We start from the raw sequence: 92,863 nt of genomic DNA, 5'->3' as shown, positions 1-92,863 counted from the left end.
GGGTGGGGGAGGGAGAGAGATCTTTGTTATCGGCGGGGGGGGGAGGGAGGGGCGCCACCCCCCCCCCCCCCCCCCGTCCTGCCCTAGAGCGAAGCGAGAACAGCATGAGCAACGTCATCCTCGAGATGGACAGCATCGTCAAGGAGTTCAACGGCATCCGGGCCCTCGACGGCGTCTCGGTGAGCGTGGAGCGCGGCGAGGTGCATGCCATCTGCGGCGAGAACGGCGCCGGCAAATCCACCCTGATGAAGGTGCTCAGCGGTGTCTACCCGCACGGCAGCTTCGACGGCACGATCACGCTCGACGGGAAGCCGGTCGCCTACGGCTCGATCAACGACAGCGAGCGCGACGGCGTGGTCATCATCCACCAGGAACTCGCCCTCAGTCCGTACCTGTCCATCGCCGAGAACATCTTCCTGGGCAACGAGGTGCAGCGGGGCGGGGTGATCGACTGGAACAGGACGAACCTGCAGGCCACGGAACTCCTCGCCCGGGTGGGCCTGCAGGAGAACCCCGCCACCAAGGTCCTCGAACTGGGGGTGGGCAAGCAGCAGCTCGTCGAGATCGCCAAGGCCCTGTCGAAAGAGGTGAAGATCCTCATCCTCGACGAGCCCACGGCCGCCCTCAACGACGACGACTCGGCCCATCTGCTGAGCCTGATCGAGCAGCTGCGGACGCAGGGCATCACGTCGATCATCATCTCCCACAAGCTCAAGGAGATCCGCGCGATCGCCGACACCGTCACGGTCATCCGCGACGGGCAGACCATCGAATCCTTCGCCGTCACGGACAGCGACGACATCGAGACCCGCATCATCCGAGCCATGGTCGGGCGCCCGCTGGACCACCAGTTCCCCCCGCGCGAGCCCTCCATCGGGGAGGAGAAGTTCCGGGTGGAGGACTGGACCGTCCACCACCCCATCGATGTGGAGCGGACCGTGGTGGACAGGGCGTCCTTCTCCGTGCGTGCCGGCGAGATCGTCGGATTCGCCGGACTCATGGGGGCGGGCCGCACGGAACTGGCCATGAGCATCTTCGGTCGCTCCTACGGAACCGGCATCTCCGGCCGCGTCTACAAGGACGGCGTGGAGATCCAGACGCGGACCGTCGGGGAGGCGATCCGCAACGGGATCGCGTACGTCACCGAGGACCGCAAGCGCTACGGCCTGAACCTGATCGGCAGCATCACCGTCAACGTCTCGGCAGCGGCCCTCGGGAAGCTCGCCCGGCTGGGGATCATCGACCGCCACCGGGAGTACGCCGTCGCCGACGAGTACCGCCGGCAGATGAACATCAAGACGCCGAGCGTCACCTCGGTGGTCGGTAACCTCTCGGGCGGGAACCAGCAGAAAGTGGTCCTCAGCAAGTGGATCTACTCGGGCCCCGACGTGCTGATCCTCGATGAACCGACGCGGGGCATCGACGTGGGCGCCAAGTACGAGATCTACGGGATCATCAACGAGATGGCGGCCCAGGGCAAAGCGGTGATCGTCATCTCCAGCGAGCTGCCCGAGCTGATCGGGCTCTCGGACCGCATCTACACCATCGCGGAAGGCAAGCTCACCGGCGAGCTGGATCGCGCCCACGCCAGCCAGGAGGAACTCATGCGCCACATGACCGCCGCCAGGAACCAAGGAGCACAGGCCTCATGACCACCACCACGCCCGAGCAGGCCACGGCTCCCGTCCCGCCTCGCCCCGATCCCGCCAAGAAGAGGCGACGCCGGGTCGACATGCGGCAGTACGGCATCCTCGCCGCCCTCGCCGTCATCATCCTGCTGTTCCAGGTCCTCACCGGCGGGCGCCTCCTGTACCCGGGCAACGTGAGCAACCTGATCCAGCAGAACGCCTACGTGCTCATCCTCGCGATCGGGATGGTGATCGTCATCATCGCGGGGCACATCGACCTGTCCGTCGGCTCGATCGTCGCGACGGTCGGCGCCGTGGCTGCGCTCTCCATGAACAGCTGGGGACTCCCGTGGGGTGCCGCCGTCGCGCTGTCGCTCCTCGTGGGCGCCCTGATCGGGGCCTGGCAGGGCTTCTGGGTCGCCTTCGTGGGCATACCGGCCTTCATCGTGACCCTCGCGGGCATGCTGGTCTTCCGCGGCGTGGCCCTCGTGCTGCTGACCGGCGGAACGATCAGCGGGTTGCCGCGGGCCTTCAACTCGATCGGCTCGGGCACGCTCCCTGCCACCGGCACACCGGACCTGATCACGCTCGGCATCGGCGCGCTGGCCTCCCTGGCCCTCGTGGCGCAGCAGCTCAAGGGGCGCGCCGACCTCCGGCGCCTCAACCTCCCCCGCGAGCGCACCCTGTCCTTCGTCCTGAAGATCGCCATCGCCGTCGTCGCCATCATGTACCTGTGCTACCTGCTCGCGTACAACCGCGGTACACCGATCATCCTGATCATCCTCGCGACCCTCGTCCTGCTGTACTCGTTCCTGCTCTCACGGACCGTGTTCGGCCGGCACGTCTATGCAATGGGCGGGAATCTCTACGCGGCCATGATGTCCGGTGTGAAGACGAAGTGGGTCAACTTCTTCATCTTCGTGAACATGGGCTTCCTGGCAGGCCTCGCCGGCGTCGTCAGCACCGCGCGTGCCGGCAGCGCCGTGGCATCGGCGGGAGGCAGTTTCGAACTGGACGCCATCGCCGCCGTCTTCATCGGCGGTGCGGCTGTGCAGGGCGGCGTCGGGACCGTGGTGGGCGCGGTGATCGGCGGCCTGGTCATGGGCGTCCTGAACCAGGGGCTGTCCATCCTCTCCGTCGACGCGGCCTGGCAGCAGGTCATCAAGGGACTCGTCCTCCTGCTCGCCGTCGCCTTCGACGTCTACAGCAAGCGTCGCACCGGCCGCTGATGCAGCGTACTCGTGGACGGGTGGCGGATCCTTCGGGGCCGCCACCCGTCCGCCATCACTCCACGCACCGGCGGGACGGGTCCACAGGGCCCTGACCGGGCCGCCCTACCGAGCGCACCCTCCCCGCCGTCCGCCTGCGGGGGCGGTTCAGATGAAGACGTAGAGGAAGCGGAAGAACACGGAGGCCGCGACGGCGATGTAGGTGACGGCGATGACGGGACCCACCCATGCCGCCAGCCATCGGGTGACGGCGACGGGTGCGGGGATGACGCCGTGAACCATGTTCCGGACGGTGGTGAGGATGAACAGGGGAATCATCGCCGCCCAGACGATCATGCAGTAGAGGCAGAGGACGTAGATCTCGAACAGGGCCTGGCTCCACAGCCAGGCCGCGAACACCACACCGAGCGTGACGCCTGCCTGCACGCCCACCCAGTACCAGCGATCGAACCGGGCACCGGCCAGCAGGCCCATGCCGGTGGTGATGATGACGGTGAAACCCACGAGACCGATGAAGGGGTTGGGGAAGCCGAAGAGCTCCGACTGCCAGGTCTCCATGACCTGTCCGCAGGACACCCAGGGATTGATGTCGCAGCTCGTGACGTGGTCCGGGTCCTGCAGGAGCTGAAGCTTCTCGAGGATCAGGATGGCGGCCGCGATCCAGCCGGTGATGCCGGTGGCCAGGAGGAGCAGGCCGAAGGCTCGGGGGCAGGCGAAGGGTGGCGTGTCGGTATCGGCTCCCGCCGCCGTGCTCGGGGACCGCTCGCGGGAGAGGTTGTTCATTGCGCTGACGGCCCCTCCTGGCTGATGGCGGTCTCGATGAGCCGGCGGAACTCCTCCTCGCTCGAGGGCTGGATCTTCTCGCCGTCGAGGAAGAACGCCGGGGTTCCCTGGACGTCGGGCGCCATGCCGTCGGCCTTGTCCTTCTGGATGCGCTCCATCGTCGCGGGACCCTCGACGGCGGCGTCGGAGGCGGCCAGGTCGAGACCGAACTCCTCGGCGTAGCCGCGGAAGACCGGCGACCGATCCTTATCGGCGTGGCCCCACTGCGCCTGCGTCTCACCCAGGCGCGCGTGCCTGTCCCTGAACCTGCCCTGCTGCGCCGCGGCTTCGACAGCGGCCGCCGCGGCCGCGGCGATGAGCCCGATCGTGATGCGGTCCTGCAGGCTCAGGCCCGTCGTCGTCCGGGGCTTCGTCCTGGGGAAGGGGGTCGGCACGGTGGTGTCTCCTCGTCGGCTGGATGCGTTCTCGTGCCCGGTCCCGACACGATGCCGGGACCGGCGGATTGAGGGCCTGCTCGTCTCCCTACTCGTGCGGGCAGCAGGCGTCCTGGCCGTTGTCGGAGGTGTCCCTCCCGGTATCAACGCTCCCGCCGTCTCCGAGGTTTCCGAGGCTCAGGGCGCAGCAGGAATCGCCCTTCCAGGCTTCGCGGCCCTCCTTGACGGCGACGGCGGCGATGACCAGGGCGGCGACCGGGTCGGCCCAGGACCAGCCGAGGGTGCTGTTGAGGAGCAGCCCGACCAGCAGGACACCGGACAGGTAGGTGCAGAGCAGGGTCTGCCTGGAGTCCGCGACGGCCGAGCGGGAGCCCAGTTCGCGTCCGGCGCGGCGCTGGGCCCACGACAGGAACGGCATCACGGCGAGACTGGCTGCAGCGAGGACGATCCCGACGAGGGAGTGATCTGCCGCAGCCCCGCCGAGCAGACTGCGGACGGCGTCGAAGCTGACGAACGCGGCGAGGCCGAAGAAGGAGAACGCGATCAGGCGCAGCGCGGTCTTCTCGCGGGCCTCCGGGTCGCGGCCCGCGAACTGCCAGGCCACCGCGGCCGCGGAGAGGACCTCGACGATCGAGTCCAGCCCGAAGCCGATCAGGGCGCTCGACGACGCGATCGTACCGGCGCTGATCGCGATGACCGCTTCGAAGACGTTGTAGGTGATCGTCGCGGCGACGAAGAGGCGGATGCGCCGGGACAGGATCACGCGACGCTCCGCGGTCGGCGCAGGTAGCAGTGATCGGCCCGACCCGATCGACGTGTGAGTGCTCATCAGCAGCAGGCCCTTCCGTCGACGTGATTCTCGTCAGCGGTGCAGCAGCACGCAGAATTGCTGACCGCGACGACGCTCAGAAGGGCGGTCAGTGCGTCCCCCAGTCTCCGGTCCGCCAGCTCGTACCGGACCCGCCGCCCCTCGGGGACGGCGACGACCAGCCCGCATCCGCGCAGGCACGTCAGGTGATTCGACAACCGCTGCTTGCTCACGCCCGCCAGCTCGGCCAGGTCACCCGGATAGGACGGGGCATCCCGGAGGGCCAGCAGGACGCGGGCGCGGACCGGATCCGAGAGGGCGTAGCCGAACCTGGCGAGCACCGAGTGATGGGTGAGCGTAGCCATCCGCCAATAGTACATAACCTCATGTACTGATTGGTGCGGGGTGGGAACCCCGGCAGGCCCGCCCCAGCGGGAGGCGGCCGGCCGGCATCCGGGCGGGGACCCGACGGAGGCTGGTCGGTCAGGTGTCCTGCCGTGGCAGGCGCTGGCCGTAGCGGGGTTCGTCGTCGGGCCCGGGATCCGCGGCGGGCGGGGCGGGCGCCGCCTTCCGGTCCGGCTTTGCCGACGAGCGGTTGACACCGGAGCCCTTGCTGAGGTGTTCGGAGTTCGGGGTCTCCGCCATCATGAGCATGGCGCAGATGACGAGGGAGACGATGAACGCGATCCCTGCCGCCGTGAGGCCGAGGTCGACGCGCAGCACGTTGCTGCCGCCTCCCGTGGCGAAGATCGACGTCGCCACCCCGGCCACGAGGGCCAGGACGGCCGAGAACACGAGCGGTGCCTTGATGCCGTGGCGGAATCGACCCTGCGAGGGCTTCCCAGGCTGGCGCTTGGCCACGGGCACTCCTTCCGGTGATGCAATATTTCTACGAGCTGTAGAGACTCTAGTTTACGGGGTCCGGCTCGCCCCGGGCGCCGGAAGTGGCCGGTGCGCTCAGCGCTGAATCGTGCCGGTAGCTCAGGGCGGCGATCCCGAGCACGACGGCGGTGAGCAGCGCCCCGCCACCGGCCACACCGAGCAGTGCATGGGCTCCGAGGTGCTCGACGAGCGGGAGCAGGGCGCCCGTGACGACCGCCACCGTCCCGACGATCACGAGGTCCCGTGCCATCACGGAACCGCGGGCCGTGAGTCCGCGCAGCACTTCGACCCCGCCGGCGACGACGAGGGCGACCGCGCCGGCGAAGGCGAAGCTGCGGTCATCGAGGAACACGAGGCTCGCTACACCCGCACCGAGGAGCAGTCCGCCACCGATGTCGGGCAGCAGCCGCGTGCGGGAAGCCCTGTATGGCAGGCGGTGCGTCCAGAGGTAGGCCGCGCCCGTGAGCAGGAGGTAGAGCCCGCCGGCGACGGACATCACCAGGGTGGAGGGTTCGCGCCAGAAGACGGTCACGAGACCGAAGACGGCGCCCACCCCGGCACGGGCCAGGAACGGCTTCCAGACCGACAGTTCGGACGCGTCGGACCCGGCGCCGGGGTCGGGCGGTGCAGCAGCCATCGAAGACCTCTCTGGACGGGGTGCGGGACCGGCGATCTCCGGCGAGTCCAGTTTAGTCCTCGGAACGCACCCGCCGCCCCGTCCCTACCCGGTGAACAGCGCGTTCCGCAGGGCATCGGCCTGGGCCCGCCAGAAGCTCCGGGAGACTCCCTTCCGCGCGAACAGCGTGTCGAAACCATGGAACGCGCCGTCCACGACGACCAGTTCGCAGGGCACGCCAGCCTCCTCCAACCTCGCCGCGTACGTCGTGTCCTCGTCGAAGAAGAGGTCGAGTGACCCCACGCCGATCCACGCCGGCGGCAGCCCGGTGAGGTCCTCCCGGCGGGCCGGTGCCGCATAGGGTGACACGCCGGGGCCGCCCGGGGCTCGGCCGAGGTACGACGTCCAGCCGAAGCGGTTGCTCCCCGGGGTCCATACCCGCACGTGGCGGGTATCCGCGTCGGTGCGCACCACGGTCCGGTCATCGATCATCGGGTACACCAGCAACTGGAAGGCGGGCCGCACCCCGCCTCGGTCATGGGTGAGGAGCGCGAGACCTGCTGCGAGTCCTCCACCGGCACTCTGTCCTCCGATCGCGATCCGATCGGCATCGATACCCCGCTCCTCCGCGTGGGCCGCGAGCCAGGTCAGGGCCGCGTACGCGTCCTCGAGGGCGGCCGGCGCGGTGTGCTGCGGCGACAGCCGGTAGTCGACGGACGCGACGGTGATCCCGAGGGTGCGTGCGAAGGCGAAGTTGGTCGCATCGTCCTGGGAACTGCTCCCGAGGATCATGCCTCCGCCGTGCAGCCACAGCAGAGCGGGTGCCCTTCCCACCAGAGTCCTCGGACGGATCAGGCGCACGCCCACGTCGGGCGCGCCATCGGCACCGGGCACGGCGATGTCGTCGACCAGGAGGTCCTCGGGGATGTCGGTGGCACTCCTGCGCGGCACGTTGGCGAGACGCGCCAGGCGCGGTCCGAAGGACAGTGGGGGGATCCACCGTCCGACGGCGAGGTCCGGATGGAATACGGTCACGGGAAGGCGCTCCTCTCGCTCGGCCATTGTTGCTCCCACCAGTCTGCCGCAGGACGTCGAGGCGGGGACCGGCCGGGTCAGGCCCGTTCCTGCCGGCTCACCATCTCGGTGATCCAGCTCGGCGCGAAGGGCGAGGTGCAGTTGGGCGGCGTCGGGTAGTCCTTCAGGACCTCGAGCCGTTCCCCGATGTCGAGGGCTCTGGCCCGCTGCGCCTCGTGTTCGATCCCGATCTGCGCGAGCGTGTGGTTCATGGCCCACTGCAGGCGGTCCGGCGCTTCCTTCATGCCGGCCTCGATGGTGTCCAGCAGCCCGGGCAGGTCGAGGCCCTCGGGCTTCCTGACCACGCGCTCGCTGGTGAGAGCCCAGCCCGCACTGGCCACGACGGGATCCGGATCGGCCATCCACTCGAGGCGGAGCCGTTCGGCGTGCGGGTTCTTCTTCACCACGTAGTTCACGAACCAGTCGTGCACCTTCGGCGAGCGTGCCTGGCGCAGCATGGCGTCGAGTTCGTCGTGCCCGAAGGACTTCGGCCGGCAGATCAGCAGCGCCACGAGTTGCGCTGCGGTGTCCGACGTGGCCCAGAGCGCCCGGGCGAGATCGTGGTGCGCCCTCAGCCGCTTTGCGAGCGCGCGCAGCGAGGTGAGGTTCACCCCGTGGTCGTCACCGTGCTTCTCGTTCACCGCGCGGATCCGCGGGTCCTCGAGCTCCGCCAGCTCCGCCAGCACGTCTGCCACCGTGGGCACTCCCACCGTCACCTCCGGCACTCCGGCCTCCCCTGCACTCGTTCGTCGTCGTTCCATCCTCCCGCTCCCGTGGCGGACGCGCCAGAGCCCGGGGTCGCGGTCTCACAGCGGCGGAGCGGACGGGGCGGGGCCGGGAGGAGCGCCGGGGTCGAGTTCGATCGGCAGGGACGGGGCGAGCCGGCGCAGGGACGTGAAGGCCGGGACGAGGGCGTCGTACAGCTCGGCGAAGACCGGCAGCAGGGAGGCGTAGACCGCGGCGGCGGCCGGCTGGGGGCGCACCGTCTCCTCGATCTCGACCATGTCGGCGACGACGTCGATCGACTCGATGAGGCCGAGAGCCTCCATCCCGAGCAGCGCCGCGCCGAAGCCCGAGCCCTCCTGTCCGTGTGCGAATTCGATCGGCATCCCGAACGTGTCGGCGAGGAGCTGGCGCCAGAGGGGGCTGCGCATGACACCCCCGGTCGCGCGGACGTGGGTGACGTCGAGCCCGGCGGAACGCATCGAGTGGAGCACCAGCGCCAGCTGGAGGCAGACGCCCTCGAGCGCCGCCCGCACGAGGTGCTCCCTGCGGTGCGCCCTGGTGAGACCGACGTAGGCGCCGCGAGGCAGCGAACTCCAGTGGGGCGCCCGCTCGCTGAGCAGGTACGGGAGCATGAGCAGCCCGCCCGATCCGGGAGCCACCCGCGCTGCCAGGGCCAGCAGTTCCTCCTCGGGCGGTTCGGCCAGGTCGGGGGCGATCGCGTCACCGGCCCACCCGAGCACCACCCCACCGTTGTTGATCGCGCCGCCGACCACCCACCGGGTGGACGTCAGCGCATAGCAGAACACGCCGCCGAGCGGATCCACCGCGGGCCGGTCGACCGCGACGCGCAGCGCTCCGCTGGTACCGATCGAGCAGGCCGCCACGCCGGGGCGCACGGCGCCCACGCCGAGGTTGGCGAGGGGACCGTCCGCGGCGCCGACCACGACGGGCGTCGTGCCGGGCAGACCCATCGCGGCAGCGGCGTCGTCCGTGAGGGCGGGCAGCACGGTCGTGGTGGGGACGATCTCCGGCAGCTGCTCGGGCTGGATGCCTGCGAGCGCGAGCGCCTCCTCGTCCCACGCCAGGGTGCTCATGTTCATCAGGCCGGTCGCGGAGGCGATCGAGTGGTCCACCACCAGCGCGCCGCAGATCCGCAGCAGCACGAATTCCTTGATGCCGACCCAGAACCCGATGCTCTCGCACAGCTTCGGCTCCTGCTCGCGGAACCAGACGAGTTTCGGGAGCGGGGACATCGGGTGCACCGGGGTGCCCGTGCGCCGGTGCAGGGCGAGCCCGCCGACCGACGCCCGCAGCCGTTCGGCCTGGACACGCGACCGGGTGTCGGCCCACGTGACGACCTCGGTGAGCGGTTCCCCGGTCGGGGAGAGTCCGATGAGACTGTGCATCGCCGAACTGAACGAGAGCCCTGCGACGCGCTGGGCGCCCACCTGGCGCACGACCTCACGCACCGACTCGAGCACCGCGGCGAGGATGAGCTGCGGATCCTGGACCGCCTGCCCCGGGTGGGGCTCGTCGAGCGGATAGCCCGCCGCATGGGACGCCTCGAGCGTGCCGTCCGTCCGGAAGGCGACCGCCTTGGTATTGGTGGTGCCGAGGTCCACGCCGATCACGACCGGCCCGGCCGGAGCTGCTCCCGGGGTCATCGCTCGCCGTGCCACAGCGAGATGACGACCTTGCCGGAGGTCTCGGAGTCCCGGGCGACGGCGAAGGCCTCGAGCGCGCGGTCGGCCGGGACCTCGTGAGTGATGACGTCCTCGATCCCCGGGGTGTCGTCGAGCAGTTCGATGGCCCGGTCGATCTCGTCGTCGAACCGGAAGGCCCCGCGGAGCTGGAGCTCCTTCGAGATCAGCGGGGCGAGATTGATGCCCCGGGGTTCGTTGGGCACCATGCCGACCTGGACGACGATGCCCGCCCGGCGGGCGGCCAGCAGGGCCGTGCTGACGGCGGCCGCAACGCCGGAACACTCCAGCACGACGTCGAATGCCAGGGCCGGGATCTCCTCGGTGCCGACCTGCACGGTGCCGTGCGCCCCGAGGCGTCGGGCGCGCTCCAGGGGGCCGGGGAGCACATCGGTGGCCACGACCTCGGCGGCGCCCTCGGCGAGGCAGGCAGCGACGGCGAGGAGGCCGATGGGCCCGGAACCGGACACGAGGACCCGCTTGCCCCGAACCCCTCCGGCGACCGTGATCCCGTGGAGGGCGACGGCGAGCGGCTCGGCGAGGGCGGCCCGACGCAGCGGCAGCCCGGCCGGGAGCGGACGCACCATGTGCTTGTCGACGAGCAGGAACTCGCTCATCCCGCCCTGGGTGTGCGGCCAGGTGGAGGCGCTGCCGAGGTAGGCACCCCCGGGCCACAGGTGCCTGCGGTCCTCGATGCCGTGTTCCGGACGCCCGAACGTCGCGGGATGGACCGTCACCGGCGTCCCGGGAGCAAGCTCACCGGATGGGTCGGAGTCCACGGTGCCCGACACCTCATGACCGGGGACGAGCGGTTCGCGCACGACGTACTCCCCGTTGGCGCCTTCGTTGTAGTAGTGGAGGTCGGATCCACAGACACCTCCGAAGGCCATCCGGAGCCGGACCTGGCCCGGACCGGGCTCGGGTGTCGGCAGCTCGGCCTCGACGAGGTCGAGCTTGCCGTTGATGACGAGGGCTCTCATGTGGTGCCTTCCCTTTCGATTCGACGCCGGACGGCCGCAGCCGCCGTGCAGGCTGTCAGACGACGGACGTCATCCCGCCGTCGACGAAGATGTTCTGACCGGACACGAAGGTCGATGCGTCGGAGGCCAGGTAGACGAGCGTCCCGACGAGCTCCTCGAACCTCCCCCACCGCTGGGCGGGGGTGCGGTTGATCACCCAGGTGTTGAACGCCTCGTCCTCGACCAGCGCACGGTTCATCTCGGTGGCGAAGTAGCCGGGAGAGATGGCGTTGACCTGGATGTTGAACCGGGCCAGGTCGGCAGCCATGCCCTTGGTGAGCATGGTCACCCCGCCCTTGGTGGCCGAGTACGGCGCGATGGTCTGCCGGGCGAGCATGGACTGGACCGAACCGATGTTGATCACCTTGCCCGAGCCCCGCTCCGCCATGCCGCGGGTGACCTGCCGGGAGACGTAGAAGACGCTCGACAGGTTCGTCGTGACGATGTCGTCCCAGTCGGCCGGGTCGAAGTCGTTGAACGGCGCGCGCCGCTGGATGCCCGCGTTGTTGACGAGGATGTCCGGCACCCCGTGCTCGGCGACGAGCGCCGCGATGCCCCGGGCCGCCCCGTCCGCGTCCGTGACGTCGAAGGTCGTGGTGGCGGGCACCGTCCCGGTCGCCTCACCGATGCTCGACGCCGCATCCGCCACGGCCCCTGCGTCGCGTCCGTGCACGATCACACGGGCGCCGGCCTGGGCGAGGCCGGTCGCGAGGGCGTACCCCAGGCCCCTCGAGGAGCCGGTGACCAGTGCGAGCCGACCGGTGATGTCGAACGCCTGCGGGGTCATCAGCCGATCCAGAAGACGAGGAGGGTCAGTCCGAATCCGGCCACGGATTCGAGCGACTGCTGGACGGTCCAGGTCTTCAGCGTGGTCTTCACATCCATGCCCATGAGCCGGCCGACGAGCCAGAAGCCGGAGTCGTTGACGTGGCTGGCGAACACGGATCCGGCGGCGCTGGCCAGGGTGATGGCGGCGATCTCGAGGGGGCTGAAGCCGCCGGCCAGCACCGCGGGGGCCATGAGCCCGGCAGTGGTGACCAGTGCCACGGTCGCGGAGCCCTGGGCCACGCGGAGGATCACGGCGATGATGTACGCGGCGAGGATGATCGGCAGCCCGATCGAGGCGAGGGAGTCCGAGAGCGCGTCACCGATACCGGAGGCACGCAGCACTCCGCCGAACATGCCGCCGGCGCCGGTGATGAGGATGACCGAGCAGACCGGGCCCAGCGCGGAGTCGAGCACCTTCTCCAGGGCGGTGCCGTTCTCGCCGCGCCGGTGGCCGAGCACCGCTGTGGCCACGAGGACGGAGATGAGCAGCGCGACCGGGGACGAGCCGATGGCGCTCAGCACCTGCACCCAGGTCTGTTGCTCGGCGTCGACGACGCCCGCGGCGTCGAGGAAGTCCAGGCCGGTGTTCATGAAGATGAGCAGCAGCGGCAGCAGCAGCATCGCGACCACGGTGGAGAACTTGGGCGGGTTGGTCGGCTGGTCGGCGTCGAGCGTGCCGAACAGTGCCGGGACCGGGAGGATGTACTTGGTGGCCACGAACTTGCCCCACAGGTAGCCCGTGACGTACCAGACCGGGAAGGCGATCAGCAGGCCGATGAGGAGCACGAGGCCGAGGTTCGAGCCGTAGAGCTCGGTCGCTGCGACAGGGCCGGGGTGCGGTGGCACGAAGACGTGCATCACGGAGAAGGCGGTGGCAGCCGGGATGCCGTACAGCAGCACGTTGGTGCCGCCCAGGCGTCGGGCGACGGCGAAGATGATCGGCAGCATGACGATCAGGCCCGCGTCGAAGAAGATCGGGAAGCCCATGATCAGGGAGGCCAGGCCGAGGGCGAACGGTGCTCGCCGTTCTCCGAAGACGTCGACCAGCTTGTCGGCGAGGACCCGAGCGCCGCCGCTGTGCTCGATCATCTTGCCGAGCATCGCGCCGAGGCCGATCAGCAGGGCGACGGAACCGAGGGTGGTACCGAAGCTGGTCACCAGGGTGGTGACGATCTCGCTCGTGGGGATCCCCGTGGCGAAGGCGGTCAGGAGGGACACGAGGACCAGCGTCAGGAACGCGTGTACCTTGAATCGAATGACCAGGATGAGGATCAGGGCGACTGCGCCCGCCGCGATGCCCAGCAGGGGTCCCGCGCCCAGCGTTTGGGTCCAATCTTCCACAGAACTCTCCATTGATGTTCGGCCCACGACGGGGCGACTTTGCGCTTGGAACCGTAGTCTGGCACGCACATCACGCTCGAAGCAAGAAAGATCACATCTTTGACGCGCAGTAGTCCCTCACCCGCACCTGCTCCCGTGCTGCACAACGCCGTCCTCGAGCGCCTGGGCAGCGAGATCGCCCAGGGCGTCCGGCCGGCGGGGAGCGTCATCACGCTCGCACGGCTGGAGGACGAGGCCGGAGTGTCCAGGACCGTCATCCGCGAGGTCGTGCGGATCCTCGAGTCGATGGGCATGGTCGAATCCCGTCGGCGGGTCGGCGTCACCGTCCTCCCGGTCGCCGCCTGGAACGTCCTGGACCCCCAGCTGATCCGCTGGCGGCTCCTGGGACCGGAACGCGTCACCCAGTTGCACCGACTGACGGAGATGCGGCTCGCCCTCGAACCGACAGCCGCCCGCCTGGCCGCGAGCAGGGCGACGCCCGAGACCGCCGCCGAACTGATCGAGCTCGCCACCCGCCTGCGGGTGCTCGGCGAGGCGGGCCGGGGGCACGAGCAGCCCTACCTCGACGCCGACATCGCCTTCCATGCACTGCTGCTGGCGGCGAGCGGCAACGACATGATGGCGTCCCTGCACGGGATCGTGACGGAGGTGCTCGCTGGCCGCACAGACCTCGGCCTCTCGCCGGCCGATCCGGCGCCCGTCTCGTTCGACAACCACGAAGGCGTCGCCCGCGCCATCGCCGACCGGAACGAGGACCTGGCGGAGGAGTACGCGCGGGCCGTCGTTCTGGAGGTGTGGCACGAACTGGGCGACCTCTGAGCCGGGAGTCCCGTCCTGCCCGAGGCGGGCCGTAGCGTCTACCCGGCCCGTTCCGCCCCGCGGCGCGTCGCCCCGGTGACCATCCAGCGGTCGTCCCGGACGCGCCAGCCCAGCGTCGCCGCGCGCGCGAGCATGTAGCCGATGCCGAAGGCGAGCCACAGCCACACGATCCCCTCGCCGCCCGACAGCTCCGCCCTGCCGACAAGAGCCAGCAGCGGCAGGTAGGCGACGAGGTTCACGACGCCGGCCGTGGCAAGGTACCGGGCGTCGCCTGCGCCGATGAGGACGCCGTCGAGCACGAACACGAAGCCGCAGACCGGCTGGGACGCGGCGAGCACCCACAAGCCCGCCGCGAAGGCGGACTGGACGGCCGGGTCGGTGGTGAAGATCCACCCGACGAAGGGAGCCACGGCCGCGAGCAGGCCTCCCGTGACAACGCCGAAGCCCACCCCCCACGTGATCATCCGCCGCGTCAGTGCACGGGCCAGCGGCCGGTTCCCCGACCCCAGCTCCTTGCCGATCAGTGCCTGCGCGGCGATGGCGAGGGCGTCGAGCGCGAAGGCGAGGAAGGTGAAGACCGTCATGACGAGCTGGTGCGAGGCGAGGCTGAGGGGACCCTGCGCGGTCGCGACGAGGACGGTGGCGAGGATCGCCACGCGTAGGGACAGCGTACGCAGCATGAGCCACGAACCGACGCTCGCCGTGCTGCGGATGCCGCGGAGGGACGGCTTCAGGGAGACCTGCTCCCGACGGGAGGCACGCACGATCATCACGAGGTACACGGCCGCCATCCCCCACTGGGCGAGGCTGGTCCCCAGCGCGGAGCCGGCGACCGACATCCCCGCGCCGTACACGAGCAGGTAGTTGAGGACGATGTTGACCCCGAAGCCCGCGCCCGCGACGACCAGCGGCGTGCGCGTGTCCTGCAGCCCGCGCAGCACCCCGGTGGCGGCGAGCACCACGAGCATGGCCGTCAGCCCCGGCATCGACCAGCGGAGGTAGTCGACCGCGAAGACGTGGACGGCGCCGTCGGCACCCAGCAGGGAGGCGAGCCCGGGGGCGGCGGCCCAGCCCGCGGCGGAGAGCAGGACCCCGAGCGCGACGGCGAGACCCACGCCGTCGCGCCCTGCAGCGAGCGCCTCGGGCAGACGGCCCGCACCGAGGAGACGGGCGACGGCGGGAGTGGTCGAGTACGCGAGGAAGACCATGAGTCCGACGGCGGTCTGCAGCACCGTGGATGCGAGGCCCACACCGGCGAGCTCGTCGACGCCGAGATGCCCGACGATCGCGGAGTCGGCGAGCAGGAAGAGCGGCTCGGCGATGAGGGCACCGAGCGCCGGCACGGCGAGCCGCAGGATACTGCGGCTGAGCTGACGGTTGCTGGGGAGGGTCTCGTGCACCGTCCCAGCGTAGGCCGAGGGGCCGCAGGGCCTAAGCTGGAACGGCCCGAACCGCCCAGCCACAGGGGAGTCATGAAACTCGGCACCAGGCAGTACCTGGCAGGACTGGTCCTGCTGTTCATCAGCACCCTCTTCGTGCCCCAGGCCGTCTCGGACTTCGCCCGGGCGGAGTCGACGGGCACGCCGGTGCCGGCCGAGGCTCCCCTGCTCCTGGCCATCGGCCTGCTCATCATCCTCGCCGCAGCCGCATGCATCGGCCGGGGCTACTGGCTCACGCACCGCAGGGGAGCTCCACGGAAGTCCCATCCGGAGGACGACCCGGACGAGCCGCTGCTGCGCCCCGGCTACGGGCCGGAGCCATCGGACCGGGACGCATGGCGCGACCATCCCCTGCGCCGGCACGACCGCGACGACGAAGGACGGTCCTGACCGCCCGCTGCGCGGGACGCTCCCCCGGTCGCCCTGTCCAGCCCCGGCGGTCCTTTTTTCCTCCTTGTCCGCCGCAGGCCGGCCTTCGTACGGTCTAATCACCCGGAACGCGCACACCGCGCGTCCCGGCCGCACTGCTGTCCGGACAGCCGGCCATCCGAGGAGGACGCCACCATGATGCCGAAGACCAGGATCCGCACGTCGGCGGTCCCGTTGACCCTCGCCCTCCTGCTCGCCGTGACGGCCTGCACCGATACCGGCACTCCCGACCCCGCATCGAGCGCGCCCGCCCAGGTGCAGGGCGGGGGTGCGACCGACAGCTCGTCGGACAGCTCGTCCGGGGACTCGGGCGGGCAGCAGGAGGACCTGAGCATCCCGGACATCGTCGACGCGGTACAGCCGTCGGTGGTCACCATCTTCACCGAGGGCGGCCTGGGCAGCGGCGTGATCTACACCGAGGACGGCCTGATCCTCACCAACGAACACGTTGTCCGCGGCAACGACGACGTCGAGGTCGCCTTCGCCGACGGACAGCGGGTGTCGGGGACCGTGGAGGCGACCGACGCGGTGTCCGACCTCGCACTCGTGCGGGCCGACCGCGCGGATCTGCCGGCAGCGACCTTCCAGTCCGGGCTGCCGCGCATCGGTGAACTCGCCGTCGTCATCGGGTCCCCCCTCGGGTTCGAGAACACCGCGACATCGGGCATCATCTCCGGCCTGCACCGGGAGATCCCGGGGTCCGCATCGACCAGCCAGTCGCTCGTCGACCTCATCCAGACCGACGCCGCCATCAGCCCGGGCAACTCCGGTGGCGCCGTCGTGAACGGCCGCGGCGAGATCATCGGCATCAGCGAGGCCTACATCCCGCCCGCACAGGGCGCCGTCGCCCTCGGCTTCGCGATCCCCGCCCCGACCGCCACGGAGGTGGCCGAGGAGCTCCGGGAGGACGGAACGGCGGAACACGCCTTCATGGGCCTGGCGCCGGGCGCGATCACGCCCCAGATCGCCGAGCAGTTGGACCTGCAGGACACCACGGGGGTGGTGGTCCTGTCCGTGTCCGAGGGAGGACCGGCCGACGACGCGGGCATCCGGCCGGGTGACATCCTCACCCGGATCGGGGACGAGGAGCTGTCGGCGCCCGAGGATCTCCTCTCGGCGCTGCGCCGGCGGGATCCCGGGGAGACGGTAGCCGTGGAGACCCGGCGGGGTTCGGAGACGCGGAGCGTTGACGTGCAGCTCACGGATCGGCCCGCTGCGGAGGGCTGACACCTCAGAGGAGGCTCCACGCCCTCCAGCCCGGATACACCTCGTGCTGCATCTCCTGGGCGAGGGACTCGAGGTCCTCGAGGTCCTGTCCCGGGAAGAGGCGTGGCGAGGTGGACATGACGCAGAGTGTCCCGATCAGCCATCCTCCCGGGCCGCGGAGGGGATACCCGGCGTAGAACCGGATGTGCGGTTCACCGGCGACGAAGGGGTGCGAGCGGAAACGCTCGTCCTGCACGGTATCGGGCAGGACGAGGGGCCCGGCGGACCGGATCGTGGCATCGCAGAAGGCCTGTGTCCGCTCGAGGTCCTGATTCGCCTTGCCCACCGCGGACTTGATGAACTGCCGGTGGTCCGCGATCAGTGCCAGCGTCGCCACCTCGCAGCCGAACCGCTCGGCGGCCCGACGGGTGATGCGGTCGAACCGCTCTTCGGGCGGGGTGTCGAGGAGGTGAACTCCGGCCAGGGACCGGAGCCGCTCCCGCTCCGCCGTCCCGGCGTCGAGGAGGACCGATCCTGCCGCTCCCAACTGGCGGATGAGCTCCAGCTCCTGGCCACCCGGCAGCTCCGTCCCGGCGGACGGCCCGATCTCCTGTGCGGCGCCCTGCCCGGACGCCTCCCGCGCAGCCTCGGCGAGGAGGTCGGACTCGAGGGGCGGGAGATCCGCCGACCCGCGGAGATAGGCGTCGATCTCCAGCTCCGAGAGGGAGCCACCCAGCGCGAAGTACTGGATCCACGCCTCGGCGACCGACATGCCTGCGCGCTGGAACGCGTCGGCGATCCGCCCGCGCCGGTTCCGCTCGTCCATTGCTCCCCGTTCCCCTTGGAGTGCGCCCTACTCGAAGTGTGTCCTGGCGGGCCCCTGTCCGAGCGACTGCAGGACGGAGGCCGCCACGTCCCGCAGCTTGATGTTCCTCGCACTGGATGCCGCTTTGAGGATCGACATGGCAGCATCCTGGGAGCACCTGTTCTGCCCCATGATGACGCCGACGGCGAGGTCGATGGTCGTCCTGCTCTCCATGGCCGCTCGCATGTCGGCGCTGGACTCGGTCAGGCTCGCTATACGCACCGCGAGCCTGAGGGACGCGGACACCTCCGCGGCGAACCTCTCGGCGGCCTCGATCGCCCTCTCCGTGAACGCGTCGGTGAGCGGCGAGTAGAAATTGAGCGCGGCCGTTGCATCACCCTCCAGCCGGATGGGCACCCCGAGGGCGGACTTGATGCCGTGGTCGCTGATCGCCCGGCTGTACTCGGGGAAGCGCTCCTCGGTGTCGAAGTCGGAGACGTAGTGGACGACGCCGAGGCGGGCGGCCCGCAGGCACGGTCCGTCGTTGTACTCGTACTGGACCTCGTCCATCTTCTGCGCGTCCGGACTGTTGCTCGCAACCGTCGTCTTGGTGCGGGCACGGAGAAGGGTCACGCCGCACAGGACCTCGTCGTCCTCGGCGGACAGCGTGTGGCCTGCGACCTTGACCAGCTTGGTCAGGAACTCCTCCACGTCGTCGCTGTCGAGGACCATGTCCTGCAGCAGGCCCGGGAACACAGGACTCTTCTCTTTCTCGTGATCGGCCAACGGCAAACCTTTGCATCAACCCCGCCCCGGTCGACGCGCGATGCTGGGCAAGAGGAAGGTGGTGGGCCGCCTGCTGCTAAACGGCCAGAGAAATCATACCCAATGGCGGGGATGCTGGAGCACGGCCCTCCTCCGGCCACCGGCCCGACTGTCAACCTGAGGCGATCTTGAGGGAGCTCACCCCGCACCTTGAGGAGTACGGCGCACACTGGACATACGCAGCAAATGGCCCGGACGTGTCCGCGGACTGACGTTGAATACATCGATGTGCTTGCACGGACATGGGGCGTCGGTCAGGGGTCAAGCAGCCGGCCCCCGACCGGACGCTTGCCCCCCGTCCAGCATCCCGAGCCGCGCGTGCTGCCCCCGGTAGACGGCCGTCCGCAGCTCGATGGCGTAGGCCTGGAGGGCCGGCATCCCGAGCTCGGCGGCGACGGCGATCTCCGCCTCGACGTCGTAGGCGACCCGCACGAACTGGATGCCGAACGGATCGTCGCGACCGCCGTCGGACTCGCCCTCGAGGATCACGTACGACGCCTGCGGCTGGTCGAGTGGATTCCCCACGCTGCCGACGTTCACCAGCGTGCGGCTCCGGTTGGTCGACACGAACGCGTCATGGATGTCGCCGTAGCAGACCACGTCCGGCAGGGGTCCACTCCCGGTCAGTCCGGTCGCCGCGAACATGCCCTCGAAGTCCTCGTCGCTGTGCCCTGCGTGGACCCGGTGGTAGACGCTCCGTGCAGAGGCGTGGAACATCCGGATGCGGCGGCCGCTCAAGGTGATGTCGTGGACGAGCGGAAGGGCCTGCAGCCACCGGCGGTCCTCCGCCGTCAGCTCGTGGTGCCACCACCACCCTGCCTCGTCCCGCCACTCGGGCGTCCCGCTCGGCAGGAAGTCGTCCCAGTTCCCACGCACCGTCACGGCGCAGTGCAGCCGGCTCAGGCGCACGCACTCGGAACCGCGCGGCCCCTTCCCTGCCACATCACCCAGGTTGTAGACGGTGGTGATGCCGCGCCGCCGGAGGTCCTCCAGGACGGCCGTGAAGGCGGTGACGTTCCCGTGCAGGTCCGAGATCACCGCGACGCGTTGCATGCCGTCAGACTATCCCTGGCGCCGCCCTCCCCGGGAAGACACCAGCCGGAGCCCACGGGAACGGCGCCGATGCAACCGCGGATGCCGCCCGGGTTCCGCTTGCCGCCCCGTCGCCGCCTTTCCTAGCGTTGAAGTGACGCGGACTGCGCGGGATCGATCGGAAGGACGGGTGCCACGATGAAGCATTGGATGAGGGATCACGGGCTCCTGCTCGCGAACCTCGCACTGTTCCTGTTCTCGTTCGTCGGGATGGTGCTCAGTGGGGTGCTCCACTACAACGAGGAACAACTCACGCACGGCGAACCGACCGTGACACCGGCCGGATTCCTCGCGACGGGTGATTTCCTCGAGGCCACCTTCGAGAACTGGGAGTCGGAGTTCCTCCAGATGGGCATGTACGTGGTGCTCACGGCCTACCTCTTCCAGCGGGGTTCCTCGGAATCGAAGCTGCCGGACAAGCACGAACCGCAGGACGACGACCCGCAGGATGCGGCAGGCGACAAGGACGCCCCGTGGCCCGTCCGGCGCGGAGGACTGGCCCTCACGCTCTATGAACACTCGCTGTCCATCCTGTTCTTCGCACTCTTCGCGGCATCCTTCCTCCTGCACGCGGTCGGCGGCAGCGAGGCGTACAACGACGAGCAGGCAAGCCACGGGCAGCCCGGGGTGTCGGTGCTCGGCTATCTGGCAACCTCGAGGTTCTGGTTCGAGTCGTTCCAGAACTGGCAGAGCGAATTCATGGTCATCGCCGTGATGGTGGGCGCCTCGGTCTACCTGCGCGAGCGGGGCAGCGTGGAGTCCAAGCCCGTGGCGATGGCACACAGCGACACCGACACCTGATCCCCGTTATCCTCGTGGTGCCAGGCCGCCTCCGCCGAAGGGCCGTTCCATGCAGCACTCCGCCCCGACCCGCGTCGGAACCCGCCCCACCGAGGCGGAACTGACGGTGCGGCTGCGCTCGGCAGGATGCGTGTTCGCGGAGGACGAGGCCCGCCTGCTCGCCGGGAGCGGTGCAACGGACGAGGTCCTGGCAGCCATGCTGGACAAGCGCCTGGCCGGCTTCCCGCTCGAGCACATCCTGGGCTGGGTGGACTTCCGGGGGCTGAGGCTGGAGGTGGGCCCGGGCGTGTTCGTGCCGCGCCAGCGGTCCGCGTTCCTCGTGGCGTGCGCCGTCGAGCTGACGGCGGCCGGCGCTACGGTCCTCGACCTCTGCTGCGGGTGCGGGGCGCTCGGGGCCGCGCTCGCCGACGCCGTCGGGGACGTGCGCCTGCACGCAGCCGACATCTCGTGTGCCGCCGTCGACCTGGCTCGCCGCAATCTCGCCCGCTGGGACGCGGAGCTCTACGTGGGCAACCTGTTCGATCCGCTTCCCCTGACCCTGAAGGGCTCCGTCGACACCCTGCTCTGCAATTCCCCCTACGTGCCGTCCGCGCGGGTGCAGACCCTTCCGGCCGAGGCGAGGGTGCACGAACCCCTGGCCAGCCTCGACGGCGGACGCGACGGCATGGCGGTCCAGCGGAGGGTCGTCCGGGAGGCCCGGCAGTGGCTGACACCGGGTGGGCACCTGCTGTTCGAGGTCGGGGAGGACCAGGAGCAGCACTGCGTGCGCCTGCTCGAGGACGGGGGTTACCAGGCGTGGCCCTGCACCCTCGAGGAGACCGGCGCCACCGTCGTCGTCGGACGCCGGCCGCTGGACCCGCACACCCCTGGCGCCGACGGGCGTGTCCACCCTGGGGACGACGTGCACCGGCGCACCACTGGTTAGTCTCGGAGGACCCGTCCCGCCACCCGTGCGGGACCCGGACCGACGAGGACAGGGCGGCATGGATCTGGCATACGGCGTGGAGCGCTTCACGGTCACGCAGAAGGTGACCTTTCTGGTGAACCGCTACGAGATACGGACGGCCGGTGCGGACGGCCGTCCCGGCGACCTGCTGGCCTTCGCCCAGCAGAAGCGCGCCGCCTTCAGGGAGCAGGTCACCTTCTACCAGGACGAGTCGCGGCGGCTTCCCCTGTTCTCCTTCCGGGCCCGGCAGCGGCTGGACATCGGCGCGACCTATGACGTCCTGGACGCGGACGGGCGGCCCATCGGCAGCTTCCGCAAGGACTTCGGCGCATCCCTGCTGCGCTCCACCTGGCACCTCGAGGCCTCCGGCATCCAGGCGACGGGCAGCGAGCGCAGCGTCGGAGTGGCCCTCGGCCGGCGGCTCTGGGAGATGCTGCCGGTCCTCGACTCCCTGCCGTCACCGTTCAGGTTCCACTTCGACTTCCTGGATCCGGCAGGCACGCTCCTGCTGAGCTCGGAGCGCGGCCAGTCCCTCCGCGACAGGTACCTGGTCACCGTTCCCGGCGCACGGCTTGACGGGCGGGTTGCTGCGGCGATGGCTGTTGCGCTCGACGCCCTGCAGGACCGGTAGGCCGGTTGGTGCCCTCGACGGCGGCGACCGCCCGCCCGCGTGCCGTCGCCGAGCAGGTCCGGAAGGTGTGGACGCCCGCTGGGCCGGAGCCGCTGTAGGGAGCGCGGCAGCAGGAGTCGGAACCGAACATCGCCAGGTCGTCGATCAGTTCGTTGACGGCCTGGGAGACGCAGTCGCGATCGTCGGCCGGCAGGACCATCAGACCGTGGAGGTAGGCATCGACCTCGAACCGGCCGATCGAACCTCCCATGTTCAGGAAGTGGTCCCAGACGATCGCCAGGGACAGGTCCGCGTGCCTCATCGCGGTGGCGGTACACAAGCCTTGCATAGGGGGATTCCTTCGGGCGGCCCGGACGGGGGCGGGAAGCCGCTCGGTGTCCACCACCCGACGGGCAGCGCGGCAGGGTTCCTCCGGCAGCCGGCTTCCTGACCGCCCATGGAAGCTCCGGCGCCTGCCGGGCATCCTTGCTCCGTCCATTCTGGCACCCGGGTGGCGCTTCGTGCAGGACTTTTTCTGCACTGGACGACCCCGCGCCCCGATGCTGGGCGGTCCGGTCACGCAGGCGGCCGCAGTGCGGACAGCACGACGACGACATCCGCCCCGTACTCGGCGTCCATCCGCGTCTGGACGGAGCCGTCGTCGTACACCACCGTCACCGTGAGGTAACCGTCGTGCAGGTCACCACCCAGTACGGGCAACCCACCGGTCCCGAGGATCTCCTGCTGGATCCGCTCGAGCTCGTCCGGGCTCGCAGGGCCCTGCCGACCCTCGGCGAGACGCGGGTCCTCGACGGGCAGGGCGTCGTAGAGGGACAGGGGGATCGGCTCTCCGGTCCGCGTGAACACCGCGCCGTTCCAGGTGCCCGTCACCGCATACGCGCCCCAGGTCACGCCCGACGCCGACTCGGCCTGCGGCGCCAGGGACCAGTCCCAGTTCTCGATCGGGGGTCCGCTGCACTGGGGCGGGTAGGACTCCATCACGCCGCCGAGGCAGAACTGCGGTGGTGCGTCCGCGACCTGGAGGACCGTGCCCTGGCCGATGACCGCCCCGGGCGCGGCGGGTGCAGCCGTCAGCGGTGCGTCCGCTGGTCCGGTCGCGCCGGGATCGGCAGCCGATGGCTGCCCCGGCGGAGCACCCGGTGTCGCACACGCCGAGAGGAACACCGCTGCGAGGGCCACGACGCCCAGCCTTGTCGACCACGTCATGCCTCATCTTCGGCCGCTGCCTTCCGGAAGGCCATGGAACCGCCGGAATTCGCGCCGAACCGTGACCGGAGCGCGAGGCCACGACGGCTTCGACGCCCCGCTGCGGCCCGACCGGTTACGGGTCCTGCGCCCCGCCCTACGGCCCTGTGATCTCGATGCTCCGCAGGCGCACGATCTCCCGCACGACATCGTCGGGCACCGGCCGCGCCGCGGAGAACCGGATGGTCCCCTTCGACAGTGAGAACCCACCGAGCGACGGCGCTACGGCCTCGACCACCGCGGGAGAGAAAGGATGGAGCGAGAGGTGGTTCGCGGCAGCGCCGACGCCGACCAGCGGTTTCCCCTGGAGCAGGAGGGCCGGGAGGCCGTAGCTCCGGCCCGCCTCGGCCTCGGGACGGGCGGACCGGGCGATGTCGATGATGCGCTGCAGGCAGGTCCGGTCCGGTTCCTGCAGTTCTGCCAGTGCCGCGCCGATCGGGTCCATGCGGCGATCCTAGACCCGTGCTCCGGAGGAGGCATCCCGTGGCTACACCAGGGACTCGAGTTCCTGCATCAGGTTCCGCTGCGCGCGCTCCGCCCAGTGGCCCTGCGCTGCAGCCGTGCGGTACAGCGGGTCGAGGGCCAGCAGCCGCAGCAGCACGGCCCGCCTCCCCGTTGTGAATGCATCATCGGGAATATGCGCGTACTCCTGCCGGACGGCGTTGGTGTAGCGGGCGTAGGCCTCGGGAGGGCTCGCGAGCACCGAGAGGTCCGCATCGCAGAGCAGCTGGCCGGAACGGTCGTCGGGGGCCGGATCGTGTGCCACGGTGACCAGGACCAGGCGCCCGACCTCCCGCGCCGCCGACGTGCCCAGCGGTTCCCGGAGGCGTTCGACGGCGAGGTGTGCGGACGCCTGTTCGTCCGTCCCCGCCGATCCCTCGTACACGGCGTCGTGGAACCAGGCGGCGAGCAGCACGGACCGGCGCAGGAGCGCGTCGGCCGGTTCCATCAGGACGTCCAGCGCCTCGAGGACGGCGATCAGATGGGTGGGGGTGTGGTACTTCCGGTGCGGCTCACTCCATCGGTCGAGCAGTTCCCGACCCAGGGCTGGTTGCGCCGGCAGGAGCGACTCCCAGCGGGACGCCAGGGCGGCTCGGAGCCGGGGCGCCCGTTGCCGGGCGGGGATCCGCAGCCCGCTCGCGATGAGCGCACGCACCAGTTCCGTCCCGCTGACCTCCCGCGCTCCCCGGAGGACGAGGTCCCGATGGCGCCGCGCGGGAACGTCGTAGTGGTCCTCGTCGAAGGCCCGGCGCGGGATGCCCGCCGCCTCCGCGAACGCATGCAGTTCATCGAGCGACGACGTCGAGACCAGGTGGGAGAAGACGGTCCCGTGGGCGGGCCAGGACGGCGGATCGATGAGGACGGCCATGACCAGAAGTCTAGGTGGATCGCCGCAGCGTCAGGGCGCCTCACCCGCCGGCCTGGTCGCCCTGCCGTCGAGCCACAGCTCCGCCGACTCGTCCCGGTGGGCACCGTCGGCGCCCACATGCTTTCCACTGATCGTCGCGCCGTTCCTGATGACGTGCACCAGGGCCATGGCGTGGCCCCGCCCGAGGTCGTAGTCCTCCTTCAGCCAGGCGACGATCTCCCCGGCCTTCGTCCCCGGCGTGGCGAGGCCGCGCGCGGTCGCCCGCTCGAGCAGCTGGCGCGGTGTCAGCCCCGTCTTCACTTCGATCGCATCCAGGTATGCCTGAAATGACATGTCTTTCCCTCCTATTCGCCGCGGAGCCCGTACGAGGCCAGGACATTGCCTTTGCTGGTGGTGGTCGTCTCCTGCAGTTCCAGGCGGGTCACCGGGTCGGATGCTTCGAAGAGGTGGCGGCCCGTGCCCGCCACCACGGGATGGATCATGAGCATGAGCGAGTCGAGCAACCCGGCGAACAGGAGCTGGCGGACGAGGGAGATGCTGGCGCACACGGCGATGTCCCCGCCGTCCGTCTGCTTGAGCGAGCGGACGAACTCCTCGAGGGGTGCGTCCATGAGGGACGCGTTGGTCCAGCCCAGGTCACCTCTGAGGGTCCGGGATGCGACGAACTTCCGGACCGGGTTGATGAAGCCACCGAAGGGATCGGCGGCTTCCGCTGCGGGCCAGTACTGCGCCCACTCCTCGTAGCCGTGGCGGCCGAGCAGCACGGTGTCCACCCTGGCGATCATCTCGCCCATGCCGGCGCCGAGTTCCGCGTCGAAGCTGTCGAACTGCCACAGGTGGGGTGATTCGACCACTCCGTCCACGGAGGAGAAGAGTCCTGCTGTGAGTCTGCGCATGAGGTGCTTCCGTTCGTCGGTGATGGCAACGTGTCCCAGTAGACGCCACGGAGGCCGGAGAATCATCGATACCGGCCGAATTTTCTGCGCAGCCCTCCTCCCGCGCAGGGACAGCCATCGCTAGGCTCAGTGCATGCAACCCGCCACCGCCCGAGGGACGACGCCAGGAATGCAGCGGGAAGGGGTGCCGTTCGAGGAACTCCTGGAAGCGTCCCGGCGCGACCTCACCGGATACTGCTACCGGATGCTGGGGGCGGCGTCGGAGGCCGAGGACGCCGTGCAGGAGACCATGATCAAGGCCTGGTCCAGCAGGGACTCCTTCGCCGGGCGGTCCGCCGTGCGCACCTGGCTCTTCCGGATCGCGCACAACGTCTGTGTCGACATGCTCCGGAGCCCCCAGCGCCGGGCCCGGCCCATGGACCTCGGGCCCTCCACGCGGACCGCGGACGCGGTGCTCGGCGCACCCCTCACGGAGAGCGCCTTCGTGCAGCCGATCCGGGACGAGAGGGTGATCGACACCTCGGGTGATCCCGCCGTCGTCGCCGAGGCCCGTGACACGATCCGGTTGGCCTTCGTGGCTGCGCTGCAGCACCTGCCGCCACTGCAGCGCAGCGCCCTGATCCTGTGCGAGGTCCTGCGCTGGTCTGCCGTCGAGGTCGCCACCCTGCTGGAGGTGACCACCGCTTCGATCAACAGCGCCCTTCAGCGTGCCCGCAAGACCATGGCGGGCTTCGAGCCGACCACCTCCATGCCCCTCGAGGATCCGGCGCACAAGGACCTGCTCGCCAGGTATCTGCGGGCGTTCGAGGCCTACGACATGGAGGTGCTCGTCTCGCTCCTGCGCGACGACGTCGTCCTCTCCATGCCGCCCTTCGATCTGTGGCTCACCGGCCCGGCGGATGTCCGCGCCTGGTTCGTGGGTGAGGGCAGCGTCTGCGAGGGCGGGCGCCTCCTCCCGCTGGACGTCAACGGCGCAGGCGGGTTCGCCAACTACCACCTCGTGGAGCCCGGGCTCTGGAAGCCCTGGGCCATCCAGGTCATCGAGACCGATGGGGGACTGATCGTCGGCCACCACAATTTCCTGTATCCCGAGATGTTCGAGGCGTTCGGGTTGCCCCCGGTGATCGACGAGCGCGGGACGCCCGGGCGCGGGGAATAGCAGAGCCCGCCGATCGCACCTGCCGTCGGGTCCTCGTCGACAATGGACCTGCCGTCCACCATCCGTGCAATTCATTCCTCTCGGCGAGTTTGCAGGATAGGGTCGGGAATATGGGGCTGACGAATTCATCCGGACAACACAGGAGAATGTGATGGCGCAGCGGGTACAGGTCCAATTGGTCGACGACCTCAGTGGGGAAGAAGCGCAGGAAACGGTGCGCTTCGCCCTCGACGGCACGAATTATGAAATAGATCTCACCGAGCAGAACGCGAATGCGCTACGTTCCGCCCTCTCCGGCTACGTGGACAAGGGCCGGAAAGCCGGTTCGGGGAAGCAGTCGGCCGGGAGCCCGAAGGCTTCCTCCCGATCCAAGCGCGAGGACACGCAGCAGATCCGTCAGTGGGCCCAGGAGAACGGATTCAACCCGAGTTCCCGCGGTCGCATCACACAATCGATCATCGACGCCTATAACGAAAGTCGCTGACGCGTCCTTTCCCGATCCGGGTGGCGGGAAGTCCATGTGACGACACGATAACCGGAGAACAGAATGGCCGTCCTCCGCCGCGGTGTGCACCCGGACGAAGCGGCCGGCGAGGAATAGGGAGTCGCGGATCCAGCCCGAGGGAGAGCCCCCGGGAATCAGCGGAGCTATTTCCTGCCGGTCGACGGCGGGTGCGGTGTCACGTATGCCCTCTTCCCCGCCGGCGACCGGAGGCGCGCCGCTCCGCGGCGACGACCGATCCGATGGCGTACCCGTCAATCGTCGCTCCCCGCCCCGCGGGCCCACGCCTCGGCCCTGGCCGGACTGCGGAAGTAGCAGGTCTCGGACAATGCCTGCTCGAGGAAGGCCACGATGACCTGGTCCACGGGCCCCGTGCCGACGAATCCGACTCGGGAGGAGAGGTCCCCTTCGAGCAGGAGGGCGCGTGCGCCCGCGGTCATCCCCACCATGCCCTGCACGTGGACCACGAGGGGCAGGCGGTAGCCGTCCGAGAGTTCACGGATGCCGTCGTAGGACGAGAGGATGTCCGCGAGTGTGAGCAGGGAACCGGGAGCCCACCACAGGACGAGCAGCCCGGGACGCGCTTCGATACAGCACTTGCCGACGCACCAGCGGCGTCCGTCCGGGGGATGCTCGGTACCGCGACACGGCCGTGCCGGCGCGGCATTCGCAAGGACGATCTGACTCAACGGTTCCTCCAGGATGAACGGGTGTTCCGCCCCCAGTGACCGAATATGCCCACTCTGACACGGTCTCGCCGGGCGGCTGCCCATGCGGACAGAAGCGGGTAGCCGGCCCTGTACAAAACGAGTGGTGGATGGCACCCTTCCAAGTGATCCGCATCACGATCTCCGGTCCGCGACCGGTTCCATGCCAACGGGGGCAGCCATGACAGCAGCAGGGACGACCGTCCTCGCCATCGGCACCAAGAAGGGGCTGTGGCTCGCGCGGAGCTCGGATCGGGAGAACTGGACGCTGTCGGAGCCGAAGTTCCTCATGGAGGAGATCCCGAGCGTCGGGATCGATACGCGTGGCGGCCGGACCCGTCTCTTCGCCGGCCGGATGTCCTGGCACTTCGGCCCCTGCATCGCCCATTCGGACGATCTCGGAGAGACCTGGACGGAGCCGAAGGAAGGCAGTATCCGCTTCGGCGCGGACGACGGCGCAGCCCTCGAACGGATCTGGCAGATCCAAGCCGACGCGGAGAACCGGCCGGGCGTGGTGTGGGCCGGATGTCAGCCCATCTCGGTCTGGAAGTCGACCGACCACGGCGAGACGTTCGAGCTCAACAGGGGCCTGTGGGACCACCCGCACCGCACCGAATGGGGTGCCGGCTTCGGCGGGGCGGCCGCCCACACCGTCCTGCCGAGTCCCGCCGACGACACTCTGCACGTGGCCATGAGCACCGGAGGCGTCTACCGCTCCGACGACGGCGGGATCTCCTGGCAGCCCCGCAACAGCGGCATCAGCGCGTACTTCATGCCCGACCCGAACCCGGAGTTCGGCCAGTGCGTGCACAAGGTGGCCCGCGACGCCGTCGATCCCGACCGCCTGTTCGCGCAGAACCACCACGGCGTCTACACGAGCACTGATCGCGGGGACTCCTGGCAGTCGATCGCCGAGGGCCTGCCGGCGGATTTCGGCTTCGTGATGCTCGCCCACCCGCACCGGAGCGGAACGGCCTGGGTCATCCCCCTCAAGGCCGACGGCGAGCGCATCCCGCCGGACGGGCGTCTTCTGGTGCACAGGACCGACGACGGCGGTGCGACCTGGGAGGCGAGCTCCGCCGGCCTGCCCGAGGCGGACTTCAACGCCGTCCTCCGCGACGCGGCCTGCGTCGACACCGCGGATGTCCCGGGTGTCTACTTCGGGACCCGCGGAGGAGCCGTCTACGCGAGCGCGGACGAGGGCCGCACCTTCCGCGAGGTCGTGAGTCACCTCCCGGATGTGCTCTCCGTCCGCGCAGCGGTCGTTCCCGCCTGACAGGGACCCACCATGGCTGCCGTGACCGTCCTCATCCCCACGCTCCTCCGCCCCTATGTCGACGGGCGGAGCGAGGTCCGGCTGGACGTGCCGGACGCCGGAGACGTGGCGGCACTGCTCGACGGGCTGGGCGCCGGACGTCCGCTGCTCGACCAGCGGATCCGTGAGGAGACCGGAGCGCTGCGGCGCTACGTGAACATCTACGTCGACGGCGAGGACGTACGGCGCCTGGACGGGCTCGGCACCGCCGTACCCCCGGGCGCGACGGTCCTGATCATCCAGTCGGTCGCCGGCGGCTAGGGACGGGGCGAGCCGTAACACAGAGTTAACGGTGCCCGCCGGATGCTGAAACGTGCCGCTGACTACCATGGCTGAGCGCCGCGTGCCATCCCGGCTCCGCACCCACCCCTCATGCGACCCCGGGCTCCGTCCCTCGGGCACGCGCAGGCGCCATCACGGAAATGGACCTCCCATGGATTCTGGAAACGTCGCTTGGATTCTTGCCAGCGCCGCGCTCGTCTGTCTGATGATCCCGGCCCTGGCCCTGTTCTACGGAGGAATGGTCGGCTCACGCCGCATCCTCAACATGATGATGATGTGCTTCGGCGGGGCGAGCCTCGTCGCCGTGCTGTGGGTGCTCTTCGGCTACTCGATGGCCTTCGGCGACTCGGTGGGCGGCCTCGGACTGATCGGCGATGTCGCCGAGTACGCCGGCCTCGGCCAGCTGCTCGCCGATGATCCCACCGCCTCGATACCGCCCATCCTGTTCGCCGCATTCCAGCTGTTCTTCGCCTGTGTCACCACGGCGCTGGTCGCCGGTGCCGCTGCGGGCCGCATGAAGTTCGGGGCGTGGATGATCTTCGCCGGCGTCTGGGCCACCCTGGTGTACTTCCCGATCGCCCACTGGGTCTTCGCCTTCAGTTCCGAGGACGGTTCCGTGGTGGGTGGCTGGATCGCCAACAACCTCGGTGCGATCGACTTCGCCGGCGGCCTGGCGGTCCACATGAACGCGGGCATCGCAGCCCTTGCCCTCTCGCTCGTCCTTGGCCGCAGCCACGGCTGGCCCACCGTGGACCATGCCAAGCCGCACAGCCGGCCGCTCGTCCTCGTGGGAGCCGGGCTCCTGTGGGTCGGTTGGTTCGGCTTCAATGCAGGGTCCGCGCTGTCCGCGGGCCAGTCCGCGTCGGTCGTCTTCCTGAACACGGCCGTCGCCGCCTCGGCCGGGCTGCTCGCCTGGGCGCTCGTGGAGAGGTTCAGGCACGGCGCCGCCACCAGCATGGGTGCGGCGTCCGGCCTGATCTCCGCGCTCGTCGCGATCACCCCGGCCTGCGGTGCCGTGAGCCCGCTGGGCGCCCTCGCCATCGGTGCGATCGCCGGAGCCGTCTGCTCCCTCGCGATCGAACTGAAGTTCCGGCTAGGTTTCGACGACTCCCTCGACGTCGTCGGCGTTCACCTGATCGGCGGCATCCTGGGCACCCTGCTCATCGGGTTCTTCGCCACCGAGGACGCCCCCAACGGCGTCTCCGGACTCTTCTACGGCGGCGGGTTCGACCTCCTGGGGATCCAGGTGCTCGCCACTGTGGCTGTCCTGGTCTATTCCTTCGTGGTCACCTGGGTCATCGCCCAGGTCATCCAGCGCACGGTGGGCCTCCGCATCGAGCAGGAGGACGAGCTGCGTGGCATCGACATCTCAGCCCATTCCGAGTTCGCCTACCTGACGGACGAGGATCCCGTGGACCTCGGGGCACCGCCGCGCACGTAACCGCTCCGCGTCCTCATCGCCCGGGCGGTGACCGCACCGTTCGCGCCAGTGGCAGGCAATCCGTCGGGACCCTGCCACTGGCGCTTCGCCATGGGGACGACCCCCTCGGATCCGGGGTGCGCCTTCCCCGCGGGTTGGCCTTACCCGCCGGCCGGGGACACGCGCGCACGGCGGCGGTTCCAGGCCGACCCTGAGCGTGGTCAGAGCTGCAGGGCGTTCAGCTGCGCCAGGGACGCGTCCGGTCCGACGGCGGCGATGCCGTGCACGCGCGCCCACGAGATCAGCTCCCGAATGATGGCCTGGGAGACGCCCGACCAGCGGGCGTAGGGCAGCACGTAGACGGAGTCGACATCTGCGCGCAGCGCATCCAGGAGTCGCAGCCCGCCGCAGCCGACCGGCTGTCCGGTGGCCAGCTCGTAGGCGATGAGGAAGACGGCGATCCGGTCGCCGTCGTCGTCGGTCGCTTCGGGCGTGCCCGGCGCGTGGCCCCTGTTCGTCTCGGCTCGCAGCGCTTCCCGCAGCCCCATGGCTACCGGGTTGGTCCAGGGAACCTGTCGAACCCTCAGCGTCTGCATGGCAGCCTCCTGTGCACTCGGTGTGCTTCCCAACGCTATGGGCCTCCGGTTTCGCCTGTATTTCCGGCCGCGAAACACTCTGTGGCGACGACCCGCCGGTGCGGGGAAGGATCCGGACCGTCCCGGAGGCGACGAGCGCGCCACGTCTGCTCTCGTGGAGGAAGCGACCTACGAGGCCCGGTATGTGCCTACGATCCGACGGGTCCGACAGCACCTGGATCCGGGCCTCGGAACCGGAAGCGCACCACGGATCCCGGCGGCAGCTGCGCGGCGCGGTCCAGGTCTTCGGAGATCACGACGGCGATCACCGGGTAGCCTCCCGTGACCGGGTGGTCGGCGAGGAACAGGACCGGCAGGCCCGACGGCGGCACCTGCAGGGCACCCGGCACCGTTCCTTCGCTCGGGAGTTCCCCCTGCCGCGTCCGCTGCAACGCAGGACCGTCGAGCCGCAGGCCGATGCGGTTGGACTGCGACGTCACCGTCCAGTCCGTGCCGCACAGACGGTCGAGGCCGCCGTCGTCGTCGAACCAGTCGGCCCGGGGGCCGGGGATCACGCGCAGGGTGGCCGGCGAGCGGGATTCCCGCGGGACCTCCGGGTCGCCGACCGTCGAGCCGGGTGCCGGTGGTCCTGCGGGGAGCGACATGCCCGCCGCGAGGGCGGGCGGCCCCAGCCCGGACATCGAGTCCGTGGAACGGCTGCCCAGCACCTCGTCCGCGGCGAACCCGCCGCGGACGGCCGTGTACGTACGCAATCCGGACGCCGGCACCGACTGCCGCAGCACCTCACCGTCCCGCAGGAGGAAAGGAGCGCCGAGCGACGGCGTACGCTCCCGCCCGTCGGGCATCGAGATGGTGAGGTCCACGTCCGCGCCGCTGACGGCCAGCACCTGGTCCCCCGCGGCCTCGAGTGCGAGCCCGCCGTTGAGGCTCTCGATGGCGGCGTACCCGCTCGCATTGCCCACCAGCCTGTTCACCTGCCGCAGCGCGGCACGGTCCAGCGCTCCTGCTCCAGCGACGCCCAGTGCCATGAGCCCGGGCCGGCCGAGGTCCTGCAGCGTGCTCTGGAGACCGGGCGCGACGACGGACAGCCCCTCGCCTCGGTCGGGTGTCCCGGAGGAAGGACCGACCGGGGTGCCGGCCGTCCGGACGGGGAGCTCGACCAGCTCCCGGACCGCCGTGAACCGCACGCGGTTGCCGGGCCGGATCAACGCGGGCTCGGCACGGGTGGGGTCCCACAGGACCGCATCGGTCCGCCCGACGAGCTGCCAGCCGCCGGGTGACTCGCGAGGGTAGACGGCTGAGAACGTCCCCGCCAGTGCTACCGAACCGGCAGGGACGGCGGTGCGCGGCGAGACCCGGCGCGGCACCTCCAGCCGTGGATCGCCGCCGGCGAGGTAGGCGAAGCCCGGTGCGAAACCTCCGAAGGCCGCGACCCAGGGTGTGCCCGTGTGCGCTGCGACGACGGCCTCCTCGCTGAGTCCCGTGTGCCGGGCAACCTCGGCGAGATCCGCGCCGTCGTACCTCACCCCGATGGTGACCAGCGTGTCCTCGCGCTCGACGGGCAGCGACGGGTCGACCGAGCGGAGCCGGGCTGCGAGCACCGCCACCTGCCGTGCCTCCTGCACCGTGACGAGGACCGTGCAGGCGGCGGCGACCACGTCCACCTGGCCCTCGACCGGGTCCGCCTGCAACTGCGCCTGGACACTGAGCACCTCCGGCAGGCCGGGCAGTTCGATGAGCAGCCCGTGGTCGCCGACGGGCCGGAGCGTCATGCCGGCCGGCCCTCCCGGGCCGGCCACCTCAGGCGAATGCACCGACGGTGATCCCAGCGGACGTGAGTGCCCGCCGTACCGCTGCGGCCATGGCGACGGCACCGGGGGTGTCACCGTGGACGCAGATGCTCTCGGCGGCGATGCGGATGCGGGATCCGTCGACCGCCACCACTTCACCGTCGGACGCCATGCGGAGGACGTGCTCGACGACGTCGGACTCGTGGTGGAGCACGGCTCCGGGCTCGCGCCGCGACACGAGGGCGCCGTCGGGTGTGTAGGCACGATCGGCGAAAGCTTCGACGACGGTGCGGAGTCCGGCCGCCCGCGCCTCCGCCTCGATGACCGTGTTCGGCAGCACCAGCAGCGGCAGCGTCCCGTCGACCTCGCGCACCGCCTGCACCACCGCCCGCGCCTGTCGCTCGTGCACGGCGATGGTGTTGTACAGGGCGCCATGGGGCTTCACGTATCTCACTGCGGTACCGGCCGCCCGGGCCAGGCCCTGGAGCGCACCGATCTGGTACACGACGTCGTCGGTCAGCTCTACCGGGTCGACGTCGATGAACCTCCGCCCGAAGCCGGCCAGGTCGCGGTAGCCGGGGTGCGCGCCGACCGTGGCGCCGGCGGTGGCGGCCGCCGCACACGTGGTCCGGATACCGGTGGGATCACCGGCATGGAATCCACAGGCGACGTTCACGCTCGAGACCGACTCGATGATGCGTGCGTCGTCGCCGAACGTCCAGTTGCCGAAGGATTCACCGACGTCGCTGTTCAGGTCGATCATGTGCCCCCACCTCTCGTGTTCCAGTCCGGCATGCCGGACTGGTCATGCGGTCGACGATCCTGTCCCGTGGTGCGGTTCAGGGCTCGGAACGGAAACCCGTCAGTTTGTGCGACCCGTCGCAGTACGGCTTCAGCACGGACGCTCCGCACCGGCAGAGCGCGACCGTACGCCGGGTGCGGGGCAGGGCGTCGCCGTCCGCGCCGACCAGTTCGAAATCCCCCCGGATGAGCAGTGGGCCGTTGGGGCAGGCGACGACGGAGACCGGAGCCGCCTTGCCGGAGCCGAGCGCACGCTCGGGCAGCGGTCCGGAGGCTGCAGGAGTGGTGCCGGCGCTCACGACGCCATCGATTCCGAGGCGCGCAGCGAGGATCGGCCGGCTTCCCACGCCGCCATGATGTGGACCGTCATGAGGGTGTCGATCGCGAGCCCGGCTGCGGCACCGAACAGCACGTCCTGCAGCAGGCGCGGATCCGATTCCACGAGTCCGCCCGCCATGTCCCTCCCGGCGATCTGCTCGTGGACGGCGTCGGCCTCGACGTGTTCGTCGAAGTATTCGAGGGTGTCCTCGCCGTGGCCATGGCGCTTGAAGCCCCGCGAGTACAGGCGGTTGGGCTGGGACGACGTCATCTCGTAGGCGGCGAGGTGCCCGACGATCGCTCCTCGGAGCCGACGGTTGAGGCCGAAGAGCGACATCAGGTTATTGGTGGCCAGCGTGATCGCCGGAGCCGCATCGAGGTAGGCGCCGTAGGTGTCATCCATCCCGAGTTCGCGCATGGTGCGGGCGAACAGTGCCGAGTGCATGCGGGCCGGCAGACCGTTCCCGTACTCGTCCGCCTGGATCTCCACCAGGGCTGCTTTCGCCCGGCCGGCCAACCGCGGGATCGCGAATGTGTGCGGGTCGGCTTCCTTGAGCTGGTAGACGGACTTGTGCACGAGGAACTCCCGCAACTGGTCGTTCGTCGCGGACCTGGCCACGAAGCGGGACATACTGGGGCCGGAGTCCTCCCCGGTCATGCGGAAGAGTTCCGCGCAGACGGCTTCGCTGGTCGCTGCGGGCAGCTCGGGCAGGACGACCTCGTCGCGCACCCTGCGCTCGAAGGCAGCCTCGATCCGGTGCCGTACCCGCAGCAGGTCCGGATTCCACTCCCAGTCGTCCCCCGCGCCGTCGATACCGCTGTAGTGCAGCTCGTACATGCAGAAGAGGGCGAGTTGGAGGTCGTCGTCGTACAGGATGTCGGCCGTCTCGTGGACCGCTGCACCGACGAGCGCATCGAGCCGCTCCAGGGAGTCCTGCCCGGACGCGGCGGTGCCGGCGATGATGGCCAGGACGAGGGCACTGATCTCTCCGCGCGGGGAGGGCTGCTGCATCGAGGACCTCTTCTGTTCGTCGTACCTGCACCGTCCATCCGGAGCAGTGATGCTAAGCGTACTTCGCTTCTGCCCGCGTGGGGGTGCAGAGGCCGGAGGTCCCTGCACCGGACGACGCCGGCCCGGCGGGCACGGATGCCCGCCGGGCCGACGTGATCCCTGCTCCCGGGACCCTGGCGCCCTGGCGCGGGAGCTGCGGCCTCAGGCGCGTCGCGTCGTACGGTTCCCGCGGTTCAGGGCGAGGGCGAGGCCGATCATCCCGACCGCCAGCAGGAAGTGCAGCCAGTTGTCCGCCGTGTTGACCGGCACGAAGTTGGCGGCCGACTCCTGACCGATCACGAGTCCGTAGATCCACAGGATGGCGTAGATGATCCCGCCGCCGAGGAGGTACGAGCGTGCTCCCGACACCGTCCTCGACATGGCGAGTCCGGCGACGCCGAAGAGCAGGTGGACGATGTTGTGCAGGATCGACACCTGGAAGATGCCGAGCAGCATCGCCTCGGACTGGTGGCCGGCGAACATCATCGTGCTGTAGTTCGAGGTGATCCCCGGGATGAACCCCAGGATCCCGACGAGCAGGAAGACGACGCCCACGGCCTGGGCAGCGCGCTGCAGGGTGGTACGTCCGCTCTCCACCGTGCGGTTGTTCGTATTCGTCATGACGATCTCCTTTCCTTCGGGTGCTGCGATGCGTTACTCGCGGTTGAGCTTGTCCTGCACGGTGCCGGCCATCTTCTCGACGGTGTTCGGGATCTCCGTGGTGCCGTAGAAGCGTGAGTCCGGATGGGTTGCGGGCGGCATGGGGGCACGGGTGGTGGGGCCTTCGTGGTAGGTGAACTCCCCCTTGCCGTCGGGCGTCGGCCCGGCCGCCCAGCTGCCCTCGGAGGCGGTCTTGCCGTCCGAGAAGTTGAGGTACTGGTAGGAGACCTCCCTGGCTTCCTTCTTGAGCGGGAAGTTGCTCGGCACCGGGAGTTCCTCCAGCTTCGATTCCTGGAGTTCGCGGGCTGCCGCGATCCACTGGTTCTGGTGCATGGTGTCGCGGGCCAGGAGGAAGGAGAGCATGTCCCGGATCCCGTGGTCGTCCGTCATGTGGTACAGCCGGGCCACCTGCAGTCGGCCCTGCATCTCCGCGTTCGCGTTCGCCGTGAAATCCGCCAGCAGATTGCCGCTGGCCGTGACATAGCTGCCCTGCCAGGGGTTGCCCATGCTGTCCACCGGCCGGGCGCCGGCGCCGGCGACGATCGCATGCTGCATGTCCGTCCCGCCGAGCACGGCAGCGATGGCCGGATCGGACTGGACCGCGTCCTCGGTGATCCCGAGGGGGGCCTTCTCGAGGAGCTGCGCGATCATCGTCGCGAGCATCTCCACGTGTCCCATCTCCTCCGCGCCGATGCCGAACAGCAGGTCACGGTACTTGCCGGGGATGTGCGCGTTCCATGCCTGGAAGCTGTACTGCAGGGCGACGGTGATCTCACCGTACTGGCCGCCCAGGACCTCCTGCAGCTTCCGCGCGTAGACGGCATCCGGCTTGTCCGGGCTGGCCTTGTACTGGAGCTCTTGCTTGTGGAAAAACACTGGTGCTTACCCTCCCCACATCGGGCCCCGCCCGGGTTGGGTCCGCTCCTTCTGGAAGCGGCCGCAGGCAGGGCCTCTTGATCCGACGCTAACCGTGCGCCTAGGATTTCCGGAAGATACTAAGCGTACTTATTTAGAGGTTGCGCGATCTGGAGAAAGGACTTGCGCCGTCGAATGTAAGCATGCTTAGCTTCAGTGATAAGTCCAGCACGACATGCCGGACCGTCGCATCGAGAACACGATGGAACGTCCGCTTTAACGGCAATATCAACGTTAGGAAGAACCATGACTACGCAGAATTGGCCGCAGGACCCCCTGGTTCCCTCCACGACCGGCAACGAGTCGTCCACCTCGAACCTGGAGACCACCGAGCTCGGCACCACGGAATTCACCGGTGGCAACTCGGGATCCGGTGATTCGAAGAGTTCCGTCGCCAAGGACCAGGCCAAGCAGGTGGGCCAGGACGGCAAGGAAGCAGCCAAGAACGTAGCCGGCACCGCAGCCTCCGAGGCGAAGAGCGTTGCTGCCGAGGCCGGATCGCAGGCCAAGAACCTGCTCGGAACCGTGACCTCCGAGGTGAAGAACCAGGCCGGTTCGCAGCAGCAGAAGATCACCGAGGGCATCCGCGGCATCTCCGACGAGCTGAAGTCCATGGCTGAGAAGTCGGACAACCACATGGTGGCCAACATCGTCCAGCAGGCATCGCAGCGCACGGATTCGGCGGCGAGCTGGCTCGAGGGTCGCGACGCCTCCGACATCCTCGAGGACGTCAAGGCCTTCGCACGGCGCAAGCCGGGCACCTTCCTCGCCATCGCGGCAGGATCCGGCCTGGTCGTGGGCCGTCTCACGAAGGGCCTCACGGGCAACCGCGAGTCGGGCAGCACCTCCGGCACGGGCCGGAGCTCCAGCTCGACCGGCACCTCCACCACGGGCTCCTACCCCGGCTACACCGAGGTCGATTCCGACCTGTACAGCGGAACTCCCGCCACCGGTGGATTCGGTGAGACCACGCGGGGCCAGCACGTCGCCGGCTCCAACCCCGCCTTCGTCGACCCGACGGACGACTACCCCACCATTCCCCCGGGCACCCCTCCCGTGGGCACCCTGCCGAATGACGGGAGCCTGCGCTGATGAGTGAGGCATACACAGGTGGCGCCCACCAGGCCGCCGCTCCACCACCATCGGAGGCCGAGCAGCGCTCCGCCAACGCCTCGGTGGGCGAACTGCTCGGGGAGGTGACGAAGGACCTCTCCAAGCTCATGCGGCAGGAGGTGGCCCTGGCGAAGGCCGAGGCGACCGAATCGGCGAAGAACGCCGGGAAGAGCGCCGGCATGTTCGCCGGTGCGGCCATCGGCGGCCACTTCGTCCTCCTGTTCCTCTCCCTCGCACTCATGTGGGGACTCGATGCGCTGATGCCGATCGGCTGGGCCGCCGTCATCGTCGCAGTGATCTGGGGCATCATCGCAGCGGTCCTCGCCCTGCAGGGCAAGAAGGAAATGAAGCAGATCAAGGGTCTCCCTCAGACAGCGGAGACCGTCAAAGAGATCCCTCCGACACTGAAACCAGGTGAGCACACCCGATGAGCCAGACGCCAGATGAGATCCGTGCAGATATCGAACGCACCCGCCAGGAACTGGGCACCGACGTCGACGCGGTGGCCGACAAGGTGAACCCTGCGAACATCGCGCACCGGCAGACCGAGAAGGTCAAGAACAGCTTCAGCAACGTGAAGGAGACCGTCATGGGTAAGGCCGAAGACGTCAAGGATTCCGTCATGGGCACCGCCGGGGATGTGAAGGACTCCGTCACCGGCAAGGCCTCCGGCGTCAAGGACAGTTTCGCGAACACCGCCGGCAGTGGACGGGGTGCCGCCCAGTCCGCCACCGGGACCGCGAAGGACAAGGCCCTCCACGCCGGACACGCCGTGCAGGACGCCCCTCGCCAGCTGTCCGACAAGGCCGCGGGGAACCCCCTCGCAGCCGGCCTGATCGCCTTCGGTGCCGGGCTCCTCGTGGCATCGCTCATCCCGTCCAGCGAGAAGGAGCAGGAGGCCGCCTCGCAGCTGAAGGAGCAGGCCGCTCCCCTCAAGGAGAAGGTGACCGAGGCGGCCAAGCAGGTCGTCGAGGAGGTCCGGGAGCCCGCACAGGAGGCCGTGCAGTCCGTCAAGGACTCGGCCGCCGATTCGGTGCAGACGGTGAAGGACGAAGGCCAGCACGCCGCCAGCGACGTCAAGGGCAGCGCCCAGGACGCGAAGTCGAACGTCCAGCAGAGCTGATACGCGACGCAGGATGAGGAAAGGCCACCGGATCCCGTCCGGTGGCCTTTCCTCGTGGCGGACTCCCCCGCGTCCGGGTGGCCGTCCGCACCGCGCTACCGATCACCCAGTGCTCGGCGGACCTACCCGAGGAGCGCTCCCGCCTCCACCAGGCCGACGATGGGCTGCCGATACTCCACCGAGAGGATCTCGAGCATTGCTGCGGCATTGTCGGCATTGGTACTGCCGATGGCGTCGAGTGCATAGCTGACCCGGAAATCGTGCGCGAACGCATCGGCCCCCGTGTGTGCCACGCAGTTGTGTGTCGATACCCCCGCGAGGACGAGGCGCTCCACCGCATGGCCACGGAGGCGCGCCGCGAGGTCCGTGCCGAAGAAGGCACTGTCACGGGTCTTGGTGACGGTCTCGAGGCCCGAGACCCTCAGACCGTCGACGACGGCGGCCTGGTGCGTGCCCCGGAAGATGAAGCCCTGATCGTCGTCGAGCATCGAGGTGGTCCACGTGGACCGATCCGCGAGGTGCTCGGTGCGCGCCACGAGCACTGGGCTCCCGCCCCGCTGCGCAGCGTCGATCAGACCGTTGCAGGCGGCCACGAGTGGGCCCTGGGCCTTCGCGAGGACCTCGTCCTCGAAGAAGGCGTTCTGCATGTCGATGATGAGGAGTGCGGCCCGACCACCGGGCGTCCTATCTCCGGCCCCGGGCACATCGGATCCGGCCGCGGGATCAGTGGGCGGCATCGGGTTCCCGGTGCGCTTCCGGCAGTGCTTCCCCGAGATGGCGGAGGACCCGGTCCTCGCGAGGCCGCGGGTCCCCCGCCGGCGATTCCAGGACGACGAGTCCTGCTTCCTGTCGGCCGGCGATCCCGCGGAGCGCCAGGGCATCGGTCAGGACGTCGGGACCGGCGGACGGCGCCTCCGCCAGGCGATGCACCTCGACTTCCGCCATGTTGGCGGCGTACGCGATCTGCGCGGCGGTGAATCCGTCGGCGAGAGCCTGTCGGATTGCTTCTCCGCAGGCCATGGCGAGCCGGTCACGCTCGAATTCTGCATCTTCCAGATCGGCGGCTGCGATCAGGACGTCGTTGATGTGAGGGGGTCGTACAGCTGACATGGCGCCCTTCCCGGGGGCTCGGCGAACGACCGGCTGCACACCGTGCCGGATCCCGTGCACGCCAGGAAGAGCCGGCCCGCAGCACCGCCGACAGGCGGGCGCGGTCCAGGTACACGCGGGATCCCCGCATGGGAAGCCATGCATCGGATCGTATCGGATGTTGTTCGGCCGGTGGCTGGACCTTCCGGCCATTCTACGGACAGGGTGCGCCCGGTGGAAAACCGCCCGGGGGCCGTCGTCGGGCCGGCCCGGTACCCTCCGCCGACGGCCGCCGCGGCGTCGGCATCCGAATCCCGACGCTAAGCATGCTTCCAATTAAGTACTAAGTGTGCTTACTCTAGAGGCCGGTGGTTCCCGAGGGCTTCGGCCCCGGCGGAACCTACAGCCGATAGTTCCATACCCTCACAGTGAGATATCTCAGAAGGAGAAGGAAATGATCACCCAGTCAAACATCGATACCCTGCTCGGCAACGGCGGCAACGTCCTCGGCTCGGACGGAGAGAAGATCGGCTCGATCGGCCAGGTCTACCTCGACGATCAGACCGGAGAGCCCAGCTGGGTCACGGCGAAGACGGGCCTGTTCGGCACCTCCGAGTCCTTCGTGCCCCTTCAGGGAGCCGACGTCGAAGGCCATGACGTGCGCGTCCCCTACAGCAAGCACCAGGTGAAGGATGCCCCGCGCATCGAGTCCGACGGCAACCTGAGCCCCGAGGAAGAGGACCGCCTCTACCGCCACTACGAGATCGGCGGCGGCACCGGTGGCTACACCGATACGACGAACACCACCGACATCACCAGCGGTGTCGGGCAGCGCGATCGCGATGTCGACATCGACACCACGTCCGGACGCCACTCCGGCGTGACCGATACGGGCACGGACACCTACGCGGGCACCGATCGCGGCACCGGCCGGGACACCGTGGGACATGACACCTCCGGACCCACCACGGACGACGCGATGACCCTCTCCGAGGAGCAGCTGCACGTCGGCACGGAGACCCGCGAAGCCGGCCGCGCCCGTCTGCGCAAGTACGTGGTCACCGAGAACGTCACCCAGACCGTTCCCGTCAGCCACGAAGAAGTCCGCCTGGAGCGGGAGCCCATCACGGACGCCAATCGCGACGACGCCTACAGTGGCCCGGCGATCAGCGAGGAGGAGCACGAAGTGACGCTCCACGCCGAGCGCCCCGTCGTCGAGAAGGAAGCGGTCCCCGTGGAGCGCGTCCGCCTCGACAAGGAGACCGTCACCACCAACGAGACGGTCAGCAGTGACGTCCGCAAGGAAGAGATCGAGGTCGACGGCGCAGACGACACGCGCCGAAGCGACACCCGTCGGGGAGACAACCTCTAAGCGAGCCTCGTGATCCACGAAGGGCCCGGGGCGTGTCTCCGGGCCCTTCGTCGTCCCCGGCACGCCCCTCGCCCCGAACCACCAGGAGCGAAGGGAATCCCCTGGACCACCCGATGATAAGCCTGCTGTCTATTTGGGGTGAAGTTGTCTACAGTAAGTAGTAGGAACAAGCGCATCCACCGCGTACAACCGAGGGGAAGGACACGCAATCGTGCCGGAGTTGAACGATTGGTCGACCAGCCGCCTGCTTACGACCGCGGCCCGCATCGTCGAGCACTCGTGGAACGAGAAGCTCCTGAGCATCGGCATCACGCACGCCGGGCTGACCACGCTCGGAGTCCTCGAGCGGGAAGGCACGCTCACGGGCGTGCGTCTGGCCCAGCTCGTCCACGTGCAGGCGCAGACGGTCGGGCGCACCCTCGACCGCCTGGAGAAGCGCGGCCTCGTGACGAGGCTCCGCAACACCGCTGACCGCCGCAGTCAGCGCATCACCATCACATCAGCAGGCATGAAGGCGCTCGAGCGTGCCAAGAACATCGAGCACGAGCTGATGGCCGAGGACGGACTCGCGTCGGAAGACCTGCGCGACCGCCTGAAGACCGTCATCAACGAACTCGGGCCCAAGAAGGACTAGTAGCCCCCGCCGTCCGCCGCCATGTTGTTGAAGCGCGAGTAGTGGCCCTGGAACCCGACGACAAGGGTCTTGGTGGGGCCATTACGATGCTTGGCGACGATGACATCGGCCTCGCCGGCACGCGCTGACTCCTTGTCGTACACATCGTCCCTGTGCAGCAGGATCACCATGTCGGCATCCTGCTCGATCGAACCGGACTCGCGGAGGTCGGACACCTGGGGACGCTTGTCCGTGCGCTGCTCGGAGCCTCGGTTCAGCTGTGACAGTGCCACCACCGGAACATTCAGCTCCTTGGCCAGCAGCTTGAGGGCACGCGAGAATTCCGACACCTCCTGCTGACGGGACTCGACACGCTTGCCCGACGACATCAGCTGCAGGTAGTCCAGCACCACGAGCTTGAGATCGTGCCGCTGCTTCAGGCGGCGGCATTTCGCACGGATCTCCATCAGCGACATGTTCGGGCTGTCGTCGATGAACAACGGTGCATCGTTCATCCGGCCCATCGTGGTCGCGATCTTGCCCCACTGCTCGTCCTTGATCGTTCCCTTGCGGAGGTCCTGGAGCCCGATCGTGGCCTCGGCGGAGAGGAGGCGCATCGCGATCTCGTTGCGCCCCATCTCGAGCGAGAAGAACACCGTGGTCATGTTGTGCTTGATGGCGGCCGAGCGGGCCCAGTCCAGTGCGAAGGTCGACTTGCCCATGGCGGGGCGCGCGGCGACGACGATCATTTGACCGCCATGGAGACCCTGGGTCAGCTCGTCGAGTTCGTAGAACCCGGTGGGGACGCCGGTCATGCCCTCTCCGCGATGACCCGCGGACTCGATCTCGTCCACCGTCCCCTCGATGATGTCCTTCAGCGCGACGTAGTCCTCCGCGGTGCGCCGCTCGGCGACCGCGTAGACCTCGGCCTGCGCGGCATTCACGAGGTCGTCCACCTCGCCGTCGTTGGAGTACCCGAGCTGGACGATCTTCGTGCCGGCATCGACGAGACGCCGCAGGACGGCGCGCTCCCGGACGATCTCCGCGTAGAACCCGGCATTGGCCGCCGTCGGGACGGACTGGATCAGCGTGTGGAGATAGGCCGGGCCACCGATGCGCGAGATCTCCCCGCGCTTCGTGAGCTCGTCGGACACCGTCACGGCGTCCGCTGGCTCCCCGCGCCCGTAGAGATCGATGATCGCCTCGTAGATGCTCTCGTGGGCGGGACGGTAGAAGTCCAGCCCCCGGAGCACCTCGACGCAGTCGGCGATGGCGTCCTTGGAAAGCATCATCCCGCCCAGGACGGACTGCTCGGCGACGAGATCCTGGGGAGGGGTACGCGAGAAGTCCGGCGTACGAGTGTCCGATGAAGTATCTGCATGTGCCAGGGACACTGAAGGGCCTTTCTCCTGCTGTCAAAGCGGTGGTCGCCGCAGCGGTCACCGGATGCCCGGGGTGGGTCTGACAGGTCAGGCCTATCACCCGTCACCCTCACTATTGGGAATCACCCGCTACGGTAGCCCTCTCTGCGGAGGGAGCAAAGCGCTATCCCCACAGGGGCTGTGGGTAAGTGGACTTAAGCTGTGGATTACGCGGCGTATCTTGTGCACAGGATGGGGAGAAACCTGTGGACAACAATAATTCTCGTCAGCAATAGGGCCTCTGACCTGCGGAAACGTTATCCCCGGCCTGTGGATCTGAGGGAATATCAGGAGGTGCTCCGTCCACAGGGTCGCTGTTGACAAGGTGCCCGAAAGCACTTCCGGATGTCTCTCAAAGGGACATATCCCCAGCCGGTCACGGAGGCGTCGGCCGGAATCCGCACCAGCGCGCGCCGGACCGGGCGTCCATGCCGGTAGCCGTACCCAATAGTCCGCTGCCGGTCCCCGGGGAGTAGCCGCCTCGCCGTCCATGAGCCCTTCATGCCGCTGCCGCCATGTCTTGCGTAGGTGCTCGGACAGTCCTTCCAGGGCTGCGGAGGACGGCGCGGAGCGCCCGGGACGGTCGCACTCGCGAGGCAGGCGCGGGGATGCTCGGGCAGGGCGCCACTGCCTCCAACGACAGGAAGCCCCCGCTTCCGCGGGGGCTTCCTGATGGATCCGTTTCGCTGGCGCTAGCTTGCGACGACGTCCAGGTCGATCACAGCTGCCACGTCCTCGTGCAGACGGACGTTGGCCTGGTACGAACCGACCGACTTGATGTGAGCCGGGAGTTCGACCTTGCGCTTGTCGATCTTGCCGAGACCGGCGGCCTCGACGGCCTTCGCGACGTCGTCGGCCTTGATCGTGCCGAACAGGCGGCCGGAGCCACCAGCCTTCACGGTCAGGGTGACGGGCTTGGCCGACAGAGCGGCGGCCTGGCGCTGGGCGTCCTCGAGCGATGCGTGCTCGCGGGCGGAACGGGCAGCCTTGATCGACTCGACCTGCTTCTCGCCACCCTTGCTCCACATCAGGGCGAAACCGCGGGGCAGAAGGTAGTTACGTGCGTAACCGTTCTTCACCTCGACGACGTCGCCTGCAGCACCGAGACCGGTGACTTCCTGGGTCAGAATGAGCTTCGACATAGTGTGTGTCCCTTTCCCTAGCCGCGGCCGGCGCCGGAGTACGGCAGGAGAGCGACTTCGCGGGCGTTCTTGATTGCCTGGGCGATCTTGCGCTGCTCCTGCACGGTCACACCGGTGACGCGACGGGCACGGATCTTTCCGCGATCGGAAATGAACTTACGCAGCAGGGCTACGTCCTTGTAGTCGATGACGGTGACGTCAGCGGCCTTCAAGGGGTTGGACTTTGGTTTGGGCTTACGGAGTTCAGCCTTAGCCATCGTGGTGCTCCTTTTTCTGTTGGAGCCCGCAGAACGATTCTGCGGGATGGGAACTGCCAGTCACAGGAGTGACTGCGGCAGGGGTCCCGGGAACGGGACCCTGCTGCCTAGAAGGGAGGCTCGGAGTCGGGGCCGTTGCCCCAGCCCTGCGAATTCCCGCCCGAGGGTGCACCCCAGGGGTCTTCCGCCGGCTGTTGGGCCTGCTGGCCTCCACCCCAGCCCGAACCGGAGTTCGAGCCGCCGGAGTTACCGCCGAAGCCGCCACCGGAGTTACCACCGGAGTTGCCGCCGTTCCCGCCGCCGGAGCGCTGGGTACGGGTGACCTTCGCGGACGCATAGCGCAGGGACGGACCGATCTCGTCCACCTCGAGCTCCATGACGGTGCGCTTTTCGCCTTCTTTGGTGTCGTACGAACGTGACTTAAGTCGGCCCTGGGCAACCACGCGGGTTCCCTTGGTCAGGGTCTCGGCGACGTTCTCCGCGGCTTCACGCCATACCGATGCTCGGAGGAACAGCGTTTCGCCGTCCTTCCAGTCATTGGTCTGGCGATCGAACGTACGAGGAGTGGACGCGATGGTGAAGTTGGCAACCGCCGATCCCGACGGCGTGAACCGGAGCTCGGGATCGTTGGTGAGGTTGCCGATCACCGTGATGACTGTTTCGCCTGCCATGGTGCCTCCTTGAGTTCCTACCCGCCGGAGCGGGATGGATGGATGAGGGATCTGCCGAGACTACTCGGCGGAAACCTTCTGCTCCTCGGGGCGGATGATCTTGGTGCGCATGATCGTCTCGTTGAGGCTCAGCTGGCGGTCGAGCTCGGAAGCCACGGCCGGGGTCGCGGTGAAGTTGACGACGGCGTAGATGCCCTCGGTCTTCTTCTGGATCTCGTACGCAAGGCGCCGACGTCCCCAGATATCCACCTTGTCCACGGTGCCGCCGCCGTTGCGGACGACATTCAGGAACTTCTCGAGTGTTGGGTCGATGGAGCGTTCCTCGACGTCGGGGTCGATGATTACCATCAATTCATATGCACGCATGTGTGAACCCACCTCCTCTGGGCTGAACGGTCGCGGTCTTTCCGCAACAGGAGGTTCTTTAGCGTTGATCCGGCCGCCGTCAGCGGTATTTACCACCGACCGGCTGTGGCACGGACGTATCAATGTTACCGGACGATCCTCCGCGGACGAACACGAGCCCTACAGGCCGCCGCGGAAGAAGGCCGTGGTGGCCTTCGCGAGGTGACCGGGATCCTCGACGCCGCACAGTTCACGCGCCGAGTGCATGGACAGCAGTGGCGTCCCGACGTCGACCGTGCGGATACCGAGGCGTGTCGCTGTGAGGGGACCGATGGTGGAGCCGCACGGCATGACGTTGTTGGAGACGAACTCCTGGTAGGGCACACCGCTCGCCCGGCACAGTGCGGCCCAGTAGGCGGCGCCCGGTGCATCCGTGGTGTACCGCTGGTTGGCGTTGATCTTGAGCAGTGGTCCCCGGTTGAGCACGGGCAGGTTCGCGGGATCGTGCCGCTCCGCGTAGTTGGGGTGGACCGCATGGCCGGCGTCCGCCGACACACAGAACGACGACGCGAGGGCACGCAGGCGCTCCTCCGTACCGGCCCCGAGTCCGAGTGAGATGCGCAGGAGGACGTCCTCGAGGAAGGGACCGCTGGCGCCCGAGCGGGAGCCGCTGCCCACCTCCTCGTGGTCGAAGGCCGCCAGGACCGCGATGGGCCCGTCGGAAGGACCACCGGCAGCGTCGATCAGCGCCGTGAGCCCGGCATGCACGGACGAGAGGTTGTCGAGTCGTCCGGACGCGAGGAATTCCCCCTGCGCGCCGAAGACACGCGGTTCCTGGGTGTCGGCGACGACGACGTCAAAGCCGCCGATGTCGTGCGGATCGATGCCCGCCCGGGCGGCGAGCAGTCCGAGGAGGTCGGCCTCCGCCGGGTCGCCGAGGCCCCACACGGGGTTCATGTGCCGCTGCTTGTCGAGCGCCAGCCCGTCATTGACGGCTCGATCCAGATGGATCGCGAGTTGCGGGAACCGCAGCAACGGCCCAGTGGACACCAGGTGCTCGCTGCCGTCGTGCAGCGTCAGGCGGCCCGCGAGCGCGAGTTCCCGGTCGAGCCACGAGTTCAGCAGCGGGCCTCCGTAGACCTCGACCCCGGCCTGCAGCCAACCGTGTCTTCCCGTGGTGGGCTTCGGCTTGAGTTTGAACGACGGCGAATCGGTGTGGGCGCCGAGGATGGAGAACGGCGTCGTGGGGCCGGCGTCGTCGGGGACGGACCATGCGATCAGCGCGCCGTCCCGGATGACGTAGAAGCGACCTGCACCGCCCTCCCAGGCGTCCTGCTCCGTCTGCCGGCGGAATCCTGCGGCGGCGAGCCGTCGCCCGGCCTCTGCCACGGCGTGGAAGCTCGACGGGGACGCCGCCACATAGGCGCCGAGGTCCTGGATGTGCTCTGGAGTGCTCATCCTCCGATTCAATCAGACCCTGGTCGCAGCACCCCGGCGGATCGCTGCGCCGGGCGATGCCCGTGGCCTGTCGGCCACCGCCCGTTCCTGCAGTGATCGCGCGGTACCACGTAGGAAACGGGACGGGGAACGAGTATCAGAGGGGAAGGTCGGGTACTGGATACCGTGTCTCCGCGCAACCGATCTCCGTAGATTCTGGACGTCACCCCCACGTTCCCTTCAGGTCTCCAGGAGTAGCCTTGCGCGATATCAACGCGACATCAGTCCTCATCCGCCGCGTTGCGAGCGCCGTCATCCTGCCGGGAGTCCTGACCAGCATGCTGGTCCTCGCCCCGCAGGCGTCGGCCGAGTCCGCCCCTGTAGCGGGCATCTGCAACGGTGTGACCAACCAGCTCGCACACCGCGGGAACGCGCAGCCGAATCTGCTCAAGGCCGCGGCGAAGCAGAACGCGGAGCGGATCGCGACGCTGACCGCCGAGCGGACCGCGCTGGTCACCACGCAGAACTCCCTGACCGCGCAGGTGACGACAGCCGAGACCGAGATCGCCGCACTGGACGCGCGGTACGCCACACTGGTCGGGCAGATCGACTCGGTGACGATGTCGCTGACCAGGCTGGAGGCGGACAAGACGACGATGACGGCGGCGATCGCGGCAGCGAACACCGAGCTGACGGCGCTGCAGGGGCAGAAGACGGCGCTGGTGGACCAGGTCACGCCGCTGCAGGCGCAGCTCACCGCTGCACGGACCGAGCTCGCCGGCCTCGACACGAGCAGGACCCAGGCTCTCGCCGACAAGGCGGCCCAGGAGGCCGACCTGGCCGCTGCCAGGGCCCGCCTGGACGGCGCGACCGCCGCGGCGACGACGGCGCAGACCACGGTCGACGGCCAGGTCGCCGCGATCGAGAAGGGCACCGAGGAGCTGGCCGTTCTGGTCGCCCGGGGCGACGCGGCGCAGGCGCTGGTGGATGCGGCGGAGAAGAAGCTGGCGGATGCGCGGCTCGCACTGCCGGTGCTGGAGACCGCGGCCAGGACTGCTGACACCGATGCCGCCGGGGCGACCGCCACGGTGGTCAGGTCCGAGGAGAACCTGCGCCTGGCCGAGCAGAGCGTCACGACGCTCACCCAGCAGATCGGCACCATCGAGGCCGGCCTCCCGGTGCTGCAGGCGGAGATCGCGGGTCTGCAGGGTGACATCACCACCAGGACCGCGGAGATCTCCGCGAAGCAGAAGGAGATTGCCGCCGCCTCCGCGACGCCCGTCGCCGACGCCGCCGCGCTGCGGACGCAGCTCGCCACCCTCGAGGCCGAGCTCGCAGCGATCAAGGGCAACGCGGACAAGAAGAAGCAGGAGCTGAACGCCGCGATCACCGCCAAGAAGACGGAGATCGCCGCCGCGGAGCTGGCCGCCGCGAACAAGACCGCGCTGATCACCGCCCTGAACGGTGACCTGACCACGCTGCAGGGTCAGCTCGCGACGCTGAACTCGTCGCTGTCGGCGAAGCAGCAGGAGAGCAGCAATCTCCAGCAGCAGCTGCCCGGCCTGCAGACCAGCCTGGCCGGGGCCAACGGGCAGGTCACCTCGGCCGCCGACTCGCTGGCCGACGCCAACGCCGCCCGGGCCGCGGCGAACACCGCCCTGACCGACGCCGACGCTGCCGTCACCGCGAAGAAGACGGAGCTCGCGGCTCTGGAGGCCGCGCTTCCGGGCCTGACCGGGGACGTGACCACGGCGAAGGCAGAGATCGTGCAGAAGCAGGCTGAGCTCGAGGCCCTCGAGGACGCTCTCCCCGGCCTGCAGGCAACCCTCACCGCAGCCGACTCCGCGGTGACCAAGGAGACCGCCGAGGTCACCCGCCTCGACGGAGAGGTCGCCAGGCTCGGAACGACCCTCGCCGGCCTCAACTCCTCGATCACGGCCGCGGAGAACGCGATCCTCTCGCTGCAGAACCAGCTCACCCCACTGCAGACCTCGCTGAACACGCTCACTCGGCAGATCAGTGAGAAGGAGGCCGCTCTCACCACCGCCAAGGCGGACCTGTCGAAGGTCGACGCGCAGATCGTCGCCCAGTCCGCGACCCTGCGGACGCTCGAGAGCGCCAAGAAGGTCAACCGCGAGGCGGTCGCCGCCCAGAAGGTCGTCGTGGCCGGCCTGCAGGCCCAGTACGCCGCGGTCCTCGACCGGATCGCCGGCATCGACAGGACGATCACTCTGGGCGGGTGCCTCGCCTGATCGACCGCTACACCGAAGCGCCCCAGGAGACGATTCTCCTGGGGCGCTTCGCTCTCTGCCTGCGATGCTCAGCTCGGACCAGGCACCCACGACCTCCTGCACGATATTGGCCGAGGAACCCCGACCCCTTCCCTGGCCCGGCCGCAGGGCCCGGTGGGTGTCAGTGCGCCGGTCCCGGCACCACGATCCCGTTCTCGTACGCGTACACCACGGCCTGGACGCGGTCCCGCAGGTCCAGCTTGGTCAGGATCCGCCGCACATGCGTCTTGATGGTGGCCTCGGACAGGAAGAACCGGGCCGCGAGCTCGGCGTTGGACAGCCCCCCGGCAATCGCCTCGAGCACCTCGCGCTCCCGTGGCGTCAGCTCGGTCAACCGCCGGTCCGGCACCCTGGTGGCCGTCTGTGCCGGCGGCAGTGACCGGACGTAGGTCTCCAGCAGCCGTTGCGTGACGCGGGGGGCGACGACGGCGTCACCGCTGGCGACCACCCGCACGGCGTGCACCAGGTCCTCGGGGGCCACGTCCTTCAGCAGGAACGCCGAGGCTCCGGCCTGCAGGCCCGCGAATGCGTACTCGTCCAGGTCGAACGTGGTCAGGATGATGATGCGCGAACGGGACCCCGACGCCGTGATCTGCCGGGTGGCCTCGATGCCGTCACCCTGGGGCATCCGCACATCCATCAGCACGACGTCCGGCATCAGTTCCGCGGCGAGGCGGACCGCCTCCGTGCCCGTGGACGCCTCCCCCACGATCTCGAGGTCCGGCTCGCCTTCGAGGATCAGCCGGAAACCCATCCTCAGCAGTGGCTGGTCGTCAGTGAGCAGAACCCTGATGGGCGTGCCCGGCGTGCTGTGCTGCGTGGTCATCTTTCTCTTTCCCCCGGTGGTTCCCCGCTCCGCCGTCGGCGTGGGGGACTGTCAGTCGTGCTTCGACGATCCAGCCACCCGACGGGCGGCTGCCGTATTCGACCGAGCCGGCATAGATCGCGGCACGCTCCCGCATGCCGGCGATGCCCTGCCCGGACCCGAGGGAGACGACCGGCCCCATGGCACCGCGGCCGTCGTCGGCTACGCGCAGGTGGACCGCATCTCCCGTCCTCGCGATCGAGATGTCCACCAGCGTAACGCCCTTGCCGTAGCGCAGGACGTTGGTCAGGGACTCCTGCAGGATCCGGTACACCGTCAGCTGGAACGCGGGATCATCGGGCAGCCGGGGACCGCTGGTGGTCACCCGGAGGGGCAGCCCCGCCGCACGGAACCCGTCGAGCAGCTGCGCCAGGGAGCTCGACGCGGGAAGCGGCTCGAGCGATCCGCTCGCGGCCTCGGCACGGAGCACCCCGAGGACGCGCCGCATGTCGGCGATGGCGGTCCGTCCGGTGCCCGACAGTTCACGGAGCACGGAGACGGCGCGGTCCGGGTCGCGCTTCATGACGACGGCGGCGCCGTCCGACAGCGCCACCATCACGGTGAGGGAGTGGGCGACGACGTCGTGCATCTCCCGCGCGATCCTGTTCCGCTCGCCCGCGGAGGCCAGTTCGGCGTTGCGGGTGGCCCACTCGCGCAATTCGCTCTCGTGCTCGCGGTCGCGCCGGACCGTGATGCCCACCCCGACGGCGATCGCCAGGAACATCACCACGAATCCGCTGAGCAGCCAGATGATGCCGGGAGCCTCGGCGAAGGTCGACACAGGGATGAGGAACAGGGCACCGACCGAGAAGACCGTCGCGGAGCACGCCGCCACCAGCGCCTTCCGGAGCGGATACGTCGCCGCGACGGTGTAGAGCGCGAACATCGTCGCGATCCCGCTGCTGCCCTGGCCTTCGGTGAGCATGCTGACGGGCACATCGAGTACCGAGACGAACGCGAGGACGAGGATCGGACGGTCGCGGCGGAAAGCGAGCGCGCCCGCGGCGAGGACCACGCCGGGGAGGGCGAGCCAGTTGCCGTCGCCGAAGATCAGCAACAGTGCCGTGGGGAACGAGAGGAAGAGGAACACCACGACGACGACGGCGTCCATGGCCCGCGGGTGCTTGCGGAAGAACCGCCGGAGGGGGCCGAGCCGACGGGCGTTGAGCTCGGTGAAGGAGACCGCGGCCGTTCGTTCCGCGGCCTCCTTCACCGAGAGCCTGTCATTCATGGCGCCGGCTCATGAGGGGTGCTAGACATCCCGCTTCTTGGCGACGACGAGGGCCAGGACAAGCAGCACCAGGGCCCAGGCGCCCATGACGAGGCCACCCTCCCACTGGGTCAGCGCATCCTCCGCCGTCGTCACGGCGACCATCTGCGTGCCCGCGTCTCCGGGGAGGAACCGCGCTGCATCCGGGATCCAGTCGGCGAGCCCTGAGATGAGCTGCACGATGATCGGCAGGACGAAGAAGATGCCGACCGCCGTCACCACGCCTCCGGCCGTGTTGCGCAGCAGGATGCCGATCGACATCGAGATCACGGCCACGAGAGCGAGGAAGGTCCCGGTGTTGATGACGCTGGCGAAGACGCCGTCCTCCGTGAGGGCGAAGTCGAGATCCTCTCCCCCGAGGATGGGCTGGGCGACGAGGTAGGACATCAGCGCGCTGCCGAAGCCTACGACGAAGGCGACGGCTGCGACGATGGCGGTCTTCGCCAGGAGGGCAGGGGTGCGTTTCGGTACGGCGACCATCGTCGAGCGGATCATGCCCGTGGTCCATTCCGAGGCGATGAGGACCACCGCGAGCGACGCGATGAGCAGTTGCCCGAACACCAGGCCCGACGACGGCGTCGTCAGGGCTTCGAACGCCGCACTTCCCGGGCCTTCCGTGGGTGCCCGGAACTCCGCCGGCACGCTCGGATCGCCGACGGACTGAGCCATGACCGACAGGGACCAGGCGAAGAGCGCGGCGAGCCCCACCATCACGACGACGGTCGAGACGATGAGGATGACGGTCGAGGGGACGGTGGTGACCTTGATCCATTCGGACTTCAGGACCCGCCCGAAGTTCACGCCCGAACCGGCATCACGCGTCGGCCGCGGCCGCTGCTGGGTGGGGGCGGGTGAGGTCGACGTTGCCATGGTCAGCGTCCTTCCACTGGTGCGGCAGCCTGGGCGGCGGTCGGGAGGTCGTGCGAGTGGTACTCGACCTCGGTCTGGGTGAGCTCCATGTAGGCGTCCTCGAGGGACACCTGGAGCGGAGTGAGTTCGTAGACCAGGACACGCTCCCGGAGGGCGATCTCGGCGATGCGGCGCGGTTCGACGCCGGTGATCTCGACCAGTTCCGGCTCGAGGACCTGCGAGGACACTCCCTCGCCGGCGAGGCTCCCGAGCAGGTCCTGCGGCCGGTCGGCCCGGACCCGCACGCGCACCTTGCCCTGGCCGTCGATGATCGACTGGATGGGGGCGTCGGCGATGATGCGGCCACGGCCGATGACGATGAGGTGGTCGGCGGTCAGGGCCATCTCCGACATGAGATGTGAGGAGAGGAAGACGGTGCGGCCTTCGGAGGCGAGTCCCCGCGCGAGGTGGCGCACCCACTGGACCCCCTCGGGGTCGAGTCCGTTGACGGGCTCGTCGAGGATCACCGTGTGGGGGTCGCCGAGGAGGGCCGCCGCGATCCCGAGGCGCTGCCCCATACCGAGGGAGAAGCCGCCCACCCGCTTCCTGGCCACGGGACCGAGTCCCGTGAGCTCGATGACCTCCTTGACCCGGCTGTTCGGGATGCCGTGCGTCGCGGCCATGGCGCGGAGGTGGTTGTAGGCGGAGCGCTTGGTGTGGACGGCTTTCGCGTCGAGCAGCGCACCCACTTCGCGGAGCGGGGCGCGGTGCTGCGCGTAGGGCTGCCCGTTGACGGTCACGCGGCCGGCGCTCGGGCTGTCGAGGCCCACGATCATGCGCATGGTGGTCGACTTGCCGGCGCCGTTCGGGCCGAGGAAGCCCGTCACCTTGCCGGGCTGCACGGTGAAGGAGACGGCGTCGACGGCGGTCTTCGCGCCGTACCGCTTCGAGAGGGCCTGGGCCTCGATCATGGGGCGTCCTTTGGCTGGAGGTGGTTCGGGGCCGTCCCGCTACTCCGGGCCGGTACCACCAACAGTAGGCCTGGGACCGGTGCGGATTCACCGGCCCCAGGGATGATCACGGAGCGGGGCGCCGTACCCCTTTCGGACGACCCCCGCCGCCTACCGGCTACTGATCGACGCGAATTTGCGGATGCACAGCGGCACGAAGACCACCAGCATCACGATGGTGCCGATCAGCACGGTCAGTACGGCGTTCTGCATGGGCCAGGCATCCGGAACGGGGACGGTCCCGGTGTTGCCGAACAGTTCACGCACCGCCTGCACGAGCGCGGACACGGGATTCCAGTTCGCGAAGGTCTCGAGCGCGCTGGGCAGGGTCTGCGACTGGACGAACGCGTTCGAGATGAACGTGAGCGGGAACAGGATCATGAACGAGGCGTTGTTGATCACCTCCGGGGATTTCACCGACATCCCGAGGAGCGCCATGACCCAGCTGAAGGCATAGGAGAACAGCAGGAGCAGGCCCACGCCGGCCAGCGCCTCGGACGGGGACGTGTTGACCCGCCACCCCACCAGGAAGCCCGTGCCCATCATGATCACCACGGAGAGCGTGTTGAGCACGAGATCGCTGTTGGTCCGCCCGATGAGGACGGCCGAGGTGCTCATGGGAAGGGTCCGGAAACGGTCGATGATCCCGTCCTTGAGGTCCTGTGCCATGGCCGAGCCGGAGAAGGTGGAACCGAAGATGACCGTCTGCGCGAAGATCCCCGCCATGAGGTACTGCGTGTAGTCGCTGCCCTCCACCTGGATGGACCCGCCGTAGATCTGGCTGAACAGCAGCACGAACATGATGGGCTGCAGGACGGCGAAGATCAGCATGTCCGGCGAGCGCTTCAGTTTGGTCAGGTTGCGCTTGGTCACGGTCCACCCGTCGGAGAACCACATCGCCAGTTCGGAGGGCTGGTCCGGAACGGACCCTCCCGGGACGCGCGAGCGTTGGTTCTCGGGCTGGCGGCCCTCGGGTGCTAGGACACTCATGCTGCCGGCTCCTTCTGTGCTGCTGCTTCGTCGTTGTCCTCGGCCCGTCGGCCCGTGAGCTTCAGGAAGACGTCGTCGAGGCTGGGACGCCGCATGCCGGCGTCGTGCAGTTCGATCCCGGCCTCGCCGAGCTCGGACAGGATGTACTGGAGGGCACGGGGTCCCTCGTCGACGGCCACCTCGATGCTGCGGCCGTCATCACCGATGGCGGGGTGGCCGGAGCCGTGGCGCCCGAGGATCTCCCTCGCCGCACCCGCGTGGGCGGCGTCGACCAGCGAGACGACCACGCGGTGTCCTCCGATCTGTGCCTTCAACTGGTCCGCCGTGCCCTCGGCGATGGCCTTGCCGCCGTCGATCACCGCGATGTCGTCCGAGAGCTGGTCCGCCTCTTCGAGGTACTGCGTGGTGAGCAGCAGCGTGGTGCCGTCCTTCACGAGGTCCTTGATGATGCCCCAGAGCGACAGGCGGCTCCTCGGGTCCAGCCCGGTGGTGGGCTCGTCCAGGAACAGGATCTTCGGATTGATGACCAGCGCCCCGGCGAGATCGATCCGGCGCCTCATGCCGCCGGAGAACCCCTTGACCGGGCGGTTGCCGGCCTCCGTCAATTCGAACTGGTCGATGAGTTCCTGCGCCCGGCGCCTGGCCGTCACCGCGCCGAGGTGGTAGAGCCTGCCCACCATCTCGAGGTTCTCGAAGCCGGTCAGGTTCTCGTCGACGGCCGAGTACTGGCCGGAGACGCCGATGATGCGGCGGGCCGCCTTCGGATCCTGCATGACGTCGATGCCGTCGATGTGGGCCGTGCCGGCTGTGGGTTGGATGAGAGTGGTCAGGATCTTGACCACCGTCGTCTTGCCTGCACCGTTGGGGCCCAGCAGGGCCTTGACTGTTCCCTGGGGAACGGAGAGATTCATGCCGTCGAGCGCGTGGACGGGCCCGCTCTTCGACGAATAGGTCTTCTTCAGACCTTCTGCTTCGATGATCGCCATGCAGGAAAGGGTAGAGCCGGCGGCGTGACTCTCCTAGGGGCTTCGGTCAGAACCTGTCCGCAAGGGTTCCTTCGTCTCCACCGGACGTTCCCGGGCGGTGGGCGCGACGATGAAGGAGGCGAGGACCGCGATCCCGACGGCCAGGAGCGCGGTGCGGATGCCCACGACGTCGCCGAGGAAACCGAGAAGGGGCGGACCGGCGAGGAAGGCCGTGTACCCGATGGTCGACACGACCGCGACACGGGCGGCCGCGCGCTCGGGTTCGTCCGCTGCCGCGGACATGCCCATCGGGAATCCGAGCGCGGCTCCCGCGCCCCAGAGGACCGCTCCGACGGCGGCGAGCGGCACGTTCGGCGCGACGACGAAGAGCACGAGCCCGACGAGGGAGGAACCGAGGCTGGCCTGCAGCACCCGTACCCGGCCGAAGCGGTCGATGAGGCCGCCGCCCACGAAACGCAGCGCCGTCATCGCGGCGACGAAGACCGCGAACATGATCGCGCCGGTGCTCTCCGTGGTTCCCAGACCGTCGACACTGGCCTTCGCCACCCAGTCGTTCGCGGCTCCCTCGGTCAGGGCGGCACCCAGCACGACGAGTCCGATCAGCAGGGTGCGTGCCTCGCCCCACGCTCCGAGGCCCTTGCCCCGACCATCCGTCGCCTCGTCCGCCCCATCGACCGGCTGCGCGGGGGTCTCCGGCAGGAAGCGGCGCGGCATCCAGAGCGAGACGGCGAGGCTGAGGACGGCGACGGCGACGAGGTGCACCGACAGGTCCACCTCCAGCGCCGAGAGCCCTGCCCCGACCAGTGCCCCCACGAACGCTCCTCCGCTGAAGGCGGCATGGAAGCGCGGCATGATGGTCCGCCCGACCCGGCGCTCGACGTCGGCTCCCTCGATGTTCTGCCCCACGTCCCACAGGGCCACCCCGCTGCCGAAGAGGAACAGCCCGACGGCGACGACGGGCACGGACACCGCGGCGAGGCCGAGGGCGACGGCGACGGCGCCCAGTGCTGCGGCGGTCCCGCCCAGGCGGACGGTGTTGGCCGTGCCGAAGCGGGCGGCGACGATTCCTGCCAGGGGAAGCGACAGCACCGACCCGATGGCGCCCACGAGGAGGAGGGTGCCCATCTGGCCCGAACCGAGGCCGAGCGTGCCCGATGCCGAGGGGATGCGGGCGGCCCAGCTGGCGAAGACGAGACCGTTGAGTCCGAAGATGGCATAGGAGGCGAACATGGCTGAGCGGACGACGGGGTTCACCCTGCAACCGTAGGCGGGCGGCGGCGGAAGCCGCAATCGCGGCTCCCGCGACCCCGCTGCACTAGTTCAGGTCCACCACGAGGGTCTCGCCCGTCACGGTCACGGTCGCGCTGATGTGGAGCCGCTGCGGGTCCTCCTCGCGTTCCCAGCGTGCCGGCTTCCGGGGGTCGAACTCGGCGTTGCGCTCGTAGGAGAACGTCGCCTGGGCGTCGTCGGACAGGAGCCGGTACACGCCCGGTTCATAGGACTCCTGGAGGGTGAAGGTGGGCTCCTTGTCCAGCGTCCAGCGCGGATCACGGACGTCCTGCGGATCACCGAACAGGAAGGACGCGTTCGGGCAGTTGCTCGGCGAGGCCTCGGTGGAGGCGATGCATCGGTCCAGTGCGGCCGTGGCCGCGGCGGCGGCTTCGGCCTGCACCGCGGGGGTGGGCTCCGGCTCGAAGAGCACCCCGCCGGGCGCCGATGCAGGATCCGCCGTGACCGTGACGGTCTGCTCCGCGCCGTAGGACAGGTAGGTGGTGGGCGACGGCGGGGAGACGACGTACTGCCCGGGCAGTGCCGGGAGGGAGACCGACCGCAGGCCCGCATACCTGTCGGTGTCCCCGGCCGGCAGGGTCACCTCGACGCCGTTGACGGGGACCGACTGCAGGTCCTCCGGGACCACGATGCCGACCTCCGTGACCGGCACCGGACCGTCGAGCCGCCACAGGTCGAAGAGGACACCCGTGGATCCGGTCCGGGTCAGGGTGAAGTCGATGGTGCTGCTGGTTCCCTCCTGCATCACCTCGGTGGTCACCGTCGCGCTGCCGTCGGTGATCGCGACGTCGAGCACCTCGTAGGCGTCGGGTCGACCGGCTGCCGCTCCGTAGACGGCGTCGGACAGCAGGGCGTCCTGTCCATCGGGGACGCCGGTCCCGAGGAGCCCGCGGGAGGCCCCCGCATCCCCTGCGACGAGGGTGTCGAGGTAGGCCTCGACCGGTTTGTCAGGTCCGAAGACCGACTGGTTGACCAGGTGGACCGTGACCACCCCCGCGACGAGTGCGGTCGCGGCGGCGGCGCCGGCCACGACGGTCCTCGTGGCCCGACGGCTCTTCGGGAGAGGACGTGGAGTGTCCTCCGCGGCGGTGGCAGTGCTCCCGGAGGGGATGCCGGCGGCGTGCCGCGGCGTAACGATCCTCCTGGTGCCCGGGTCCGGCGGATCGGCACGGGTGTGCCGGCCCGCAGGGCGCTGCCGGGAGCCCTGCGGAGGTGGCGCCCCGCCGTCGTCCTGCGTCCCGACCGGATCCATCGACTCCGCCTCGGTATCCGTGCCTGTCCCGTTCGCCATGCTCTCCCCGTGTATGGACCGTCCGGCGTCCCTCCGCCGTCGTCCACCCTACCGAGGATGGCACCCGCCGCCCGCGAAGGACAGCGCGTGGTCGGAGCTGTCCGGACTCATCCACCGCCTGTGGACAAACCTGTGGAATAGCTGTGGAGGAGAGGTGGGATCAGCGCGCCCGGACGACCCTGCTCTCGTCCCAGACAGGTTCCTTGGTCTCGTACACCTTGCCGTCCGAGCCGAAGACGAGGAACCGGTCGAAGCTGCGGGCGAACCAGCGGTCGTGCGTCACGGCCATCACGGTCCCCTCGAACGCGTCGATGGCCCGCTCGAGGGCCTCCGCCGAATGGAGGTCGAGGTTGTCCGTCGGCTCGTCGAGCAGCAGCAGCGTGGCGCCGGACAGCTCCAGCAGCAGGATCTGCAGGCGCGCCTGCTGACCGCCGGACAGGGAATCGTAGGGTTGTTCCGCCTGGGCCGCCAGACCGTAGCGGTCGAGCACGGCGGACGCCGCCTCGCGGCCCAGGCCGGACCGGTGCTCGTCGCCGCGGTGCAGGATGTCGATGAGCGTGCGTCCGAGGAGGTCGGGGCGCGAGTGCGTCTGTGCGAAGAAGCCGGGCCGGATGCGCGCGCCGAGCTTCACGGAGCCCTCGTGGGGAACCGAAGCGATGTCGACGTCGGACACCGGCAGGTGCTCCTTGTCCGGGTCGGTGCCGCCGGCGGCGAGCAGCCTCAGGAAGTGTGACTTGCCGGAACCGTTGGAGCCCAGCACACCCACCCGGTCCCCGAACCAGATCTCCGTGCTGAAGGGCTTCATCAGTCCCGTCAGCTCGAGCTTCTGGGCCACGACGGCCCGCTTGGCCGTGCGGCCGCCCTGCAGGCGCATGGAGACGTTCTGCTCGAGGGGGATGGCCTCCGGCGGCCCGGCCTCGAGGAACTTCGCGAGGCGGGTCTGCGCCGCGTGGTAGCGGTTGGCCATGTCGGAGCGGAATGCCGCCTTGTTCTTGTACATGTTGACGAGTTCCTTGAGCTTGAGGTGCTCCTCGTCCCAGCGCTTGCGCAGCTCCTCGAACCGCGCGTTCCGGTCCTCCCGCGCCTTCAGGTAGGTCTCGAAACCACCGCCGTGGGTCCAGGACGACGCGCCCAGGGCCCCGGGCTCGAGCGTCACGATACGTGTCGCGGCGTTGGCCAGCAGCTCACGGTCGTGGCTGACGAACAGCACGGATTTCTTCGACTCGCGCAGCTTCGCCTCGAGCCAGCGCTTGCCCGGCACGTCGAGGTAGTTGTCGGGCTCGTCGAGGAGCAGGAGGTCGTCGGGGCCCGAGAAGAGCGCCTCGAGGACCAGCCGTTTCTGCTCGCCACCGGAGAGCGACGACGCCGCGCGGTACTGCGCACGGTCGAAGGGGACGCCGAGGGCGGCCATGGTGACCTCGTCCCACGTGGTCTCCAGCTCGTATCCACCGGCGTCGCCCCAGTCCGCGATGGCCTGCGCGTACTTCATCTGCGTGGGCTCGTCGTCGGCTTCCATCATGGCGAGTTCCGCCGCGTCGATCCTCGCGGCTGCCGCGGCCAGCACCGGCGGCGCGGCCGAGACGAGCAGATCACGGACCGTCGTGTCGTCACGCACCTGCCCGACGAACTGCCGCATGATCCCCATGGCCCCCGAGCGGCTCACCGATCCCTCGTCGGGTGCGAGATCACCGGAGATGATGCGCAGCAGGGTGGTCTTCCCGGTCCCGTTCGGTCCGATCAGGGCCGTCTTGTGGCCGTCACCGACCTTGAAGGCCACTCCGTTGAGCAGTTGCCTGCCGTCGGAGAGGAAGTAGTCGATGCCGGAAACGTCGAGATGAGCCACGTCTCCAGTGTTTCACGGACCGGGCGGGCACCCGTCGGCTCAGCCCCGCTGGTCGCCCGGGATCATCCGGTATCCCACGCCCCGCACGGTCCGGATGAACCGGGGATTGCTCGTGTCCTCGCCGAGCTTCTTCCGGAGGTTGCGGATGTGCACCTCGACGAGGTGGTGATCCTGGCTCCAGCCGTCACCCCACACCCGGTTCAGCAGCGCTTCGCGTGTCCAGACCCGCTGGGATCCGGTGAGGAGCGTCTCGAGCAGGTCGAATTCGATCCGTGTGAGCGCGAGTTCCCGGCCGGCGAGGGTGACGACGCGCCCCTCGGCATCCATCGTCAGGTCGCCGTGTCGGAGCAGTTCGTTGCCCTCCACCGGCGGTTCCGGGACGGCCCCGGTACCCGTGCGGGGACGACGGAACATCGCGGACACCCGCGCCGAGAGTTCGCGGGGGCTGAAGGGCTTGCCGATGAAGTCGTCGGCGCCGATCTCGAGGCCGATCAGGCGGTCGATCTCGTCCTGGCGGGCCGTGACCATCACGATGTAGGCGTCACTGACGGCACGGCACTGGCGGCACACCTCCACCCCGTCGAGGTCCGGCAGATTGAGGTCGAGGGTGATCAGGTCGGGTCGGTACTCCTTCACTGCCGTTACGGCGTCCAACCCGGACGCGGCCTCCACGATCGTGAACCCGTTCATGCGCAGGGTCGTGGAGAGCAGTTCGCGGATATCCGGATCGTCCTCGACGACCAGCGCAGTGCGCTGCGGCGGAGAAACGGACATGGAACAAGAGTTCCATACTTCAGGAGCCCGGAGGGCACGGAACGGACACTTGGCTTGAACTGATCTTGAGGATCGGCCGGTCCTCCCCCGTAGACTGCCGGGATGCAGCCGACCACCCTCAGCACCGTGCAGGTGAACGGCCTCACCCTCCGGATCCGGACGACGCCGGGGACCGACACGTCCGCCACGTCCCGTTCCCCGTACGTCCTCGTCCATGGACTGGGCATGACCCACCGGTACCTCGACCGGCTCCGCGCCGAACTGGCGTCCGACGCCGTCGTGCACTCCGTGGATCTCCCCGGCTACGGACCGGATCCGCAGCCGGGCGGCCGGCTCGGGGTGGAGGACCACGCCGCCCTGATCATCGAGGCGCTGGCGGCCATCGACGTCCGGTCGTGCATCCTGATCGGGCATTCCATGGGAGTGCAGTTCGTCACAGAGGTAGCCCTCCGGGCACCCGACCTCGCGGAACGGATCGTCCTGATCGGGCCGGTGGTCGACCGCGACCGCCGCACGGTGATCCAGCAGGCCGTCTCGCTCGGACGGGACACGTTCCGGGAGAGCCCGTCCGCGAACTGGACGGTGTACACGGATTACCTCCGCACGGGCGTGCGCTGGTACCTGCGCCAACTGCTGCCCATGATGGAGTACCCGCTGGAGCGCGCGGTCGAGCGGGTCCGGTGTCCGGTCCTGGTGCTCCGGGGCGGGCGTGATCCCGTCGCCCGGCGGCGCTGGTGCAGGGAACTCGCGGCACGCGCCCGGTATGGTCTCCTCGTGGAGATCGACGGCCAGCCGCATGTCGTCCAGCATTCGGCGGCACCGGCCGTCGCAGCGGAGATCATCGCCTTCCGGAGCGTGCCGGCCGCGGCCGATCCGGCTTTCTTGTTCCAAGCTTCGGACCGGCCATCGGGAAAACTTGAAGATCGAAGCGCATAGTAGACGTATTGCAGCTGGTTCCGTCCGTCGTTCCATCGATCAGCTGCAAAGACACGGCACCCGGCCTGCGCTGATCGACAGCGTCGGCCGGGTGTTCCAAGCACCGGAAGGAAGATCGCATGCCTGATCTGCAAGAGTGGTCGACCAGCCGCCTGCTCACGACCGCCGCACGTCTCGTCGACCACGCGTGGAACGAGAGGCTGCTGGACATCGGGATCACCCATGCCGGCTACACCACCCTCGGCGTCCTGGCCCGCGAGGGCACCATGACGGGGGCGAAGCTCGCCCTCGCGGTGCACGTCCAGGCCCAGACGATCGGCAAGACGATCGAGAAGCTCGAGCGCCAGGGGTTCATCTCCCGTATCCGCGACAGCATCGACCGCCGCAGCCAGCGCATCACGATCACGCCGGAGGGCGTCGAGGCCCTCGCCAAGGCCGAGGACATCGAGCGCACACTGATGGTCGGCGAAGGACTGGAGTCCTTCGAGCTGCGCAGCCTGCTGCGCGGCATCGTCGGGGAACTCGCTCCCCAGCGGCAGAAGCCGGCAGCCGCCGTCGTCTGAGGCCGGCGCCGCAGCATCGTCCGACAGAACGGTCGTCCCTCGGGACGGCCGTTCTGTCGTCTCCGGGTGCACCAGGGCACAGACCGGAGGAATCGGTGCGGCGGATCGGCCCTTGACCCGCATCGGCCGCGCTTGGAAGGCTGGATCGGTAAGCATGCTGAGTACGTACCGGAGGGAGAACCGATGGACCAGAACCAGACCCCCGTGCTCACAGCGCTGGCCGACCACCAGCAGCTCGACCGCTACGGCTTCACCCCGCCCGCGCACCGCCAGGGCCGCGGCGTCGACCCCCGGGTCCTGGAGGTCCTCGGCGAGCAGAGCTTCCGGTCCGATGTGCTGGCCAGCTCCGGACTCGACGACCGGAAGACCTCCAACGGCTACCTGCAGCAGGCGCAGGACCTGATGGCGGAAGCGGTCGGGGCGGACCGGACGTTCTTCTCCACCTGCGGCAGTTCCCTGTCGGTGAAGGCCGCTATCCTCGCCGTCACGCACGGCGAGGGCGAGATCCTGCTGAGCCGTGACGCACACAAGTCCGTGGTGTCCGCCCTGGTCCTGGGCGGACTGCAGCCGCGGTGGATCCGCCCGAGCTGGGACAACGACCTCAAGCTCTCCCACCCGCCCACGCCGCAGGAGGTGGAGGCGACGTGGGAGAAGTACCCCGACGCCGCCGCCGCCCTCGTCGTCAGCCCCACGCCCTACGGGAGCTGTGCCGACCTCGGAGCCATCGCGAGGATCTGCCACGACCGCGGAAAGCCCCTGATCGTCGACGAGGCGTGGGGTGCGCAGCTGCCGTTCCATCCCGACACCCCCACCTGGGCCATGTCCGCCGGGGCCGACCTCTGCGTGGTCAGCGTGCACAAGATGGGCATCGGCTTCGAGCAGGGCTCCGTGTTCCACCTCCAGGGGGACCTCGTGGACCCCGTCCGGCTCGAGCACTGTGCGGACATCCTCTCCACCACCAGCGCGAACGTGATGCTGTACGCAGCGATGGACGGGTGGCGGCGCCAGATGGTCCAGAGCGGACATGACCTGATCGACCGCGCGCTGGCCCTCACGCGGCGGGTCCGCGAGCAGATCGAGGAACTGCCCGGCCTGCACGTGCTGAAGGAGGAACTCACCTCCCACGAGGCTTCCCACGACCTCGACATCCAGCATGTGCTCGTCGACGTCTCGGGTCTGGGCATCACCGGGTACCAGGCCCACGACTGGCTGCGCGAGAACTGCAGGCTCGACTTCGGGACCACCGACCACCGTCGCCTCGAGATCACCATGTCCATCGCGGACGACGAATCGACCGTCCAGCGGCTGATGGACGGACTGCGCCTGCTGATCGACGCGGCCCCGGACTTCCCGCCATCGCCTCCCGTGCTGATCCCGGACGAGGGCGAACTGGACCTGGAGACCGTCATGCTGCCGCGCGATGCCTTCTTCGGCCCCGTGGAGGACATCCCGATCGAGGAATCCGTGGGTCGGATCGTCGCCGAGCTCGCCACGCCCTACCCTCCGGGGGTCCCCGTCTTCCTGCCGGGGGAGCGCATCAACGAGGCGTCCGTCAAATACCTGCGCAGCGGTGTCGACGCCGGCATGGTCCTCCCCGATCCCGGGGACGCGTCCCTCGGGACCATCCGCGTGGTGAAGGAGTAGCACCCGGAGGCGGTCGCCGCCGCGTCCGGCAGGGGCGTCAGGTCGCCGGAGAAGGGCTCCGGGAGGGTTTCCTAGACAATCTAAGCATCCGTCGTACGATGAGCGGGTGAACGACGAGCATCGACAGGCGGCCGCAGCCGAACTCCAGGACCTCATGCTGACCAACGAGACCGTCGACCAGTTCCTGGAGGATCTCGCCGGTCTCTCCTCGAGGATCCTCGGCCGCTCCGTCGAGGTGCAGTGCGGAGTGACGTACCGGCACCAGGACCTGGCCACGACGGTGGCCTCCAGCAGCGAGGAGGCACGGACGCTCGACGAGATCCAGTACGGTTTCGGCGACGGTCCCTGCCTGCACGCCATCAGCACGGGCAGGACCGTGATCGTCGACGACGCCCGTACGGACGGACGCTGGCCCGACTACTTCGCGGCGGTGGCCGATCACCGGTACTTCGCCATGATGGGCGTTCCCCTGGTCCTCGACGGCCAGGGCGGGGCGGCGCTGAATTTCTACGCGGCCGAGCCGGGGACCTTCACCAGCACCACCCAGGCGCTGGCGGAGGGATTCGCCCTCCAGGCCGCGAAGGCGCTGCAGATGGTCCTCCGGGTCTCCCGGCAGGCCGACACGTCCTCGGGCCTCAGGGCGGCGATGGAGTCGAGGACCACCATCGACATCGCCATCGGGATCATCATGGGCCAGAACCGCTGCACCCAGGCGGAGGCCTACGCGGTCCTGACACGCGCCTCGAATGCCCAGAACCTGAAGATCCGCGAGATCGCGCACAGGATCGTCGGCGGAGTGTCCGCCGAGCCGGCGCGTACGCACTTCTCGGACTGACAGGGCGGTCGCTCTCCGCGATCACCCGCGGGCAGGAGTCCGGGGCGAGCACGGTCCGGAAGGCTTCCACCGGCTCCGTACCGACCGGGAGGAGTCCTCCGGCGAGGCGGTCGCCGTCGGGGAGTTCACCCGGCGGCGGAAGCCAGCCCCGACCGCGCGAGTCCGGCGAGGTCGTTGAAGCTGTACAGGTGCAGGCCTGCGTACCCGGAGGCCTGCACCGCCCCCACCAGCGGACCCGGGTCGTAGGACGCCGACGAGAGCAACTGCCTGACGGCGGACCCGGAGTTCGAGGCGCCCGCGGAGCGTTTGAGGAAGCCGAGGGACTGCCCCACCCCGATCCTGCCTGCAAGCCGCACCAGCCGTGCCATGCGCACCGGGCCCGGCACTCCCGCCCACACCGGCAGGCCCACTCCTTGGAGCCGCAACCGCGACGGGTAACCCCGCAGCGTGTCCGGTGAGAAGCAGAGCTGGGTGACGCACCAGGACACGAACGGCTGTTTGTCGAGCATCGTCCTGACCAGTTCCTCGTCCGTTGCGCCCGGGCGCCCTTCGGGATACACGGCCATCCCCATCCGGAGCACCCCGCCCGAGAGATCCGCGATGTCCTCCATGAGCGCCCCGCTCCAGGCGTAGGGCCCGGCGGCCGCAGTGGCATCCCCGCCGATCACGAAGACGTCACCGATGCCCGCGTCGGCGCACCGCTCGACGTACCCGGCCAGCTCCGTCCGGCCGGTCACGGACCGCGCGGCCAGGTGCGGGATGGCGGTGTAGCCGGCCCGCGCGAGGTCCACCGCCAGGCCCACGGCCTCCCGCGGGCCGTGGTGCGGCAGGCACGTGACGGTCAGGGCGGCGGGGGCGGGCAGGTGCTCGCGGAGACGGTCGGCAATGCCTTCCGACGGGATGACCTCCACGCGGACCGGCAGGTCAGTCATCGACGGTCAGCACTCCACCACGTTGAGGGCGAGTCCGCCGCGCGCGGTCTCCTTGTACTTGTCCATCATGTCCGCGCCGGTGTCGCGCATGGTCTTGATGGCGACGTCGAGCGAGACGTGGTGTCGGCCGTCTCCCCGCACAGCCATCCGAGCGGCCGTGATGGCCTTCATGGCTCCGACCGCGTTCCGCTCGATGCACGGGATCTGGACCAGGCCGCCCACGGGGTCGCACGTCAGCCCGAGGTTGTGCTCGATGCCGATCTCGGCCGCGTTCTCGACCTGCTCGGGCGTGCCGCCGAGCACTTCCGCCAACGCACCTGCCGCCATGGCGCAGGCGGAACCGACCTCGCCCTGGCACCCCACCTCGGCCCCGGAGATCGAGGCGTTCTTCTTGAACAGCGAGCCGATCGCCGTTGCTGCCAGCAGGAAGCGGACGACGCCGTCGTCGTCGGCTCCCGGCACGAAGTCGACGTAGTACTTCAGGACGGCGGGGATGATGCCGGCGGCACCGTTGGTCGGCGCCGTCACCACCCGCCCGCCTGCGGCGTTCTCCTCGTTGACGGCCAGGGCGAAGAGCGTCACCCACTCCATCGTCCCGAGGCGGTCGTTCGGGTCGTCCGCCTTCTCGAGCAGTTGGCGCTGGCGCTCGGCGCGGCGTCGCACGCTCAACCCGCCGGGCAGGATGCCGCCCGTGGTGGTCCCCCGCCGGATGGTGTCCTGCATGACCGACCAGATCTCCAGCAGCCCGGCCCGCACCTCGTGCTCCGGGCGCCAGGACAGCTCGTTGGCGAGCACCACGTCGGAGAAGGACCAGCCGGTCGCCCGGCAGATGCCCAGCAGCTGGTCGGCGGTACCGAAGGGATGGGCCACCGGAATCGGCTTGAGGGCAACGGTCTCGGAGCCGATCTCGTCCTCGTCCAGCACGAAACCGCCGCCCACCGAGAAGTATTCCCTTGTACGTATCACTTCGTCCGCCGCTGTATATGCCGTAAACCGCATACCGTTTGTGTGGTAGTCCAGACGCTGGCGGCGGTGCAGCACCACGTCCGTCTCCGGGTCGAACTCGATGCGCTGTTCGGCTGCGAGGTTCAGCGACCGGCACTCGCCGATGTAGGCCACGCGGGCATCGGCCGAGGTCGGGTCCACGAGATGGGGCTGGTCCCCCTCGAGTCCCAGCAGTACGGCCTTGACCGTCCCGTGGCCATGGCCGGTGACGCCCAGCGACCCGAAGAGTTCCACACGGACCCGCTGCACGGCGGCCAGGAGGCCGTCGGCACGCAGCACCTCGGTGAAGAGGTAGGCCGCGGTCATCGGTCCGCCCGTGTGGGAACTCGACGGCCCGATACCGATCTTGAAGAGGTCGAACGCGCTGATCGTCACTGCGGCGATCCGGCGGGTCGCCGCTTGTAGAACGGCGTGGGGATCACGGTGAAGGGTTCGGGCCGCCCCCGGAGGTCCACCTGCACCTCGGTGCCGACGGCGGCGTACGCCGCGTCCACGTAGGCGAGCGCCACGGGGTAGCCGAGCGTGGGACTCGGCAGCCCCGATGTCACCGTGCCGACGGCCGCGCCGTCCACGACGACGTCGTACCCGGCCCGTGCCGACCGGCGGCCGACCGCCCGGAGTCCGACGAGACGGCGTGCCGGCTCGACCGCCTTCAGCGGTTCGAGCACCGAACGGCCCACGAAGTCGTCAGGCTTCTTCGTGCTGACCACGGGTCCGAGGCCCGCCTCGAACGGAGTGGTGTCGAGCCCGAGTTCGTGACCGTAGAGCGGCATGCCGGCCTCCAGCCGCAGCGAGTCACGGGCCGCGAGGCCACAGGGCAGCAGTCCGTGCTTCCCGCCCGCCTCCAGCGCTGCGTTCCAGAGCCGCACCGCGACGTTGCCGCCGAGGAAGATCTCGAAGCCGTCCTCTCCCGTGTAGCCCGTGCGGGCCAGGAGCACGGGGAGTCCAGCCAGCTCGAGCTCCACCACGGCGTAGTACTTCAGGTCCCGGATGGCGGCGGCGTCCTCGGGGCGCGCGAGATCGAGGAGGACCGCTTCTGCCGTGGGGCCCTGTACCGCGACGAGGGCCGTGGTGTCCGACTGGTCCTCCACAGCGACGTCGAACCCCTTGGCGCGCAGCCGCAGCTCCTCGGCCACCACGGGCGCGTTGGAGGCGTTCGGCACCACGAGGAAGGAGTCCCCGGTCAGCCGGTAGGTGATGAGGTCGTCGATCACCCCGCCCGCCTCGTTGCAGATCAGCGAGTACTTCGCCTTGCCCACGGCGAGGACCGCGAGGTTGCTGACCAGGGCGTAGTTGAGGAACTCCGCGGCCTGCGGCCCGCTGACGAGCACCTCCCCCATGTGGGACAGGTCGAAGAGGCCCGCGGCCTTGCGGACCGTGTGGTGCTCCTCCAGTTCGCTCCGGTACTTCAGGGGCATCTGCCACCCGCCGAAGTCGGTGAACGAGGCTCCGTGCGCCTCGTGCTGGGTGTACAGGGCTGTGTGCTTGCTCTGCTCGCTCATGGACAGCGGGTTCCTAGTCTTCGAAGGATTCGATGGGCGGGCAGGAGCAGACGAGGTTGCGGTCGCCGTGGGCGCCGTCGATCCTTCGCACCGGCGGGAAATACTTGTCGTGCCGCAGGGAGCGGAGCGGATAGGCCGCGAGCTCACGCGGGTAGGCCTGCGTCCACTCGTCACCGATGAGCACCTGGGCGGTGTGCGGGGCCTGCCGCAGGGGGCTCTCCTCGATGCTGAACTCGCCGGCCGCCACACGGTCGATCTCGCCCTTGATGGCGATCATGGCGGAGATGAAGCGGTCCAGTTCGGCGAGGTCCTCGGACTCCGTCGGCTCCACCATGAGCGTCCCCGCGACGGGGAACGACAGCGTCGGCGCGTGGAACCCGTAGTCGATGAGCCGCTTGGCGACGTCCTCCGCGGTGACGCCGGTCGCGGCGGTCAGCGGGCGGAGGTCCAGGATGCACTCGTGCGCCACGAGGCCCTGCACGCCCGTGTAGAGCACGGGGAAGTGCTCCGTCAGGCGGGCGGCGACGTAGTTGGCCGCGAGCAGGGCATGCGCCGTCGCGCTGGTCAGTCCCTCGGAACCCATCAGGGCCACGTAGGCCCAGGAGATGGGCAGGACGCCGGCCGAGCCGTACATCGAACCCGATACCGGGGTGCCGCCCTCGGCCGCCGGGCCGCCGTCGGTCGCGATGTCGCGGTTCGCGTCCCCGGGCAGGAACGGCGCGAGGTGCGATGCCACGGCGACGGGCCCGACGCCCGGTCCGCCACCGCCGTGCGGGATGCAGAAGGTCTTGTGCAGGTTCAGGTGGGAGACGTCGCCGCCGAACTCCCCCGGCTGGGCGAGGCCCACCAGCGCGTTGAGGTTGGCGCCGTCGATGTACACCTGGCCGCCCGCGCCGTGCACCTTCTCGCAGACCCACCGCACGTCCTCCTCGAACACGCCGTGCGTGGAGGGGTAGGTGATCATGATGGCCGAGAGGTTCTCGGCGTGCTGCTCGATCTTGGCGAGGAGGTCGTCGTGGTCGATGTTGCCGTTGGCCGCGGTGCCGACCACCACGACCTTCATGCCGGCCAGGACGGCGGATGCCGCGTTGGTGCCGTGCGCGGAGGACGGGATGAGGCAGACGGTGCGGTTCTCGTCGCCGCGCGAGCGGTGGTAGCCGCGGATGGCGAGGAGGCCGGCGAGCTCGCCCTGCGACCCGGCGTTGGGCTGCAGCGAGACGCGGTCGTACCCGGTGATCTCGGCGAGGCGCTCCTCGAGGTCGGTGATCAGCTCGCGCCAGCCCTCGGTCTGGCTCTCGGGTGCGAAGGGGTGGATCGAGGCGAACTCCGGCCAGGAGATCGATTCCATCTCGACCGTCGCGTTGAGCTTCATGGTGCAGGAGCCCAGCGGGATCATGGTGCGGTCCAGCGCGAGGTCCTTGTCGGAGAGCCGGCGGAGGTACCGGAGCATCGCGGTCTCGGAGCGGTGCAGCGAGAAGACGGGGTGCGTCATGAAGTCCGACGTCCGGTGCAGGTCGGCGGGGATCCGCGCTGCGGACGCCGACCCCGTGTGGGAGCCGCCGAAGACGGCGGCGACGGCGGCGACGTGCTCGGGGGTCGTCGTCTCGTCGCAGGAGATGCCCAGGTGGTCGGCGTCGACGCGGCGGAGGTTGTAGCCCTGCGCCTCCGCCTTGTCCGCGTACTCCGCGGCCTTTCCGGGCACGTGGACCAGGAGCGTGTCGAAGAAGGCATCGTGGACGACGGCGGCGTCGGACCCCGCGAGGGCATCGGCGAGCTCGGCGGCGCGCTGGTGCGTGGTCCGCGCGATCGCCGTGAGCCCCTCGGGGCCGTGGTAGACGGCGTACATCGATGCCACGATCGCCAGCAGCGCCTGGGCGGTGCAGATGTTGCTCGTGGCCTTCTCGCGACGGATGTGCTGCTCACGCGTCTGCAGGGCGAGACGGTAGGCGGGTGCGCCGTCGGCGTCCTTGGAGACGCCGACCAGGCGTCCGGGCAGCATGCGCTCGAGGCCCTTGCGGACGGCCATGTAGGCGGCGTGGGGGCCGCCGAAGAAGAGGGGGACACCGAAGCGCTGGGCGGAGCCGACGGCGATGTCCGCGCCCTGCTCACCCGGAGCGGTGATGAGCGTCAGGGCCAGGAGGTCGGCGGCGACCGTGACGAGTGCGCCGCGTTCCTTCGCCGCGGCGACGACGGCCGCGTGGTCGCGCAGTGCGCCGGAGGCGCCGGGCTGCTGGAGGACCACTCCGTTGATGTCGCCGTCGGGCAGGCCCGCGGAGAGATCGGCGACCTCGACGTCGAAGCCGAGCGCCTCGGCACGACCACGCACGACGGCGACGGTCTGCGGCAGGGCGTCGGCGTCGATGACCGTGCGGCCCTTGTTCTTGCCCGAGCGGCGCATCAGGAGGACGGCCTCGGCGACGGCGGAGGCCTCGTCGAGCAGCGAGGCATTGGCGATGTCGAGGGCCGTGAGGTCCTGGACCATCGTCTGGAAGTTCAGGAGGGCCTCGAGGCGGCCCTGGGAGATCTCCGGCTGGTAGGGCGTGTAGGCCGTGTACCAGGCGGGCGACTCGAGGACGTTGCGGCGGATCACCGGCGGCGTCACGGTATCGAAGTACCCCTGGCCGATCATCTGGACGGCGGTCCGGTTGCGGCCGGCGATGCGTCGCAGCTGTGCCAGCACCTCGGTCTCGCTGAGGGCCGCGGGCAGGTTCAGCCCACGGTCCAGGCGGATGCTCGCGGGGACGGCCATGTCCACGAGCTTCTCGAGGCTCGGGTAGCCGAGGACCTCCAGCATGTGCCCGGCGTCGGAGGAACGAGGGCCGATGTGCCGGTCGGCGAAGGTGGATGCTGTGCCGGAAGCCTGGTCGGGTGAGGCGGTCATGGGAACTCCGTACGTCAGAAAGGGGGCGCGGGCGCGCGTGCCTGGTCGGGTTCCTCCCCGCTCTGTAGGGGACCTGAGAGTTTCCGCAGGGCTCCGTGCCTGCTTGCACCGTCGGTGAGCGCCGGGGCCGGCCCGATGCTGCTTTCCAGAGTTGCCTACCCGCAGCGGTACTGGGCCTGAGAGATTCCTGGGGAGGATTTGCTCCTACGGCGCCTGCCGGTGTTGAGTCAACGGCAGAACTCTCCCGCTGCAGATCGAGGGCGTATTCAGTTGGGGTTCTCGGCGTGTGAGCCGTCCCACAGCTTACCGCGCCGCACGGACCGGAGGCAAAGACGACCGGGGCGGAGGCCGAACCCTACCCCCTCGCCAGGAGGACCGGAAGTCCCGGGCGGAATCCGGTCGTCCTGGCTCCCCGGCTGTCGCCGTGCGGGGTTAGCGTGGGCGGAGAACCCCTGAGCACCTGGAGCATCGATGTCGATCCCCCGCTTGCGGTCGCTGGCAATGGCCCTGATCCTGCTGGCCGCCGTCGTGCCCGGCGCGACTCCGGCCATGGCCGCCGGCCCGTCGTACGTCGCCCTCGGTGACTCCTACTCCTCGGGGACGGGGACGCGGGCCTACCTGGCGGACGGCTCCGCCTGCCAGCGCTCGGTCTACGCGTATCCGTCCCTGATCGCGAGCGCCAGGGGCTACTCGCTGGACTTCCGCGCCTGTTCCGGCGCCACCATCCCCGATGTCGTCACCACCCAGCTCAGCGCGCTGACGCCGGCGACGGCGTACGTCTCGCTCAGCGTCGGCGGCAACGACGCCTCGTTCGTGGCAGTCCTGACCGAGTGCGCCAGGCCGGCCTGGATGAGCAACTGCAACGCGGCGATCGACCGCGCCCGGGCCGTCATCGTGAACCGGTTGCCCGCGAGCCTCGCCTCCCTGTACGGCCAGGTCCGGGCGCGCGCACCGCAGGCGTCCGTGACGATCGCCGGCTACCCGCGGATCTTCAACGGCGAGGACTGCAACGCGGCGACCTGGTTCTCGCCGGAGGAGGAGGCCCGCCTGAACGCGACGGCGGACCTGCTGAACAGCACGACCGCGGCAGCGGCAGCAGCGGCGGGCTTCACCTTCCGCAACCCGACCGCCGCCTTCACGGGGCATGCCGTGTGCGACGACGTCGAGTGGCTCAACGGCCTGTCGAATCCCGTGTCGGACTCCTACCATCCCAACCGGGCAGGCCACGCGGCCGGCTACGTCCCCCTGCTCGGTCCAGCCCTCACCGGGAGCCGCGTCGATGTCACGGCAGCGACCGTGCAGGCCGCGGAGCTCTCGGCTCCGGCCCTGGCCGGGCAGCAGGCCCACCATGCCGCCCGGGACGCCGGGATCACACCGAAGGAATTCGTCGCGCCGGACCTGAAGAGCCCTGCCGCGCGAGCCGCCGCCGCACGCGCGGGCGTGGACCTCGCGGACCCCGCGAGCATCGCACGCGCCGACCGCGCCGCGGAGGCCCGCCAGAACGGCCATCGAGCGGACTGAATCCCGATCTCCCATCCGTCTGCACCAATGTCCATACGTTTGCATGGAATAACAGGGGTGGGTGGCCGGTTCTACTGGCAGGCCCAGGGCGGGCCTGAACGCAGAGCACGGGAGCAACACGATGGCACGCGAACTGGAACTCGGACTCGACACCTTCGGGGACGTCACGCGCGGACAGGACGGCAACCCCGTCCCGTACCCGCAGGTCATCCGGAACGTCATCGCGGAGGCGGTCCTCGCCGACGAGGTCGGCGTCGACTTCATCGGCGTCGGCGAGCACCACCGCGACGACTTCGCCGTCTCCGCCCCCGAGACGGTGCTCGCAGCGATCGCCGGGCAGACGACGCGCATCCGTCTCGGCTCGGCCGTGACGGTCCTCAGCTCGGACGACCCCGTGCGCGTTTACCAGCGGTTCGCCACGCTCGACGCCGCCTCCGACGGCCGCGCCGAGGTCATCCTGGGCCGCGGGTCCTTCACGGAGTCCTTCCCCCTGTTCGGTTACGAGCTCTCCGACTACGAACGCCTCTTCGAGGAGAAGCTCGACCTGTTCTCCGAGCTGATCAAGGAGGGTCCGGTCACCTGGTCGGGAAGCACCCGCCCCGGCCTCACCGGCCACGAGGTCTACCCGAAGACGCACGGCGGACGCCTGAAGACCTGGATCGGCGTCGGCGGCAGCCCCGAATCGGTGGTGCGCGCGGCCCGGTACGGCATGCCGCTCATGCTCGCGATCATCGGCGGCGACCCGGCCCGGTTCGCCCCCTACGTGGACCTGTACCACCGGGCACTCACCCAGCTCGGGCAGCCCACGCTGCCCATCGGCGTCCACTCCCCGGGCTACATCGCCGACTCCGACGAGCAGGCCCGCGAGGAACTGTGGCCGGACAACCGGATCATGCGGGACCGCATCGGCCGCGAGCGCGGCTGGGGCCCCACGACCCGCGCCGAGTTCGACCAGGAGGCGGACTCCGGCTCGCTCTACGTCGGCTCGCCGGAGACCGTCGCGAGGAAGATCGCCACGACGGCGCAGACGCTCGGGATCGACCGCTTCGACATGAAGTACAGCGCCGGCCCGCTGCCCCACGAGAAGCTCATGCACAGCATCGAGCTCTACGGCACCAAGGTCATCCCCATGGTCCGGGAGATGCTCGCCTAGGCAAGGACCAGCCGGGACGAACTTCTCCTCGCGGCGGCGGGAGGGCGGCGGTAGCGTGACGCGGACGCGCCACCGCGCGCCCCACCCCGTCGAGAGGAACCGCCGTGGTCGATCGTATTGCCGACGTCTGGGGTACCCGGACCCCCTATGCCCGGGACGAGCGCTGGCCCGTGCGCGTCGACCAGTCCCTCGCGCCGGGCGTTGCGGAGGACGACGTCGACCGCTGGGTCCAGTCCGCCTGCGTCCTGTGCAGCAACGGCTGCGGGTGCGACATCGCAGTCAAGGACGGGCGCATGGTCGGTGTCCGTGGCCGCGCCGTGGACACCGTCAACCACGGCCGGCTCGGCCCCAAGGGCCTCTTCGGAAGCTGGCAGGGCGTCGACAACGGGGACCGCCTCACCCGCCCGCTCGTCCGTGTGGACGGCGAACTGGTCGAGACCGACTGGGACACGGCCATGGACCGCATCGTGGGGCGGAGCAGGGAACTGCTGTCCACCAGGGGTCCTCTGAGCCACGGTTTCTACACCACCGGGCAGCTGTTCCTCGAGGAGTACTACGCCCTCGGGATCATCGGCAAGGCCGGTATCGGGACGCCCCACATGGACGGCAACACGCGCCTGTGCACGGCGACGGCGGCCACGGCCATGAAGGAGAGCTTCGGCTCCGACGGCCAACCGGGCAGCTACGTCGACATCGACGAGTGCGACGCCATGTTCCTCTTCGGGCACAACATGGCCGAGACGCAGACCGTCCTCTGGATGCGGGTGCTGGACCGGCTCGCGGGGCCCAATCCGCCGCGCGTCGTCTGCGTGGATCCCCGTGGGACGGAGGTGGCCAGGGTCGCCGAGGTCCATCTCGCCGTCCGGCCCGGCACCAACCTCGCCCTGATGAACGGCCTGGTGCGGGAACTGCTCCACCGCGGCTGGATCGACGAGCGGTACATCGCCGACCACACCCTGAACATCGACCGGTTGCGCTCCACGGTCGAGCGGTGGACGCCCGAGGCGGTCGCCGAGACCTGCGGTGTCGACGCCGAGGACGTCCGGAGGGCGGCCGAGATCTTCGGCACCAGCGAGCGCGTGCTCTCCACCGTGCTGCAGGGGTTCTACCAGTCGGCACAGGCGACCGCCGCGTCCTGCCAGGTCAACAACCTGCACCTGCTGCGCGGCATGCTCGGGAAGGAGGGCAGCGGGATCCTGCAGATGAACGGGCAACCGACGGCGCAGAACAACCGCGAGTGCGGGGCCGACGGCGACCTCCCGGGCTTCCGGAACTGGGAGAATCCGCAGCACGTCCAGGAGCTGGCCACCCTGTGGGACGTGGACCCCGACATCATCCCGCACTGGGCCCCGCCGACCCACGCGATGCAGATCTTCCGCTACGCGGAGGCCGGCTCCATCGAGTTCCTGTGGATCTCCGCGACCAATCCCGCCGTGTCCATGCCGCAGCTCGGGAGGATCCGCCGGATCCTCGGCTCCGAAGAACTGTTCCTCGTGGTGCAGGACCTGTACCTCACGGAAACCGCACGATACGCCGACGTGGTGCTCCCCTGCGCAGCCTGGGGGGAGAAGACCGGCACCTTCACGAACGTGAACCGCACGGTGCACCTGTCGGACAAGGCCGTGGAGCCGCCCGGCGAGGCGAAGAGCGATCTCGACGTGTTCCTCGACTATTCGCGGCGGATGGACTTCCGCACCCGCAGCGGCAGGCCGCTGCTGGACTGGGCGGGCCCCGAGGACGGGTTCCGGGCGTGGCAGGAGTGCAGCCGCGGCAGGCCCTGCGACTACACGGGCATCAGCTACGGACGGTTGCGCGGGGGCAGCGGCATCCCGTGGCCCTGCAACGACGAGCACCCCGACGGGACGGTCCGGCTCTATCCGGACGGGGACTTCCCGACCGACCCGGACCACTGCGAGTCCTACGGGCACGATCTCCTCACGGGCGCGGCCACGGGCCCGGTCCTGTACCGGGCGACCGTCGAACCGGGGAAGGCCTGGCTCAAGAGCGAGGACTACCGCCCGCCGCACGAGGAACCCGATGACGAGTACCCGCTGCGGTACACGACAGGGCGGACGGTCTACCAGTTCCACACCCGGACCAAGACCGGGCGCAGCCGCGCCCTGGACCGCGCCGCGCCCGGGGCATGGCTGGAGGTGTCGGTCCCCGACGCGCGCCGGCTCGGCCTGGCCGAGGGTGATGTCGTCTCCGTCCGATCGAGGCGCGGCCACCTGGAGGTCCCGGTGCGGATCGGCGACCTCCGTGAGGGCACGGTCTTCGCCCCCTTCCACTACGGCTACTGGGACGACGACGGCGGGGGGCGGTCGGCGGGAGGCCACCACGCGGCCAACGAGCTCACCATGACCGAGTGGGATCCCGTGTCCAAGCAGCCGGTCTTCAAGAACGCCGCCGTACGGGTCGAGAAGCTCCGGAACGCGAGCGGTCCGGCGCCCGCACCGACCACGGGTGCGTCCAGGCCGGCCCGCGGCGGCGTCCCGCCGACCGCGGGGGGCCGGTCGGGAGAGGCGACGGAGACCTTCCCCGACGTCGCACCCCCGGCCGTGGCCTCCCGGGAGGAGCAGCCGTGAAGCTGCCCGTCTACCTCGGCCTCCTGGCGGAGGCCGAGCAGATCCTGGCCCGCTCGTTCAGGGTGGTCGCGGAGGGCCACTCGGACGAACCCGATGTGCACTTCATCGTGCGGACGCTCGCCGAGCAGTGCGACCGGCACGTCGAACGGCTGCAACCGGTGATCGGACGCTTCGGCTCCGACGTCGAGGGCGAGGAGGAGCACCGGGTGACGGCCGACGGCGTCGTCGAGGTGCGTGCCGGCCCCCTGGGACTGCTGCTCGACCTCCAGGACCTGTACGTCCTCGTCCACCACCTGGACATCATGTGGACCATGGTGGGCCAGGCAGCGGCAGGCAGCCGGGACAGGCAGCTGCTCGACATCGTGGAGCGCTGCGAACAGGACGCCGATCTCCAGAGCCGCTGGCTCCGGACCCGGATGAAGCAATCAGCCCCGCAGGCCCTGCTGGTGGCGCGATGAGCGGCAGGACATCGGTGCTCACCCGTCTGCGGAAGGCCCGCGGTGATCTGGGAGCCGGCCTGTACGCCGCGGCCCTGAGCCTGGTCACGCTGTCCGTCCTCGGGCTGCTGGGCCTGCTCACCCACCTCCCCTGGCTGTTCCCGAGCCTCGGGCCGACGGTGATGCTGTTCTTCGAGTCACCCGAGCAGCCCGCGTCCCGGCCCGTCAACGCCCTCGTGGGCCACGGCGTCGGCCTCGCCGCAGGGGTCATCTGCTTCTACGGCTTCCACATCGGAGCCTTTCCACCGGCGCCCGTGGGCGGCGTGACCGGCTACCACATGGCGGCGGGGGCGGTCTCCGTGGCCCTGACGACCCTCGTCCTGACCCGGGTCGGGCTCCCCCATCCACCGGCCGGGGCGACCACCCTGATCGTGAGCCTCGGTATCCTCCACACACCGGCCCACTTCGGAGTCATGGCGGCAGCCGTCGTCGTGCTGACCGCACTCGGCTGGGGTGCGAATCTGCTCCTCGGCACCCGGCCGGCAGGGTCCGGAGCCGACACGCGACCCTAGCCTTCGCCTTTTCTTCGGTTTTCTTTCGCCCTTCCGCCACGCCGCCATTGAGTGACGCGGGCCAGAGTGGGAACCAGGAGTGCAGCACTCCCTGATCTTCCCGCCGGTTCCGGGCCGTCCACCGGAGCCGGCGGGTAGCTTCCCCCGGGGCACCGACCCGGGGAGCGCAGGAACCGGCGGCAGGAAGAGGAGCAGGCGTGGCGACGATCGACCTCCCGGCCATCCCGGCCATCCCGGCGGGCACCCGGGCCGACGCCACGGACGGCGCCGACCCTGCTTCCGCCGGTGCTCCCGGCACCTCCCGCCCCGCGACCGACAGGACCGACGTGTCCCACCTTCCCGTGCTCGACCGGCGGATCCTCGACAACCTGGGCGTGGAGCTCTCCAACCAGGAGGGCGCGCTGCAGTTCGCCGGGATATTCGGCCAGATGCTCCCCCAGCGGATCGGGGCCGTCCAGGCCGCGTTCGCCGCGCGGGACGCGGACGCCGCCGTCGTCGCACTCCTCAGCCTCACGGTGAGCGCCTCGATGGTGGGAGCACGCCGGCTCGAGGACGTGTCCTCGGCAGGGCTCCAACTCGTCGACCGGCCGTCGACCCACCCCGCACTCCTCGCGCGGCTCCAGGGCCTCGGCACGGAATTTCAGTCCGAGCTGGCCGGCATCATCCGGTAGCCGACGCCGCGCACCGTCCGGATGAACCGGGGCGCCTTGGTGTCCTCCCCCAGCTTCTTCCGCAGGTTCCGGATGTGCACCTCGACGAGGTGCTGGTCGTTGACCCAGCCGTCACCCCAGATCCGCGACAGCAGCGTCTCCCGCTGCCATACCCGGCGCGGCCCGGACACGAGCGTGGCCAGGAGGTCGAACTCGATCCGCGTCAGCGGGAGTTCGACGCCGTCGAGCATCGCGATCCGACCCTCGGTGTCGATACTGATCGGACCGTGGGTCAGGAGCCCTTCGACGGGTTCGGGGGCCGCGACCGCCGGCGCTGCAACAGGCTGCGAAACCTCCGCCGTGTGCCCGCCGGGAGCGAGCAGCGGCTGCGACACGCTGCGGACGGTGGTCCTGGGACGTCGGAACATGGCGTTCACGCGGGCGCCGACCTCACGCGGGCTGAACGGCTTGACGACGAAGTCGTCCGCGCCGATCTCGAGGCCGATCAGGCGGTCGATCTCGTCCTGGCGCGCGGTGATCATGATGACGTAGGCGTCGGTGATGGGCCGGATCTGCCGGCACACCTCCACGCCGTCGATGTCCGGGAGATTGAGGTCGAGGGTCACGAGGTCCGGCTGGCGGTCGCGCACCAGGGCGACGCCCTGGCGCCCGTTCTCGGCCTCGATGGTGACGAACCCGTTCATGCCCAGCGTCATGACCAGCAGTTGCCGCACATCGGCGTCGTCTTCGATGATGAGCGCGACGCGCGCATCGGGGTCGGTTGTCATGGATTACACACTGCCAGACGTTGGCACTCCGACCGAGCGCATCGGACCGGTGCTCCCGTTTTTCTGGCCTGACCGGTCGGCGCGGCGCGCCTCATGCCCGTGCCCCCACGGTCCGACCGGCGATCCAGGGCGAGACCTCGACCGCCGCCAGCGGAGCGGCCAGGTGGAATCCCTGCGCGAAATCGCACCCGCGCTCCCGCAACGCCTCCCTCGTCTCCTCGTCGCCGACGCCTTCCGCGACGACCCTGAGACCCAGGCTGTGGGCGAGGTCGATGATCGAACCCACGAGGGCGCTCGCGCGCTCGTCGTCCCGCATGGCGATGATGAAGGAGCGATCGAGCTTGAGCTCGTCCACGGGGAGATCGCGCAGGTAGGCCAGCGAACTGTACCCGGTCCCGAAATCGTCGAGCGAGACCTGGATCCCCTCCGCGCGGAGGCGGGCGAGGATCCCGGCGCTTCCCGCCGGGGTCGACATGAGCACGTCCTCGGTGATCTCGAGCATGATGCACGAGGCCGGCACCTGGTACTGCTCGAGCAGGACGGCGATCTCCTGCGGAAGGCACGGCAGGATGCAGGAAGCGGACAGGTTGACGGCGACGGCGATGTCCAGTCCGTCGGCCCGCCACCGGGCCGCCCTCCGTACTGCGCGCCGGAGCACCAGCGAGGTCAGTGCCGGCATCAGCCCGGCCTCCTCGGCGAGGGGCAGGAAGGCGGCCGGCTGGAGCCGGCCCCGGGTGGGGTGGTTCCACCGGACGAGGGCTTCGACACCCGTCACGCGGTGGTCCGCGAGGCGGAGCTTCGGCTGGTAGTGCAGTTCGAACTCGTCCCGGGCGAGGGCGGTACGGAGTTCCTGGATGGTCCGCAGCCGCAGTTCGCCGTCGTCGTCGTCCGTCAGGTCGTACACATGATGGCCGATGCGCTCCGACTTCGCCCGGAACATCGCGATGTCCGCCTTGCGCATGAGCAGCCCCATGTCCGTCCCGTGCTGCGGGATCAGGGCGATACCGATGCTTGCGCTGACCTGCAGATCGGCCGTGCCCACCTCCACGGGGGCCGCCAGCGCCGCTTCCAGTCGCTGCGCGGCTGCGACGGCCTCGACCGGGCCGACACCGTCCAGGAACACGGCGAACTCGTCGCCGCCCAGGCGGGCGAGGACGTCTCCCGCCCGCAGCTGGCGGCTGAAACGCTCACCGACCTGGACCAGGAGCGCGTCCCCGACATCATGCCCGAGCGCATCGTTCACGTGCTTGAAGCGGTCGAGGTCCAGCAGGAACAGCGCTCCTGTGCGCCCCCTGCCGAGCCGGTGGGGGACGTCCGTCAGCAGCGCCCGGCGATTGGGCAGCCCCGTCAGCTCGTCCGTCCTGGCCAGCGTGACGAGCATGCGGTTGCGGAACGCGAGGGGAACGGATGCGAGGGCGAGCGTCGAGGCGGCGAAGACCACCGAGAGCAGGGGAATCCGCAACTGGCAGCCGATCACGAGGACGGCGAGCGCGGACGCCGCGGACACGACGGGCGCGGCGAACTCGGGGACGCCCTGGCTCCTGCCGTCGCGTGCCGCGGTCCGGTCGGCGGCGCCGTCCACCCAGGTGGCGATCCCTGCGAGGCCGGCGACCCAGCCGAAGTCGATCACCGAACCGACGGCGTATTCCTGCATGCCGAACGCGTAGGCCACGTCGGCGGCGGAGAAGACGATCAGCCCCGCGATGAGGAACGGCCAGCGCGGACCGATGTCGAGCCCGCGGGACGCGAGCACGCCGCCCACCGCCGTGATCAGCAGGAGGTCGAGGAGGGGATAGGTGACGGCGACGACCACCTCGAAGGTGCTGCCGCCCGTCGTCGCGTTGCGCAGGACGGGCGCGAGCACCAGGGCCATGAGGGAAGCCGCACCCAGCGCCCCGACGATGCTGTCCAGCAGCAGCGGCCAGAGCAGCCCCTTCAGCTTCCGCACCGCCACGACCGCCAGCGATCCGAGCATCAGCGGATAGAAGGCGAAGTAGCCGACATCGGCCAGGGAGGCGTAGCTCAGCGCCGTCTCCCCGTCCAGGGATGCGGCGTAGTAGGCATCGCCCGCGGCATAGGCGATGACCGCCCCGGCTCCCAGGACGATCTGCGGTTCCGCGCATCGCGTCCGTACCGCCGCGCTGACGCACAGGGCGACGGCGGCGAGTTCGGTGACCACGCACAGCCAGCCGTCGAGGAACGGATCGAACGTCGCCGGATCCCCGACGAGGAGGCCGGCGGTGTAGGCGACCAGCAACAGGACCATCCCGGCGGTCAGCACGTGCCTGTGGTGCAGGCGCGATGTGCGGTCCGGATCAGCCGTGCGCGCATCATCGCGCCGCATTCAGTCCCTCGTTTCGCTTCGGTCGTGGAACCAGAAGCATAGGACGCCGGGACACCGCCGGCCGCCGTCTTCTGCCGAGGGCACCCATACCCTGCCGAAATACTTGGCTTCGGATGCGGGACCGGCCGTCCGGACCGCCGCCCCCTGCTCCGCATCGTCGGTGGTCGCGGGGTGGGGAGGCAGGACCGGCGCCGGGGCGCCTACCCGAGGTGCACGGCCTCCCCCGAGGTGGTGAACTCGTTCCTCGCGACCCGGATCATGAACCACGAGATCGGCGCGGCCAGTGCGAGCGCGACGGCCGCGGCAAGGAACACCACGGAGTATCCGTCCACGAGCGACTGCAGGCCGCCGGCCGCACCCTCCGCGGTCCCGGTTCCCGCACCGACCGTGTACAGGGCCGTGAAGACCGCGGTTCCGATGGAGCCACCGATCTGCTGCGTGGCCGTGACGGCCGCGCTGGCCACTCCGGAATCGCGGGGTGCGATACCGAGCAGTGCCACGTTCTGCAGCGGGACGAAGATCAGCGCGAGCCCCATGCCCAGCAGGATCTGCGAGGGCAGCACCTCGAGGACGTAGGACCCGCCCACCGTGATCCGGCTGAGCAGCAGCAGTCCCGCCGCGGCGATCAGGGGGCCGACCGTCATGAGGATGCGGGGGCCCACCGTGGGCAGGAGTCGTGAGACCACACCGGCGCACACGATGATGGCGAAGGTCATGGGCAGGGATGCCAGCCCCGACATCAGGGGGCTCATCCCGAGCACGATCTGGAAGTGCAGCGTCAGGAAGAGCAGGGCGCCGAGCAGGGCGGCGCCAACGGCGATGGACGACAGGTAGGCGCCGGCCCGTGCGTGGTCGGTGATGATGCGCAGCGGCAGCAGGGGGTGCTGCGAACGTGCCTCGACGAGGACGAACAGGGCCAGCAGCACGACGCCGAGCGCGAGGAACCCGAGGGTGTCGGCGCGGGCCCAGCCGGCCTCGGCGCGCGAGAACCCGTAGACCACGGACGCGAGGCCGAGGCTCACGAGCACGGCACCCGGGACGTCGTAGCGCGTGCTTCCCTCGGCGCGGCTCTCGCGCAGGACGGGCAGGCCCACGGCGATCGCGACGACGGCGATCGGCACGTTGACGAGCAGGCACCAGTGCCAGCTGAAGTACTCGGTCAGGACGCCGCCGAGCAGGAGTCCGACGGCGGCGCCGCCGCCCGCGATCGTTCCGTAGACGGCGAAGGCGCGCACACGGTCCTTGCCGCCGGGGAAGGTCACGGAGAGGATGGCGAGCGCGGCCGGGGCCAGCAGCGCGGCGAAGACACCCTGCAGCCCGCGCGCCAGCAGGAGCATCTCGCCGGAGGTCGCGATCCCCCCGATGGCCGAGGCGAGTGCGAAGCCGCCCATGCCGACGAGGAACGAACGCTTCCGGCCCCAGAAGTCGGCGATGCGTCCGCCCAGCAGGAGGAGCGCGCCGAACGTCAGGGCGTAGAGCGTGACGACCCAGCTGCGGTCGCTGTCGGACATGCCGAGTTCCGCCTGGGCCTGTGGCAGGGCGATGTTCACGATGGTCCCGTCGAGCACGACGGTCAGTTGGGCGAGTGCGACGATCGCCAGCACGAGCCAGCGGTTCGCGGGGGGCTTCGCCGGAGCGTCCCCGGTGGGCGCGGCGGAAGGACCCGAAGGGTGGGTGGTCATGGTTCTCCTCAGAAATGATGTCGTTCCGAGGGTAGGGGTGTCGCATCACCCGAGTCAAACGAACTAGTTCGTTTGGGTATACTCGTGGGATGCCCTCGACGACGGACGTCCGCTCACGCATCCTCCTGGCCGCCCGGGGCGAGTTCGCCGCATATGGGCTGGCGGGAGCGCGCATCGACCGGATCGCGAAGGCCGCCAGTGCCAGCAAGGAGCGCCTGTACGCGCACTTCACGGACAAGGCAGCCCTGTTCCAGGCGGTCCTCGACGTGAACGCCGCGGAATTCCACCGTGCCGTGGTCCTCGACCCCGCGGACATACCGGCCTTCGTCGGCAGGATCTTCGACCATGCCCATGAGCACCCGGACATCCTCCGGATGCTGACCTGGGCGCGGCTCGAGGGCGTCGACTACGACCTCCCGGGAGGCGCGGAACCGGACCGCAAGCTCCTGGCCCTCGGCGAGGCGCAGGAGAGCGGTGAGGTCGATCCCTCCTGGGTGCCGGAGGAGCTCCTGCCGATCCTCTTCGGCATCGCGCAGGCCTGGGTGCAGGCCCCGCTGATCGCCCACGAGAACGCACCCGGGACACCGCTCTCCGCGCACCGCGCCGCGGCGGTCGAAGCGGCCCGCCGCGTCCTGCAGCGGCAGGATGAAGCCGCCGTCGTGCGATGACCGCGCGGCGGGTCACGATTCGAAGAGCCGCGCTCCCACGTAGCTGCCCTCGGACGCCCCGCCCGGCACCGCGAAGATGCCGGATCCCACGTGCCGGATGTACTCGTTGAGCAGATCCGACCCCGCGAGCCGTGTCTGCACCGGGATGAAGGCCCGCTCGGGGTCGCGCTGGAAGCAGAGGAAGAACAGGCCCGCGTCGAGGCGGCCGAGCTCGTCGTTGCCGTCCACGAAGTTGTAGCCGCGCCGCAGCATGCGGGCGCCGCCGTTGGTGTCGGGATGCGCCAGCCGCATGTGCGACTGTCCGGCGATCAGGGGTTCCCCGCCGCTGCCCCCTGCGGAGAAGTCGGGGGGCGTGAACTCGTCACCACCGGACAGTGGCGCACCCTTGCCCTTCGTCCGTCCGATCGACCGCTCCTGCTCGGAGAGGCGCGTACGGTCCCACGGCTCGACGTTCATGCGCACCTTGCGTGACACCAGGTACGAGCCGCCCGCCATCCACGCCTGGTCGTCGCCCTCCGCGACCCATACGTGCTCGTCCACGGCTGCACGGTCCTCGGCCTTGACGTTGGCCGTGCCGTCCTTGAACCCGAAGAGGTTGCGGGGCGTCACCTGGGTGGTGCTGGTGCTCGAGGTACGACCGAAGCCCAGCTGTGAGTAGCGCAGCGACGCCCGACCGAAGGCGATCCGGGACAGGTTGCGGATGGCGTGGACGGCCACCTGCGGATCGTCGGCGCATGCCTGGATGCAGAGGTCGCCTCCGCTGATGCGCTCCTCGAGCATGTCGCCGGAGAAGGCGGGCAGTGGTGCCAGGGCGCGGGGCCGCAGCGCCGCGATACCGAATCGATCGACGCCCCCTGCCGTGGTGAAGAGGGTGGGACCGAATCCGAACGTGATGGTGAGGCCGGCGGGGCCCAGGTCCATCGCCTCGCCCGTGTCCTCGGGGGGCGCCTCGTACGGCCCGGCGTCGGGCGCGAATTCCCCGGCACTGCCGCCCTGGCTCATGCGCGCGGCAGCGGTGGTCCAGTCCTTCAGGAGGCCGACGAGGTCCTCGCGGGAGACGTCTCCGACGTCGAACACCGCGAAGTGCAGCCGGTCCTGGGCGGGCGTCGTGATACCCGCCTGGTGGTCGCCGTGGAACGGGTACGCCAGCGACCCGGGATCGGTGGCACCTGCGGAGGCGTCGGGTACGGCCCGGCCCGCGACGACGCCGGCACCGACACCCGCGGCAGCGCTTGCCCCGGCGAGGGACAGGGCCCGCCGCCGTGAGATCCGGAACGTACCCGGTGCCATGGCCGCTAGCCCAGGAGCACCGAGGTGATCCGCGAGAGCGGTTCCCCGAGTGCGTTGACGCGATCGGACAGCGCCTTCACGTCCGCCTGGGACAGGTCGCCGTAGGAGACGTAGGCGATGTCGCGCTGCGCGGCACCGGGCACGCTCGTACGGTGCCTGTCGAGTTCGGCGGAGAGGTCCGTGAAGTCCGACTCGAGGGTCGCGACGAGTTCGGGATCCTTGTCCTCGAGGAGGTCCTCCAGGCCGTCGACGAGGACCCGCGCCCCCTCGACATTGCCCTGGAAGTCCCAGAGGTCCGTCCCGGACCAGATCTCCTCCTCACCCGTGACCTTCCCGTTCGCCACCTCGTCGAGAAGGGCGATCGCCCCGTTGGCCAGCTGGTCGAGGGACAGGTCGATCTCCTGCACGGCGGCGTGCAGCGTGGTGGTGTCCTCGACGAGTCGCGCGGCCACGGCCTCCCGCTCCGCCTGCGTCAGCGGAGTGTACGCGGCGTCGGCCGGCGGCCACAGGTCCTTCTCGATGCGGTGCCAGCCGGTCCACTCCTCCCCCTCGGCGAGGTCCGCCTCGCGGTTGTCGAGTTTCGGGTCGAGGTCGCCGAAGCTCTCGGCCACGGGCTCCACCCGCTCGAAGTGCATCCGGGTGGTCGGGTAGAGGCGGCGGGCCGCGTCGTCGTCACCGGCGACGTAGGCGGCCGCGAAGTCCTCGGTGCCCGCCAGGAGCTGGTCCACCTGGTCCTTGACGTAGGCCTTGTAGTTGACCACGGCGGCGTCGATCTGCGTTCGCTCGTCGCCCGTCGGCTCGACGGCGGTCCCGGAGTCGGTCACGGTGAACGAAGCGCGGCCCACGCCGTCGCCCACCATGCCCGGCTTGCAGACCGTGTAGTAGGAGCCCGGCCTGGCGTTCACCACGAGGTCACGGCTGATGCCCGGTCCGATGTTCTCGACCTCGGACACGATGCGCAGTCCGTCCTCGGCGAGGAGGTAGAACTCGGTCACCTGGTCCCCGGCATTGGTGATGCTGAAGGTCAGCGGACCGCTCTCCGCCGTGGCGGCCGAGACCGAGCAGTCCTCGGCGGTGCTGGTGACGCTCAGTCCCCCCGACGCGCCGTCGGCTGTCCCGGCGGAGGCGTTCGGCGTGCAGGCGGTCGCGAGGAGGACGCCGCAGGCGGCGACGGCCGCGGCAGGCTTCGAAAGGCGGGCGGTGGTCACTTGGCTCCTTGGGGAACGGGGATCGTCGCGGCGGGAGCGGGCGTCCGCCGCGCGCTTCGCCGGATGAACAGGGTCATGGTGGGGATGGTGTACGCCAGCCAGGCGATCGCCTCGAGCCAGGTGGTGGCCGGCGAGAAGTTCACGGTGCCCTTCAGCAGCGTGCCGTACCAGCTCGACGGCGGAACGGCTGTGCTGACGTCGAACAGCAGGGTGTTGAGGCCGGGCAGGATGCCCGCCTCCTGGAGGTCGTGGATGCCGTAGGAGAGCACCCCGGCCGCCACGATGATCAGCATGCCGCCGGTCCAGGTGAAGAACCTCGAGAGGTCGATGCGCAGCATCCCGCGGTAGAACATCCAGCCGAGGACGACGGCGGAGGCGAGCCCCAGCGCGGCGCCGAGGAGGGGTTGCGTGGTCTGGCCCGTCGCCTGGACGGCGGACCAGAGGAACAGGGCGGTCTCGAGACCTTCGCGGCCGACGGCGAGGAACGCGACGACCACGAGGCCTGTGCCCCCGGCGGCGAGACGGCGGTCCACCTGCCCGTGCAGCTCGCCGCGCAGGTTCTTCGCCGTCCGTGCCATCCAGAAGACCATCCAGGTGACGAGGCCGACCGCGACGATGGACAGCGAGCCGCCGATCGCCTCCTGGGCCTCGAAGGTGAGTCCGTGCGTCCCGTAGGTGAGCAGTGCCCCGAAACCGAGCGAGAGCACTGCCGCGAGCGCCACCCCGAGCCAGATGCCGGGCAGCAGGTCCCTGCGCTGGATCTTCACGAGGTACGCCACGAGGATGACGACGACCAGCGCGGCTTCGAGGCCCTCACGCAGGCCGATCAGGTAGTTGGCGAACATGGAACGGCTTTCTTGCAGGGGAAGCCCCTGTCAGCGAGGCAAGGTAAGCATAGCCTAACCTCCGGTCCATCGAGCGTCTGCTACCGGCTCACAGCCCCAACGCGGGGACCGGCAACCCGAACTCGCGCCGGAGCGCGAGCTTCGCCGCATTCAGTCCCGCCATCCCGTGCACGCCCGGGCCCGGCGGGGTCGACTGCGAGCAGAGGTAGACCCCCTTGAGCGGCGTCGCCCAGGGCTGGAGGGACGGTACCGGTCGGGCGACGATCTGGCGCAGGTTCACCGCGCCGCTGCTGAAGTCCCCGCCCACGTAGTTGGCGTTGTACACCTCCAGCTCGCTCGCCGTCGTCGTATGGCTCTGCACCACGACGTCACGGAACCCGGGGGCGAACCGCTCGATCTGCGCCGTGATCGCCTCCGCCATGTCCCTCGTGGACCCCCGTGGCACGTGGCAGTAGGTCCAGAGGGTGTGCCGGCCCTCCGGCGCCCTGGTCGGATCGAACGACGACGGCTGGGACAGCAGGACGTACGGACGCTCGGGATGCCTGCCCTGGTTGACCTGCTTCTCCCCGGCGGCGATCTCCTCCCGGGTCCCGCCGAGGTGGGCGGTGCCGGCGCGGTGCAGTTCGGGATGCGTCCACGGCACGGGGGCGGACAGGATGAAATCCACCTTGCAGGCCGCGTTGCCGTAGGTGAAGGCGGAGAGGGCGGCTTCGTACACGGCCGGGAGCCGGCCGCGCGACATCGCGCGGAAGGTCTTCGGCGCGACGTCGAGGAGCACCACGCGCGCGTCCGACACCTCGGCGAGCGTCTCGATCCTGCTGTCCGTGACGACCTCACCCCCGTGGCGGCGTAGATCGAGGGCGAGGGCGTCCGCGATGGACTGCGAGCCGCCGACCGGGATCGGCCAGCCCACCGTGTGGGCGAGGAGGTTCAGCGTCAGGCCGGCACCCGCACCGGCGAGCGACGGCAGCGTTCCCACGGGATGCGCCATCACGCCGGTGACCAGGGCCCTGGCCTCGTCCGTTCGGAAGCGGCGGTTCCAGGACGGCAGGCCCTGCTCGAGGGTCGCGAGCCCGAAGCGCAGCGCGGCCAGGGGGCTCTTCGGGATGCGCACCACGTGGTTCAGCGTGAGGGCGAGGATGGCCCGCTCGCGCTCGCTCAGTGGCTGCATCAACCGGCGGTAGGCTTCGCCGTCCTCCCCGAGGCCCTCCACCGTCCTGTCCAAGCTGCGGTACGCGATACCCGCGCGGCCGCCGTCGAGCGGATGGGCGAAGGACACCTCGGGGACCGCGAAGCCGATGCGACGGCTCAGCTCGAAGTCGCGGAAGAAGGGGGAGGCGAGTGCCATCGGGTGGACCGCCGAGCAGAAGTCGTGGAGGTGCCCCTCCTGCATCAGCTCGATGGAACGCGAACCGCCCCCCAGCGTCGCAGATGCTTCGTGGACCCGGACGGACAGTCCCGCCCGTGCCATGACGACCGCGGCCGCGAGACCGTTCGGGCCCGCACCGACAACCTCGACATCTGGCATGGCACTTCCTCTCCTGCCGTGCGGGACCATCCCGCCCGGCGCTAGGTCTCCGCGGTGGGTGTACCGGGAGCGTTCTGCCCCGTCCGGAACCGCCGCACGAGGCCCGCGGCACGCCGGACGGCACCCCGCAGGGTACTCGGGCCCGTCCGGCGCGCGGCGAGCAGCGACGCGACGACGGCATATCTTCTGGGGTCCAGCGGGATGTCGTAGGTCGTGGGAACCACCACGACGTTCTTGGAGAAGTTCCGCTTGAAAGTGGTGACGTTCGCCAGGCCCGGGTAGTTCTCGCTCACGATGCCCGTCAGGCCGCACGCCGTGTTGCCCGCGGCCCTGAGCACCCTGAACGCCTCCCACAGCAGCAGGTACGGCGCGAAGGTGCTGCGCGCCTCGTGCGTGCTTCCGGCGAAGTAGTAGACGGAGTATCCGCGGTACTCGGTGGTGATCAGCCAGCTCAGGGGTGCAGCGTCCCGGTAGGCGACCAGGAGCCGCAGATGGTCCCCCAGGACCGTCAGCAGCGTCTCGTAGTAGGTCGAGTCGAAGGACTGGAACCCGTCCCGCTCCGCGGTTTCCTGCATGATCGGGAACAGCTGCGCCGCGAAGACCTCTTTCCATTCCTCTCGGGGAATGGAACGCACCTCGACGCCGTTGCGCTGGGCCCGACGGATGCTGTTGCGGGCATTCGGCCGGAAACTTCTCAGCAGGTCCGCTTCCGACGGCGTCAGGTCCACGACGATCTCGCGCTCGTACCAGCCGTGCTCGATGGGACCCGTGGCCGGCGCCTGCAGTGTGGACACCTGCATGCGGACGTACAGGGGATGGACGTCGGCGGAGTCGCGGAACTGCCGGCGCACCGTCTCCATCAGGACCCGTTCCGCGGCCGGGGTCCGCTCGGCGAACCACACCGGACCGTTGACGACCACCACCGACTCCCTGAAGCGACGCACGATGTGCACGTAGCTGGCGGTCGCCACCAGGGTCCCGGCCTCGTCCCGGTAGGACCAGATCCCCAGGGGCGAGCGCCCGAGCGCGCGTTCGAACTCGACCCAGTCGGGCGTCTGCTCGATGGGGATGACGACGTGCGGATGGGCGTCGGCGATCGCGGCGAAGGCGGTCCCGTCGAGCTTGCTGTAGTTCAGGGGTGCTGCAGTCACTGATGGTCTTCCACTGGTCCTGATGATGGCGCGCGGGCGGCCGATGTGCGCTCCAGTGCCGGCCCGGGACCGAGATCCGCCGGCACGGGAACGGCTTCCCCGCGGTCCTGCCAGCCTATCGGAGCAGCGCGGGCGGAGTTCTTCCGTGCCGTCCCGACCGGTGTCGCCGGGACCGCCCGCCCGCGCCCGCGCCCGGCGGCTCCGGTCGACACCGTGCCGGATCGCAGGACGAAGCGGTCGACGGCCCCGTCGAAGGGGCCTCCCTGGGGGTCGTCGATGCCGACACGCCGCACGATGTCCCGCTCGGGCGCCAGAATCTCCCCGACGACGACAGCCAGGACGTATGCAGTAGCGAGAATATGAGCGAGGACCGCCCAGGAGTACATACCGAGCCCGAGGTTGTGTTCGGGGGCGCCACCGCTCGTCCGACCCCCGAGGTACAGCCAGACGGCGATCCAGTGGAGCACTTCGACGAGCTGCCAGGCGAGGACCACGCGCCAGCGGGGTACGGCGAGGGCGATCAGGGGCACCAGCCAGAGCGCGTACTGGGGTGAATAGACCTTGTTGCAGAGGATGAACGCGCCAACGACCAGCAGGGCGAGCTGAGCCAGGCGCGGGCGCCGTTCGGCTCGCAGGGCGAGCACTGCGATCCCGGCACAGGCGAGGGCGAAGAGGATCATCGCGCCCGCCGTGATGGCTGCGGGAGACAGCGTCGCCGCGCCGGCCCGATCGGCGAGGGCGTTGTAGACGTACCAGCCCGAGGAGAAGCCGGCGTCGCGCGACTCCGAGAACGTCAGGAAGTACGCCCACCCTTCCGGGTCGCGGAGCAGGAAGGGCACATTCACCGCGGCCCAGGACGCCACCGCGCCCAGGGAGGCGGAGAGGAACGGCCGGATCCGCCCCGACCGGAGCGCGAGGACCAGGACGGCACCGAGCAGCAGCACGGGGTACAGCTTCACGGCAGCGCCGAGGCCCCAGAGAGCGCCCGCGAGGACCGGGCGGTCTCGGGCGAAGGCCAGCATCCCGGCCGTCGCGAGCAACACGGCCCACAGGTCCCAGTTGATGGTGCCGGACAGGATGATGACGGGTGCGGTCGCGACGACGACGGCATCCCACGGCCTTCGGTTCGCCAGCCGGAGCGTGGCGAACACCGTCAGGATCCATATGCCGGTGAGGAGCACCGCGTTCAGGTCGAAGTAGAGGAGCGACTTCGTGCCGGGCGCGGCGCCGCCCGCCAGGAGGTCCACGAGGACGGCGGTGCCCGAGGCCAGCAGGCCGAGCAGCACCGGGTACTCGAAGAGCACCCCCGGTGTGATGAAGGGCAGGATCCCCTCGCCGAGGCCGCGGCTCTGGTAGAGCTCCGCCCAGTCGGAGTAGCACGCCCGGTAGAAGTAGTCGGGCGAGGACCACCCCTGGAGCCGACACGGGTTCTTGACCACCACGGCCAGTACGGCCGCGGCGACCGTGAGGAGGATCAGGACCCGCTCGACCGTGAACCATCGGGGAGCGATCCGGCCCGGATCGGCGTGCCGTCCCAGGGGCCCGCCGACTCCCTCGACCAGTGGCCCGAGGACGGGGTCCGAACGGGTGGGGACGCTGATGCGGTACGGTCCGCGTGTCCCCGTCCCCGACGTCATCCACCGAGCCTAGCGGCAGGCCGGCGCACCCCGGTGCGGACGGGACGCAGCTTGACGCGCCCCGTCCGGGAAGGCAAGGAATGGAGGAGCACGCGGCGGAGTTGGATACTGAACGTAGACTGGCATTTCCTGCCGACCGCGCCCGGAGCGATGACGGTCGGGGCATATTCAACTGGCTTTCGAGGAGAACTGTGGGACAGAACCCCATTCGCGTGGCAATCATTGGAGTCGGCAACTGTGCCGCGTCACTGGTGCAGGGAGTGCACTACTACCGCGACGCGGATCCGGCGGGAACGATTCCCGGCCTGATGCATGTCGAGTTCGGCAAGTACCACGTGGGGGACGTGCAGTTCGTGGCGGCGTTCGACGTCGACGGCAAGAAGGTCGGCCACGACCTCGCCGAGGCCATCGGCGCCAGCGAGAACAACACCATCAAGATCGCCGACGTGCCCCCCACCGGCGTGATCGTCCAGCGCGGTCACACCCTCGACGGCCTGGGCAAGTACTACCGCGAGACGATCGTCGAGTCCGACGAGGAACCCGTCGACATCGTCGCCCAGCTCAAGGCCTCGAAGGCCGATGTCCTGGTCTGCTACCTGCCCGTGGGCTCCGAGCACGCCGCGAAGTACTACGCGCAGTGTGCCATCGACGCCGGCGTCGCGTTCGTCAACGCCCTGCCCGTGTTCATCGCCGGCACCAAGGAGTGGGCCGACAAGTTCACCGATGCCGGGATCCCCATCGTGGGCGACGACATCAAGAGCCAGATCGGCGCCACGATCACGCACCGTGTCATGGCGAAGCTCTTCGAGGACCGCGGCGTCACCCTGGACCGCACGTACCAGCTGAACGTCGGCGGCAACATGGACTTCAAGAACATGCTCGAACGCGACCGCCTCGAGTCCAAGAAGATCTCCAAGACCCAGGCCGTCACCTCCAACGTCAAGGCCGAACTGCACGCGGACGACGTCCACATCGGCCCGTCCGACTACGTCGCCTGGCTCGACGACCGCAAGTGGGCGTTCGTCCGCCTCGAAGGCCGTAACTTCGGCGATGCCCCTGTGTCCCTCGAGTACAAGCTCGAGGTCTGGGACTCCCCGAACTCGGCCGGTGTCATCATCGACGCCATCCGCGCTGCGAAGATCGCCCTGGACCGCGGCATCGGAGGTCCGATCCTCTCCGCGTCCAGCTACTTCATGAAGTCGCCGCCGGAGCAGTACGCCGACGACATCGCCCACGAGAAGGTCGAAGCCTTCATCCGCGGCGACCTCGACCGCTAGGCAGGACACTGAGCAGGGGCGGGGGGGGAGCGGGGGCTGTGCCTCCCTCCCCCCCCCCCCCCCCCCTGCCGCCCCCCCTCCCGCTCCCCCCCCCCCCCCC

92 protein-coding genes and 2 riboswitches are annotated in these 92,863 nt (G+C 69.5%); of the genes, 31 read left to right on the top strand and 61 right to left on the bottom strand.

Annotated elements, in window-relative coordinates:
* The first annotated feature begins 104 nt into the window (after positions 1 to 104).
* Together mmsA and mmsB are read left to right on the top strand one after the other, a co-directional pair.
* On the top strand, positions 105 to 1,652 hold the full coding sequence (gene mmsA, locus ACX80U_RS16330; protein WP_459269187.1) for a multiple monosaccharide ABC transporter ATP-binding protein: 1,548 nt from the start codon (positions 105 to 107) through the stop codon (positions 1,650 to 1,652).
* The gene (mmsB, locus tag ACX80U_RS16325) at positions 1,649 to 2,857 is read left to right on the top strand and encodes a multiple monosaccharide ABC transporter permease (RefSeq protein ID WP_133079916.1); all 1,209 of its coding nucleotides are present in this window, start codon (positions 1,649 to 1,651) and stop codon (positions 2,855 to 2,857) included. The genes mmsA and mmsB overlap by 4 nt, the downstream gene beginning before the upstream one ends.
* A gap of 147 nt (positions 2,858 to 3,004) precedes the next feature.
* On the opposite strand, the gene ACX80U_RS16320 is transcribed toward mmsB, so the two are convergent.
* From ACX80U_RS16320 to ACX80U_RS16265, 12 genes are all read right to left on the bottom strand, one after another.
* On the bottom strand, positions 3,005 to 3,640 hold the full coding sequence (locus ACX80U_RS16320; protein WP_459269186.1) for a vitamin K epoxide reductase family protein: 636 nt from the start codon (positions 3,638 to 3,640) through the stop codon (positions 3,005 to 3,007).
* Positions 3,637 to 4,074, bottom strand: coding sequence for a DsbA family protein (locus tag ACX80U_RS16315; protein ID WP_459269185.1), 438 nt, complete (start codon positions 4,072 to 4,074; stop codon positions 3,637 to 3,639). Before ACX80U_RS16315 ends, ACX80U_RS16320 begins: the two co-directional genes overlap by 4 nt.
* Positions 4,075 to 4,162: 88 nt before the next feature.
* Entirely contained in the window at positions 4,163 to 4,903 is a 741-nt protein-coding gene (locus tag ACX80U_RS16310) for a cation transporter (protein ID WP_459269184.1), read from the bottom strand.
* Entirely contained in the window at positions 4,903 to 5,247 is a 345-nt protein-coding gene (locus ACX80U_RS16305; protein ID WP_459269183.1) for an ArsR/SmtB family transcription factor, read from the bottom strand. The genes ACX80U_RS16310 and ACX80U_RS16305 overlap by 1 nt, the downstream gene beginning before the upstream one ends.
* A 118-nt stretch (positions 5,248 to 5,365) precedes the next feature.
* The gene (locus tag ACX80U_RS16300) at positions 5,366 to 5,743 is read right to left on the bottom strand and encodes a hypothetical protein (protein WP_459269182.1); all 378 of its coding nucleotides are present in this window, start codon (positions 5,741 to 5,743) and stop codon (positions 5,366 to 5,368) included.
* Between the two features lie 46 nt (positions 5,744 to 5,789).
* Complete coding sequence (locus tag ACX80U_RS16295) at positions 5,790 to 6,401, bottom strand: hypothetical protein (protein ID WP_459269181.1); 612 nt, start codon at positions 6,399 to 6,401, stop codon at positions 5,790 to 5,792.
* 84 nt (positions 6,402 to 6,485) lie between these two features.
* Positions 6,486 to 7,415 (bottom strand): alpha/beta hydrolase, encoded by a 930-nt coding sequence (locus ACX80U_RS16290; protein WP_459269180.1) that lies wholly within the window; start codon positions 7,413 to 7,415, stop codon positions 6,486 to 6,488.
* A 77-nt stretch (positions 7,416 to 7,492) separates the two neighbouring features.
* On the bottom strand, positions 7,493 to 8,215 hold the full coding sequence (locus tag ACX80U_RS16285; protein ID WP_459269179.1) for a DNA alkylation repair protein: 723 nt from the start codon (positions 8,213 to 8,215) through the stop codon (positions 7,493 to 7,495).
* Between the two features lie 45 nt (positions 8,216 to 8,260).
* The gene (locus ACX80U_RS16280; protein ID WP_133079924.1) at positions 8,261 to 9,844 is read right to left on the bottom strand and encodes an FGGY family carbohydrate kinase; all 1,584 of its coding nucleotides are present in this window, start codon (positions 9,842 to 9,844) and stop codon (positions 8,261 to 8,263) included.
* Entirely contained in the window at positions 9,841 to 10,860 is a 1,020-nt protein-coding gene (locus ACX80U_RS16275; protein WP_459269178.1) for an L-idonate 5-dehydrogenase, read from the bottom strand. The genes ACX80U_RS16280 and ACX80U_RS16275 overlap by 4 nt, the downstream gene beginning before the upstream one ends.
* Positions 10,861 to 10,915: 55 nt before the next feature.
* Positions 10,916 to 11,686, bottom strand: coding sequence for an SDR family oxidoreductase (locus ACX80U_RS16270; protein WP_459269177.1), 771 nt, complete (start codon positions 11,684 to 11,686; stop codon positions 10,916 to 10,918).
* Positions 11,686 to 13,068, bottom strand: coding sequence for a GntP family permease (locus ACX80U_RS16265; protein ID WP_459269176.1), 1,383 nt, complete (start codon positions 13,066 to 13,068; stop codon positions 11,686 to 11,688). The genes ACX80U_RS16270 and ACX80U_RS16265 overlap by 1 nt, the downstream gene beginning before the upstream one ends.
* A 99-nt stretch (positions 13,069 to 13,167) precedes the next feature.
* On the opposite strand from ACX80U_RS16265, the gene ACX80U_RS16260 reads away from it, so the two are divergent.
* The gene (locus ACX80U_RS16260; protein WP_459269175.1) at positions 13,168 to 13,887 is read left to right on the top strand and encodes a FadR/GntR family transcriptional regulator; all 720 of its coding nucleotides are present in this window, start codon (positions 13,168 to 13,170) and stop codon (positions 13,885 to 13,887) included.
* 38 nt (positions 13,888 to 13,925) lie between these two features.
* Here ACX80U_RS16260 and ACX80U_RS16255 read toward each other — a convergent pair whose 3' ends face one another.
* On the bottom strand, positions 13,926 to 15,287 hold the full coding sequence (locus ACX80U_RS16255; protein WP_459269174.1) for an MATE family efflux transporter: 1,362 nt from the start codon (positions 15,285 to 15,287) through the stop codon (positions 13,926 to 13,928).
* Positions 15,288 to 15,359: 72 nt separating this feature from the next.
* Here ACX80U_RS16255 and ACX80U_RS16250 point away from each other — a divergent pair, with 72 nt between their 5' ends.
* Together ACX80U_RS16250 and ACX80U_RS16245 are read left to right on the top strand one after the other, a co-directional pair.
* Complete coding sequence (locus ACX80U_RS16250; RefSeq protein ID WP_459269173.1) at positions 15,360 to 15,716, top strand: hypothetical protein; 357 nt, start codon at positions 15,360 to 15,362, stop codon at positions 15,714 to 15,716.
* Positions 15,717 to 15,890: 174 nt separating this feature from the next.
* On the top strand, positions 15,891 to 16,982 hold the full coding sequence (locus tag ACX80U_RS16245) for a S1C family serine protease (protein ID WP_459269172.1): 1,092 nt from the start codon (positions 15,891 to 15,893) through the stop codon (positions 16,980 to 16,982).
* A gap of 4 nt (positions 16,983 to 16,986) precedes the next feature.
* Here ACX80U_RS16245 and ACX80U_RS16240 read toward each other — a convergent pair whose 3' ends face one another.
* The 3 genes from ACX80U_RS16240 to ACX80U_RS16230 all read right to left on the bottom strand — a co-directional run bounded on the left by ACX80U_RS16240 (position 16,987) and on the right by ACX80U_RS16230 (position 19,644).
* A complete protein-coding gene (locus ACX80U_RS16240) occupies positions 16,987 to 17,787 on the bottom strand; it encodes a GAF domain-containing protein (RefSeq protein WP_459269171.1) in 801 nt (266 codons plus the stop codon).
* 27 nt (positions 17,788 to 17,814) lie between these two features.
* Positions 17,815 to 18,552 carry a GAF and ANTAR domain-containing protein gene (locus ACX80U_RS16235; RefSeq protein ID WP_459269170.1) on the bottom strand — a complete coding sequence of 246 codons (738 nt, stop codon included), beginning with the start codon at positions 18,550 to 18,552 and terminating at the stop codon, positions 17,815 to 17,817.
* A gap of 300 nt (positions 18,553 to 18,852) precedes the next feature.
* On the bottom strand, positions 18,853 to 19,644 hold the full coding sequence (locus ACX80U_RS16230) for a metallophosphoesterase family protein (protein WP_459269169.1): 792 nt from the start codon (positions 19,642 to 19,644) through the stop codon (positions 18,853 to 18,855).
* A gap of 177 nt (positions 19,645 to 19,821) precedes the next feature.
* Between ACX80U_RS16230 and ACX80U_RS16225 the strand changes: the two genes are divergently transcribed.
* The 3 genes from ACX80U_RS16225 to ACX80U_RS16215 are packed head-to-tail and all read left to right on the top strand — an operon-like array spanning position 19,822 to position 22,061.
* Positions 19,822 to 20,484, top strand: a complete 663-nt coding sequence (locus ACX80U_RS16225) for a DUF6766 family protein (protein WP_208740316.1) — start codon at positions 19,822 to 19,824, stop codon at positions 20,482 to 20,484.
* A gap of 49 nt (positions 20,485 to 20,533) precedes the next feature.
* Positions 20,534 to 21,409 (top strand): putative protein N(5)-glutamine methyltransferase, encoded by an 876-nt coding sequence (locus tag ACX80U_RS16220; protein WP_459269168.1) that lies wholly within the window; start codon positions 20,534 to 20,536, stop codon positions 21,407 to 21,409.
* Between the two features lie 58 nt (positions 21,410 to 21,467).
* A complete protein-coding gene (locus tag ACX80U_RS16215; RefSeq protein WP_459269167.1) occupies positions 21,468 to 22,061 on the top strand; it encodes an LURP-one-related/scramblase family protein in 594 nt (197 codons plus the stop codon).
* Here the strand turns inward: ACX80U_RS16215 and ACX80U_RS16210 are convergent.
* From ACX80U_RS16210 to ACX80U_RS16185, 6 genes are all read right to left on the bottom strand, one after another.
* Positions 21,982 to 22,362 carry a hypothetical protein gene (locus ACX80U_RS16210; protein ID WP_459269166.1) on the bottom strand — a complete coding sequence of 127 codons (381 nt, stop codon included), beginning with the start codon at positions 22,360 to 22,362 and terminating at the stop codon, positions 21,982 to 21,984. The two genes, ACX80U_RS16215 and ACX80U_RS16210, sit on opposite strands and share 80 nt — an antisense overlap.
* Positions 22,363 to 22,616: 254 nt before the next feature.
* Positions 22,617 to 23,267 carry a hypothetical protein gene (locus ACX80U_RS16205; RefSeq protein ID WP_459269165.1) on the bottom strand — a complete coding sequence of 217 codons (651 nt, stop codon included), beginning with the start codon at positions 23,265 to 23,267 and terminating at the stop codon, positions 22,617 to 22,619.
* Positions 23,268 to 23,403: 136 nt separating this feature from the next.
* Complete coding sequence (locus tag ACX80U_RS16200) at positions 23,404 to 23,751, bottom strand: iron chaperone (RefSeq protein ID WP_459269164.1); 348 nt, start codon at positions 23,749 to 23,751, stop codon at positions 23,404 to 23,406.
* A gap of 42 nt (positions 23,752 to 23,793) precedes the next feature.
* Positions 23,794 to 24,675 carry a DUF4031 domain-containing protein gene (locus tag ACX80U_RS16195; protein ID WP_459269163.1) on the bottom strand — a complete coding sequence of 294 codons (882 nt, stop codon included), beginning with the start codon at positions 24,673 to 24,675 and terminating at the stop codon, positions 23,794 to 23,796.
* Between the two features lie 30 nt (positions 24,676 to 24,705).
* Positions 24,706 to 25,008, bottom strand: a complete 303-nt coding sequence (locus ACX80U_RS16190) for a DUF4287 domain-containing protein (RefSeq protein WP_133079939.1) — start codon at positions 25,006 to 25,008, stop codon at positions 24,706 to 24,708.
* A gap of 11 nt (positions 25,009 to 25,019) precedes the next feature.
* On the bottom strand, positions 25,020 to 25,571 hold the full coding sequence (locus tag ACX80U_RS16185; RefSeq protein ID WP_208739281.1) for a dihydrofolate reductase family protein: 552 nt from the start codon (positions 25,569 to 25,571) through the stop codon (positions 25,020 to 25,022).
* Between the two features lie 133 nt (positions 25,572 to 25,704).
* On the opposite strand from ACX80U_RS16185, the gene ACX80U_RS16180 reads away from it, so the two are divergent.
* Together ACX80U_RS16180 and ACX80U_RS16175 are read left to right on the top strand one after the other, a co-directional pair.
* The gene (locus ACX80U_RS16180; RefSeq protein ID WP_459269162.1) at positions 25,705 to 26,730 is read left to right on the top strand and encodes a sigma-70 family RNA polymerase sigma factor; all 1,026 of its coding nucleotides are present in this window, start codon (positions 25,705 to 25,707) and stop codon (positions 26,728 to 26,730) included.
* Between the two features lie 151 nt (positions 26,731 to 26,881).
* Complete coding sequence (locus ACX80U_RS16175; protein ID WP_459269161.1) at positions 26,882 to 27,214, top strand: histone-like nucleoid-structuring protein Lsr2; 333 nt, start codon at positions 26,882 to 26,884, stop codon at positions 27,212 to 27,214.
* A gap of 272 nt (positions 27,215 to 27,486) precedes the next feature.
* Here the strand turns inward: ACX80U_RS16175 and ACX80U_RS16170 are convergent, their stop codons facing one another.
* Positions 27,487 to 27,921 (bottom strand): hypothetical protein, encoded by a 435-nt coding sequence (locus ACX80U_RS16170; RefSeq protein ID WP_133079942.1) that lies wholly within the window; start codon positions 27,919 to 27,921, stop codon positions 27,487 to 27,489.
* 199 nt (positions 27,922 to 28,120) lie between these two features.
* Here ACX80U_RS16170 and ACX80U_RS16165 point away from each other — a divergent pair, with 199 nt between their 5' ends.
* The 3 genes from ACX80U_RS16165 (at position 28,121) to ACX80U_RS16155 (ending at position 30,977) form a co-directional block, all read left to right on the top strand.
* Positions 28,121 to 29,215 carry a WD40/YVTN/BNR-like repeat-containing protein gene (locus ACX80U_RS16165; RefSeq protein ID WP_459269160.1) on the top strand — a complete coding sequence of 365 codons (1,095 nt, stop codon included), beginning with the start codon at positions 28,121 to 28,123 and terminating at the stop codon, positions 29,213 to 29,215.
* Positions 29,216 to 29,227: 12 nt separating this feature from the next.
* A complete protein-coding gene (locus tag ACX80U_RS16160; protein ID WP_133079944.1) occupies positions 29,228 to 29,515 on the top strand; it encodes a MoaD/ThiS family protein in 288 nt (95 codons plus the stop codon).
* A gap of 172 nt (positions 29,516 to 29,687) precedes the next feature.
* Positions 29,688 to 30,977 carry an ammonium transporter gene (locus ACX80U_RS16155; protein WP_133079945.1) on the top strand — a complete coding sequence of 430 codons (1,290 nt, stop codon included), beginning with the start codon at positions 29,688 to 29,690 and terminating at the stop codon, positions 30,975 to 30,977.
* A gap of 200 nt (positions 30,978 to 31,177) precedes the next feature.
* On the opposite strand, the gene ACX80U_RS16150 is transcribed toward ACX80U_RS16155, so the two are convergent.
* From ACX80U_RS16150 to ACX80U_RS16120, 7 genes are all read right to left on the bottom strand, one after another.
* Positions 31,178 to 31,552 (bottom strand): GNAT family N-acetyltransferase, encoded by a 375-nt coding sequence (locus tag ACX80U_RS16150; RefSeq protein WP_459269159.1) that lies wholly within the window; start codon positions 31,550 to 31,552, stop codon positions 31,178 to 31,180.
* 188 nt (positions 31,553 to 31,740) lie between these two features.
* Positions 31,741 to 33,324, bottom strand: coding sequence for a 5-oxoprolinase subunit B/C family protein (locus tag ACX80U_RS16145; RefSeq protein ID WP_459269158.1), 1,584 nt, complete (start codon positions 33,322 to 33,324; stop codon positions 31,741 to 31,743).
* Between the two features lie 28 nt (positions 33,325 to 33,352).
* Complete coding sequence (locus ACX80U_RS16140) at positions 33,353 to 34,105, bottom strand: LamB/YcsF family protein (protein ID WP_459269157.1); 753 nt, start codon at positions 34,103 to 34,105, stop codon at positions 33,353 to 33,355.
* A gap of 76 nt (positions 34,106 to 34,181) precedes the next feature.
* The gene (locus tag ACX80U_RS16135; protein ID WP_459269156.1) at positions 34,182 to 34,442 is read right to left on the bottom strand and encodes a CDGSH iron-sulfur domain-containing protein; all 261 of its coding nucleotides are present in this window, start codon (positions 34,440 to 34,442) and stop codon (positions 34,182 to 34,184) included.
* Positions 34,439 to 35,473, bottom strand: coding sequence for an iron-containing redox enzyme family protein (locus tag ACX80U_RS16130; protein WP_459269155.1), 1,035 nt, complete (start codon positions 35,471 to 35,473; stop codon positions 34,439 to 34,441). Before ACX80U_RS16130 ends, ACX80U_RS16135 begins: the two co-directional genes overlap by 4 nt.
* A gap of 201 nt (positions 35,474 to 35,674) precedes the next feature.
* Complete coding sequence (locus tag ACX80U_RS16125) at positions 35,675 to 36,133, bottom strand: DUF4383 domain-containing protein (RefSeq protein WP_133079949.1); 459 nt, start codon at positions 36,131 to 36,133, stop codon at positions 35,675 to 35,677.
* Between the two features lie 33 nt (positions 36,134 to 36,166).
* On the bottom strand, positions 36,167 to 37,048 hold the full coding sequence (locus ACX80U_RS16120; protein ID WP_133079950.1) for a manganese catalase: 882 nt from the start codon (positions 37,046 to 37,048) through the stop codon (positions 36,167 to 36,169).
* 285 nt (positions 37,049 to 37,333) lie between these two features.
* Here ACX80U_RS16120 and ACX80U_RS16115 point away from each other — a divergent pair, with 285 nt between their 5' ends.
* Genes ACX80U_RS16115 through ACX80U_RS16105 form a run of 3 tightly spaced genes read left to right on the top strand, consistent with a single transcriptional unit; the run spans position 37,334 to position 39,323 of the window.
* Positions 37,334 to 38,179 carry a hypothetical protein gene (locus ACX80U_RS16115; RefSeq protein ID WP_133079951.1) on the top strand — a complete coding sequence of 282 codons (846 nt, stop codon included), beginning with the start codon at positions 37,334 to 37,336 and terminating at the stop codon, positions 38,177 to 38,179.
* The gene (locus ACX80U_RS16110; RefSeq protein WP_459269154.1) at positions 38,179 to 38,631 is read left to right on the top strand and encodes a phage holin family protein; all 453 of its coding nucleotides are present in this window, start codon (positions 38,179 to 38,181) and stop codon (positions 38,629 to 38,631) included. The genes ACX80U_RS16115 and ACX80U_RS16110 overlap by 1 nt, the downstream gene beginning before the upstream one ends.
* The gene (locus tag ACX80U_RS16105; RefSeq protein WP_133079953.1) at positions 38,628 to 39,323 is read left to right on the top strand and encodes a DUF3618 domain-containing protein; all 696 of its coding nucleotides are present in this window, start codon (positions 38,628 to 38,630) and stop codon (positions 39,321 to 39,323) included. The genes ACX80U_RS16110 and ACX80U_RS16105 overlap by 4 nt, the downstream gene beginning before the upstream one ends.
* Positions 39,324 to 39,445: 122 nt before the next feature.
* On the opposite strand, the gene ACX80U_RS16100 is transcribed toward ACX80U_RS16105, so the two are convergent.
* Both ACX80U_RS16100 and ACX80U_RS16095 read right to left on the bottom strand, forming a co-directional pair.
* Positions 39,446 to 40,060, bottom strand: coding sequence for a cysteine hydrolase family protein (locus ACX80U_RS16100; protein WP_459269153.1), 615 nt, complete (start codon positions 40,058 to 40,060; stop codon positions 39,446 to 39,448).
* Complete coding sequence (locus tag ACX80U_RS16095; protein ID WP_208739938.1) at positions 40,047 to 40,433, bottom strand: hypothetical protein; 387 nt, start codon at positions 40,431 to 40,433, stop codon at positions 40,047 to 40,049. The genes ACX80U_RS16100 and ACX80U_RS16095 overlap by 14 nt, the downstream gene beginning before the upstream one ends.
* A gap of 433 nt (positions 40,434 to 40,866) precedes the next feature.
* Here ACX80U_RS16095 and ACX80U_RS16090 point away from each other — a divergent pair, with 433 nt between their 5' ends.
* Positions 40,867 to 41,784, top strand: a complete 918-nt coding sequence (locus ACX80U_RS16090; protein ID WP_459269152.1) for a DUF2382 domain-containing protein — start codon at positions 40,867 to 40,869, stop codon at positions 41,782 to 41,784.
* Between the two features lie 211 nt (positions 41,785 to 41,995).
* Complete coding sequence (locus ACX80U_RS16085; RefSeq protein ID WP_244185929.1) at positions 41,996 to 42,418, top strand: MarR family winged helix-turn-helix transcriptional regulator; 423 nt, start codon at positions 41,996 to 41,998, stop codon at positions 42,416 to 42,418.
* Here the strand turns inward: ACX80U_RS16085 and dnaB are convergent.
* The 6 genes from dnaB to ACX80U_RS16055 all read right to left on the bottom strand — a co-directional run bounded on the left by dnaB (position 42,415) and on the right by ACX80U_RS16055 (position 47,691).
* On the bottom strand, positions 42,415 to 43,791 hold the full coding sequence (dnaB, locus tag ACX80U_RS16080) for a replicative DNA helicase (protein ID WP_133079958.1): 1,377 nt from the start codon (positions 43,789 to 43,791) through the stop codon (positions 42,415 to 42,417). The two genes, ACX80U_RS16085 and dnaB, sit on opposite strands and share 4 nt — an antisense overlap.
* A gap of 719 nt (positions 43,792 to 44,510) precedes the next feature.
* Entirely contained in the window at positions 44,511 to 44,960 is a 450-nt protein-coding gene (gene rplI / locus ACX80U_RS16075; protein ID WP_133079959.1) for a 50S ribosomal protein L9, read from the bottom strand.
* A gap of 17 nt (positions 44,961 to 44,977) precedes the next feature.
* Positions 44,978 to 45,217, bottom strand: coding sequence for a 30S ribosomal protein S18 (gene rpsR / locus ACX80U_RS16070; RefSeq protein WP_005273147.1), 240 nt, complete (start codon positions 45,215 to 45,217; stop codon positions 44,978 to 44,980).
* Positions 45,218 to 45,324: 107 nt separating this feature from the next.
* Entirely contained in the window at positions 45,325 to 45,888 is a 564-nt protein-coding gene (locus ACX80U_RS16065; RefSeq protein WP_133079960.1) for a single-stranded DNA-binding protein, read from the bottom strand.
* A gap of 60 nt (positions 45,889 to 45,948) precedes the next feature.
* Positions 45,949 to 46,254, bottom strand: a complete 306-nt coding sequence (gene rpsF / locus ACX80U_RS16060; RefSeq protein ID WP_043442549.1) for a 30S ribosomal protein S6 — start codon at positions 46,252 to 46,254, stop codon at positions 45,949 to 45,951.
* Positions 46,255 to 46,413: 159 nt separating this feature from the next.
* Positions 46,414 to 47,691: a M18 family aminopeptidase gene (locus ACX80U_RS16055; RefSeq protein WP_459269151.1), complete on the bottom strand. Its 1,278-nt coding sequence runs from the start codon at positions 47,689 to 47,691 to the stop codon at positions 46,414 to 46,416.
* Positions 47,692 to 47,930: 239 nt separating this feature from the next.
* Here ACX80U_RS16055 and ACX80U_RS16050 point away from each other — a divergent pair, with 239 nt between their 5' ends.
* Positions 47,931 to 49,922 (top strand): coiled-coil domain-containing protein, encoded by a 1,992-nt coding sequence (locus ACX80U_RS16050; RefSeq protein ID WP_459269150.1) that lies wholly within the window; start codon positions 47,931 to 47,933, stop codon positions 49,920 to 49,922.
* Between the two features lie 160 nt (positions 49,923 to 50,082).
* On the opposite strand, the gene ACX80U_RS16045 is transcribed toward ACX80U_RS16050, so the two are convergent.
* From ACX80U_RS16045 to ACX80U_RS16000, 10 genes are all read right to left on the bottom strand, one after another.
* Positions 50,083 to 50,787: a response regulator gene (locus ACX80U_RS16045; RefSeq protein ID WP_459269149.1), complete on the bottom strand. Its 705-nt coding sequence runs from the start codon at positions 50,785 to 50,787 to the stop codon at positions 50,083 to 50,085.
* Positions 50,735 to 52,057 (bottom strand): sensor histidine kinase, encoded by a 1,323-nt coding sequence (locus ACX80U_RS16040; protein WP_459269148.1) that lies wholly within the window; start codon positions 52,055 to 52,057, stop codon positions 50,735 to 50,737. Before ACX80U_RS16040 ends, ACX80U_RS16045 begins: the two co-directional genes overlap by 53 nt.
* A gap of 21 nt (positions 52,058 to 52,078) precedes the next feature.
* Positions 52,079 to 52,966: an ABC transporter permease gene (locus ACX80U_RS16035; RefSeq protein WP_459269147.1), complete on the bottom strand. Its 888-nt coding sequence runs from the start codon at positions 52,964 to 52,966 to the stop codon at positions 52,079 to 52,081.
* Positions 52,967 to 52,968: 2 nt separating this feature from the next.
* Positions 52,969 to 53,916: an ABC transporter ATP-binding protein gene (locus tag ACX80U_RS16030; protein WP_459269146.1), complete on the bottom strand. Its 948-nt coding sequence runs from the start codon at positions 53,914 to 53,916 to the stop codon at positions 52,969 to 52,971.
* A 150-nt stretch (positions 53,917 to 54,066) separates the two neighbouring features.
* Complete coding sequence (locus ACX80U_RS16025) at positions 54,067 to 54,852, bottom strand: ABC transporter permease (RefSeq protein WP_133080447.1); 786 nt, start codon at positions 54,850 to 54,852, stop codon at positions 54,067 to 54,069.
* A gap of 89 nt (positions 54,853 to 54,941) precedes the next feature.
* A complete protein-coding gene (locus ACX80U_RS16020; protein ID WP_459269145.1) occupies positions 54,942 to 55,931 on the bottom strand; it encodes an ATP-binding cassette domain-containing protein in 990 nt (329 codons plus the stop codon).
* 33 nt (positions 55,932 to 55,964) lie between these two features.
* The gene (locus tag ACX80U_RS16015) at positions 55,965 to 57,161 is read right to left on the bottom strand and encodes an MFS transporter (RefSeq protein ID WP_459269188.1); all 1,197 of its coding nucleotides are present in this window, start codon (positions 57,159 to 57,161) and stop codon (positions 55,965 to 55,967) included.
* A gap of 85 nt (positions 57,162 to 57,246) precedes the next feature.
* Entirely contained in the window at positions 57,247 to 58,512 is a 1,266-nt protein-coding gene (locus ACX80U_RS16010; RefSeq protein ID WP_459269144.1) for a hypothetical protein, read from the bottom strand.
* 160 nt (positions 58,513 to 58,672) lie between these two features.
* Positions 58,673 to 60,355 (bottom strand): ABC-F family ATP-binding cassette domain-containing protein, encoded by a 1,683-nt coding sequence (locus tag ACX80U_RS16005; protein ID WP_133079969.1) that lies wholly within the window; start codon positions 60,353 to 60,355, stop codon positions 58,673 to 58,675.
* Between the two features lie 39 nt (positions 60,356 to 60,394).
* Positions 60,395 to 61,129, bottom strand: coding sequence for a response regulator (locus ACX80U_RS16000; RefSeq protein ID WP_459269143.1), 735 nt, complete (start codon positions 61,127 to 61,129; stop codon positions 60,395 to 60,397).
* A gap of 102 nt (positions 61,130 to 61,231) precedes the next feature.
* Between ACX80U_RS16000 and ACX80U_RS15995 the strand changes: the two genes are divergently transcribed.
* The 4 genes from ACX80U_RS15995 to ACX80U_RS15980 all read left to right on the top strand — a co-directional run bounded on the left by ACX80U_RS15995 (position 61,232) and on the right by ACX80U_RS15980 (position 65,107).
* Positions 61,232 to 62,065 (top strand): alpha/beta fold hydrolase, encoded by an 834-nt coding sequence (locus tag ACX80U_RS15995; RefSeq protein WP_459269142.1) that lies wholly within the window; start codon positions 61,232 to 61,234, stop codon positions 62,063 to 62,065.
* Between the two features lie 119 nt (positions 62,066 to 62,184).
* Complete coding sequence (locus tag ACX80U_RS15990; RefSeq protein ID WP_133079972.1) at positions 62,185 to 62,628, top strand: MarR family winged helix-turn-helix transcriptional regulator; 444 nt, start codon at positions 62,185 to 62,187, stop codon at positions 62,626 to 62,628.
* A gap of 183 nt (positions 62,629 to 62,811) precedes the next feature.
* Positions 62,812 to 64,272: an aminotransferase class I/II-fold pyridoxal phosphate-dependent enzyme gene (locus tag ACX80U_RS15985; RefSeq protein ID WP_459269141.1), complete on the top strand. Its 1,461-nt coding sequence runs from the start codon at positions 62,812 to 62,814 to the stop codon at positions 64,270 to 64,272.
* A 106-nt stretch (positions 64,273 to 64,378) separates the two neighbouring features.
* On the top strand, positions 64,379 to 65,107 hold the full coding sequence (locus ACX80U_RS15980; protein ID WP_459269140.1) for a GAF and ANTAR domain-containing protein: 729 nt from the start codon (positions 64,379 to 64,381) through the stop codon (positions 65,105 to 65,107).
* Between the two features lie 125 nt (positions 65,108 to 65,232).
* Here the strand turns inward: ACX80U_RS15980 and ACX80U_RS15975 are convergent, their stop codons facing one another.
* From ACX80U_RS15975 to gcvP, 4 genes are read right to left on the bottom strand one after another with little or no spacing between them, the layout of a single operon-like run.
* Positions 65,233 to 66,039 carry a methylenetetrahydrofolate reductase gene (locus ACX80U_RS15975; RefSeq protein WP_459269139.1) on the bottom strand — a complete coding sequence of 269 codons (807 nt, stop codon included), beginning with the start codon at positions 66,037 to 66,039 and terminating at the stop codon, positions 65,233 to 65,235.
* 6 nt (positions 66,040 to 66,045) lie between these two features.
* The gene (locus tag ACX80U_RS15970; RefSeq protein WP_459269138.1) at positions 66,046 to 67,419 is read right to left on the bottom strand and encodes an L-serine ammonia-lyase; all 1,374 of its coding nucleotides are present in this window, start codon (positions 67,417 to 67,419) and stop codon (positions 66,046 to 66,048) included.
* Positions 67,416 to 68,546 (bottom strand): glycine cleavage system aminomethyltransferase GcvT, encoded by a 1,131-nt coding sequence (gene gcvT / locus ACX80U_RS15965; RefSeq protein ID WP_208740442.1) that lies wholly within the window; start codon positions 68,544 to 68,546, stop codon positions 67,416 to 67,418. Before gcvT ends, ACX80U_RS15970 begins: the two co-directional genes overlap by 4 nt.
* A gap of 13 nt (positions 68,547 to 68,559) precedes the next feature.
* On the bottom strand, positions 68,560 to 71,427 hold the full coding sequence (gene gcvP / locus ACX80U_RS15960) for an aminomethyl-transferring glycine dehydrogenase (RefSeq protein ID WP_133079978.1): 2,868 nt from the start codon (positions 71,425 to 71,427) through the stop codon (positions 68,560 to 68,562).
* Positions 71,428 to 71,479: 52 nt separating this feature from the next.
* A riboswitch (glycine riboswitch) is annotated at positions 71,480 to 71,582 on the bottom strand.
* A riboswitch (glycine riboswitch) is annotated at positions 71,583 to 71,684 on the bottom strand. It lies immediately after the preceding riboswitch.
* A gap of 214 nt (positions 71,685 to 71,898) precedes the next feature.
* Between gcvP and ACX80U_RS15955 the strand changes: the two genes are divergently transcribed.
* From ACX80U_RS15955 to ACX80U_RS15930, 6 genes are all read left to right on the top strand, one after another.
* Complete coding sequence (locus ACX80U_RS15955; RefSeq protein WP_459269137.1) at positions 71,899 to 72,948, top strand: SGNH/GDSL hydrolase family protein; 1,050 nt, start codon at positions 71,899 to 71,901, stop codon at positions 72,946 to 72,948.
* A 121-nt stretch (positions 72,949 to 73,069) separates the two neighbouring features.
* Positions 73,070 to 74,101 carry an LLM class flavin-dependent oxidoreductase gene (locus ACX80U_RS15950; RefSeq protein ID WP_459269136.1) on the top strand — a complete coding sequence of 344 codons (1,032 nt, stop codon included), beginning with the start codon at positions 73,070 to 73,072 and terminating at the stop codon, positions 74,099 to 74,101.
* Between the two features lie 104 nt (positions 74,102 to 74,205).
* On the top strand, positions 74,206 to 76,686 hold the full coding sequence (locus tag ACX80U_RS15945; protein WP_459269135.1) for a molybdopterin oxidoreductase family protein: 2,481 nt from the start codon (positions 74,206 to 74,208) through the stop codon (positions 76,684 to 76,686).
* Complete coding sequence (locus tag ACX80U_RS15940; protein WP_133079982.1) at positions 76,683 to 77,144, top strand: hypothetical protein; 462 nt, start codon at positions 76,683 to 76,685, stop codon at positions 77,142 to 77,144. Before ACX80U_RS15945 ends, ACX80U_RS15940 begins: the two co-directional genes overlap by 4 nt.
* The gene (locus tag ACX80U_RS15935; protein ID WP_459269133.1) at positions 77,141 to 77,695 is read left to right on the top strand and encodes an HPP family protein; all 555 of its coding nucleotides are present in this window, start codon (positions 77,141 to 77,143) and stop codon (positions 77,693 to 77,695) included. The genes ACX80U_RS15940 and ACX80U_RS15935 overlap by 4 nt, the downstream gene beginning before the upstream one ends.
* Before the next feature lie 197 nt (positions 77,696 to 77,892).
* Entirely contained in the window at positions 77,893 to 78,366 is a 474-nt protein-coding gene (locus ACX80U_RS15930; protein WP_133079984.1) for a hypothetical protein, read from the top strand.
* Here the strand turns inward: ACX80U_RS15930 and ACX80U_RS15925 are convergent.
* From ACX80U_RS15925 to ACX80U_RS15915, 3 genes are all read right to left on the bottom strand, one after another.
* Positions 78,336 to 79,133: a response regulator transcription factor gene (locus ACX80U_RS15925; RefSeq protein WP_133079985.1), complete on the bottom strand. Its 798-nt coding sequence runs from the start codon at positions 79,131 to 79,133 to the stop codon at positions 78,336 to 78,338. The genes ACX80U_RS15930 and ACX80U_RS15925 overlap by 31 nt on opposite strands.
* Before the next feature lie 91 nt (positions 79,134 to 79,224).
* On the bottom strand, positions 79,225 to 81,477 hold the full coding sequence (locus tag ACX80U_RS15920; protein WP_459269132.1) for a putative bifunctional diguanylate cyclase/phosphodiesterase: 2,253 nt from the start codon (positions 81,475 to 81,477) through the stop codon (positions 79,225 to 79,227).
* 200 nt (positions 81,478 to 81,677) lie between these two features.
* Complete coding sequence (locus ACX80U_RS15915; RefSeq protein WP_208739650.1) at positions 81,678 to 83,159, bottom strand: MFS transporter; 1,482 nt, start codon at positions 83,157 to 83,159, stop codon at positions 81,678 to 81,680.
* A gap of 89 nt (positions 83,160 to 83,248) precedes the next feature.
* Between ACX80U_RS15915 and ACX80U_RS15910 the strand changes: the two genes are divergently transcribed.
* Entirely contained in the window at positions 83,249 to 83,827 is a 579-nt protein-coding gene (locus tag ACX80U_RS15910; RefSeq protein WP_459269131.1) for a TetR family transcriptional regulator, read from the top strand.
* A 12-nt stretch (positions 83,828 to 83,839) separates the two neighbouring features.
* Here ACX80U_RS15910 and efeB read toward each other — a convergent pair whose 3' ends face one another.
* From efeB to ACX80U_RS15880, 6 genes are all read right to left on the bottom strand, one after another.
* Entirely contained in the window at positions 83,840 to 85,117 is a 1,278-nt protein-coding gene (gene efeB / locus ACX80U_RS15905) for an iron uptake transporter deferrochelatase/peroxidase subunit (protein WP_459269130.1), read from the bottom strand.
* A 5-nt stretch (positions 85,118 to 85,122) separates the two neighbouring features.
* Positions 85,123 to 86,325: an iron uptake system protein EfeO gene (gene efeO, locus ACX80U_RS15900; RefSeq protein ID WP_459269129.1), complete on the bottom strand. Its 1,203-nt coding sequence runs from the start codon at positions 86,323 to 86,325 to the stop codon at positions 85,123 to 85,125.
* Positions 86,322 to 87,170 (bottom strand): iron uptake transporter permease EfeU, encoded by an 849-nt coding sequence (gene efeU, locus ACX80U_RS15895; RefSeq protein WP_459269128.1) that lies wholly within the window; start codon positions 87,168 to 87,170, stop codon positions 86,322 to 86,324. Before efeU ends, efeO begins: the two co-directional genes overlap by 4 nt.
* 88 nt (positions 87,171 to 87,258) lie before the next feature.
* Positions 87,259 to 88,698 (bottom strand): phytoene desaturase family protein, encoded by a 1,440-nt coding sequence (locus tag ACX80U_RS15890; protein WP_459269127.1) that lies wholly within the window; start codon positions 88,696 to 88,698, stop codon positions 87,259 to 87,261.
* Between the two features lie 41 nt (positions 88,699 to 88,739).
* Positions 88,740 to 89,849, bottom strand: a complete 1,110-nt coding sequence (locus tag ACX80U_RS15885; RefSeq protein ID WP_459269126.1) for a lipid II:glycine glycyltransferase FemX — start codon at positions 89,847 to 89,849, stop codon at positions 88,740 to 88,742.
* Positions 89,846 to 91,486: a glycosyltransferase family 87 protein gene (locus ACX80U_RS15880; RefSeq protein ID WP_459269125.1), complete on the bottom strand. Its 1,641-nt coding sequence runs from the start codon at positions 91,484 to 91,486 to the stop codon at positions 89,846 to 89,848. The genes ACX80U_RS15885 and ACX80U_RS15880 overlap by 4 nt, the downstream gene beginning before the upstream one ends.
* Before the next feature lie 191 nt (positions 91,487 to 91,677).
* On the opposite strand from ACX80U_RS15880, the gene ACX80U_RS15875 reads away from it, so the two are divergent.
* Complete coding sequence (locus ACX80U_RS15875) at positions 91,678 to 92,763, top strand: inositol-3-phosphate synthase (RefSeq protein ID WP_133079995.1); 1,086 nt, start codon at positions 91,678 to 91,680, stop codon at positions 92,761 to 92,763.
* Positions 92,764 to 92,863 lie beyond the last annotated feature (100 nt).

The sequence above is a fragment of the Arthrobacter sp. TmT3-37 genome (assembly GCF_054510835.1).
The sequence above is the reverse complement of the archived record's forward strand: the minus strand, read 5'-3'. Positions and strand labels throughout refer to the sequence as shown.

Coding starts and splice junctions, on each gene's coding strand:
- ACX80U_RS16310 (WP_459269184.1), bottom strand. CDS start 4,903: ATGAGCACTCACACGTCGATCGGGTCGGGCCGATCACTGCTACCTGCG.
- ACX80U_RS16095 (WP_208739938.1), bottom strand. CDS start 40,433: ATGTCAGCTGTACGACCCCCTCACATCAACGACGTCCTGATCGCAGCC.
- ACX80U_RS16295 (WP_459269181.1), bottom strand. CDS start 6,401: ATGGCTGCTGCACCGCCCGACCCCGGCGCCGGGTCCGACGCGTCCGAA.
- ACX80U_RS16225 (WP_208740316.1), top strand. CDS start 19,822: ATGAAGCATTGGATGAGGGATCACGGGCTCCTGCTCGCGAACCTCGCA.
- ACX80U_RS16090 (WP_459269152.1), top strand. CDS start 40,867: ATGATCACCCAGTCAAACATCGATACCCTGCTCGGCAACGGCGGCAAC.
- ACX80U_RS16150 (WP_459269159.1), bottom strand. CDS start 31,552: ATGCAGACGCTGAGGGTTCGACAGGTTCCCTGGACCAACCCGGTAGCC.
- ACX80U_RS16065 (WP_133079960.1), bottom strand. CDS start 45,888: ATGGCAGGCGAAACAGTCATCACGGTGATCGGCAACCTCACCAACGAT.
- efeB (WP_459269130.1), bottom strand. CDS start 85,117: ATGGCACCGGGTACGTTCCGGATCTCACGGCGGCGGGCCCTGTCCCTC.
- ACX80U_RS16190 (WP_133079939.1), bottom strand. CDS start 25,008: ATGTCATTTCAGGCATACCTGGATGCGATCGAAGTGAAGACGGGGCTG.
- ACX80U_RS15975 (WP_459269139.1), bottom strand. CDS start 66,039: ATGACTGACCTGCCGGTCCGCGTGGAGGTCATCCCGTCGGAAGGCATT.
- ACX80U_RS16195 (WP_459269163.1), bottom strand. CDS start 24,675: ATGGCCGTCCTCATCGATCCGCCGTCCTGGCCCGCCCACGGGACCGTC.
- ACX80U_RS15935 (WP_459269133.1), top strand. CDS start 77,141: ATGAGCGGCAGGACATCGGTGCTCACCCGTCTGCGGAAGGCCCGCGGT.
- ACX80U_RS15925 (WP_133079985.1), bottom strand. CDS start 79,133: ATGACAACCGACCCCGATGCGCGCGTCGCGCTCATCATCGAAGACGAC.
- ACX80U_RS15915 (WP_208739650.1), bottom strand. CDS start 83,159: ATGACCACCCACCCTTCGGGTCCTTCCGCCGCGCCCACCGGGGACGCT.
- ACX80U_RS16000 (WP_459269143.1), bottom strand. CDS start 61,129: ATGTCCGTTTCTCCGCCGCAGCGCACTGCGCTGGTCGTCGAGGACGAT.
- rpsF (WP_043442549.1), bottom strand. CDS start 46,254: ATGCGTGCATATGAATTGATGGTAATCATCGACCCCGACGTCGAGGAA.
- ACX80U_RS15950 (WP_459269136.1), top strand. CDS start 73,070: ATGGCACGCGAACTGGAACTCGGACTCGACACCTTCGGGGACGTCACG.
- ACX80U_RS15955 (WP_459269137.1), top strand. CDS start 71,899: ATGTCGATCCCCCGCTTGCGGTCGCTGGCAATGGCCCTGATCCTGCTG.
- ACX80U_RS16160 (WP_133079944.1), top strand. CDS start 29,228: ATGGCTGCCGTGACCGTCCTCATCCCCACGCTCCTCCGCCCCTATGTC.
- gcvP (WP_133079978.1), bottom strand. CDS start 71,427: ATGACCGCCTCACCCGACCAGGCTTCCGGCACAGCATCCACCTTCGCC.
- ACX80U_RS15985 (WP_459269141.1), top strand. CDS start 62,812: ATGGACCAGAACCAGACCCCCGTGCTCACAGCGCTGGCCGACCACCAG.
- ACX80U_RS16200 (WP_459269164.1), bottom strand. CDS start 23,751: ATGGACCCGATCGGCGCGGCACTGGCAGAACTGCAGGAACCGGACCGG.
- ACX80U_RS16030 (WP_459269146.1), bottom strand. CDS start 53,916: ATGATCGAGGCCCAGGCCCTCTCGAAGCGGTACGGCGCGAAGACCGCC.
- ACX80U_RS16270 (WP_459269177.1), bottom strand. CDS start 11,686: ATGACCCCGCAGGCGTTCGACATCACCGGTCGGCTCGCACTGGTCACC.
- ACX80U_RS16130 (WP_459269155.1), bottom strand. CDS start 35,473: ATGCAGCAGCCCTCCCCGCGCGGAGAGATCAGTGCCCTCGTCCTGGCC.
- ACX80U_RS16010 (WP_459269144.1), bottom strand. CDS start 58,512: ATGGCGAACGGGACAGGCACGGATACCGAGGCGGAGTCGATGGATCCG.
- ACX80U_RS16115 (WP_133079951.1), top strand. CDS start 37,334: ATGACTACGCAGAATTGGCCGCAGGACCCCCTGGTTCCCTCCACGACC.
- ACX80U_RS16220 (WP_459269168.1), top strand. CDS start 20,534: ATGCAGCACTCCGCCCCGACCCGCGTCGGAACCCGCCCCACCGAGGCG.
- ACX80U_RS16110 (WP_459269154.1), top strand. CDS start 38,179: ATGAGTGAGGCATACACAGGTGGCGCCCACCAGGCCGCCGCTCCACCA.
- ACX80U_RS16055 (WP_459269151.1), bottom strand. CDS start 47,691: ATGAGCACTCCAGAGCACATCCAGGACCTCGGCGCCTATGTGGCGGCG.
- ACX80U_RS16285 (WP_459269179.1), bottom strand. CDS start 8,215: ATGGAACGACGACGAACGAGTGCAGGGGAGGCCGGAGTGCCGGAGGTG.
- ACX80U_RS16165 (WP_459269160.1), top strand. CDS start 28,121: ATGACAGCAGCAGGGACGACCGTCCTCGCCATCGGCACCAAGAAGGGG.
- efeU (WP_459269128.1), bottom strand. CDS start 87,170: ATGTTCGCCAACTACCTGATCGGCCTGCGTGAGGGCCTCGAAGCCGCG.
- ACX80U_RS15890 (WP_459269127.1), bottom strand. CDS start 88,698: ATGCCAGATGTCGAGGTTGTCGGTGCGGGCCCGAACGGTCTCGCGGCC.
- ACX80U_RS16240 (WP_459269171.1), bottom strand. CDS start 17,787: ATGGACGAGCGGAACCGGCGCGGGCGGATCGCCGACGCGTTCCAGCGC.
- ACX80U_RS16245 (WP_459269172.1), top strand. CDS start 15,891: ATGATGCCGAAGACCAGGATCCGCACGTCGGCGGTCCCGTTGACCCTC.
- ACX80U_RS16305 (WP_459269183.1), bottom strand. CDS start 5,247: ATGGCTACGCTCACCCATCACTCGGTGCTCGCCAGGTTCGGCTACGCC.
- ACX80U_RS16125 (WP_133079949.1), bottom strand. CDS start 36,133: ATGACGAATACGAACAACCGCACGGTGGAGAGCGGACGTACCACCCTG.
- ACX80U_RS16145 (WP_459269158.1), bottom strand. CDS start 33,324: ATGACGCTCCGGCCCGTCGGCGACCACGGGCTGCTCATCGAACTGCCC.
- ACX80U_RS16025 (WP_133080447.1), bottom strand. CDS start 54,852: ATGTGGTTCTCCGACGGGTGGACCGTGACCAAGCGCAACCTGACCAAA.
- ACX80U_RS16210 (WP_459269166.1), bottom strand. CDS start 22,362: ATGAGGCACGCGGACCTGTCCCTGGCGATCGTCTGGGACCACTTCCTG.
- ACX80U_RS16155 (WP_133079945.1), top strand. CDS start 29,688: ATGGATTCTGGAAACGTCGCTTGGATTCTTGCCAGCGCCGCGCTCGTC.
- rpsR (WP_005273147.1), bottom strand. CDS start 45,217: ATGGCTAAGGCTGAACTCCGTAAGCCCAAACCAAAGTCCAACCCCTTG.
- ACX80U_RS16320 (WP_459269186.1), bottom strand. CDS start 3,640: ATGAACAACCTCTCCCGCGAGCGGTCCCCGAGCACGGCGGCGGGAGCC.
- ACX80U_RS15920 (WP_459269132.1), bottom strand. CDS start 81,477: ATGCGGCGCGATGATGCGCGCACGGCTGATCCGGACCGCACATCGCGC.
- ACX80U_RS16100 (WP_459269153.1), bottom strand. CDS start 40,060: ATGCCGCCCACTGATCCCGCGGCCGGATCCGATGTGCCCGGGGCCGGA.
- ACX80U_RS16035 (WP_459269147.1), bottom strand. CDS start 52,966: ATGGCAACGTCGACCTCACCCGCCCCCACCCAGCAGCGGCCGCGGCCG.
- mmsA (WP_459269187.1), top strand. CDS start 105: ATGAGCAACGTCATCCTCGAGATGGACAGCATCGTCAAGGAGTTCAAC.
- ACX80U_RS15880 (WP_459269125.1), bottom strand. CDS start 91,486: ATGACGTCGGGGACGGGGACACGCGGACCGTACCGCATCAGCGTCCCC.
- ACX80U_RS16040 (WP_459269148.1), bottom strand. CDS start 52,057: ATGAATGACAGGCTCTCGGTGAAGGAGGCCGCGGAACGAACGGCCGCG.
- ACX80U_RS16275 (WP_459269178.1), bottom strand. CDS start 10,860: ATGAGAGCCCTCGTCATCAACGGCAAGCTCGACCTCGTCGAGGCCGAG.
- ACX80U_RS16015 (WP_459269188.1), bottom strand. CDS start 57,161: ATGTTCGCCTCCTATGCCATCTTCGGACTCAACGGTCTCGTCTTCGCC.
- rplI (WP_133079959.1), bottom strand. CDS start 44,960: ATGTCGAAGCTCATTCTGACCCAGGAAGTCACCGGTCTCGGTGCTGCA.
- ACX80U_RS16185 (WP_208739281.1), bottom strand. CDS start 25,571: ATGCGCAGACTCACAGCAGGACTCTTCTCCTCCGTGGACGGAGTGGTC.
- ACX80U_RS15910 (WP_459269131.1), top strand. CDS start 83,249: ATGCCCTCGACGACGGACGTCCGCTCACGCATCCTCCTGGCCGCCCGG.
- mmsB (WP_133079916.1), top strand. CDS start 1,649: ATGACCACCACCACGCCCGAGCAGGCCACGGCTCCCGTCCCGCCTCGC.
- ACX80U_RS16020 (WP_459269145.1), bottom strand. CDS start 55,931: ATGGCGATCATCGAAGCAGAAGGTCTGAAGAAGACCTATTCGTCGAAG.
- ACX80U_RS16045 (WP_459269149.1), bottom strand. CDS start 50,787: ATGACCACGCAGCACAGCACGCCGGGCACGCCCATCAGGGTTCTGCTC.
- ACX80U_RS16180 (WP_459269162.1), top strand. CDS start 25,705: ATGCAACCCGCCACCGCCCGAGGGACGACGCCAGGAATGCAGCGGGAA.
- gcvT (WP_208740442.1), bottom strand. CDS start 68,546: ATGAGCGAGCAGAGCAAGCACACAGCCCTGTACACCCAGCACGAGGCG.
- ACX80U_RS16140 (WP_459269157.1), bottom strand. CDS start 34,105: ATGATCGACCTGAACAGCGACGTCGGTGAATCCTTCGGCAACTGGACG.
- ACX80U_RS16280 (WP_133079924.1), bottom strand. CDS start 9,844: ATGACCCCGGGAGCAGCTCCGGCCGGGCCGGTCGTGATCGGCGTGGAC.
- ACX80U_RS16175 (WP_459269161.1), top strand. CDS start 26,882: ATGGCGCAGCGGGTACAGGTCCAATTGGTCGACGACCTCAGTGGGGAA.
- ACX80U_RS16105 (WP_133079953.1), top strand. CDS start 38,628: ATGAGCCAGACGCCAGATGAGATCCGTGCAGATATCGAACGCACCCGC.
- ACX80U_RS16215 (WP_459269167.1), top strand. CDS start 21,468: ATGGATCTGGCATACGGCGTGGAGCGCTTCACGGTCACGCAGAAGGTG.
- ACX80U_RS16205 (WP_459269165.1), bottom strand. CDS start 23,267: ATGACGTGGTCGACAAGGCTGGGCGTCGTGGCCCTCGCAGCGGTGTTC.
- ACX80U_RS15990 (WP_133079972.1), top strand. CDS start 62,185: ATGCCTGATCTGCAAGAGTGGTCGACCAGCCGCCTGCTCACGACCGCC.
- ACX80U_RS16230 (WP_459269169.1), bottom strand. CDS start 19,644: ATGCAACGCGTCGCGGTGATCTCGGACCTGCACGGGAACGTCACCGCC.
- ACX80U_RS16250 (WP_459269173.1), top strand. CDS start 15,360: ATGAAACTCGGCACCAGGCAGTACCTGGCAGGACTGGTCCTGCTGTTC.
- ACX80U_RS15995 (WP_459269142.1), top strand. CDS start 61,232: ATGCAGCCGACCACCCTCAGCACCGTGCAGGTGAACGGCCTCACCCTC.